The organism is Curvibacter microcysteis (assembly GCF_028649455.1).
GTDB lineage: Bacteria > Pseudomonadota > Gammaproteobacteria > Burkholderiales > Burkholderiaceae_C > Curvibacter > Curvibacter microcysteis.
Genome location: NZ_JAQSIO010000001.1, coordinates 227,643 through 342,985, shown reverse-complemented (window position 1 = coordinate 342,985; position 115,343 = coordinate 227,643). Strand labels below are relative to the sequence as shown.

The 115,343-nt window shown below is 59.7% G+C and carries 100 protein-coding genes and 2 pseudogenes (1 of these 102 only partly in view); 46 read left to right on the top strand and 56 right to left on the bottom strand.

Annotated features, from left to right (window positions below):
• Positions 1–48: 48 nt before the first annotated feature.
• Entirely contained in the window at positions 49–444 is a 396-nt protein-coding gene (locus tag PSQ39_RS01455; RefSeq protein WP_273924815.1) for a hypothetical protein, read from the bottom strand.
• A gap of 350 nt (positions 445–794) precedes the next feature.
• Between PSQ39_RS01455 and PSQ39_RS01450 the strand changes: the two genes are divergently transcribed.
• From PSQ39_RS01450 to PSQ39_RS01440, 3 genes are all read left to right on the top strand, one after another.
• Positions 795–1,496 (top strand): response regulator transcription factor, encoded by a 702-nt coding sequence (locus tag PSQ39_RS01450; protein ID WP_273924814.1) that lies wholly within the window; start codon positions 795–797, stop codon positions 1,494–1,496.
• Between the two features lie 15 nt (positions 1,497–1,511).
• Positions 1,512–2,903: an ATP-binding protein gene (locus PSQ39_RS01445; protein ID WP_273924813.1), complete on the top strand. Its 1,392-nt coding sequence runs from the start codon at positions 1,512–1,514 to the stop codon at positions 2,901–2,903.
• 1,127 nt (positions 2,904–4,030) lie between these two features.
• On the top strand, positions 4,031–4,963 hold the full coding sequence (locus PSQ39_RS01440) for an IPTL-CTERM sorting domain-containing protein (protein ID WP_273924812.1): 933 nt from the start codon (positions 4,031–4,033) through the stop codon (positions 4,961–4,963).
• 1,577 nt (positions 4,964–6,540) lie between these two features.
• Here the strand turns inward: PSQ39_RS01440 and PSQ39_RS01435 are convergent.
• The 4 genes from PSQ39_RS01435 to PSQ39_RS01420 form a co-directional block, all read right to left on the bottom strand.
• Positions 6,541–6,993, bottom strand: a complete 453-nt coding sequence (locus tag PSQ39_RS01435; protein ID WP_273925600.1) for a fasciclin domain-containing protein — start codon at positions 6,991–6,993, stop codon at positions 6,541–6,543.
• A 482-nt stretch (positions 6,994–7,475) separates the two neighbouring features.
• The gene (locus PSQ39_RS01430) at positions 7,476–8,450 is read right to left on the bottom strand and encodes a Bug family tripartite tricarboxylate transporter substrate binding protein (RefSeq protein WP_273924811.1); all 975 of its coding nucleotides are present in this window, start codon (positions 8,448–8,450) and stop codon (positions 7,476–7,478) included.
• Entirely contained in the window at positions 8,447–9,280 is an 834-nt protein-coding gene (locus tag PSQ39_RS01425) for an N-formylglutamate amidohydrolase (protein WP_273924810.1), read from the bottom strand. The genes PSQ39_RS01430 and PSQ39_RS01425 overlap by 4 nt, the downstream gene beginning before the upstream one ends.
• 98 nt (positions 9,281–9,378) lie before the next feature.
• Entirely contained in the window at positions 9,379–10,479 is a 1,101-nt protein-coding gene (locus PSQ39_RS01420; RefSeq protein ID WP_273924809.1) for a porin, read from the bottom strand.
• A gap of 51 nt (positions 10,480–10,530) precedes the next feature.
• Between PSQ39_RS01420 and PSQ39_RS01415 the strand changes: the two genes are divergently transcribed.
• From PSQ39_RS01415 to PSQ39_RS01400, 4 genes are all read left to right on the top strand, one after another.
• The gene (locus PSQ39_RS01415) at positions 10,531–11,424 is read left to right on the top strand and encodes an IclR family transcriptional regulator (protein ID WP_273924807.1); all 894 of its coding nucleotides are present in this window, start codon (positions 10,531–10,533) and stop codon (positions 11,422–11,424) included.
• Positions 11,425–11,918: 494 nt separating this feature from the next.
• Complete coding sequence (locus PSQ39_RS01410; RefSeq protein WP_273924806.1) at positions 11,919–12,218, top strand: helix-turn-helix domain-containing protein; 300 nt, start codon at positions 11,919–11,921, stop codon at positions 12,216–12,218.
• Positions 12,215–13,561, top strand: a complete 1,347-nt coding sequence (locus PSQ39_RS01405; protein WP_273924805.1) for a HipA domain-containing protein — start codon at positions 12,215–12,217, stop codon at positions 13,559–13,561. Before PSQ39_RS01410 ends, PSQ39_RS01405 begins: the two co-directional genes overlap by 4 nt.
• Positions 13,562–13,990: 429 nt before the next feature.
• Positions 13,991–14,347 carry a cupin domain-containing protein gene (locus PSQ39_RS01400; RefSeq protein WP_273924804.1) on the top strand — a complete coding sequence of 119 codons (357 nt, stop codon included), beginning with the start codon at positions 13,991–13,993 and terminating at the stop codon, positions 14,345–14,347.
• Between the two features lie 441 nt (positions 14,348–14,788).
• Here PSQ39_RS01400 and PSQ39_RS01395 read toward each other — a convergent pair whose 3' ends face one another.
• The 3 genes from PSQ39_RS01395 to PSQ39_RS01385 all read right to left on the bottom strand — a co-directional run bounded on the left by PSQ39_RS01395 (position 14,789) and on the right by PSQ39_RS01385 (position 17,516).
• The gene (locus tag PSQ39_RS01395) at positions 14,789–15,994 is read right to left on the bottom strand and encodes an MFS transporter (RefSeq protein ID WP_273924803.1); all 1,206 of its coding nucleotides are present in this window, start codon (positions 15,992–15,994) and stop codon (positions 14,789–14,791) included.
• 3 nt (positions 15,995–15,997) lie between these two features.
• Complete coding sequence (locus PSQ39_RS01390; RefSeq protein ID WP_273925599.1) at positions 15,998–16,987, bottom strand: alpha/beta hydrolase; 990 nt, start codon at positions 16,985–16,987, stop codon at positions 15,998–16,000.
• Between the two features lie 169 nt (positions 16,988–17,156).
• Positions 17,157–17,516, bottom strand: coding sequence for a cyclophilin-like fold protein (locus PSQ39_RS01385; RefSeq protein WP_273924802.1), 360 nt, complete (start codon positions 17,514–17,516; stop codon positions 17,157–17,159).
• Positions 17,517–17,727: 211 nt separating this feature from the next.
• Here PSQ39_RS01385 and PSQ39_RS01380 point away from each other — a divergent pair, with 211 nt between their 5' ends.
• On the top strand, positions 17,728–18,633 hold the full coding sequence (locus PSQ39_RS01380; protein WP_273924801.1) for a LysR family transcriptional regulator: 906 nt from the start codon (positions 17,728–17,730) through the stop codon (positions 18,631–18,633).
• A 315-nt stretch (positions 18,634–18,948) separates the two neighbouring features.
• On the opposite strand, the gene PSQ39_RS01375 is transcribed toward PSQ39_RS01380, so the two are convergent.
• The 4 genes from PSQ39_RS01375 to czcI form a co-directional block, all read right to left on the bottom strand.
• Entirely contained in the window at positions 18,949–22,137 is a 3,189-nt protein-coding gene (locus tag PSQ39_RS01375) for a CusA/CzcA family heavy metal efflux RND transporter (protein WP_273924800.1), read from the bottom strand.
• Positions 22,138–22,151: 14 nt separating this feature from the next.
• On the bottom strand, positions 22,152–23,378 hold the full coding sequence (locus tag PSQ39_RS01370) for an efflux RND transporter periplasmic adaptor subunit (protein ID WP_273924799.1): 1,227 nt from the start codon (positions 23,376–23,378) through the stop codon (positions 22,152–22,154).
• A gap of 12 nt (positions 23,379–23,390) precedes the next feature.
• Positions 23,391–24,599: a TolC family protein gene (locus PSQ39_RS01365; RefSeq protein ID WP_273924798.1), complete on the bottom strand. Its 1,209-nt coding sequence runs from the start codon at positions 24,597–24,599 to the stop codon at positions 23,391–23,393.
• A gap of 74 nt (positions 24,600–24,673) precedes the next feature.
• Positions 24,674–25,024, bottom strand: a complete 351-nt coding sequence (gene czcI / locus PSQ39_RS21745; protein WP_409241968.1) for a cation efflux protein, CzcI family — start codon at positions 25,022–25,024, stop codon at positions 24,674–24,676.
• 665 nt (positions 25,025–25,689) lie between these two features.
• Between czcI and PSQ39_RS01360 the strand changes: the two genes are divergently transcribed.
• Positions 25,690–27,072 (top strand): methyl-accepting chemotaxis protein, encoded by a 1,383-nt coding sequence (locus tag PSQ39_RS01360; RefSeq protein ID WP_273924797.1) that lies wholly within the window; start codon positions 25,690–25,692, stop codon positions 27,070–27,072.
• A gap of 420 nt (positions 27,073–27,492) precedes the next feature.
• On the opposite strand, the gene PSQ39_RS01355 is transcribed toward PSQ39_RS01360, so the two are convergent.
• Positions 27,493–31,098 (bottom strand): bifunctional diguanylate cyclase/phosphodiesterase, encoded by a 3,606-nt coding sequence (locus tag PSQ39_RS01355; RefSeq protein WP_273924796.1) that lies wholly within the window; start codon positions 31,096–31,098, stop codon positions 27,493–27,495.
• Positions 31,099–31,113: 15 nt separating this feature from the next.
• Positions 31,114–31,929, bottom strand: a complete 816-nt coding sequence (locus PSQ39_RS01350; protein WP_273924795.1) for an alpha/beta fold hydrolase — start codon at positions 31,927–31,929, stop codon at positions 31,114–31,116.
• A gap of 604 nt (positions 31,930–32,533) precedes the next feature.
• Here PSQ39_RS01350 and PSQ39_RS01345 point away from each other — a divergent pair.
• Positions 32,534–33,682: a GGDEF domain-containing protein gene (locus tag PSQ39_RS01345; protein ID WP_273924794.1), complete on the top strand. Its 1,149-nt coding sequence runs from the start codon at positions 32,534–32,536 to the stop codon at positions 33,680–33,682.
• A 264-nt stretch (positions 33,683–33,946) separates the two neighbouring features.
• Here PSQ39_RS01345 and PSQ39_RS01340 read toward each other — a convergent pair whose 3' ends face one another.
• The 10 genes from PSQ39_RS01340 to PSQ39_RS01295 form a co-directional block, all read right to left on the bottom strand.
• Positions 33,947–35,989: an acetoacetate--CoA ligase gene (locus PSQ39_RS01340; protein ID WP_273924793.1), complete on the bottom strand. Its 2,043-nt coding sequence runs from the start codon at positions 35,987–35,989 to the stop codon at positions 33,947–33,949.
• A gap of 6 nt (positions 35,990–35,995) precedes the next feature.
• On the bottom strand, positions 35,996–36,982 hold the full coding sequence (locus PSQ39_RS01335) for a Bug family tripartite tricarboxylate transporter substrate binding protein (RefSeq protein ID WP_273924792.1): 987 nt from the start codon (positions 36,980–36,982) through the stop codon (positions 35,996–35,998).
• Between the two features lie 176 nt (positions 36,983–37,158).
• A complete protein-coding gene (locus PSQ39_RS01330; protein WP_273924791.1) occupies positions 37,159–38,091 on the bottom strand; it encodes a helix-turn-helix domain-containing protein in 933 nt (310 codons plus the stop codon).
• Positions 38,092–38,252: 161 nt separating this feature from the next.
• Positions 38,253–39,119: an OmpA family protein gene (locus tag PSQ39_RS01325; RefSeq protein WP_273924790.1), complete on the bottom strand. Its 867-nt coding sequence runs from the start codon at positions 39,117–39,119 to the stop codon at positions 38,253–38,255.
• 274 nt (positions 39,120–39,393) lie between these two features.
• Positions 39,394–40,977, bottom strand: a complete 1,584-nt coding sequence (locus PSQ39_RS01320) for a methyl-accepting chemotaxis protein (RefSeq protein WP_273924789.1) — start codon at positions 40,975–40,977, stop codon at positions 39,394–39,396.
• Positions 40,978–41,499: 522 nt separating this feature from the next.
• On the bottom strand, positions 41,500–42,810 hold the full coding sequence (locus tag PSQ39_RS01315) for a sensor domain-containing diguanylate cyclase (RefSeq protein WP_273924788.1): 1,311 nt from the start codon (positions 42,808–42,810) through the stop codon (positions 41,500–41,502).
• A 44-nt stretch (positions 42,811–42,854) separates the two neighbouring features.
• Complete coding sequence (locus PSQ39_RS01310; RefSeq protein WP_273924787.1) at positions 42,855–44,585, bottom strand: methyl-accepting chemotaxis protein; 1,731 nt, start codon at positions 44,583–44,585, stop codon at positions 42,855–42,857.
• A gap of 82 nt (positions 44,586–44,667) precedes the next feature.
• Positions 44,668–45,210 (bottom strand): hypothetical protein, encoded by a 543-nt coding sequence (locus PSQ39_RS01305; RefSeq protein ID WP_273924786.1) that lies wholly within the window; start codon positions 45,208–45,210, stop codon positions 44,668–44,670.
• 16 nt (positions 45,211–45,226) lie between these two features.
• Positions 45,227–45,883 (bottom strand): Crp/Fnr family transcriptional regulator, encoded by a 657-nt coding sequence (locus PSQ39_RS01300; RefSeq protein WP_273924785.1) that lies wholly within the window; start codon positions 45,881–45,883, stop codon positions 45,227–45,229.
• Between the two features lie 718 nt (positions 45,884–46,601).
• Positions 46,602–47,264, bottom strand: a complete 663-nt coding sequence (locus tag PSQ39_RS01295; RefSeq protein ID WP_273924784.1) for a Crp/Fnr family transcriptional regulator — start codon at positions 47,262–47,264, stop codon at positions 46,602–46,604.
• 520 nt (positions 47,265–47,784) lie between these two features.
• Here PSQ39_RS01295 and PSQ39_RS01290 point away from each other — a divergent pair.
• From PSQ39_RS01290 to PSQ39_RS01275, 4 genes are all read left to right on the top strand, one after another.
• On the top strand, positions 47,785–49,614 hold the full coding sequence (locus tag PSQ39_RS01290; RefSeq protein ID WP_273924783.1) for a methyl-accepting chemotaxis protein: 1,830 nt from the start codon (positions 47,785–47,787) through the stop codon (positions 49,612–49,614).
• Positions 49,615–50,200: 586 nt separating this feature from the next.
• Positions 50,201–50,395: a hypothetical protein gene (locus PSQ39_RS01285; protein WP_273924782.1), complete on the top strand. Its 195-nt coding sequence runs from the start codon at positions 50,201–50,203 to the stop codon at positions 50,393–50,395.
• Between the two features lie 162 nt (positions 50,396–50,557).
• Entirely contained in the window at positions 50,558–50,731 is a 174-nt protein-coding gene (locus PSQ39_RS01280) for a hypothetical protein (RefSeq protein WP_273924781.1), read from the top strand.
• Between the two features lie 15 nt (positions 50,732–50,746).
• Positions 50,747–51,133 carry an integrase core domain-containing protein gene (locus PSQ39_RS01275; RefSeq protein ID WP_273925598.1) on the top strand — a complete coding sequence of 129 codons (387 nt, stop codon included), beginning with the start codon at positions 50,747–50,749 and terminating at the stop codon, positions 51,131–51,133.
• Positions 51,134–51,352: 219 nt separating this feature from the next.
• On the opposite strand, the gene PSQ39_RS01270 is transcribed toward PSQ39_RS01275, so the two are convergent.
• The gene (locus PSQ39_RS01270) at positions 51,353–54,130 is read right to left on the bottom strand and encodes a S8 family serine peptidase (protein ID WP_273924780.1); all 2,778 of its coding nucleotides are present in this window, start codon (positions 54,128–54,130) and stop codon (positions 51,353–51,355) included.
• 209 nt (positions 54,131–54,339) lie between these two features.
• On the opposite strand from PSQ39_RS01270, the gene PSQ39_RS01265 reads away from it, so the two are divergent.
• From PSQ39_RS01265 to PSQ39_RS21740, 3 genes and pseudogenes are all read left to right on the top strand, one after another.
• Positions 54,340–54,597 (top strand): hypothetical protein, encoded by a 258-nt coding sequence (locus tag PSQ39_RS01265; protein WP_273924779.1) that lies wholly within the window; start codon positions 54,340–54,342, stop codon positions 54,595–54,597.
• Positions 54,598–54,695: 98 nt separating this feature from the next.
• On the top strand, positions 54,696–54,860 hold the full coding sequence (locus PSQ39_RS01260) for a hypothetical protein (protein WP_273924778.1): 165 nt from the start codon (positions 54,696–54,698) through the stop codon (positions 54,858–54,860).
• A gap of 2 nt (positions 54,861–54,862) precedes the next feature.
• Positions 54,863–55,222 (top strand): annotated as a pseudogene (locus tag PSQ39_RS21740) (response regulator transcription factor); the annotation flags it as partial.
• Positions 55,223–55,452: 230 nt separating this feature from the next.
• On the opposite strand, the gene PSQ39_RS01255 reads toward PSQ39_RS21740, so the two are convergent.
• From PSQ39_RS01255 to PSQ39_RS01240, 4 genes are all read right to left on the bottom strand, one after another.
• Positions 55,453–55,794, bottom strand: a complete 342-nt coding sequence (locus tag PSQ39_RS01255) for an H-NS histone family protein (RefSeq protein WP_273924777.1) — start codon at positions 55,792–55,794, stop codon at positions 55,453–55,455.
• A gap of 170 nt (positions 55,795–55,964) precedes the next feature.
• Positions 55,965–56,297 (bottom strand): MerR family transcriptional regulator, encoded by a 333-nt coding sequence (locus PSQ39_RS01250; protein ID WP_273924776.1) that lies wholly within the window; start codon positions 56,295–56,297, stop codon positions 55,965–55,967.
• 2 nt (positions 56,298–56,299) lie between these two features.
• Positions 56,300–57,274 carry a DnaJ C-terminal domain-containing protein gene (locus PSQ39_RS01245; RefSeq protein WP_273924775.1) on the bottom strand — a complete coding sequence of 325 codons (975 nt, stop codon included), beginning with the start codon at positions 57,272–57,274 and terminating at the stop codon, positions 56,300–56,302.
• A 181-nt stretch (positions 57,275–57,455) separates the two neighbouring features.
• Positions 57,456–57,875: a J domain-containing protein gene (locus tag PSQ39_RS01240; RefSeq protein WP_273924774.1), complete on the bottom strand. Its 420-nt coding sequence runs from the start codon at positions 57,873–57,875 to the stop codon at positions 57,456–57,458.
• A 1,037-nt stretch (positions 57,876–58,912) separates the two neighbouring features.
• Here PSQ39_RS01240 and PSQ39_RS01235 point away from each other — a divergent pair.
• Positions 58,913–59,668 (top strand): MarR family winged helix-turn-helix transcriptional regulator, encoded by a 756-nt coding sequence (locus PSQ39_RS01235; protein WP_273924773.1) that lies wholly within the window; start codon positions 58,913–58,915, stop codon positions 59,666–59,668.
• A gap of 5 nt (positions 59,669–59,673) precedes the next feature.
• Here the strand turns inward: PSQ39_RS01235 and PSQ39_RS01230 are convergent, their stop codons facing one another.
• From PSQ39_RS01230 to PSQ39_RS01210, 5 genes are read right to left on the bottom strand one after another with little or no spacing between them, the layout of a single operon-like run.
• Positions 59,674–60,978: an amidase gene (locus PSQ39_RS01230; protein ID WP_273924772.1), complete on the bottom strand. Its 1,305-nt coding sequence runs from the start codon at positions 60,976–60,978 to the stop codon at positions 59,674–59,676.
• Between the two features lie 36 nt (positions 60,979–61,014).
• Positions 61,015–61,806, bottom strand: a complete 792-nt coding sequence (locus PSQ39_RS01225) for an ABC transporter ATP-binding protein (protein ID WP_273924771.1) — start codon at positions 61,804–61,806, stop codon at positions 61,015–61,017.
• On the bottom strand, positions 61,803–63,659 hold the full coding sequence (locus tag PSQ39_RS01220) for a branched-chain amino acid ABC transporter ATP-binding protein/permease (RefSeq protein WP_273924770.1): 1,857 nt from the start codon (positions 63,657–63,659) through the stop codon (positions 61,803–61,805). The genes PSQ39_RS01225 and PSQ39_RS01220 overlap by 4 nt, the downstream gene beginning before the upstream one ends.
• A complete protein-coding gene (locus PSQ39_RS01215) occupies positions 63,656–64,678 on the bottom strand; it encodes a branched-chain amino acid ABC transporter permease (RefSeq protein ID WP_273924769.1) in 1,023 nt (340 codons plus the stop codon). Before PSQ39_RS01215 ends, PSQ39_RS01220 begins: the two co-directional genes overlap by 4 nt.
• Positions 64,679–64,698: 20 nt before the next feature.
• Positions 64,699–65,805, bottom strand: coding sequence for an ABC transporter substrate-binding protein (locus tag PSQ39_RS01210; RefSeq protein ID WP_273925597.1), 1,107 nt, complete (start codon positions 65,803–65,805; stop codon positions 64,699–64,701).
• A 410-nt stretch (positions 65,806–66,215) separates the two neighbouring features.
• On the opposite strand from PSQ39_RS01210, the gene PSQ39_RS01205 reads away from it, so the two are divergent.
• From PSQ39_RS01205 to PSQ39_RS01170, 8 genes are read left to right on the top strand one after another with little or no spacing between them, the layout of a single operon-like run.
• Positions 66,216–67,394 (top strand): acyl-CoA dehydrogenase family protein, encoded by a 1,179-nt coding sequence (locus tag PSQ39_RS01205; protein WP_273924768.1) that lies wholly within the window; start codon positions 66,216–66,218, stop codon positions 67,392–67,394.
• 29 nt (positions 67,395–67,423) lie between these two features.
• Entirely contained in the window at positions 67,424–67,798 is a 375-nt protein-coding gene (locus tag PSQ39_RS01200; RefSeq protein ID WP_273924767.1) for an IacB protein, read from the top strand.
• An 8-nt stretch (positions 67,799–67,806) separates the two neighbouring features.
• Complete coding sequence (locus PSQ39_RS01195) at positions 67,807–68,340, top strand: nuclear transport factor 2 family protein (RefSeq protein WP_273924766.1); 534 nt, start codon at positions 67,807–67,809, stop codon at positions 68,338–68,340.
• A 17-nt stretch (positions 68,341–68,357) separates the two neighbouring features.
• Entirely contained in the window at positions 68,358–69,632 is a 1,275-nt protein-coding gene (locus PSQ39_RS01190) for an aromatic ring-hydroxylating oxygenase subunit alpha (RefSeq protein WP_273924765.1), read from the top strand.
• Positions 69,633–69,653: 21 nt separating this feature from the next.
• Positions 69,654–70,130, top strand: a complete 477-nt coding sequence (locus tag PSQ39_RS01185; RefSeq protein WP_273924764.1) for an aromatic-ring-hydroxylating dioxygenase subunit beta — start codon at positions 69,654–69,656, stop codon at positions 70,128–70,130.
• Positions 70,131–70,139: 9 nt separating this feature from the next.
• The gene (locus PSQ39_RS01180; protein ID WP_273924763.1) at positions 70,140–70,886 is read left to right on the top strand and encodes an SDR family NAD(P)-dependent oxidoreductase; all 747 of its coding nucleotides are present in this window, start codon (positions 70,140–70,142) and stop codon (positions 70,884–70,886) included.
• Between the two features lie 25 nt (positions 70,887–70,911).
• A complete protein-coding gene (locus PSQ39_RS01175) occupies positions 70,912–71,874 on the top strand; it encodes a PDR/VanB family oxidoreductase (protein WP_273924762.1) in 963 nt (320 codons plus the stop codon).
• 41 nt (positions 71,875–71,915) lie between these two features.
• Complete coding sequence (locus PSQ39_RS01170) at positions 71,916–72,386, top strand: flavin reductase (RefSeq protein WP_273924761.1); 471 nt, start codon at positions 71,916–71,918, stop codon at positions 72,384–72,386.
• Positions 72,387–72,642: 256 nt separating this feature from the next.
• Here PSQ39_RS01170 and PSQ39_RS01165 read toward each other — a convergent pair whose 3' ends face one another.
• Positions 72,643–73,407 (bottom strand): alpha/beta fold hydrolase, encoded by a 765-nt coding sequence (locus PSQ39_RS01165; RefSeq protein WP_273924760.1) that lies wholly within the window; start codon positions 73,405–73,407, stop codon positions 72,643–72,645.
• A 235-nt stretch (positions 73,408–73,642) separates the two neighbouring features.
• Positions 73,643–74,521, bottom strand: coding sequence for a LysR substrate-binding domain-containing protein (locus PSQ39_RS01160; protein ID WP_273924759.1), 879 nt, complete (start codon positions 74,519–74,521; stop codon positions 73,643–73,645).
• Between the two features lie 128 nt (positions 74,522–74,649).
• On the opposite strand from PSQ39_RS01160, the gene PSQ39_RS01155 reads away from it, so the two are divergent.
• The 6 genes from PSQ39_RS01155 to PSQ39_RS01130 all read left to right on the top strand — a co-directional run bounded on the left by PSQ39_RS01155 (position 74,650) and on the right by PSQ39_RS01130 (position 81,369).
• Positions 74,650–75,831 carry a muconate cycloisomerase family protein gene (locus tag PSQ39_RS01155; protein ID WP_273924758.1) on the top strand — a complete coding sequence of 394 codons (1,182 nt, stop codon included), beginning with the start codon at positions 74,650–74,652 and terminating at the stop codon, positions 75,829–75,831.
• A gap of 198 nt (positions 75,832–76,029) precedes the next feature.
• On the top strand, positions 76,030–76,968 hold the full coding sequence (locus PSQ39_RS01150; RefSeq protein WP_273924757.1) for a dioxygenase family protein: 939 nt from the start codon (positions 76,030–76,032) through the stop codon (positions 76,966–76,968).
• 389 nt (positions 76,969–77,357) lie between these two features.
• Complete coding sequence (antA, locus tag PSQ39_RS01145; protein WP_273924756.1) at positions 77,358–78,752, top strand: anthranilate 1,2-dioxygenase large subunit; 1,395 nt, start codon at positions 77,358–77,360, stop codon at positions 78,750–78,752.
• Positions 78,749–79,243 carry an anthranilate 1,2-dioxygenase small subunit gene (antB, locus tag PSQ39_RS01140; RefSeq protein WP_273924755.1) on the top strand — a complete coding sequence of 165 codons (495 nt, stop codon included), beginning with the start codon at positions 78,749–78,751 and terminating at the stop codon, positions 79,241–79,243. Before antA ends, antB begins: the two co-directional genes overlap by 4 nt.
• A gap of 14 nt (positions 79,244–79,257) precedes the next feature.
• Positions 79,258–80,271, top strand: a complete 1,014-nt coding sequence (locus PSQ39_RS01135; protein WP_273924754.1) for a 2Fe-2S iron-sulfur cluster-binding protein — start codon at positions 79,258–79,260, stop codon at positions 80,269–80,271.
• Positions 80,272–80,388: 117 nt separating this feature from the next.
• Positions 80,389–81,369, top strand: coding sequence for a LysR family transcriptional regulator (locus PSQ39_RS01130; RefSeq protein WP_273924753.1), 981 nt, complete (start codon positions 80,389–80,391; stop codon positions 81,367–81,369).
• A gap of 13 nt (positions 81,370–81,382) precedes the next feature.
• On the opposite strand, the gene PSQ39_RS01125 is transcribed toward PSQ39_RS01130, so the two are convergent.
• Both PSQ39_RS01125 and PSQ39_RS01120 read right to left on the bottom strand, forming a co-directional pair.
• Positions 81,383–82,384, bottom strand: a complete 1,002-nt coding sequence (locus PSQ39_RS01125) for an AraC family transcriptional regulator (protein ID WP_273924752.1) — start codon at positions 82,382–82,384, stop codon at positions 81,383–81,385.
• Complete coding sequence (locus PSQ39_RS01120; protein ID WP_273924751.1) at positions 82,381–82,563, bottom strand: hypothetical protein; 183 nt, start codon at positions 82,561–82,563, stop codon at positions 82,381–82,383. Before PSQ39_RS01120 ends, PSQ39_RS01125 begins: the two co-directional genes overlap by 4 nt.
• 360 nt (positions 82,564–82,923) lie before the next feature.
• Between PSQ39_RS01120 and PSQ39_RS01115 the strand changes: the two genes are divergently transcribed.
• The 6 genes and pseudogenes from PSQ39_RS01115 to PSQ39_RS01090 all read left to right on the top strand — a co-directional run bounded on the left by PSQ39_RS01115 (position 82,924) and on the right by PSQ39_RS01090 (position 89,423).
• Complete coding sequence (locus PSQ39_RS01115) at positions 82,924–84,081, top strand: porin (RefSeq protein ID WP_337961920.1); 1,158 nt, start codon at positions 82,924–82,926, stop codon at positions 84,079–84,081.
• Between the two features lie 63 nt (positions 84,082–84,144).
• Entirely contained in the window at positions 84,145–85,506 is a 1,362-nt protein-coding gene (locus PSQ39_RS01110) for a carboxylesterase/lipase family protein (protein ID WP_273924749.1), read from the top strand.
• Positions 85,507–85,571: 65 nt separating this feature from the next.
• Positions 85,572–86,777, top strand: coding sequence for an MFS transporter (locus PSQ39_RS01105; protein ID WP_273924748.1), 1,206 nt, complete (start codon positions 85,572–85,574; stop codon positions 86,775–86,777).
• A gap of 210 nt (positions 86,778–86,987) precedes the next feature.
• The gene (locus tag PSQ39_RS01100; protein WP_273924747.1) at positions 86,988–88,214 is read left to right on the top strand and encodes a methyl-accepting chemotaxis protein; all 1,227 of its coding nucleotides are present in this window, start codon (positions 86,988–86,990) and stop codon (positions 88,212–88,214) included.
• Between the two features lie 34 nt (positions 88,215–88,248).
• Positions 88,249–88,625, top strand: a pseudogene (locus PSQ39_RS01095) (transposase); the annotation flags it as partial.
• A gap of 435 nt (positions 88,626–89,060) precedes the next feature.
• On the top strand, positions 89,061–89,423 hold the full coding sequence (locus tag PSQ39_RS01090; protein ID WP_337961925.1) for a LysR substrate-binding domain-containing protein: 363 nt from the start codon (positions 89,061–89,063) through the stop codon (positions 89,421–89,423).
• Positions 89,424–89,998: 575 nt separating this feature from the next.
• Here the strand turns inward: PSQ39_RS01090 and PSQ39_RS01085 are convergent.
• Both PSQ39_RS01085 and PSQ39_RS01080 read right to left on the bottom strand, forming a co-directional pair.
• Positions 89,999–91,198 carry a M20 aminoacylase family protein gene (locus PSQ39_RS01085; RefSeq protein ID WP_273924746.1) on the bottom strand — a complete coding sequence of 400 codons (1,200 nt, stop codon included), beginning with the start codon at positions 91,196–91,198 and terminating at the stop codon, positions 89,999–90,001.
• A gap of 11 nt (positions 91,199–91,209) precedes the next feature.
• Positions 91,210–92,196 carry a Bug family tripartite tricarboxylate transporter substrate binding protein gene (locus PSQ39_RS01080; protein WP_273924745.1) on the bottom strand — a complete coding sequence of 329 codons (987 nt, stop codon included), beginning with the start codon at positions 92,194–92,196 and terminating at the stop codon, positions 91,210–91,212.
• Positions 92,197–92,308: 112 nt separating this feature from the next.
• Between PSQ39_RS01080 and PSQ39_RS01075 the strand changes: the two genes are divergently transcribed.
• The gene (locus PSQ39_RS01075) at positions 92,309–93,187 is read left to right on the top strand and encodes a LysR family transcriptional regulator (RefSeq protein ID WP_273924744.1); all 879 of its coding nucleotides are present in this window, start codon (positions 92,309–92,311) and stop codon (positions 93,185–93,187) included.
• 309 nt (positions 93,188–93,496) lie between these two features.
• Here PSQ39_RS01075 and PSQ39_RS01070 read toward each other — a convergent pair whose 3' ends face one another.
• The 7 genes from PSQ39_RS01070 to PSQ39_RS01040 form a co-directional block, all read right to left on the bottom strand.
• A complete protein-coding gene (locus tag PSQ39_RS01070; RefSeq protein ID WP_273924743.1) occupies positions 93,497–94,396 on the bottom strand; it encodes a DMT family transporter in 900 nt (299 codons plus the stop codon).
• Between the two features lie 81 nt (positions 94,397–94,477).
• The gene (locus tag PSQ39_RS01065) at positions 94,478–94,771 is read right to left on the bottom strand and encodes an antibiotic biosynthesis monooxygenase family protein (protein ID WP_273924742.1); all 294 of its coding nucleotides are present in this window, start codon (positions 94,769–94,771) and stop codon (positions 94,478–94,480) included.
• A 19-nt stretch (positions 94,772–94,790) separates the two neighbouring features.
• Positions 94,791–95,561 carry an SDR family NAD(P)-dependent oxidoreductase gene (locus PSQ39_RS01060; protein ID WP_273924741.1) on the bottom strand — a complete coding sequence of 257 codons (771 nt, stop codon included), beginning with the start codon at positions 95,559–95,561 and terminating at the stop codon, positions 94,791–94,793.
• Between the two features lie 34 nt (positions 95,562–95,595).
• On the bottom strand, positions 95,596–96,501 hold the full coding sequence (locus PSQ39_RS01055) for an NAD-dependent epimerase/dehydratase family protein (RefSeq protein ID WP_273924740.1): 906 nt from the start codon (positions 96,499–96,501) through the stop codon (positions 95,596–95,598).
• Positions 96,502–96,509: 8 nt separating this feature from the next.
• A complete protein-coding gene (locus tag PSQ39_RS01050; RefSeq protein WP_409241987.1) occupies positions 96,510–98,369 on the bottom strand; it encodes a TRAP transporter large permease in 1,860 nt (619 codons plus the stop codon).
• Between the two features lie 215 nt (positions 98,370–98,584).
• A complete protein-coding gene (locus PSQ39_RS01045) occupies positions 98,585–99,637 on the bottom strand; it encodes a TRAP transporter substrate-binding protein (protein WP_273924738.1) in 1,053 nt (350 codons plus the stop codon).
• Positions 99,638–99,668: 31 nt separating this feature from the next.
• On the bottom strand, positions 99,669–100,091 hold the full coding sequence (locus PSQ39_RS01040; protein ID WP_273924737.1) for a VOC family protein: 423 nt from the start codon (positions 100,089–100,091) through the stop codon (positions 99,669–99,671).
• Positions 100,092–100,221: 130 nt separating this feature from the next.
• Here PSQ39_RS01040 and PSQ39_RS01035 point away from each other — a divergent pair, with 130 nt between their 5' ends.
• The 4 genes from PSQ39_RS01035 to PSQ39_RS01020 all read left to right on the top strand — a co-directional run bounded on the left by PSQ39_RS01035 (position 100,222) and on the right by PSQ39_RS01020 (position 104,350).
• Positions 100,222–101,160, top strand: coding sequence for a hypothetical protein (locus PSQ39_RS01035; RefSeq protein ID WP_273924736.1), 939 nt, complete (start codon positions 100,222–100,224; stop codon positions 101,158–101,160).
• A complete protein-coding gene (locus tag PSQ39_RS01030; RefSeq protein WP_273924735.1) occupies positions 101,157–102,365 on the top strand; it encodes a CaiB/BaiF CoA transferase family protein in 1,209 nt (402 codons plus the stop codon). The genes PSQ39_RS01035 and PSQ39_RS01030 overlap by 4 nt, the downstream gene beginning before the upstream one ends.
• 30 nt (positions 102,366–102,395) lie before the next feature.
• Positions 102,396–103,379 (top strand): Bug family tripartite tricarboxylate transporter substrate binding protein, encoded by a 984-nt coding sequence (locus PSQ39_RS01025; RefSeq protein ID WP_273924733.1) that lies wholly within the window; start codon positions 102,396–102,398, stop codon positions 103,377–103,379.
• Positions 103,380–103,522: 143 nt separating this feature from the next.
• Entirely contained in the window at positions 103,523–104,350 is an 828-nt protein-coding gene (locus PSQ39_RS01020) for an IclR family transcriptional regulator (RefSeq protein ID WP_273924732.1), read from the top strand.
• 191 nt (positions 104,351–104,541) lie between these two features.
• Here the strand turns inward: PSQ39_RS01020 and PSQ39_RS01015 are convergent, their stop codons facing one another.
• The 5 genes from PSQ39_RS01015 to PSQ39_RS00995 form a co-directional block, all read right to left on the bottom strand.
• Positions 104,542–105,132, bottom strand: a complete 591-nt coding sequence (locus PSQ39_RS01015) for an antibiotic biosynthesis monooxygenase (RefSeq protein WP_273924731.1) — start codon at positions 105,130–105,132, stop codon at positions 104,542–104,544.
• Positions 105,133–105,188: 56 nt separating this feature from the next.
• Complete coding sequence (locus PSQ39_RS01010; protein ID WP_273924730.1) at positions 105,189–105,803, bottom strand: nitroreductase family protein; 615 nt, start codon at positions 105,801–105,803, stop codon at positions 105,189–105,191.
• Positions 105,804–105,850: 47 nt separating this feature from the next.
• Positions 105,851–106,723: an alpha/beta fold hydrolase gene (locus PSQ39_RS01005; RefSeq protein WP_273924729.1), complete on the bottom strand. Its 873-nt coding sequence runs from the start codon at positions 106,721–106,723 to the stop codon at positions 105,851–105,853.
• Positions 106,724–106,867: 144 nt separating this feature from the next.
• Positions 106,868–107,233 carry a putative quinol monooxygenase gene (locus PSQ39_RS01000; protein WP_273924728.1) on the bottom strand — a complete coding sequence of 122 codons (366 nt, stop codon included), beginning with the start codon at positions 107,231–107,233 and terminating at the stop codon, positions 106,868–106,870.
• A gap of 141 nt (positions 107,234–107,374) precedes the next feature.
• Entirely contained in the window at positions 107,375–107,575 is a 201-nt protein-coding gene (locus tag PSQ39_RS00995; RefSeq protein ID WP_273924727.1) for a tautomerase family protein, read from the bottom strand.
• 139 nt (positions 107,576–107,714) lie between these two features.
• Between PSQ39_RS00995 and PSQ39_RS00990 the strand changes: the two genes are divergently transcribed.
• Complete coding sequence (locus PSQ39_RS00990) at positions 107,715–108,620, top strand: LysR family transcriptional regulator (RefSeq protein WP_273924726.1); 906 nt, start codon at positions 107,715–107,717, stop codon at positions 108,618–108,620.
• Positions 108,621–108,760: 140 nt separating this feature from the next.
• Here the strand turns inward: PSQ39_RS00990 and PSQ39_RS00985 are convergent, their stop codons facing one another.
• On the bottom strand, positions 108,761–109,648 hold the full coding sequence (locus PSQ39_RS00985; protein ID WP_273924725.1) for a LysR family transcriptional regulator: 888 nt from the start codon (positions 109,646–109,648) through the stop codon (positions 108,761–108,763).
• Positions 109,649–109,690: 42 nt separating this feature from the next.
• Between PSQ39_RS00985 and PSQ39_RS00980 the strand changes: the two genes are divergently transcribed.
• Positions 109,691–110,371 carry an NADPH-dependent F420 reductase gene (locus tag PSQ39_RS00980; RefSeq protein WP_337961924.1) on the top strand — a complete coding sequence of 227 codons (681 nt, stop codon included), beginning with the start codon at positions 109,691–109,693 and terminating at the stop codon, positions 110,369–110,371.
• Positions 110,372–110,522: 151 nt separating this feature from the next.
• On the top strand, positions 110,523–110,999 hold the full coding sequence (locus tag PSQ39_RS00975; protein WP_273924724.1) for a YybH family protein: 477 nt from the start codon (positions 110,523–110,525) through the stop codon (positions 110,997–110,999).
• Between the two features lie 209 nt (positions 111,000–111,208).
• Here the strand turns inward: PSQ39_RS00975 and PSQ39_RS00970 are convergent, their stop codons facing one another.
• From PSQ39_RS00970 to PSQ39_RS00960, 3 genes are all read right to left on the bottom strand, one after another.
• Positions 111,209–112,660, bottom strand: a complete 1,452-nt coding sequence (locus PSQ39_RS00970) for an aldehyde dehydrogenase (RefSeq protein WP_273924723.1) — start codon at positions 112,658–112,660, stop codon at positions 111,209–111,211.
• A gap of 57 nt (positions 112,661–112,717) precedes the next feature.
• Entirely contained in the window at positions 112,718–114,460 is a 1,743-nt protein-coding gene (locus tag PSQ39_RS00965) for a GMC family oxidoreductase (protein ID WP_273924722.1), read from the bottom strand.
• Between the two features lie 188 nt (positions 114,461–114,648).
• Positions 114,649–115,343 carry the 3' portion of a GAF domain-containing protein gene (locus PSQ39_RS00960; RefSeq protein WP_273924721.1) on the bottom strand. It continues 505 nt past the right edge of the window, so 695 of the gene's 1,200 nt are visible here — the last part of the coding sequence; its start codon lies beyond the right edge, outside the window; it ends in the stop codon at positions 114,649–114,651.

The window sequence follows — 115,343 nt, the reverse complement described above, 5'->3', positions numbered from 1 at the left end:
ATGATAAGGGAAATAAATATGCCGAGCCCGGCATAGATATACAGAAGATCACTTGCGTGCCGCATGCTGCCATCCGTCAATCTTCTTGTTTTGAGGGTTGAATCGGGCAAAGATCCGAATCCACATGTTTTTTAACCAGTACGCCCTTTGTGGAGGGCCTGCCTTCTTTCCTCGCCTCGCCGGCCTCATATCTTTGATCGGTTTTGGATCCCTTTTCCATATTGAAAACTCATCCCTATTGAACTTGTCATGGCTCAGTTCGCGAAGGTTAATATCATATTTTGAATTCTCAGATGGCTTGAAGACTGAGTCGATGAAATCCTGTGTGCTGGCATCGTCCGAAGAGAATGCATTATGAAGCTGCTTGTTGAGTTCCTCGGGTGAAATTTCGGAATCGATTGAGTCCAAAAATTGAACCTCCAAGCCCCGTCGTTTTTCGCGCATGACGTCATCCTATCCCTGATTGAATTTATGGAGGCAAGGGGTTTTTGTTTAGTGGGTCTTTGCGATGTGAATACCTCAGTCGTATATCACGACTTCTCAACACAGGATATTTGATCCTGTATATTGCTTGATAAGCTTGCATCGCACCGACCACTGTGAAAATTTTTAAATTCCTGCGCTCTCTCTGTCGTCCCTCAATGTAGCGAGAGTAGCTTGAAATTTTCACGACATATCGCGACGAATTGAGACAATGCTGTAACAAAGCGTCTCAATATGTCTTGATTCCTATCCACTGTCATCGCGTACCATGGAGGCGACATCGCTCACAGCCCATCCCTATTTGCTATCTCATGATCAAACCTGTCGTGCTTGTCGTCGACGACGACGAGGAACTCTCAACCATGCTTCAGCGGCTGCTGGAGAACGAAGGCTGGACCGCTAAGGCCGCTTTCAATGCGGCGCAGGCCGAGTTGTCCTTGAGCGAGCGACTGCCCGATGTCGTGTTGCTGGATGTGATGCTGCCCGATGCCAATGGCATGGAGTTGTGCCGCCGATGGCGCCTAGCCCATCCTCACCTGAGTATCCTGATGCTGACCGCACGGGGCGATCCCATTGACCGGGTGCTCGGGTTGGAGCTGGGGGCTGACGACTACCTGGCCAAGCCGTTTGAGAAGCGCGAGCTCGTAGCCCGCCTGCGCTCACTGATCAGGCGTCAGTCTTTGCAGCCTCAAACACCAACCCTGGTTTGGGAATTTGGGGTGCTGAGCATCCATTTTTTGACTCGGGAAGTGCGGGTCAATGGCGAGGCCATTGCTTTGAGCGGTACCGAATTCAAGCTGTTGGTTGAGATGGCCAGAATGCCAGGACAGGTCGTCAGCCGGCAACAATTGAGCAACGCAGTCCAGGCCAGTGCCTACAGGCCACAGGACCGGACGGTTGATGTCCAGGTCAGTCGTCTGCGCCGACGCCTTGAGCAAGAATTGCCAGGTGCTGAGTGGATCGAGACCGTCCGCGGTGAGGGATACGCCTTTGTGCCTCGGGGTGCTTCGTGACAGCCCTGCAAATGAATGATCTCAGCCAAATTTGACTCGCTGTTTTTGCGTCTGGTGCGTGCACAAGTGGTGCTGCTGGTCTGTACCTTGTTGCTGGTCGTGGGCCTCTTGAGGGTCCAGCGCAATGAGATGCTGGCACCCCAGTTTGCCGAGCTTTGGGCACCACGAATCAAAGCCATGGCGCACGATCCGGAGAATATTGTCAGGGCCGACGCAGGCAGGCCAGAAACCCTCATCGTTCGTCACGAGGCCTCCCCGCCAGGGCTGACCCTGCCCATATCTGCCTTTCCGGCGGTCGCCATCTTCATGGCAGAGTTGAGCCGTTTCGGCGTCAAGGTGGACGACGCCCGCCTTCGCTACACCAATGAACACTTCGACATGTGGCTGCTCGTGCAAGTACCGGGTGCCGAGCCGGTCTGGATGAGCGGCACCGTCCCCTGGGCCTTGCTACCCGTCTGGACATACCGACTGACCGCAGCCATGGTGCTTTTGAGCCTTGTCATCTGCTTGTTCAGTTGGAATTTTGCGCGGCGCGTCACCAATCCGCTTGCGCAACTGCGCAATCGCATGCAAGCGCACGCGATCAGCGGAATTGAACTGCCGCCGCCTGCACAGTCCATGCAAGAGCGAAAGGCTCCGCCTGAGCTCATTGAGATCGACCAAGCCTACCGCCTGTTGGCTGAACGTCTTCACCGCAACGAGCGCGAACGCGCACTGCTGATGGCGGGCGTTTCTCATGATCTGCGCAGCCCCTTGAGCAGGATTCGGCTTGCAGCGGAGATGCTGCCGGAGTCACCAGACAATGCAGAGGGTGTGGCGTCCATCACCCGGAATGTGGATGTTGCAGACCGACTGACGGCCAGCTTTCTGGAGTTCGTTCGGGCCAGCACAGTGCCCATGAACGAGGTGGTGGATCTGGCTGAACTGATACAACAAGTTCTCGAGGGCTTTGATCGATCCACTGATGAGTTGATGATCCACTCACCCCCCACGCTCATATTGCATGGGGGCAACGTTTTGTTGATCGAGCGTCTGATATTCAACCTGGTCGACAACGCATTCAAACACGGTGGCGCGCCAGTGAAGATCGAGCTCATCGAACAGGGTGCTTGGGCTACGCTGGTCGTCTCGGATGCTGGCCCAGGTCTTCCTGAGAATGGTGCAGATCAATTGGTCGAGGCATTTGCCCGTGGTGATGCCAGCCGGGGTTCCCCCGGCTTTGGGCTTGGGTTGGCCATTGTTCAGCAAGTTGTGGTGCGTCTCCATGGCAATCTCTCGTTCGGACAACATCTGAATCGACATCAGGTCACCGTCCGACTGCCGCTTCGCCTCTCAAGCACGCTTGGCACAGATATGCAGATTAGCCATGTCAAAGTTTCTGCTCGAGTTCGGCGCTATTTTCCGTAAGCCGTTATCCACGTCATCTGCTTGGTGTGCGACGATAGCCTGAGGATTCAGTTCACCAAGCGCTTCCGCTGGGGCACACAGGGTCTTCCTCAATCGATCGTTGATTTCCTTGGCCGGCGCCGTAACTTCGGCTCCTTCACGGCTGATATCGTTGCTGCCTGATAACCTGCTGGAGTCTGTGCTGCAGCACTTGGCCTTGCCAAACAGCTCCACTTCTATCTTGTGCGCTGCTAAGTGGCCGAGAGCGAACCCGCTCATGAAGTCTTTGAAGGAATAGAAAGTATTCAGTCGGCATTTCTAGCCTTGATCTCGGTCGCATTAGCCTTCGCTGCTCATGGCTCTATGCGAGGCCTTGTCTTCATAAAGCCTGCCTCCTCTGGTACAGAGACTGTCAAAGATGATACCTATCGAATCATGGCGGATTGCATAATGAGGTAGGTGGTTCGTCAATGAGGGAGATCCGCCAACGATGAGCCTTCTCCAGGTAGAGATTCAGTCTCTTTCAGTCAGCCTTGGTTTGGCCTGGATAATCTTTCAGTCAGTCGGTATCGTGAAGCCGACCCCGCTAAGTAAATCAGGCGGCGAGGCGGATCTACTGAAATAAGGGAGAGCTGCCTTCGCTTACTTTTGTTGGAGTTAAGTAGTCCCAAACCCGAGGGTCGTTCTGCGGCCCGAAGTGGACAGGGCGCAGTGGTGCCCCGTTGGAGGAAAGGTGCTTTTCGTTCAAAACGTTCGACCTTTAACTCGACTGTCCGCTTGTTGTCATTCGAAAGCCAAAGTTTGGAGCACGACTACCACAGAAGTAATGCGCCGGCTGGGCGCGCCGTCTTGATATCTCGAGCAAAACACGATTCTGAGCGCTGGATCATAAATACAGCGAGCCGATTGTGACGTTATTGTAACAATACGTCGCAATTTGTAGCCTTTTGCTGGACCAGCTTGCAGGGGATATAGATACAATTAAAAGGCTAAACATACTAATCTGAATCGCTGATTGGATTGAACTGGCTGGCGGTAGTTCTCTGCTGAAATGCTATTCCAAATCTGCCCGGGAGCCCTTTGTACGGCAGATGCCATCGAATTGGGTAAGCACAGCGAAGTTCTAAATAAATCATTAAAAAATAGGGATGAATATGCAGGCCATTCAGCATCTGGTACATCGCTTGGTAAAAACCAACCAAATACCCCGCTCAAAGAACCCCAAAGTCACTGCGCTGGCTGCTGTTGTTGTGCTGACTTTTGGCAGCCTGACTGCACATGCTGCACTTTGCGTCAGTGGCACACCCTACGCCACCCCTGGAGCGATAACCTGTACGGTTCCGGCTGGGGTCACCTCCATGAATATTGTGGCAATTGGCGGTAGTGGGGCCAATCACTTGAACGGTGTTCAAGGTGGCTTGGGCGCCAAGGTAACCGTCACCAACTATCCCGTTACCGTTGGAAGTGATTTGTCCTTCTTTGTCGGTGGCGCCGGCGCCATTGGTGGCGGCTTAGGCGGCGGCGGCAACGGCAACGGCGGCGGCGGTGGCCGAAGCCTTCTGGATACAACCCCCTCTTCGAATCCAATTGTTGCAGGAGGAGGCGGTGGTGGTGGTGTTATCAGCACCGGCGGCAATGGCAATAGCGGCATTGGTGGCGGCGGAAACGGCGGTAACGGTAACGGCATGCTTGGCGGTGGTGGTGGCGGCGGCGGCTTCGGCGGGGCCGGCTCTGGCGCCGGCAGTGACGGCGTCAACGGCATCGGGGGTAGCAGCGTGAACGGTGGCGGTGGCGGCGGCTTCGGCGGTGGCGGTGGCGGCGACCCCCTAGGCGGCGGCGGCGGTGCCGGCGGAAGCACAGGCCCCTCCACAGGCGGCGCAACAACGACCTATGAAACCGCCGCCACGGCAGGCGACGGCTCTATCACCCTGACATTCACGGCGACTCCTGCTCCTGGCGGCAATGCTGGCAATGCCACCAGCATTCCCACGCTCTCCGAGTGGGGCCAAATCATCTTGGCCACCGCCATTGCATGCTTTGCCTTTTGCACCCTGCGTCGCAGGCCAGTTGCCAAGGCATAACTCCTACCAGGGGCGCTTGCCACGCTCCTGGCTGTTGCCTCACGCGATGGCCATTCTGAACTTGCAAAGCGGATTCATAATCGACTGTGGCTTGATACTCACTTTTTTCAGACTAGGATGCGTCGTCAATGCGGCTGGTCTTTCCCGAGAGTTATGGGCTTTTGAATGCCATTTATAGAAGCCCCCTCTCAAATATTAAGGCGAATATGCAAACAATTCAGTATCGAATAGGCCGCTTGATCAAATGACTACAATAAACATCACTCGAAAAAATGCAAATTTGCCGTGCTGGTTGAGGTTTCCTTCCCAATTTTAGGCAGCTTGACTGCATATGCGGCACCTTGCGCCAGTGGTACATTCTTTTCTGTCGCCGCATAATCGATTGTTAAAATAGCGTCTACAGTGCTTGAATAGAATTAAAAATACTTCAAAAATGATTATCTTTGCTCGCTTGGCCCGATTCTGACCTCTTCTCTCATGTGCTGCGATGGTGCCTGCATTTGGTATGGCGGCTACGACCGAGGTAGTCAGTAACGGCTCATTCGAAATGTGGATGACGAGTTGGACAGTTGCGCCTTCGACAGATAACCCAGGCGCCACGACTTGCTCGATGACCTCAGTGGGCGCTCCTAGCGCAGAGGTCGTGACGTCGACGCGGGGCTTTGTGGCTGACAACGGCTCTCACATAGCGTTGGGCAGCAATACGCAGCCTACACACGACTTTTCGATTGTCGATTGCGTGCTGTACCAGGATGTTGTCATTCCGGCTGGCGCCACGACAGCGAACTTCAGCTTGAAAGTTGGGCAGAAGCAGTCCGGCGGTAAGGGCAGCACTGATATGGCCTACCGGGCCGGCTTGTATTCGACTGCGACGGTCCCTTACAGCACTGATGCCGGAAATTTCGTTGCTCATCGGTCGGGCATGACCGACACGGCGTTTGTATCCAGGACGGCTGCAAGTGTGAACGTGTCTGCTTATGCGGGCACGAGGGTCCGCTTTGCCCTGTTCATCTCGTCGAAAAGTATGACCGGCGCAGCCGTGGTTGGGTTCGACAGTGTGAGCCTAGTCGTCACCTCTCCCGATTTAGCCGTGCCGACATCTGTTCCGACGCTCTCTGAGTGGGGCTTATCGTGCTGTCTGGTTTCATGATGATTGCTGCCTTCGCGATGCGTCGCCATCGCAAGGACTGAGTGGGCTCGGTCCAGACCTTGATCTGACGTGACCTGATTTTTGATCAAGACCGCGTATTGAGCTGATAGCCACCTCGGCTCAAGAGTACCGCCCCAGCAACTCACGGCTGTAGCAGTCGATCACCAGAGCCAGTGAGACATACCCTTCGCGCCAAGCCCACGCCAGGCACAGATCAGCCGCGCAGCGTTGTTGGGGGCACGTGCTATCAACCGCCAAGCATGGATACGAGGCCTGAAGGTCACCAGGCGTTTGTGCACTTTTGAGAACTGGAGCTCGCGCTCAGGAGCTCAATAAGCACGGTCTTGGCGCTTGATGCCCTGGAGCAAGCCCTCCAGGGCTGGCCCATCGAGAATGTGATGGGCCAATTCAGCATGACTGAGCAGAGTTATTTCGGCAGCACCACGCTGTCAATCACATGGATCACGCCGTTGTCGGTCACGATGTCGGCTTTGACAACGTTGGCGTTGTCCACCTTCACCCCGCCCATCGTGCTGACCGTCAGCTCCGAGCCTTGCACGGTCGTGACTTTGCCGGGCTTGATGTCCTTGGCCATGACTTTGCCCGGAACGACGTGGTAGGTCAGTACTTTGGTCAGCGCAGCCTTGTCCTTGAGAAGCGCCTCCAGCTGAGCCTTGGGGACTTTCGCAAATGCTTCATCAGTGGGGGCAAAGACCGTGAACGGGCCCGGACCCTTGAGCGTGTCTACCAAACCTGCGGCTTGGACGGCCGTCACCAGGGTCTTGAAAGAACCCGCAGAAATGGCGGTGTCGACGATGTCAGCAGCTTGAGAGCTCAGTGCGCTGAGGCCAACCAAGCAAGCAACCAAGATTTTTTTCATTTCGGACTCCAGATCAGAAGGGTTTGATTGATCCCGTTGTGGGACACGCTGATTGAACCAGCGCGAGTAAATGATAACTTGAATGACTCGTTTAATACCAAACAGTCTAATAACATACACGATGGTATGGACTTGCGTCGCTTGGGAGGCTCACTGACTTCTTGGCATCGGTTGTGTGCGTTGTCTCCTTTTGTGCACTGATCTCTCTGCGGGACGTGGCAAGCTGGTTGTCACCAGTGGCATACGCGCCCAAGCGCTTGATGCAGTGCTTAGCCGCAGAGTCAATCGGCTCTGAGTCCTGCTCCGGTTGCAGGGACACAGTCCGGTGAAGTCACGCTTGAGGAGCACCGCCTGAACGGCGGCATCGTGATCGCCCAGCTTCTGGGGGCAGTTCAAAACTGTGGCGATGTGGCTTCGCCTCCGAGCTGTGCTCACAGGCGAGGCGGGTTGGTCAACCGCTTGGTACTCAGATCAGACCGAGTTCATTCCGGCCGAATGCCGCTCTGGCGGATCACTTGGCGCCATTTTTCGGTGTCGCGCTTGATGTAGGCGGTGAGTGCCTCGGCGCTGCCCGGACTGGGTTCTGCCCCTTGGTCCCTCAACTGGCGAACCACTCCCGGGTCCCCCAGGCAAGCCTGCAGAGCTTGGTTCATGTGCAGGACCAGCGCTTTGGGTGTCTTGGCGGGCGCGAAGAGGCCATACCAGATCTCATACTCAAGCCCGCTGACCCCCAGTTCACTGAAGGTCGGCACCTGCGGCAGGCTCGCATGGCGCTTGGTTGCCGCGACCGCCAATGGCTGTAGCTTGCCCACCTGGATGTACTGAATCACGCTGGGGATGGCATTGATGCCGACTTGCACATGTCCGGCAACCAAATCATTCACCGAGGGGGCCCCGCCTTTGTAGGGGATGTTGACCAATCGTGTACCGGTGGCTTGCTGGAACGCTTCCATGGCCAGGTGGTTGGGGCTGCCCACGCCGCCGGAGCTGTAGTTCAATTCACCGGGCTTGCTCTTCAAGAGACTCAACAGGCCGCCCAGCGACTTGACGCCCAACGACGGTGTGGCCGTGAACACGGGAGTGTTGGTGAGCACCATGCCGACGGGTGTCAAGTCGCGCTCAGGTTGGTAGGCCAGGCGGGTCTTGATCATGGGCTCGGTCACGATGTGGGAGCCTGCGCCGAGTATCAAGGTGTAGCCATCTGCTGGCGCCGACGCCACCGATTGGAAGCCGGGTGCGCCGGGCTTGTTGTCAATGATGACGGGCTGTTTCAACTGCTCCGACAGCCGGGTTGCAATCACACGCATGGCCGTGTCGGCTGCGGCCCCCGCTGGAAAAGGCAGCACGATGCGCACTGGCTTGTCTGGATAGGCTGCCAGTGCATTGGTGCCCACCAGCACGAGGCCACACGCCAAAATCTTCAATCGGTTCAGCAAGGGTAAGAGGGGCTTTTTCATGTTGTTTCCCAGGTATCGGGTGAAGACTTGGTCTGAGGTTGCAGCAAGTGATTTAGCTCGGCAGACAGCCCGTCCAGCATGCATCGCAAGGCTTGCACCAGCAGGCCATGGCCAGGCGTCAGCGTGAACAGGGTTTCGTCCATGTAGAGCCCGCGGTTCAGCTCAATTTGCAGGCTGTGCCTGTGATCCATCGGCTGGCCATGTCGGCGGATCAACTCGGCCCCTTCATAGGGGTCGTTGATGGAGACACTCAGCCCCTGGTCGCGCAACAACTGCGCCACTGCCTGTGTCACTTCGGGTGCGGCAGTTTGGCCGTAGAGGTCGCTGACCACCACATCGGGCCGGGGCCGACCGACATCCAGGTTCATGGCGTTGCCCACCGACTTCATGGAATGGCAGTCCAGATGCAGGCAATGGCCGAAGCGCCCCTGAGTGGACTCGATCAGCGTGGTCAGGGCCGTGTGGTATGGGTCGTAGTAGGCAGCTAGCCGCCGCTCAACTTCCCCAACGGGCAGGGCGTGGTTGTACATCGGCACCCCTGGCAATGCCAGGCGCCGGATCAAGCCGAAGCCGCGCTCGGACTTGTCGCTGGGTGCCAAAGGGCCTGGCCAGGGTGCGTCGAGCATGGTCGGATCGATGTCGTCGCGAGCACGGTTCACATCGATCAAGGAGCGGTGGAATCGGGCTGAAAGAACGGGCGCACGCCCGTCCACAGCCTGAGCCCAGAGCGCATCCACATGGGCGTCCCAGGAGGTTCGGATGGCGGACCAGGGGGCCAGCGTGGGAACGTCCTCGGGCCAATGAGGCCAGCTGTGCGGAGAGTCGATCACCAGGGGGAGGCGTGCTCTGTCTGGCCTGGCCGGCAACAGATCGTAGGCCAGTGATGGGCCTGATTTCAGAGGAAGTGGGGTCAAGCTAGGCTCCCGCTTCAGAATCGATGCATCATGCCCACCCCCAAGCCGGTGGCCAGGGTGTTGGGCAGGTGGCTGTTGCTCACGTCGCGATCAACAAACACATACAAGGTGCTGCGCGCACTCAGGCTGTGGCTGTAGTCAGCCTGAAACTTCTTCAACTTGCCGGCTCGGTCGAGTTGCACGTCGCGCTGCATGAAGTTGGCCGTGACGCGGTGCACGCCAAAGGGCACGGTGGCGCCGATCAGCCACACCTTGACGGCCGAACGGGCGCCCGGTGCGGCATTGAACTGTTCCTGGCTGAGCAGGGCATAGGTTTTGAAGCTCGGTGCCTCATAGCTGGCCACTGCCTGGGCTTTGTTCTTAAAGTCGTTGGCCAGGAAGCCCCCCTTCTTGTCATCCCAGCCGTAACCTGTGCCCACGCCCCAGGGGCCGTTTTTGTAGTTCAGCGCCACCTGGTACTGCTTGAAGTCATCGGGTGATTTCAGCGCTGGATTGCTTGTCGTGGTCGTGCCCTCAGGGCCTGCCAGATTGACCCGAGCCACCGCATTGAACCCGCCCAGGTCGGGGGTCTTGTAGGTCACTGCATTGGACACACGGTTGTTGCCATTGAGCACCCGGGTGCCGATGGCGACCACTCCGGCATCGTGCACGATCCAGCGCAGATTGCGTGCGGCCTGGGAGTACAAGGGCGAGCCAGTGGGGGTATCAGAGTCAAGCCGTCCCATGTTGAGCGTGCCCCAGGGCCCGCGCAGACCGACATAGGCATTGCGCATCGGCGGCGAGACCATGCTGCCGTTGGGTGCGTTGATGCCGAACTCAATCCCGAACACTGCCTGCTGCCCTGCGCCGAGGTCCTCGATGCCTCTGAATCCCAGTCGCGACGTGTTGTCAGACATCTGCGTGCGACCGGTTCCGGCGGTACCGTAGCTCACATTGGACTTGGCCTCGGAATGCACAGTTTCCACGCTCAGGTCTAGGCGGCCGTAGACGCTCAGACTGCTTTGAGCGCGGGGCGCTTCCTGCTTGGTGTCATCGTCGGCGCTTGCGGGTCCGCACAGCGCTAACCATGCGGCAACGCCGGCCAGTGTCAGCTGACTTGCTGAGCTGTTTTTCATGAGGATCTTTCGTTTCGTTGTTTGAAATGACTTGCCGGCGATCGGTATCCTATGATTTCAAAGCCTCTCGATACAGCGATAACTGGCTTCAGTGATACATTCAATTCAAGTTTTTCAAGCAGCGAAACAGACGACTATCAAAAGGTACGCATTCTGATGACTACTGACTACACGGTCTCCGCTGTCGATGAAGCTGTAGCCCTCATGCTGTTGGTGGCCCAGAACCCAGGCCTTGGTGTGAGCGAGCTGGCTCAACGATCGGGCAATACCAAGGCACGCACCTTCCGCTTGCTTTACACGTTGGAGCAGCGTCGTTTGGTCACTCGCCTTGGCAAGAGTCCCACCTACCACTTGGATGTGCAGGCGCTCTACCTGGGCGTTGCTGCTCAAGAGCAGATTGACCTGGTGGGCTTGACCCGACCGCACTTGCTGGCGCTGGCTGGCGAGTGTCATGAGAACGTACAGCTTCGGGTGCGCGACGGTCTGGATTCGGTTTGTATTGATCGCTGGCAAAGCGCGCGTGATCAGCCCATTCGCAGCCAGGCCGGCAGTCGCCGCCGCCTGCATGCAGGCGCTTCCTGCAAACTGCTGCTGGCTTATGCACCAGAGGAGGTTCGACAAGCGTTGTTCTCCAGTGAGCTGCCGCGCTACACCCCGCAAACCTTGACCCACCGAAGCCGATTGACCCAAGAGATCAGTCGAATCCATGCCGAGGGGTACAGTGTTTCGATGGGTGAAATAACGTCTGGGTTTGGTGCTTTTGCCGCCCCTGTCCGAGGCAAGAGCGGCCAAGTTTTGGCAGCCCTCAGCATCACAGGCCCTACCGATCGCCTACAGGCCACTCAGATGCAATTGATCGCTCATCTGTGCAATGCGGCACGACGCATGTCACTGACGCTGGCTGGAGAAGTCGACGCTTCAACCCAGGCGGATGCGCGGACCTGATTGTTTCTGGCCCAATTCAAGGTGATGCGCGCAGGGTCATGGGGGCGTCATCCAGCGGTATCACCGGGTCGAATCTTTGTTAGTGAGTCGGGCGCTGGCTTTTGCCCTATCAAGGCTGGTCTCGATCACGAAGGTAGGACCGCCCCGCATTGATCATGCAGATTCTGCACAGGGCGCCCTTGGCGCTGGTAGTTCACGGCACCCGTTTGCTAAGCCAAGCGATCCTGGGCGCTGCGCAGGGGTGAACTGACTAGCGGTGACATGAAAACCTGTGTTGTGTGGGTGACCGCTGAGCAGAAGCATCAGCCACCTAAACAATGGCTGCGATGAATGCGCTTAGCCACCCTATTTCCAGCCTGATCTAATCGATCGCTTAGTTTTTGTCTTATGCACCACTGCGGATACCAAAAAACGAAGGGTTCATTGCGATTTTCTTGTGCCAGAGTTCAAATTCGCTAAAATCTAAGCGTTCATTGCGATTAAGGAGTTAAGCAATGCGCTTGCCGGTCACATCAGTCGAGAGCGTGGGTGCGGCCATCCGCGCCGTGCGCAAGGTCAGCGGCATCCGCCAGGACGATGTTCCAGGTGTCAGCCATGTGTTTCTGCGCGATCTGGAAAAGGGCAAAGACACCGTTCAGTTCGGTCGAGTCATCAAGGTACTCGAAGAACTGGGCATCCGCATGGTGCTGGAGGTGCCCGAGTCACAGGCGGAAGCCGTGACACTGGTCATGGACAAATATTTGCCCAAGGTCAGCACCCAACACACCCGGATCTTCAAGAGGGAGGGTGAGTGACCGTCCGCACACTCCACGTCCTCATCAACGGTGCTCTGGTGGGCACCCTGCGAGATGCGGACAACATCTGGGCCTTCCACTACGCCCGCACCTGGCTTGAAAGTCCAAACGCCTTCGCGCTGGCCCCATCCATCCCGCTGGCCAGCGACTGGCTGTTGGACGGCGCATCGGTACGGCCCGTGCAGTGGTTCTTCGACAACTTGCTGCCAGAAGAACTGATGCGTCAGATGCTGGCCAGCGAGGTTGATGTCGAGTCCACCGATGCTTTCGGCATGCTGGAGCGCTTGGGCATGGAGTCTGCTGGCGCTCTGGTGCTGCAGGCTGAAAACGCCGCGACTCCCGAGAAAGGCATGCAGCCGCTCATATGGAGCGATCTGTCTCAACGTATCCGCAACCTGCCCAGGGCATCACTGAACAAGGACGCTCCCAAGCGCATGTCTTTGGCGGGGGCCCAACACAAGATGGTGGTCCTATTCGATCCGCAGCGTAAGGCGTTGAGTGAGCCTCTGAAAGGCACACCATCCACCCACATCCTCAAGCCGAATTCCACGGCCGAGGGCTATCCGCACTCGGTGATCAACGAGACGTTCACCATGTTGCTGGCCGCGCGGCTGGGGCTCAACGTGCCGGAGGTCTGCCACTTGTACCTGCCTGAGGCCGTGTTCATCATCACACGCTTCGACCGCACACCAGGGCCCATCGAGCCGTCCCGAGTGCATGCGCTGGACGGTATCCAGATGCTCAACGAGCCCGCCTACAACAAGTACACCAGCGCGACGCTCCCCAAGCTCAAGGAGCTCATTGGTCAGTGCCGTAACAAGACGTTGGCGCGCTTGGAGGTGTACCGCTGGATTGTCTTCAACACCATGGTGGGGAACTCGGATTCGCACCTGAAGAACATCTCGTTCTTGGTGGACAGGGACGGTAAGCGGGTGGCGCCTTTCTACGACCTCTTATGCACGGCTGTGTACCACACGCGGGTTTATAGCGACGGCGATGCCGTTTGGCCCAACGAAAAGCTGGCGTCACCAGTCGCTGATGCGGATTACTTCGCCGACGTGACCTACGAAAAGCTCATCAACACCGGCATGGCGCTGGGGCTCAACAAAGCCACCGCCGCGCGCGAGGTCGGCAAGATCGTGGGCAAGCTGGGAGAGGCAGCTGACGACATCGTCAAAAAGCTGGAAGCCACCATGCTTGATCCAGAGGGTCCGCACGGCAACCCGACACTGGAGACGATGGGCGCTGAAGCCCGTCTCCTGCGATCCATCCGCATGGATGTGATTTCGGACATGCTGGCACGTGTGTGTTTGCCGTTCCAGACTGCGAAGAAGCCTCTATGAACAAGGCGATCAGCACGAGCGTGCCGGCGTATCCACGAGCTTTTGCGCTCAGAGTTTCTTGGTGTCAACCACAAGCGGGTACCCGAGCCTCCCTGACTGGACGGTGCAGGATCGACCGCTGCATTTTGTTTGCCATCCCCATCGCAGGCATTCATGCAAGGTGCGTGCATTGAGAGATTTTTGTGGCCAGCAGGGGGTGATCTTGCGACGCCAGTGTGCCCGACGAGGCGCCGCATGACGGCTCTCTTGGCTGATCCAGATTCCACTGGCGCGCGAGCCCATTTCAGAAAAATACCGTGTCCAGAATATCCCTCGCATCCCATTTGATCGAACACCCAGTGAGGTCTAGCGTTCTCTCAGAACTCGCAATGTGCATCGCCGGCGCGATTCTTGCAGATTGATGACGATCTACAAACCTAGATATTCAACATGTCCCTCACTCGCATCTTCAAAAGCGCAGAGTTCATGCAGCCGATAGAGGGCTACGGAGAGCCCATCCGCTCGGTCATCACACAGTCGGCCGAGGCGGTCGTCGTTGCGTGGCACCTCAACCCTGGGCAACGTATCGCTGCGCATGTTCATCCTCATGGGCAAGACACTTGGACGGTTCTTTCAGGTACCGGCGATTACCAACTAGAGCAAAACGGAAGGTCGCAAACCATTTCGCAAGGCTGTGTTGTCGTTGCCCCTACAGGATGTGTCCATGGTGTGTTCAATGACGGCAGCGAGCCTCTGATCTTCATCTCGGTTGTCTGTCCGGCCGAAGCCGGCTATGAACTCGCTTAGGCTGCAGCGTTTGAGGTGCAGCAGCCCAAAACCAATGTGAGAAATTCAACGGTAGTCTTTGTTTTCAGCCCCTGGTGAGGGCGCCGATGGCCTGGACAACCTGAAGTTGCTCTTTGGAGCTAACCGGACATCGACTGCGAGTGCGGCCAGCTCAACCTCCTGCAGCCTCAAGCAACAAAGATGCTGCTTCCCTTGCAGTACCGTTTGAAGTTGCTAGTTGGTCTGTGTGCCAAGGTTCGGGGCCGACGGGATATGAGGCACGACTTGAGGGACCTCGCGCGCAGTGCCTGACGGGTGGGCCCTGTTCAATTGGCGGAGCGGCAGCGCTTAAAGGGCTCGGCAGAGCGTCCGGGAACTTGGGGGAAGCCCACGCGACGAGCACGGCGGCCGAGGGGAGGGCGGTTCGCGGCGGCGGGGGCTTGGCACAGCCCCGCCTCCACTTCAGTGTGGTTGGATGTCGGCACGTTGCGTCAGCGTGACCAGACCCGACGCGGTCACCAAAAGGACAGCGCTGGCAGCAAAGGTGCTCAGGTAACCCTGGGCGTCGAACAGCAGGCCGCCCACCGTGGAGCCGAGCGCAATGGCCATTTGAACCACCGCAACCATCAGGCCACCGCCGGCTTCAGCGCGCTCGGGCAGCGCCCTGGCCAGCCAAGTCCACCACCCTGCGGGCGTGGCGCTGGCAACGAAGCCCCATCCCGTGAGCAGTGCGACCACCGCCAACTGCGATGTCCCCCAGACCATCAACGCCAAGGCGGCGCCAGCCATCAGCAAGGGCGCCAGCGCAAGAGTCCGGTACAGGCTTCGCTTCAGTGCCTTGTCGACGAGCAGCGAGCCGATGAGGCCGGCCATGCCGGTCACGAGCAGGATCATCGAGAGCGTCGACAACTGAACTCGCGTCACCGTCTCAAGAAAGGGGCGCAGGTAGGTCCACAGCATGAACTGCCCCGAAAAGAGAGCTCCCATCGCCAACATGCCAAGGGCGACGCGACGCTCTCCAAGCAAGGCGAGGACGTTGCCGCTGCGCACTGAGCGCTTGTCGGCTGGCAGTGAGGGCAGGCTGACCCACAGCCAGGCCAAGGCGATCAAAGAGGTCGGCACCAAGCACAGGAAGGCGCCCCGCCAGCCGATGGTGGCGCCTAAGTAGCTGCCCAGCGGCGGCGCCAGCACGGTCGCCAGTGCGTTGCCGCTGTTGAAGATCGCCAGCGCTCGCGGCACCTTTGTCGAGGGAACAAGGCGCATGGCGGTCGCTGCCGACATCGACCAGAAGCCCCCCACGACCACGCCGATGAGGGCGCGGCCCACCAGGTAGACGGTGAAGCTATCCGCCAAACCAATGACGGTGCCAGACAGGCCCATGAGCACAACCAGCGCCAGAAGCAGCGCCTTGCGGTTCATGGGGCCGGCGAGCATCGAGATGGACAGGCTGGTGATCACCGCCAGCACACCCGACAGGGCGATACCTTGGCCAACCAGCCCGTCGCTGACCTGGAGGTCCGCGGCGATGGGTGTCAGCAGGCTGATGGGCATGAACTCGGAGGCGATCAGGGCGAAGACGCAGAGCGCCATCGCGAAGACCGCGCCCCAATGGGCTGGCTCGTCTGCGGCTTGGCTGGGTGCCGGTGCATGGATGATCTGGGCGGCCATGGCTCAGGCCAGATGGCGGTTGAAGAACGCCGTCAGCTTCGTCCAGGGGATCAGGTTCACGCGGTCGTACAGGTCGACATGGCCCGCACCGGGAACAAGGTGCAGCTCCTTGGGCTCTGCTGCTCGCTGGAAGGCGTCCTCGCTGAATTCCTTCGAGTGTGCCTGATCGCCGGTGATGAAGAGCATCGGGCGCGGCGAGATCGTCTCGATGTCGTTGAAGGGATAGAAGTTCATGAACTTCACATTGCTCGTCAAGGTCGGGTGGGTGGTGGTCAGCGGCGATCCACCCGGAGGCGTGTACTCGCCCCGCGGCGTGCGGTAGAAGTCGTAGAACTCGCGCTGGATCGGGTGGGTCTCGGCGCTGAGCTCATGGACCGTGCCGCCCGTGTACTGCGTGGCCCCACCGCGAAACTCGGCATCGCGTTGGGTGGCTGCCGTGGCAATGACCTGCTGGCGTTGCTCTGGCGTTTGCGAGTGGTTCAGCGCGCTGCGGGTGGCCGTGCCCATGTCGTACATGCTCACGGTCGCAATCGCTTTCATGCGCGGGTCGATTTTGGCTGCGCTGATGACGAAGCTGCCGCTGCCACAGATGCCGATGGCGCCGATCCGCTCCCCGTCGACGAACGCTTGGGTGCGCAGAAAGTCCACGGCTGCGCTGAAGTCCTCGGCATAGATGTCTGGTGACACCGCATGGCGCGGCAGCCCCTCGCTCTCGCCCCAGAAGGACAAGTCCAGCGAGAGCGTGACAAAGCCACGTTCGGCCATCTGAGTGGCGTACAGGTTGGCGCTCTGTTCCTTCACCGCACCCATCGGATGTCCGATGACCAGTGCCGCGGCCTTCGCATGCCCGTCGAGGGCTTTGGGCGTGAACAGCTTGCCTGCTACCGCCATGCGGTACTGGTTCTTGAAGACCACCTTGCGCGTGACGACCTTGTCGCTGGCGTAGAAGTTGTTGGCCCCATCGGGCGCCGCCGCCAGGGCGGTGCCCGACATCAGGCTCAGCGCTGCGGTACCGGCAGTGGCTTGGAGAAGGAACTCGCGGCGATCCGCGGTGTGGTGCTTGTCTGAAGAGGGGTGCATGGCGGAGGCCTCCTGTGAGGCAGGTGAAGAAGAGGGCGGGGGGCCAGGCGCTTTGGCGCGCCTTGACGGGACGGAGGGGGGTTCAGTCCGGAGCCCGCTCAATGCGAACCCGGAACGGTCCTGGGCGTTTCAGTGTTGCCAGACCGGTGTCCACCCGACCCAGCCTGACGAGCCCTTGTGCACGCACGTTGCTGTCCAGGAAGATGGCCAAGTTGCCCCAGGGGGCGTAGTAGGTGAGCTCGCCTGCCTGGGGCGCATGAGCGGCTGGCGCTCCGGTGACGGACAGCTTGCGTGGCAGGTCGGCGATGCGCTCAATGACGCCGTAGTCCGTCAGCGTCAGCGTCAACGGCAGCAGCAGCAGGGCTGCAAAGTCACGTGCTGCTGCGGTGTCGTCCAGCGTGGCGGTGGCGACTTGGGCATCGACGTGCAGGTGAATTTTCATGGGTGGACCTTGTGCAAAGAGCGAAGTACAGACCAGCGCAGTCGCAACGCCCAGCGCGATGGCGAACCGGGATGTTCCCGGGTTGAGCGTCGATGTGGAGCGGAGACCTGGGTGCATGTGCAGGAGTTTGCGCAATGACCGCTCCGTTGACTAGATAATGAATTCAGAATAGGTCTATTAGAATAACTAATCAATAGAAGCCAAATAAAGCATGGCGCGACGCAATCTCAATGACCTGCTGGCCTTCGTCACCGTGGCGCGTGAAGGCAGCTTCACGCGGGCCGCTGCCACGCTGGGCGTGACGCAATCGGCTTTGAGCCAAACGATTCGCGGGCTCGAGGAGCGGCTGAAGATCAGGCTGCTGACGCGCACGACCCGCAGCGTGTCGCCCACGCCCGCAGGCGAGCGGTTGATGAACGCCATCGGGCATCGCTTCGATGAGATCGAGGCCGAACTGGACGAGCTGACCGCCTTGCGCGACAAGCCCGCAGGCACCGTGCGCATCACCTGCGGGGACCGGGTCATGCACTCGATCCTGCTGCCCAAGCTCATGCCTTTGTTGCGCGAAAACCCCGACATCAAGCTTGAGTTCGACATGAACTATGGATTTCGGGACATCGTGGCCGACCGCTTCGACGCCGGCGTGCGCATGGGCAGCACCATCGACAAGGACATGATTGCGGTGCCCATCGGCCCACCGCTGCGCATGGCCGTGGTGGCTTCACCCGGCTACTTTGCAGCCCATCCGGTGCCGAAGACGCCCCATGACCTCACACAACACCGCTGCATCAACCAGCGCATGCCCACCTCTGGTGGGCTTTACGTGTGGGACTTCGCGCGCAAGGGCAAGCAGGTCAATGTGCGCGTTGATGGCCCCTTGATTTTCAACACGGCCCCCCCGCAGGTGGACGCAGCACTCGCGGGTCTTGGTATCACGCTGCTGCCCGAGGACGAACTGGCGTCGCACCTGGAGAGTGGCCGCCTCGTGCGCGTCCTTGAAGACTGGTGCCCGCCGTTCGCCGGTTACCACCTTTACTACCCCAGCCGGCGTCAGCCATCACCGGCGTTTTCGCTGGTGCTGGAGGCTCTGCGGCTGGACCCCGCAACGCAGCGATAGCCCCCAGCGGAGAGGGCGCGCGCTGAGGGCCACGCCAATCTTCGATGAACCCCAAAAATGGACGTCAGGTGCTTCCACCTGACGTCCAGTCCAAAGGCCCAACGAAGCCGCCGGGCCAAAGTTCACGCGCATTGCCAAATCATTGCGTTGCTCAGAGGCGACCCGGTTGAAGCTGGCCGGCGCTGCGTCGGGCTCCACATGGCCTCGATAGCAACCCACCTGCGCCTTCACTGCCTGCCTCACGGCGAGCGATCTCACCTGATTGCCGAGCTTCTCCAGGGTGATGGCGCATGGCAAGACCGTGAGGCGGGTCTCTTACAGGGTCACGGCCGGACTGGTGTTTGGCGCAGCCGTCTGCGGTTCCGCCTCCCCCTCGGTCGGCCTGTCCTTCTGATGTGCCCAGCGGTACAGCATGGGCAGCACCAGCAGCGTCAAGGCCGTGGAAGACAGAATCCCCCCGATGACCACCGTGGCCAACGGGCGCTGTACCTCGGCGCCCGTGCCGGTGGCCAAGGCCATGGGCACAAAGCCCAGCGAGGCCACCAGGGCCGTCATCAAGACGGGCCGCAGGCGCGTCAGGGCGCCTTCTTGCACTGCGTCTTCCAGGCCCATGCCCTGTTCGCGCAGATTGCGGATGAAGGACAGCATCACCAGGCCATTCAAGACCGCCACGCCTGACAGGGCGATGAAGCCCACGGCCGCCGAGATCGACAAGGGGATGTCGCGCAGCCACAGGGCCAGGACACCGCCGGTCAGGGCAAAGGGAATGCCCGTGAACACCAGCAGCCCGTCCTTCACGTTGCCAAACATGGCAAACAGCAGCACGAACACCAGTGCCAAGGACAGGGGCACCACAACCTGGAGCCTTTGGGTCGCCGACTGTAGCTGCTCGAAGGTCCCACCCCAGCGTGTCCAGTAGCCCGAGGGGATGGGGACTTGATCGATCGCGGCCTGCGCTTGCGCCACGAAGGAGCCGAGGTCACGCCCCGTCACGTTAGCGCTGACTACCACCCGGCGCTTGCCGTCTTCGCGCGAGACCTGGTTGGGACCGGGGGCCAGCTCCAGCGTGGCGATCTCGGCCAGGGACACCGAGCGGGCCCTGGCATCTGTCCCCTGCTTGGGCAGTGGAATGGGGAGTCGCTTCAGGGTGTCCAGGTCTTCACGCACCGCGTCAGGCAAACGCACCAGGATGTCGAAGCGGCGGTCACCCTGGAAGAAGGTGCCGGACTCCCGCCCCCCCACGGCAATGGCCACCACATCCTGAACATCGGTCATGTTGAGTCCGTAGCGCGCCGCTTTGGCGCGGTCGATGGCCACCGTCAGCATGGGCAGGCCCGTGGTCTGCTCGACCTTGACCTCGGTCGCCCCGGGGATGGCTTGCAGTTTCTGGGCGATCTGGCTGGCGGTTTTGTTCAAGACCTCGTTGTCGTCACCGAACACTTTCACGGCCACATCCGATCGCACGCCCGAGATCAGTTCGTTGAAGCGCAGCTGAATCGGCTGTGAGAACTCGTAGTTGTTGCCGGGCACCTGGCCCGCAGCCACCCGGATGCCGGCCAACAGTTCATCGCGCGTCTTGCGTGGCTCGGGCCATTGGTCCATCGGTTTGAGCATGATGTAGCCGTCGGAGATGTTGGGCGGCATGGGGTCTGAGGCGATCTCGGCGGTGCCGGTGCGGGCAAAGATGCGTTCGATCTCCGGAAACTTCGACAGCAGGTGGGTCTCCAGCTGCTTTTGCATGGCCACCGATTGGCTGAGGCTGGTGCCCGGCACCCGCAGGGCCTGCACCGAGAAATCGCCTTCATTGAGGTTGGGCACGAACTCGCTGCCCAACTGGGTGGCCGCCACCCCGCAAAAGAGCACCAAGGTCGCGGCCAGGGTACCCACCACCGGGGCGTTGGCCAGGCTGCTGGCCAACAGCGGTTTGTAGCGGCGCTCGGCCCAGACCATCAGGGGGTTGTGCTTTTCCGACACGCGCTGACTCATGAACAAGGCGACGGCAGCGGGGACAAAGGTCACCGACAGCAGCATGGCGCCCAGCAGCGCCAAGAGCACGGTGTAGGCCATGGGGTGGAACATCTTGCCCTCCACACCGGTCAGGGCCAAGATGGGCAGGTAGACCACCATGATGATGGCTTGCCCGAACAGCAGCGGGCGGCGAGCCTCCTGCGCGGCGGCGAACACTTCCTGGAAGCGCTCTGCGCGGGTCAGTGCCCGGCCCTGTTGGACCTGGGCTTGCGAGAGCCGACGCACGCAGTTCTCCACAATGACCACCGCACCGTCCACGATGATGCCGAAGTCCAGCGCCCCCAGGCTCATCAGGTTGGCACTGATGCCCGTGCGGACCATGCCTGTGAAGGTGAACAGCATGGACAGCGGAATCACCAGGGCCGTGATCAGGGCTGCCCGCAGGTTGCCCAAGAACAGAAAGAGCACCGCCACCACCAGGGCGGCGCCCTCGATCAGGTTTTTCTGCACGGTGCGTACCGCCTTGTCGACCAGGTGGGTGCGGTCGTACACCGTGACGGCTTTGACGCCCGGTGGTAGGGACTTGTTGATCGCCGCCATTTGCTGGTCCACCGCGCGCGAGACGGCCCGGCTGTTTTCGCCCATGAGCATGAACACGGTGCCCAACACGACCTCTTGGCCGTTCTCGGTGGCCGCGCCGGTGCGCAGCTCCCGGCCGATCTCGACCGAAGCGATGTCGCGGATCCGGATGGGCAGGCCCTGGGCGCTGCCCACGATGATGTCGCGCAGGTCGTCCATCGACTGGACCTGGCCGGGCGCGCGCACCAAGTACTGCTCGCCCAGGCGTTCGATGTAGCCCGCACCCTGGTTCGCGTTGTTCTTTTCCAGGGCGTTGACGATGTCCGTCAGGCTCAACCCATAGGCGGCCAGTCGCTCCAGGCTGGGCGCCACGGCGTACTGCTTTTCAAAGCCGCCAATGGAGTTGATCTCCGTCACCCCGGGCACGTGGCGCAGTTGGGGCTTGATGACCCAGTCCTGAATCTCGCGCAGGTCGGCGGCGGTGTAGGGGCTGCCATCGGGCTTGTGGGCACCGGCTTCGGCCTCCACCGTCCAGAGGTAGATCTCTCCCAAGCCGGTGGAGATCGGCCCCATGGTCGGCGTGACGCCAGAGGGCAGTTTGTCGCGCGCTTCCTGCAAGCGCTGGTTGACCAACTGGCGGGCAAAGTAGATGTCCGTGCCGTCCTTGAAGATGACGGTCACCTGGGACAGACCGTAGCGCGACAGCGATCGGGTTTGCTGTAGGCCAGGCAAACCGGCCATCACGGTTTCGATGGGGTAGGTGATGCGTTGCTCGGTCTCCAGGGGCGAGTAGCCAGCCGCACTGGTATTGACCACAACCTGAACGTTCGAGATGTCCGCGACTGCATCCACCGGCAGCCGGCTGTAACTGAAGGCGCCCAGGCCCGCCATGGCCAAAACGACCAGCATGACCAGCCAGCGCTGCTCAATGCAAAAACGAATGAGTTTTTCAAACATGGTGTCGCTCCCGCTCAATGACCGTGCTCGGCACTGGACTTGCCCAGCTCGGCTTTCAACAGGAAGGCGTTCTCCATGACCATCCGGTCACCAGCTGCGAGGCCTTGAAGAATTTCGACTTGGTGGCGGTCGGTGCGACCGGTTTTCACCGGTACGGCGCGGAACCCGCCATCGACCACCCGGAACACGCTGGGCTTGTCTTCCACGGTTTGCACGGCGCTGAGCGGAACCGCCAGCGCCACGGGCTGTTCGGTGCCCAGCACGCTGGCGGTAACGTACAGGCCAGGCCGCCAGGCGCCTTGTGGATTGGCCAATGTGACCCGCGCCCGTGCCGTGCGGGTCTGTTCGCCAATCAAGGCGCCGACGTACGAGACCTGGCCTTCGGCCTGTTCGGCAAAGGCCGTCGAGCTGACGGCCACCTTCTGTCCCACGCGCACCACGGCCAGATCCTTGGGGGCCACGGCAAACTCTGCCCAGACCGTGCTGAGGTCTGACAGGGTGAAGATGTTGGCGTCTTCGCGCACGGCCTCGCCCAAGGCGAGGTGCTTCTCGACGACCATGCCATCAAAGGGTGCTCTGACCTCGAAGCGATTGAGCTGCGTGGCGGTGGGGGCCGCACCGACAGCGGCCAGCTTTTGCAGCGCGTTGGACACGGCGATGTCCGCCTCGCGCAGCACGGATTGCGCTTGCAGGTAGTCTTGTTCGGCCGAAATCTTGTCCTGCCAGAGTTTTCTTTCACGTTCCAGCGTGACGCGGGCAGCCTCCTGGCGGCGTTGCGCTGTCAGCAATTCACTGCGCTGCTCGGACAACACGGTGCTGGCAATGACCGCCAGCACCTGGCCTTTCTTGACCCGCTGGCCCAGGTCGGCATGCACGGCTTCGACCACGCCTGCCAGCCGGGGCACCACATGGGCGGTCCGGTCCTCGTTGAAGCGGATCTCGCCTGGGAAATCGCTGGCGCTTTGCAACTTGGCGGGCCCTGCAGACGCGAACCCCAGGCCTGCGGCTTTTTGCTGCTCTGGCGTCAGTTTGACAAAGCCTTCTTCTGGCGCGGCGGATGGGGCGCCAGCCTGTTTGGCGCCGTGGGTGGCTTGGCTGGGCGACTCGTCGGCGTGATCATGCGAGGCTTCATCCTGGTGGGCTGAGCTATGTGACTTGTTCAGCACCAGGGCGGCGCTGCCCACGACGCCGGCGATCACGATGCTCAACATGGCGATGCGTTGTTTGTTGGTGAGGGTCATGTGGGTTCCTTCTTAGCGACCGAGGATGCGATCGATGACGGCGGCCGCTTGATGGGCACCCGCCAGGGTGTTCAGGTAGCGCGAGCGGGCTTGCAGCAGCGAGCGCTGGGCATCCAGCAACTCCAGAAAGCCAAACTTGCCCGCTTCCAGGCCTTTGCTGGCCGCTTCGTAGGTTTGTTGTGCGGCGGGCAGCACCGTCTCTTGCAGTGTTTGAAGGGATTGGTCGGCCATGGCGAGGCGGCTGGCGGCCTCTTGGAGTTCGGCCATGAGCCGCAGGCGGGTGGCCTCCAGCTCATCGCTGGCCTTTTCAGAGCGGCGCAAGGCCTCCAGGATCGCTCCCTGGTTGCGATCAAACACGGGCAGCGGGATGGACAGGCCCAGCACAGCTTGGGTCAAGCCCTGCTCGTTGTTCCGCTTGGCGCCCAGGCTCACCAACACATCGGGCGTGGACTTGCTCTGTTCCACGGCCACCAGGGCCATGCGGCGCTCTCGCTCCAGCCTCGCTGTTTGCAGGCTGGGGGCGCTGTCGAGCTGAGCCAACAAGGCCTCCAGGGCCGGGCGTTTGGGGGCTGCACTGGCTTCCCCCGCGACCCGTTCAAAGCTGGGCGAGGTTTGCCCCAGGAGGAGTGCCAGGCTGAAGCGCTGGGTTTGCAGCTCTGCCTGGGCCTCTGCGGCTTCGAGCTGGCTGTTGGCCAAGTCCACCCGGGCGCGCGTGTCTTCCACCGGCGAGGCTTTGCCGGCGGCCACGCGCTTGCCTATCGCGTCTTTGGCCCGCTGGGCGATCGCGGCCGAGTCGGCGGCCAAGCTGCGTCGCTCTTGCGCCAGCAGGACGCCGAAATAGGAGGCCGTGACGCGCGCGCGCAGTTCGGCGCGCGCCAAGGCCAGGTCGGCGACGGCCAGATCCTTGGAGCGCTCGGCTGCGGCCACCCGGGCTGGGCGTTTGTCGCCCAGCTCCAGCGGCAGGCCGAGGAGGGTTGTGGTCGTGCGCGTCCTGGCGCGCAAGTCTTCGACCGAGCTGGAAAGCTCTGGGTTTCGGCGCAAGCCAGCTTGGCGTAAGGCCCCGTCGGCGGCCTCAATTTCCCTGGCGGCGGCGGAGAGGCTGGGGCTGCGAGCCGCGGCCAGTTCAAGCGCTTGGTCCAGGGTCAGTGCGTTTTGCGCCCAAAGGGGCGCAGGGCTGAAAATGGCGGCCGCCAGCCCGAGCGGCCATAGAAATTTGTTCATCGAATCTCATGGTTAAAACCTGGGGATTCGGCGAAACGTTGCTGATCGGATGTTGGAGAAGAACGTCTCGCCGGCTAAGCGAGACGGAGCCACTGAGGGCGATCGGGGGCACGCTGAGGTGCGGAGGCCCCTTGTGGGCTGGGGGACGCGGGTGTGACGGTTGGCGCGCCGGCTGGTGGGAGAGCTTCAAAAGCAGGCAGTACCGCCACCGAGGACGCATGGCAGGCGCCGCAGTCCAGGTCGGTCATCAGCTTGGCGCTGCTGAGCGAGGGGGCTTCATCGCCCTGGTCATGCACATGGCTGTGGTGGCCAAAGTGCTGGGCCGCTGATGCGGTCGTTTCATGCTGGCAATAAGCGGCCGCCACTCCCCAAGACAATTGGAGCGGCAACAGCACAGCCACAAAAAACGCGATCAGGTATTTCATTGCGACGCGGATTATGTCGCATGACGGCGCTTGGGACGCCTGTCTGAGCCGCTGAAGTCTGGGGTCTTTGGAGCAACACAGGGCACCTGAACAGGAGGGGCTTTGAGGAAACGGTCTGCCAGTCCCGTTGGGGGCGAACCATTTCGCGGCGCTGACCACGGCGACTGCAAAGCTCAGTTCTCACGGCTTTTGCCAGTGCCGGCCGCCGTGCCTCTGGGCCTCTGGCTGGCGTCAAGATGCTCTGCGAACAGCCAGGCTGTCATACCGCTTGACGCCACAGCGCGGCACCGCGATGGAATGTCCTGTGCGCAGCCTTTGCGTTCACTGGTGCGTGCTACGCCTGAGGGGCTGAGATCACCTCATGCATGACTTGGAACCACCCCTGCGAAGACCCCAGAAGCCTCTGCTTATGTTTGCTACCGAACACAGTCAAAGAACTCGACGGAAGCCCACTACAGTCGTTTTTAAAATGATTTATTCGATAAAAAAGATCTGCAAAAACGGATTCGTATCACCTCCGACCAAGGCACCAAATGTCAACTCAACACATGTCCGTTCGGGCGAAGCTCACCGCAGCCTTTAGCGGTTTGACAGCCCTGATGCTTCTGGCATCGGGCTTGGCCATCATCGCTCTCTAGGATGCTAACCAAGCTTTTGAGTCCTTCGTGACGGGCATCAATGCCCGAGCCTCTCTGGTCAATCGAATACTGATCGAGGTGGATGCTCGGGCGATTGCGGCTCGCAATCTGGTGTTGATCACCAAGCCTGCCGAGCTGGAGCAAGAGAAGTTGGCTGTCACCCGGGCGCACGAGCAGGTTCAGAAAGACCTCACCGCTCTGAAAGAGCTGACGGCCAGCCCTGAGGTCCCTGCCGACATCAAGGCCCTGGTCAATGACATTGTTGTGGTCGAGCAAGCCTATGGCCCAGTTGCCCTGGGCATCGTCCAATTGGCCTTGCAGAACAAACGGGACGAAGCCATCGCCAAGATGAATGATGAATGCCGACCGCTGCTGGCTGAGCTGATCAAGAAGTCGCAGGCCTACGCCGAAGTAACCGCCAAACGGTCAGCGGCCATGGTCAAAGAGGCCGAAGAACACTACCGAATTCAACGCAATTGGCTTGTTGCAGCCTGCCTGATCGCGGTTGTGACGGCGGTCCTGACAGGCGCTTTGATCGTGCGCAGTCTGACCCGTGCTTTGGGCGCGGAACCCGGCTTTCTGGGTCAGGTGGCTCAACGGGTCGCCGAGGGAGACCTGGCCAACCTGGCTGGCGCTGCGACGGCGCCTCCCGACAGTGTTCTTGAATCGCTCGGTGCCATGCAGCAAAGCCTGGTCCAGATCGTCAGCCAGGTGCGCGGAGCCGCTGACTCGATTGCAACGGGGTCGGCTCAGATCTCAAGCGGCAATACCGATCTGAGCCAGCGAACCGAAGAACAGGCCAGTGCACTGCAGCAAACGGCCGCGACCATGGACGAATTTGGCAACACGGTGCGCCTCAACGCAGACAACGCCAAGACGGCCAGCGAACTGGCTCACAACGCTTCTGATGTGGCGAGCAAGGGGGGCATGGTGGTGGCCCAGGTGGTTGAAACAATGAAGGGGATCAATGACAGCTCCAAGAAGATCGGTGACATCATCGGCGTCATCGATGGCATCGCCTTCCAGACCAATATCCTCGCATTGAACGCTGCCGTGGAAGCAGCTCGAGCAGGTGAGCAAGGCCGCGGCTTTGCCGTCGTCGCCTCGGAGGTCCGGAGCCTTGCCGGCCGCTCAGCCGAGGCCGCCAAGGAGATCAAGGCCCTCATCGGTGCCAGCGTGGAACAAGTCGAGCAGGGCACGATGCTGGTGGACAAAGCGGGGCAGACCATGGAAGAAGTCGTCACAGCCATCGCTCGAGTGAGCCATATCGTCAGTGAAATCAGCTTGGCCAGTTCGGAACAAAGCTCTGGCGTGACCCAGATCGGCCAGGCCATCAATCAGCTGGATCAAACGACGCAACAGAACTCTGCCTTGGTTGAGGAGAGCGCCGCAGCTGCTCAAAGCCGGTAATACCAGGCCCAACAATTGGTGGAAGCGGTCTCCGTTTCAAACTGAGCACGTCGTCGCACCGCGCGTAGCCTATGGTAGCTACTGTCACTGGTCCACTCTCTGAAGTGCGCCCCTCTGATGTGCACAGTAGGAGAGTGAATTTGGCTAATTATCTAATCGGGCCCTGCGAGCTAGGAGCTGAAATTTTCTTTAAACCAAGTTAGATCCATAGTGATCTATGCCTAGCTGATCCTGCTAATTTCAAGACCCGCTATCTTTTGCGTGGCTGGCCGACTCAATTTAACGAATATTAAAATCTCCACAAAAATTGAAGTCAATATAATTGAATATCAAAATCAAAAACTCATGCGAATGAGATATCTAAAACAACCTTTGATGCGGCTAATTAAAAGATGTCTAGAAAAATCAGCCAAACGAGATTCAGAGTAAGCGGTCAATAGGCTCGGGTCGGTGTAAAAGATAACCTTGCGCATAATCAACTCCTATCACATGCAGCCGATTGAGCACATCGGAATTGTCAACAAACTCCGCCACCGTCTTGAGTCCCGAAAGTTGCGCAATATCAACAAAACAACGAACGGCAGCATCATCCAATTTGTCGAGTACCAGGTTGCGAATGTATTGTCCGTCGATTTTTAGATAGTCAACTGGTAAAGCCTTCAAATAGCCAAATGATGATGCACCGGCGCCAAAGTCATCCAGCGAGACCTTCACGCCAGCTTCACGGACCTGTCTGATGAAGATCACTGCATCTGCAAGGTTCGTAACTGCAGCTGTTTCAGTGATTTCGAGGCAAATTTTGGAGCAGACCAAAGGACCGACCTCTGCGAACAGTTCATAGACCCATGAATGAAAAGCCCGATCCCCCACCGACTGGCCCGATAGATTCACACTCAGACTTTCGATGTTGTTAGTTGCAGGCAGACTCTTCAGCCAGTTGACTGATCGACCTAATACCCACCGGTCAACCCGTGTAACCAAATGAAAGCGCTCGGCTGCTGGTAGAAATGAGCCGGGGAGTACCAACGACCCGTCCGCATTGCGCATTCGCAGCAGAACTTCAGCATGAATGCCCTGCGTCTGCGTCTGCGTCTTCAGGCACTCAATGCGCTGCGCAAATAGTTCGAAGCCATCGCCATCCAGTGCACTCTCAATTCGAGAGGTCCATTGAATTTCATGGTTTCTGGCACGCATCGAAGCGTCAGTATCAAACCAAACATGAACCCGGTTTCGCCCAGCTTCTTTAGCTGCATAACAAGAGGTATCTGCGGCCTGTTGAATAGTCGAGGTACTTGTCCAACGTTTATCTACCGGTACAAGTCCAATGCTTGCTCCGATTCGAAAGCGCCGGTCTTCGTGTATGAATCGAAAAGTATCCATTCGGTCGCAAATCTTCTGTGCAACGCGACAGGCTTGCTCCATCGTGCAATGTTCCAGAATGATCGCGAACTCATCTCCACCCAAACGAGCGAGTGTGTCACGGGCGCGTATAGCATCAGTAAGCAATTTGCTGACCTGTTGAAGCAGCTGATCCCCAATCGCGTGTCCACAAGCATCGTTGACCAACTTGAACTGATCGAGATCGATATACATCAGCGCGTGATAGCTGTCGTGCTCATGTGCATGTCGCAGCGTACGTGACATGCGAGTCTCAAACTCCGCACGATTGAGTAGACCTGTCAAGGCATCGTGGGTTGCACGATAAGTCATCTCTCCACTCAAACGTCGCTGCTCGCTGACGTCATGGAACACGAGGACAACACCCAGCATTTCGCCATTTGCGTTCAGTATTGGGGCTGCTGAGTCCTGGATGCCGTACTCAGTGTTGTCTCGCGATATCAGGAGCGTGTGGTGGGCCAACCCAACGATACGGCCTTCTGCCATGCAGGCTGCCACTGGGTCAGGCGCTGGCTCACGGGTCTCTTCGTTGACGATGTGAAAGATTTGCAGTAGCGGTCGCCCGACAGCTTCAGCAGATAGCCATCCAGTCATCTTCTCTGCTACTGGATTGAGCCAGCTGATCAATCCAGATGCGTCGGTTGTGATGACAGCATCGCCGATGGACCTCAATGTGACCCGCATCAATTCGTGCTGAGTTGCCAACTCCGTAGTTAGTCTGAGCAATGATTCGTCGCGACGCTTGCGTTCAGAGATGTCGATTTGTATACCAAACATCCATTCAGGACGCCCATCAGCTGTGCGCGTAATCAACCGCCCGCGATCTTCGACCCACACCCAATGACCTTGACGGTGCTTAAGGCGCACTTCGGTGACGTATACATCGGAACCACCTGCAAAGTGCTCCCTCAGAAGGGCACGAGTCTGAGACAGTTCATCTGGATGAGAGATATCGGCTCGAAATTGATTTGTCACCACGCCTAGCTCATCAGCAGGCCAGCCGAGAATTTCTCCCCAGCGTGGGTTGACTATCACCTCTCCCGTCTGAACATTCCATTCCCAGGTCCCCGCGTTCGTTCCTTCGATTAGGTTTCGAAGTCGGGCATGTTCTCTAGCAAGCTCGCGTTCCGCACGACGACGCATCGTCACGTCTTGGACGATCGCAAGGCTGCGTACCGATTGACCACTCTGATCGCGCTCAAGAATGGCTGATAGAAGTACATCGATGACTTCCCCTGTTCGGGTAACCATCTGATATGGCACGTCGTCACAGCGACCAGTTGCAAAGAATTGGGGAAGAACCTCATTGCGCGCACGGATACGGGATTCTTCGGTCATGAAATCTGACGAAGCTCGTCCGATTACATCCTCCCGGCGGTAGCCAAGGCTGGCTAGCCAGGCATCGCTGACATGCAACAGGCGACCCTGCGCATCAATCGAATGGAGCATGGCTGGCGTTGTCTCGTACATAGCCTGAAGGCGACTTTGTGTCGCTTCCAATGCCATTTTCTGCGTTCGGCGCTGTGAGATTTCTTGCAGCGTTCCTCTCAAGCCAATAATTTGTCCAGAGGGACTGCGTACGACTTCGCCACGCGTCTCCACCCAGCCGCAACTGCCATCGGATTTTTTGTAAGGCAGCTCCAGTTCGTAGGGTTCACCCGTTTCGACGGTTCGATCTACGTGCTTGGATAAATCAGCGTAGGCTTGTTCTTCAAAAAATTGGGCGTGGCCTGCAAAGGTTGGCGCAGGTAGTTCTGGATCGTAGCCAAAAATCGCATAGAGCTGTGTAGACCAGGCCACAACATCACTATCAATACGCCAAGTCCAGCTGCCGATGCCTCCTAGACGCTGCGCCTCCTCCAGTGCCAATTGAGCGGATTTAAGCGATGTGATGTCGTTGACTATCGCGAAGAAACCGCAAGTCTCGCCGTTAACACGGTCGGGCAGATAGTGCGCGACTGTATAACCAACAGTACCATCGGACTTAACCAGGCTACGCTCGAAATACTGCTCTTGACCGCCTAGCGCTGCGCAAATGTACACCTGATTCAACGAGAAAACCTGCTCGCCTAACAGGTTTTTCAAAGATGTCCCGAGCAGTTGATCAGACGTCAGACCGAACCACTCCTCATATGCCTTATTGGCAAATCGACAAAGTAAATCCTTGTCCCAATACGCGACCATGCCGGGAATTGCATCGGTAACTTTTTTGACAAATCGCTGGCCATCGAGAAGTGCTCGATTTGCAGCATCTGCAAGGTTACGTTGCTCCACCAAAGCTACCTCAAAGCGGTTACGCTCGCGGGCTGCAAACATTGTCCAGTAATAGGCTGGTCGTCCTAAATATTCACCTAGCCGAGAGTTCACCAGCACTGGTATGCGCGAGGTATCAGATCCAATTACTTGTAGATGGACCTCATGAATGTGGGCGTCACGAAATAGTGTTGGCCACACATGAGTCTGCAAAAATATCTTACTAGCTGGGGGGAGCAGATCTGAGAGCGACGTGCTGATAGCAACTTCACGCGACCTCCCCACCATTGCAAGAAGTTCAGAATTGACCTCCAGTACACGCCCCATGCCGTCTGTGATCAAAACGGCACAGGGCAACTCATCCAAATGTGTCATCGTGGGGACTTCGCGTCAGGCTGCAACAGCTGTGACTGCCATGTAGTCCCGCATCGCCTCTATGACCAGAGATGGATTACTCATGTGCCCACAGTGGCCTTCTACGTCAATGACCCGTAGAGTACTTGCGGGCATGTGAGCGTGAAGATACTCGCCAACACTCAATGGAGCTAAGTTGTCTTTACGGTGCTGAAGGAGAAGCGATGGTCGTGAAACCTGAGGCAGGTCGGCTCTGTTATCTGCGAAGAACGTGGCACGCGCAAACACGCGCGCGACCGCAGGGTCAGTTGAGCAGAAGCTGTCATTCAACGTATCCGCCACACCTCCTTGCCCAGAAGCACCAGCAACAACTGGCGCCAGGTACTGCGCCCAACCCATGTAATTCTGATCCATGAGAGCCAACAAACCCTCCAGATCTTCGCGCTCAAAACCACCAAAGTAATCAGGTGGGTCGTTCAAAAAGCAAGGTGATGGGCCTAAGAGTACAAGCCTATCGAACAGTGAAGGCCGATTGATCGATGCCAATATTCCAATGCTACAGCTAACAGAATGCCCGACGAAGGTTACACCTTCAGTCAAATTGAGTGCATCACAGACCTCGATGACGTCTTGTGCGTACCCTCGCAAGTCGCTGTATCGATAGGGGTCGAAGGCTGTACGGTCCGAGTTACCGCTGCCCACGTAATCGAAGACCACTTGACGGTGGGTCGCTGCGAAGGCCGGAATCACCTTGCTCCACATATCTTGGTTGCAACCGAAGCCATGTGCATAGAGCAGAGTTGGTCCAGCTTCGCCTAAAACTTTGACATTGTTTCGCTTCAGAACGTCCATAAATCACACCTACGGGTATGGGTTCAACATTCATGCACCGGTACGAAGTCTGCGCGACTTCATCTACCGCCTGTGTGCAGGATCACTTTTATCAGCCTGGTGATTGTGCACTGATTTCTAGACTGCTACCGGACGTGCTCCGCCGAGACATCAGTGAAGTAGCTGCACCGTCTGCTTGGGCCGCTCTGCTCGAAACTGTTGCTCTATCCGGACGAATGGCGGTTAGCGGTGCGTGTCGCCAATGTTCATGCTCCCATAGCAGAGCGGTCACTGATTTGCTGATCGGTGGGCGGCGGTCAGTCTCAAGCCAGCCGCCTTACCGCCCACAAACCTTCGGATAAGAACGGGTAGCGCCTTAACTGGGGTGCCTTTGCATTTCATAATATGGAATTTCCCCGGCGAACTCTATTTGCCCCCGACGAACTTTATTTGTTGCAGTCACCATGGCGACCTGCATAAACCCCTCGGACGACGGTGATCGACTGACCTCGATTTCAGAGATGGGATGTAGGAAGAAAGAGGGGCGGGCGTCTGGCCGTGTGCAGGCGACTAAACTGCGAAGACTCATGAAAGAACTCGCCGCCCGCGTGAGTGCACTTGCCCCATGACCTCTTTGGACCTGCGCAGTTTCAATTTTCTGGCCGCTCTGCAGTGTGCCGTGATGGGCGCTGTGCTGCTGGGCATCCGGCACAACTTCCCGAGCAACATCAGGGGCCTTCGGTATTGGGGGCTGGCGCCGCTGCTGGGCCTGGGAGCCACCGGCTTCTATGCCCTGCTGGGGTACGCTCCGGCACTGTTGGTGGGCTTGGGAGGCAACGGGCTGCTGATGGCCTGCTCCGTGGCCCTGTTGGCCGGCACGCGCGAGTTTCTGGGCCAACCCTTGCGCTGGTGGCCTTGGGTGAGTTTGGTGCTTGTGTGCCTCGTGGGGCTGTTTGTGTTTTTTGTGATCTGGCCCGACTACCGTCCCCGCATGCTGATTTTCGGCCTGGGCATGGCCGCAATCTGTGGCGCTCACACCCATGTGCTGGCCCGGCATGGCCACGGTTTTGCCGCCCGTCTCATGTTGGTGGCCATGGCCTGGCAGACCCTGGTTCTTTTGGCGCGCGCCCTGAGCACCTACTGGGTCGACGCGCCCGACACGCAGCGTTTTGACGCTGGCTCGGTCATTCACATGGTGTTTGTGGCCACCTTCAGCTTCACCATCCTGACGGTACTCGTGAGCGCCCAACTGATGGCCAGCGAGCGAGTGCGGCTGGAGTTCGAACACCTGGCCAGTCACGACGAGCTGACCGGCGCCCTCAACCGCCGCGCCATCCTGCGCTTGGCTGAGCAGGCGCATGTGTGTTGGCTGAACATGGGGCACGCCTATGCCCTGCTGCTGCTCGACCTGGACCATTTCAAACACATCAACGACAACCACGGCCATCAGGCAGGCGACCTCACCCTGGTGAGGGTGGCTAGCACCTTGGAACAAGGCCTACGCCCACTTGATCGGGTAGGCCGCTACGGTGGCGAGGAGTTTGTGGTCTTGCTGACGACCTCCGATCTGGCGTCGGCCCATCGGATGGCCGAGCGCCTTCGGGTGCGGGTGGAGAGCCTGTCGGCTGACACCAACGCTCCCGCCTGCACGGTGTCCATTGGGGTGGCATTGGTGCAGGCAGGCGATGCCTCTTGCGATGCTGTGGTGGGCCGGGCTGATCGGGCGCTGTACCAGGCCAAGGCGGCAGGGCGCAACCAGGTCAGCCTGGGCTGAGCAGTGACTCAGCGCGGCCCTGGCGCGTCAGTGTGCATGGGTCACCCGACCCGCTCCCCTCTTTGATTTCTGGCTTTGAAATCATTCTTTTCCTCGAGTCATGCGCTCACTGATCCATGCAAAGCCCATGCAGAGTTGATTTATCCGCTAAGCCCTTGCCGCCGCCACCGTGTTGACCGTCAGCCTGTAGCGAGGGTGCTCGCCCTCACGCCGAGCCCTTCGCACCGCGGGGATTGCTCTGCGCTGAGACGGCAAGCCCTGGCCTCAGGCCGAGGCGCTGCGTTGGCTCAGGTGGCGGGCGGCAAACTCGATGAACCAGTCCAGGCTCTCGGGCTGTGCCAGTGCGTCGCGCCGCACCACCTTGTCTGGCGCATGGCCAAGCATCAGCTTCTTGACGGGCAGCTCGAGCTTCTTGCCGGTGATGGTGCGCGGAATGGCCCCCACCTGCACGATGTCGTCGGGCACATGCCGTACCGACAAGCCTGAGCGCAAGGCCTGGCGGATGCGCTGGCGCAGGGGCTCGTCCAGTGTGAGGCCTGGGCGCAACTGCACGAACAAGGCCATCCAGGATGGCTGGCCCAGGTACTCCAGGTCGACCACCAAGCTGTCGGCCACCTCTTCAAGTTGCTCGACCACGCGGTACAGCTCGGCCGTGCCCATGCGCACGCCCTGGCGGTTGATGGTCGCGTCGGAGCGCCCATAGATCACGCCGCCGATGGCCTCGGGCCGGGGCACCAGACGCAGCCAGTCACCATGGCGCCACACCGGTTGGCCAGCCGCATCCTGGAAGGTCTCGAAATAGCTTTCACGCAGGCGACTGCCATCGTCATCGCCCCAGAAATACAGGGGCATCGAAGGTAGCGGGTTCACGCACACCAGCTCGCCGACCTCGTCGATCACGGGCTGTGCCTCGTCGCTCCAGGATTCGACCCGGGCGCCCAGCGCTCGGCATTGCATCTCGCCCAGGTACACCGGCAGCGTGGGCAGACCGACCAGGAAACCCCCGGCCAAGTCGGTGCCGCCGGAGACGACGTTCAGCCAGAGATCGGGCTTGACCGCGCTGTAGAGCCAGCCACAAGCCTCAGGTGACAGTGGCGAGCCGGTCGAGCCGAGGGTCTTCAGGGCCGACAGGTCGGCAATCTGAGCGGGCATGACATCGGCCTTCATGCACTGCTGGTGGATGGCCGCGCCCGCGCCGAAGAACTGCACCTGAGTGCGCCCGGCCAGGCGCCACAGGTGGCCCCAGTCGGGCTCGGGCCCGGCGCCCGTCACGCTGCCGTCGTACAGCACCACGGTGGCCCCGCCCAGCAGGCTCATGATGTGGGCGTTCCAGACCATCCAGGAGGTGTTCACCGCCCACAGAACGCGATCGCCTGGGTGCAAGTCGTTGTGCAGCACCATGTTGACCATGCCGTTGGCCAGCACCCCGCCATGGCCGTGCACGATGGGCTTGGGCAGGCCGGTGGTGCCGGAGGAGTAGAGGATCCACAGCGGGTGGTCTGGTGGCAATGCCTGCGGTTGCAGTTCGTGCTCGCCGGCCACGGCCTGCGCCCAGGGGATCCAGTGCAGGGGGGCCGCAGTGGGCACGGGCTCGGCCTGGGCATCCAGGTGCGTCACCCAGAGCACGGCCTGCACGCTGGGCAGGCCAGCCAGGATCTCACCCAGCGCAGCACGCCGATCGAAAGGCTTGCCGGCAAAGCGGTAGCCATCCACCGCCACCAGCACCTTGGGCGCGATCTGGCGGAACCGGTCGCCCACGCTCAGGGGCCCCATGTCGGGCGCGCACAGCGCCCAAACCGCCCCCAGACTGGCTGCGGCCAGAAAGGCTACCAACGTCTGCGGGATGTTCGGCAGGTAGCCCGCCACGCGGTCACCCTCGCTCACCCCCAGGCTCCGCAGGGTGGCCGCCACGGAGGCCACCTGGCGCCGCAGCTCGGGCCAGCTCAGTTCGCCCGTGCCCATGGCTTCGCTCTCATAGACCACGGCCGGTGTCGTCAGCGCGGTGTGCCGAAGCATTTGCGCCACAAAATTGAGCCGCGCCCCGGGGAACCACGAGGCATTTGGCATCTGCGAGTGCCCCAGCATGCGCTGCGGTGGCTGGAAAAAGTGCAGATCGAAAAACTGCAGGATGGACGACCAGAAGCCCTCCGCATCGTCAACCGACCAACGCCACAGTTCTTCGTAATGGTCAAAACGCAGGCCCCGCTCACGCGCGAGCCAGGCTTCAAAGGCGGTGATCAAGGCCTGTGATCGACGGGCATCATCAGGCACCCACAGGGGGACGGCCGCAGGGAGCTTGTCTGTCATGGTGATTCAGGATTCCGAAGTAAAGCCGATCTTCTTGATGTGGCCTCGCCACATCTCTGTGTCGGCACGCAACTGGGCCGCCAGTTCGCGCGGGCCCAGGTAGCGAGGGGTCATGCCGAATTCGGCCAGGCCACGGGCAAAGTCGGCTTGGCCCACCACGGCTCGGGCTGCCTCGGCCAGTCGCTGCACCACCGGTGCGGGCGTTTTGCCCGGCAGGAACAGCCCGAACCATTCGGTCATGTCGATGTCGTAGCCCTGCTCGCGATAGGTGGGCAGGGCGGGCATGAAGCTGCTGCGCTCGGTGCCCGACACGGCCAGCAGACGGATCCGGCCTGATTTGAGTTGGGGCAGAAAGCTGCCCAGCACCGAAGAGTAAGCCGCCAGCTGGCCGCCCATCAGATCTTGCAGGCCCGGGGCATCGCCGCGGTAGGCCACGTGGGTCAGCTCCACACCGGCCATCAGGCCCAGCAGGCTGCCCACCAAGTGGGGTGTGGATCCCGCGGCGGGCGAACCGAAACTGGCCTTGCCGGGGTTGGCCTTGGCCCAGGCGATGAAATCGGGGATGCTGCGCACGCTCTCTGGCACGGCAGGGCCCACTGCCAGGGCGAAGGGAAAGGAACAGACCATGGCCACGGGCAGCTGGTCTTCAGGCCCATAGGGCAGCTTGCGGTAGGTGAAGGGATAAATGCTGAAGGGAGCAGGCGGCGACAGCAGCATGGTCAAGCCGTCGGCGGGGGCCTCCTTGAGGGCCGCCACCGCGATCTGGGTGCCCGCACCGGGCTTGTTGTCCACCACCACCTGCCCGGCGTAGATGCCGCGCAATCGATCGGCCACTCGCCGCGCCACATTGTCGGTGCTGCCTCCAGGCGGAAAGCCCACCAGCAGGCGGGCCAGTTCGGGCTGTTGGGCCCACGTGGCATGGGGCAGGGCGCCCAGCAGGCCAGAGGCGCCCAAAAGGCCCAGGTGGGCGGTGAAACGACGGCGTGTGCTCATGGTGTTGTCTCCTTCGGCAGGGGTCTGGTGGCTTGCCCGGGATGCATGGCTTCTCGAAGCGGAGGCCTTGGCTACGGACACTGCGAATGTGCCCCAGGGCTTCAGGGCCCACTGTCGAAGGATTGCTGCACCTGTCGAAACCCTGCGCTATCCAGGGAAAACCCCGTACCCGTGGTTCAGCCTGCCCGGCGGTAGGCCGTTGGCGTCATGCCCCAGTGCTGGCGGAAGGCCTGCGAGAAATGGGAGGCCGAGCGGTGGCCGGTCTGGTGGGCGATTTCTTCGAAGCTCAGCCGGGTCCCTCGCACCGCATGTGCGGCCGCTTCCATGCGCTGCTGCCTCAGCCAGGCGTGTGGTGCCGCGCCAAACGAGGCCTGGAAGGCCCGCGAAAAATGAAAGGGGCTGAGATCGACCAGTTGGGCCAGACGCTCCACCGTCCAGTGGGCGGCGAGGTCGGCGCGCAAGGCCTCCTCCACACGCTGCATCTGGCGTCGGGAAAGTCCGGCCTGCGTCCGTGAGCTGGCCCGTGCCCCGACGTAATGCTTCATCAAGTGCAGGGCAATGGCTTCAGCGATGTGCTGGCCGAACTGGCTGTCGAGCGAGGTGTTGGAATCCAGCGAGGCCAGCAGCAATTGGGCAAACCCGGCCAGGAGGGGGTCGTCGCGTCCGAAGCAGCTTTGCAGCGACACCTGCGTGTGCGCGACTCGCTCCAGCCAAGCGGGCGACAGGTCAATGTGCAGGTTGTCGCGTGGCTGCGCGCTGCGCCAGAACGAGGGCAGCCCGGCCGGCACCACGACGGCTTGCCCCGGCTGCCAGCGCAGTGACTCGATCACACTGCCTTGGCGTTGTAAGAGCTGGGTGGGCTGTGCCCGACGCACCAGAATGCTGTGGCTGGCCGTCGGTGGCACATACAAATCGCCCTCCGGCCCCACCTGGTGCCAGAACACCAGGCCCGTCCAAGGGCGGTCATGGCTGGAGCGTTTGACGCTTTGCGGCAGCAGCTTCCAGGGAGGAGAGTCGGGTGAGGTCTGCTCCAGCGCCTGCCAGCGGCCCACGTCAAAGTCGCTGGGCACGCGCCGGGAAGCATCAAAACGCGGGTCAGGTGGGTGCATGGTCAGCCGGAGGCCCAGAACTGGAGTCGCACGGATGATGCCACGCAGACGGGCCAAACGGGTTGGGGCCGCCCAAAGCTTGCTTGCTTGGGCGGTTGGCATCGATGCTGGCCTAAGCGGACCGTCTTTCGGAATGAAATAGACGATTGGATCGTTGTCGCTTATTTCAGCTTGACGAGTTCAACACGGCGGTTTTTTGCTCTGCCATCTTCATTTCGGTTGTCGGCAATGGGTGCTTCGCTACCCCAACCTTTGGCTTGCAGTCGCTTGCCATCTACTTTGGCATCGATCAGCGCCTGGACCACACTGGACGCTCGATCTTGCGAAAGCTTCTTGTTGGCAGCAGCGTTGCCGACGTTGTCTGTGTGTCCTTCGATGGACAATCTCAGGGATTTGTCATTGGCCAGCAGGGCGACGATTTCGTTCACGGCAGGCTTGGCGTCAGCTTGAATCAAAGCACTGTTGTTAGCGAAATTGATGTAAATCGTCGCGTACCCTTGCTGGCCAATGGCGTTCGCCATTTGGTTGGCGGTAACGACCTGCTGCATTTTCTTTTCCTCGATGTAGGTCAGCTTGTAGTTGGTCTTGAAATAATTTTCGAGAACGACCCAGGTCTTTCGCCCCTCTTTTTCTATTAAAAATATTTGAGTACCCTCGTGCCCCTCATTCCAGGTGACCTTGCGACCACCTGCGGATTGAATAGCCGCCTCATAATTTCGGGCGACAGCCAGGGTACTCCCTTCGCCCTTGGTTTCATATCGGATGGCGGTGACTTCACCTTCTGCAATCAGTTTCCCTTCGGCATTGAATCCGATATCGGTCGCATTGCATTTTCTGGATGGCGCGCAATACATGAGACCCGCGTCGGCCAGGGTCCCAAAGCCAGTTTTTTTGCTACTTTCAATTTTGTAACCAGGCATGCCCGAAAGTAGGGTTTGGTCCTGTGTTGCAGCATCCGCTGTGCAGAATGCGCCTGCTACCGTAAAAGCCATTAGTGCGAAGCGTGAAATAAAATCTGACTTTTTCATGCCGAATATGATAGCTGATTGCCGCATGGCAACCGCTGATGCGCGTCTAACAAGACTCGCTTCCAATGGGAGACAGAGCGGTTTTGACCTAGGCCGCGCAGGTGCGGTTGGTAAATCCAGTCCCTTGTCGGGCCTCCAATGGAATGGGTGCTTCAGAGTGCGCGGGAGTACATAACGCGCAATCAGGGCCTGCATTGGGGCAGCACACTTTTCGGCGCTGGCTATCAGCTGATAACTCGTTGCGCCTGTTTGGTGGCGGCCAATGAAGGCCCGCCTAACGCAAGATGAGCGCTGCGCTGCCCTGCTCGTGGGATGTCAGCCTGAAGACGGAAACAGCTTGGACAAGCTCATGGGCCTGGTTACGCAAACTGGAGGCTGCTGCTGCCATTTCCTCAACCAAGGCTGCATTTTGTTGAGTGGCCTCGTCGATGGCCGTCACTGCTTCACCCACCTGGGCGACACCAGCCGTTTGCTCTTGGCTGGCAGCGCTGATTTCCCCCATGATGTCTGTGACGCGACGAATGCTGGTGACCACTTCGGTCATGGTCACGCCAGCCTGATCCACCTGGACCGTCCCGAGTTCAACGCGCTCAACACTGGCGCTGATGAGCGTTTTGATCTCTTTGGCGGCATCAGCGCTGCGACTTGCCAGGTTACGCACCTCGGCGGCCACGACAGCAAATCCACGCCCTTGTTCTCCAGCCCGAGCCGCTTCGACGGCCGCATTCAGCGCCAGAATGTTGGTCTGGAATGCAATTCCATCGATGACGCTGATGATCTCACCGATCTTCTTGCTTGCATCCTGAATACCCCTCATGGTGTCCACCACCTGGCTGACCGCTTCACCTCCTCGGCTTGCTACTTGGGATGCAGCCATGGCCATTTGATTGGCTTGTCGCGCGTTGTCGGCATTGAGCTTGACCGTTGAACTCAGCTCTTCCATGCTCGCGGCCGTTTGTTCCAATGAGCTGGCTTGGTGCTCAGTACGGGCGCTCAGGTCATTGTTTCCTTGCGCAATTTCGTCACTGGCCATAGAGACGCGATCGGAACTATCACGGACATTTTGAACAACGCTGGCCAGACTGCTTTGCATCAATGCCAAGGCGTCCATCAATTCACCCACCTCGTCTGTCCCGTGCGGTGGGACTTCTGCACCCAGATCGCCGTCCGCAACACGCTTGGCCAACAGTGATGCTTGTCGGAGTGGCACAGTCACCGATTGGGCCAATAGCCAGCAGAGCACGACACCCAGCAGCAAACTTAAAAAGCCTAAGATCAAAAGAAATTGCTTGCTGCTCTGGCGGTTTTCCTCAATTGCTTTACTCAATTGATCGACTTGTGCGCGCTGTTTGAGCAATAACTCATCCATCTTGGCCGCATAACGCTTTGCATCCGGTAAGAATTGCTTTTCGAGGACCACGTAAGCGTCGTCTGTCTTACCTTGTTTTTTGAGTGCAACAATGCCATCTCGGTTCTTCAAATAGATGGCCCTCAATTCGCCAATCTCGCGGAATATCGCTTTGTCGGATTCACTGACCAACATCGCCTCGACAGCTTTTTGAAGTTCGGCCGAACGCGCAGATGAAGCCTTGGCATCTTCGGCGAAGAAGTCAGCCAGAACCGGATCACTGCTGCGTGCCACAGCGGCGGTGCGCGTGATGCCAACGTGGAGATTCCTGGACCAGTCACTGACCAATCGTTCGGCTTTGACTGGGATCTGCACCATCTCGTCGGCGGCATCTGCCAGAGCGCTCATGCGCGCGATGCTGATGCCGATGACTGCGATTGATAAGCAAAGTACGGCGGAGAATCCGACGGCCAGTCGTTTTGCGACAGAGAGATGCTGAAATATGTTCACCGTAGTCTCCTGAGTGTCAGAGTTTGCGTTTTCGCTTGGTTTTTGAGATTTTATGAAGGCAATTAGTCTATTTTTTCGCCGGTTTTCTCATTTTTGCAAGAGCTTTTTGCATGATTGACATGATCTTCAAGGAAACTTAATGGCGCTTTGTCACACCGCAAGAACCTTGAGCCTCGGTCGCTCAGGCAGACATTGGAGTCAATGATTGAATTTGAAATGAAGAGTCTTTCAATTAACATTTTTATGCCCGTTGGTATTGAGGAGACTGCATGGCAATGGAGGGCATATTGTATTGACAGCGCAGTACCTTGAATTCATGTGAAATTCAGCTGAGTAGTACATTGCGGTATTGGTCGGCGATCTTCTGCTGATCATGCGGCATCACTTTGCCAAGGCTACTTATCAATGAATTTCAAGTTATCTAATTTGAATACTTAGAGCCATCCGTACTGACAGCGAATCTCATCAGTGTCTGCTCGCAGAGGGGCTGTGAACGCCGCTGCCGCTTTGAAACTTGAGCATTTAGCCGTGCGGAGCCTTGTCGCCGCCGTTTGGGTCCGCTGCTTGGCATACGCAGTTCCGCCCTTCCGCTTTGGCCCGGTAGACCGCCATATCGGCTCGCTCGATGAGCTGGGCCAGGCTCTGTGAGGCGCCTGGTTGCAGGGTGGTCACCCCAAAACTGGCGGTGAGTGTTGGGGCGCCGGGGACAGACATCGTCGCGATGGCCTCACGCAGGCTCTCTGCCAGTTGAGTCGCCTGCGAGGCGTCCGTATCGGGAAGTAGGATGAGGAACTCCTCTCCTCCGAATCTGGCCACCAGGTCGGTACGACGCACGCGCCAATGCAGCAAGCTGGCAAACGCTTTGAGGCACGCGTCACCGGTGAGGTGGCCATGTTCGTCATTGATGCGTTTGAAGTGATCGATGTCCACCATCACCAACGCCAGAGGCCCGCTACCGCGTCTTTGTCGGTCGATTTCCAGCTGGAATCGATTTTCAAACTGAGTTCGGTTGGGAAGACCCGTCAGTGGGTCATGCAGCGCCATCTGCTCTAGCTTTTCGCGCGCGTTGCTGATCTCGGTGATGTCCGTGTAGGTGGTAACGAACCCCCGTTGTTCACCGTCAATTTGCAGGACACGCCCTTCAATTTCCAGCGTGGATCCGTTGGGCCGTTGGCGGATCAAGCGGTGCGGTAAAAACTGGCGGGCCAGTGCAGCGGCTTCCTGCACACGTTGTTCGACGTGGATGTCGCCGTATTCGCCTCGAAGTGCATTGCTTCGGGTCACATCCTCGAATGTGACGCCCGGCTGCATCAATCCGAGTGGCAGATCCAGCAAGCGTTCAAAACTCTGGTTCCACAACTGAATCACGAGGTTCTCGTCGATCACTGTCACACCCTGCGGCAGGGCCTCTATGACGGTGTTGAGGTAGGCGGCATAACGCTTTGCTTCGTGCTCTGCGCGCTTGCGCTCGCTGATGTCGGTGTAGATCGTGACAAAGCCTCCGCCGGGCAGTGGGGCGCCACGAACTTCGAGGGTGATCCCGCCCGGGCGTTGGCGCTCAAACACATGGGGTTCCATGGATCTCGCACGAGTGCACAGCGCTTCAGCCTGTGCCGCTGGATCGCCCGGTCCGTACTCGCCCCTTTGAGCGTTGAACAGTGCGAGGTCGTAAAGACTGGGCAAGCTCGGCTCGAACAGATGGTCCGGAAAGTCGAGCAGGGTGCGGAGCCTGCGGTTGCAGGCCACCATGTTTAGGTCCGCGTCGAACATCGAAACCGCACTGGGCAGGTGGTCGATGATGGCCTGAAGGATTTCCGGCTGTCCTGTGCGCATGGTCTTGGCCTCCGGGGGAAGTATCCTACACAGGCCCTGGATGCTCAATGGCCAATGGCCATCAGGGTCGCTTTCTCGTGGCTGGGGTTGGCTGATCCCGATTCAAGTCGAAACACAGCCACAGCACCCACCAATTCAAGCGCCTGGGAGTTGAGGCTGTTGGCGGACGCTGCCATCTCTTCCACGAGGGCTGCATTCTGCTGGGTCACCTGATCCATTTGAGAAACCGCAGCGCTGACCTGTGAAACCCCCATCGCTTGGTCGTGGCTGGCGGCGCTGATCTCTCCCATGATCTGAGTCACGCGTTGGATCGCTTGGACAACTTCATTCATGGTCTGGCCTGCCTTGTCGACCAATTGACTGCCTTGCTCGACCCGTTCCACGCTGGCGCCGATGAGTGTCTTGATTTCACGGGCGGCTTCCGCACTGCGTCCGGCCAGACTGCGCACCTCGCTTGCCACGACTGCAAATCCTCGGCCCTGCTCACCGGCACGTGCGGCTTCCACTGCCGCGTTCAGTGCGAGGATGTTGGTCTGAAAAGCGATTCCGTCAATGACGCTGATGATGTCGGAAATGCGGCGAGAGCTGTCATTGATCCCTTTCATCGTATCCACCACTTCCGACACCACTTGCCCACCCTGACTGGCGATGCGGGAGGCGCTTTGAGCCAATTCGTTCGCGGTGCGGGCGCTGTTGGCGTTCTCTTGCACCGCGTTGCTGAGTTGGTCCATGGAGGCGGTGGTTTGCTCCAGGGCGGATGCCTGGTGCTCCGTTCTGGCGCTGAGATCGTGATTGCCTTGGGCGATCTGGGCGCTGACGCTGGCGAGGTGTTCGGCGTTGCTGCGGACGTTCGACACGATGGTCTCCAGGTGGTCGCGCATCGCTTTCATGGCCGACAACACGCTGTGGGTGTCGCCCGCACGCAGAGCGATGTTCTGGTTCAGGTCGCCATGGCGGACGTTGTCTGCCACTGTTTTCACTTCCAAGGGCTCGGCGCCCAGCATTTGCATCAGGTGGCTGCGGAACAGCCAAAGTCCCACCGTGGCAATGACCACATTCAGAAAGGCTGCCAGCAGCAAGGTCGCGAACCAGAAATTCTTGTCATCCACGGCCTGGGCGACAGCACCCGCGGTGCGTGCATCCAGCATCTCGAAGAATTCATCGACCGGCTTCATGATCTTCACTTTGGCCTGGTGGTAGGCCTTGTCATGCATCAAGTTACGCGCTTGGGTCTGAGCTTGGGCTGGGTCCAGATCTGCTTGCACCTTGAAGCCTCCCTTCCCGTCGGACACCTGTCCTTTGATCAGGCTCATGGCCACTGTTTCAGTGTTGACCAGATCGTTGGAGTTGTTCTGCGCTTCCTTGAGCTTGTTGAATTCTGCGTCCGTGAATCCGATCGCCTTCATGAGATCGAGCAGGGGAACAGCCGATCCAGCACCACGAGCAGGATCGACACCTGCCGCTCTGAAGTCCCAATAGACGCGCTGGTAATGGTTTGGGCGTTGCTTTTTGCCGTTGCGAATATCCAGCACTTCGAAATACTGGCGCTCATACTCCGAGTCTCCCGAGACGACATAGGTGCGTGCGAGCCGGGTGAGGTCGTCGGAGCTCTGTCGTAGCTCATCGGCCAGCAGGTAGGACGCATAGCGCTGCTGGTTGACTCGGGCGACCTCATCGTTGGCCTGATCAACTTTATGCAGCGCAAAAATGAGCGCCAGTGCTGAGATGCCTATGCAAGTCAGCAGCACTTTCGTCATGTAGCGAATGGATGTCATCGCAAGAACTCCCTTGGTGGTTACCGTTGCTGCCGTATTGGCCTATCTGCGGCGCTGCATGCCAAATGCGCCCTGATAGGCTTCAATCATCTTGAGGCCCAGAGTTTTTGATATGAGCTTGACCTATTCTGTGTGGGTACTTGAATGGAAAATTCTGTACCTCTTCTAGGGCCTTCATGACCGAATGTATGGAAGTTTGGGTGCGTGAGTGGAGTGCATCGAAGGCGAGGCGCCATTCTCGGCTCCAGGCACGCCCACAGGTTGGCGTTTCAATCAACTGCTCGAGCGCATTTTCCACGGTCTCCACTGTTTCATAGAGATCATTTGAAATCGTTCTTGCTGTGTTTTTGATTTCATCCAGCAGCGCTCTATTTTTCTCGGTGTTGCTATTCGGGATGGCACTGATTTCTATGATGCTGAATCGGAAGTTGTCCTCTACAATCCGTGCCAAGCGCAGTGCTTCTTTTATTTGGCTGACTGCTTCTGATTTTATTTTTCTATCGATCGTGGCCTCTTGAGACTCGGATTTGACGATTTTCAAGAGGAAGCCTACATGGGCCAATAAGCCGATGCCCATCAATGCAATTTCAGCATATCTTTGGAGAAGACGGATGCGTTCATGCATGATGTTGGCTGTCGACTTAATTTGGTTTGGAGATGGAAATTATTTCCTGTGGATTTTTGATCACCAGATATCCATAGTAAATTTCAATGTGCCCTTGAGCGGCCCATTTTCTCAAGATCTTGTTCACAGCCTGCCGGGAGACGCCAAGATACTCTGCCACATGGTCTTGCGATGAGTTAAAGATATATTTATCAGACCCCGTTGCTTCCCATGTTTGACTCAGTACGGTTGCGATCCTCTTGGGCAAAGGCGTCAGCATGGAGTCTTGGAGCCAACCGACAAGTCGTTGATAGCGCGAAGCCATGAGCCGGTGCATGTGGTAAAGAACCTCATGGTCAGATTCATAGAGCTTCAATAGGATCTCCGGGCTTAAAAAGGCAACGACGCTATCTTCTGTACTCTCGGCACAGTATTGATATTTGCTTGATGGAAATATATAGGCTTCGCCGAACCAATGTCCTGCCTTCCAGTCAGTGACACCAAATTGGCGTCCATCGTTGGAGTATGCGAAGGTTCGAATATTTCCTGAAATGACGTGAAAAATTGGATTTGATGTGGAATCTGGTCGCGCAATTATTTTTCCGGCAGCAATCGAATGGATCTGGCCGTGTTTCAGCAGTCTCTCCGAGATGTTCGACGGAATTAGGTATATGCCGGCAGTCGGATAGCTCATTTGTTTATTTTTGCAGTAGTCGCCTCTGTTTTTTTGAATTTATTAAAACTCCAATTATCATGAGGCTGGCATTTATTAACTTAATATACTATATTAAAATAATTATAAAGATATAATGAAAATATTATGCGCCATGACGTGTGGAAAAGTTAGCAATTGGTTGCTATTCGTTGTGTCACTGCAACTCAAACGAAAAATCTTTACACTGTTGGCCCCTGAGCCCGAGATCCGGTGATCGTTCTTGAGATCCGACCGAAGTGCACTGGGTCAGGCAATGCTTGGGATCTGGCCGGTGCGCCAGGCGTGTGCAGTACTTCGGTCAGGTGACCAGATTCAAATCCAGATCCAGGTACCGATCGCTTGAATGCGGCCCTGAGTGCATCCAAACAGCCGCATGCCAGTGGATTCGCCAGATGGCGCACGCTGATTGCAGCCCATTGGGGGCCTGATGGAGTTTGGTGACCGTCTTATGTCCCGCAGCGTTTGAGTCGCGGTCCTTCGATGGATCGGATGCATCGGTTCCTGTGCTGGCCGGGACTCACGGGTTAACACATACCTAGAACCGCTAACACGACACAGCAAATCGTAGATTGGTGGTTGGGACAAGGTGCGAAGCCGCAGGCATTACAACCGGCACGACAAGGCGAAGCAATGACATATCAAGGCTTGTGGTCGCGGTTCCCATGAGCGTACGCGATAACCTTGGCAAGGTCAGAATTCAGGCTACAGGTTCGCAATCCATGTTCACACCGCAGGCTGTTGCCATCAGACGATTGCCGTCCAAGATCAGAATCGATCCATAGTTCAGTTCGATCAGTCCCATGCGCTCCCAGTTTTTAAGCACCTTGCTCACTGTTGGACGGGACAAGGCAAGGCAACTGGCTAAGCTGTCCTGAGTACCCCACAAGACTGTTCCGCCGTGTGAGCGTGGCCGAGCATGGCGGAGCAACTCGGTGGCGATGCGCTCTGGTATCGGCAGCGAAAGAGTCTCTTCGACCCAACGCAGCACCTGTCTGTACCGAGAGGCAATCAGCCGTGCGACGTCGCACGCCAAATGGGCATCTGTGGCCATCAAATCTTCAAAATCATCGCGCTCGACCAAGCGCAGCACTGAATTCTCGACGGCTTCTACGTGGAAGATGGTATCTCCCTCCAGGACCATGAACGCCTCGCCCAGCCAATTTCCGGGCCCCCACTCGGCATATCCAAATCTGGGGGCGCTCCCTGAGGCGATATGACTGCGCACCCCACCAGATTCAACATACAACAGCTGGTGCTGAGTCGAGCATCGCTCCCAGATGATCGAGTGAGCTGGAAAGATTTTCAGGCGCGAAACCGCTAACAGCTTATTCCTACTTTCCACGCTGAGTTGACTCACCATTTTTCTTCAAACCCTGTGGCTCAGTATTGTTAATTTTTGACACTCAGAACGGCGATCAGGAGATGGTCCCAGCCTGCTGTCTGATATCCACAACATCATGCAATCAAAAAATCATATCTATGACGCCGACATTTGATGCAAATGATGTTTACTGGCAAATGTAGTCGGCGGACGCGAATTATAGATTGATGGCTGCCCCTTCGATGATTGCCACGGGTGGCATTTCTCGAAGAGGCAGGCTTTCAGTGAGAAGATATTTTCCAAGTTTCACTCTCAAGATAGACGCGACGTGCTGCCACGGACCACATGGGATTGACCTTGAAATGTGATGGTGATGAATCACGCAACTTTTCAATGCGCGTGGCTCGTTGGTTGAGACCAAGGACGTGATAGGCCGAGGCGCTGGCGGAGTGCACATGTCACACCATCGAATGGAACCTGTTGGGCCAACTGAGCCCCCGTTCGTTGGGGCTTGCGAAGGCCCAGTTCCGGATTTACTTTCCCCTAATAAAGACAACACATGAGCCAATTCAAGATTTCTACGCGGGTGATTGGACTTCTCTCGCTGATGGCCTTGCTGCTGGTGCTCGTCGGTGTGACCGGTTTGACCGGTATGAACCGATCCAACAGCTCGCTGCAGACGGTTTATGTCGATCGTGTTGTCCCGTTGGCCGGGCTGGCAGAGGTGCAGAGACTGATGTTGCGCAACCGACTCGCCGTGGCAAATGCCATCGCCTTTGCCCAACCCGAGCACACTCGTCGCTACGTTCAAGAAATCGAGAACAACACGAAGACTGTCGCCAAGGTCTGGGACGCCTACAAAATCACTTACCTCACGCCGGAGGAGGCGCGCTTGGCCAAGGATTGGGAGTTGGCGCGCACCCGCTACCTGGATGAAGGACTCATGCCTGCAGTCAATGCCATGCGATCCAATGATCTGGAAGAGGCACGGCGTTTGGCTCTGGAGAAGATGCATCCTTTGTGGGACCCAGTCCGCGATGGTATGCACGCGCTTCAACAGCTACAGGTCGATGTGGCAAAGCAAGAATATGAGGCCGCGATCGCCAGCTTTCAGTTCATCAGCGCGTTGTGCATCGCCTCCATCGTGGCGGGCGTGCTGATTGCCGCTGTGGTGGGTCTGGCGCTGGTGCGCAATTTGTCGAGATCACTCAACCAAGCGATCCAGATCACCGAGTCTGTGGCACATGGCGATTTGAGTCGCCCGATCGAAGTGCGGGGCCAAGATGAAGTGGCTCAATTGCTCCGGGCTTTTTCGTCGATGCAGCAAAGCCTGGTCAAGGTCGTGTCCAAAGTCCGCCAGGGGGCTGAAGGGGTCTGTACCGCCAGTGCGGAAATCGCTACGGGCAACGCCGACCTCAGTGCCCGCACGGAGAACCAGGCGAGTGCCCTGCAGCAGACGGCTGCATCCATGGAGCAGCTGGGCTCTGCGGTACAACACAACGCCGACAATGCCCTTCAAGCCAATCAACTGGCGATCAGTGCTTCGCAAGTGGCGCAGCGCGGTGGTGAGGTCGTCTCGCAGATGGTGCACACCATGAAGGAGATCCATCTCAGCAGCCAGAAGATTGGCGACATCATTGGCGTGATTGATGGCATCGCCTTCCAGACCAATATTCTGGCTTTGAACGCTGCAGTTGAAGCCGCCCGCGCCGGGGAGCAGGGCAGGGGCTTTGCTGTGGTTGCCGGCGAAGTCCGAGCCCTGGCTGGGCGCAGCGCCGAGGCGGCCAAGGAAATCAAGACCTTGATCACCGACAGCGTGCAGCGTGTGGAGCAAGGCAGCAGTTTGGTCGACCAGGCCGGACAAACCATGGATGAGGTGGTCGGTGCCATCCAACGAGTCAGTGACATCGTGAGCGAGATCAGCGCTGCAACCGGTCAACAAAGTACTGGTGTGGGTCAGGTGGGCGAAGCTGTGACGCAGATGGATCACACCACCCAACAAAACGCGGCCTTGGTCGAAGAGATGGCCGCTGCCGCCACGGGCCTCAAAAACCAAGCCCAAGAGTTGGTGCAAGCAGTCAGCGTCTTTCGATTGGATGGTCGGGCAGCGCTTGACGCTCCCACCATGTCGGCAGTCAGGTCCACGAGTCCGTTGTCGTCCGCTAAACGCCCCGCGCCGGCTTCTCTCTCGAATCGGTCGGGTGCGTCCTCCAAAGCATTGACGGGCTCTGTGTCGGTCCGCGACAACCCGCCAGAAGCCAGACAGTCTTCAGCGCAGGCATCGGCGAAGTTCGTGCAGGACTTGTCTGTGATCGGTCGTGCATCTCCATCAGCTGCTGCCAAGCCACAGCCCGCAGCGCATAACGACAGCGATTGGGAGACCTTTTGATCTGTTCGGCAGCCTGTGTAACTGAACACGCCACTTTGACGGTATTCGGCGCCATGAGAGGAAGGTGCCCAATCCTGCCTTTGGATGCAACCCATGAACGGCACGTCGGCACATTAGGCGTTGCGGCTCGCCATTCAGGGTTGGGACACCACGGTTTGACTGACGAATAGCCAAGTGATCTTCCCGCCATGGATATTTGCAGAGGCGCGTGAGAACTATTGGCAAGTCTCCGGCGGCGTTGGGAGTGCAGTCTTCAGGTCGGTGCGAATACGTCAATTTCAGTTCAGGATGTCTCTAGCATCGCTTTCGGTCAAGGCATCCACCAGGCCGTTTAATTAAACATAACAATTATTGTATAAAGTGAAAAAGATGGGCCTTCCGGTACGGAGACAGAGAGTTTTCCGGAGTGAATCACTCCGGATCGATTCAAGGTATCAAGACCTCTCGCTCTCAATAAGTACCCAAAGGCGAGCTATCCGGCCATCAGCCACCTCAGCGGTGTGGAAGCTTCGCACTAAGACCGGACCACCCACGTCACCGGCTTTCCAGCGAAGTTGACCTGCCCCCTCCCAGCCGTACCAACCCAATGGCAGCGAAGTCCGTCAACCTGGGAAATGACAGCCATGAGAAAGAGCAGATCATCTGCTTCCGCAACCAGGCCGAGACCGATCTGCGGATCGAGGAGCTGCTGGCCGAGGCCCATCTCGAATTCCATGCGTTGAACACCGTCTTTGGGGTAAAGCGCGAGCTCCACCAGCCAGGCGCGCCGCGGTGTCGGTGATGATCCAACATTGCGATCTGTCCGATCGCCGTGCCTGCCGCCTGGTGAGGCTCTCCCGCGACAGCTACCGCCATCCATCCGATGGTTGACACCATGACCCAGGCACTTAACGGCTAGATCATCGAGATCGCCCATACGCGCCGGCGCAAGAAGGTCAAACGCGTGGCCAGTGAACGCTTGACGCTGCAACTGGCGCAGGGCGTCAATGAGGTTTGGAGCATGGACTTTGTCAGTGACAGCCTTATCACCGGGCGGCGCCGCAAGTGCCTGACCGTGGCCGACGACTTCAGCCACGAATGTGTGCGCATTGCCGTGGGCTGGGGCATCTCGAGCTAATACGTCGCCCGGCTTCTGGACCAGGCCGCGCTCTTCAGGGGCTATCCGCAGGCGGTGCGTACCGACAACGGCCCGGAGTTCACCAGCTGGGCCTTCATGGCCTGGGCCAGCACGCACGGCATCCGGCACATCCTGATCGAGCCGGGCCGCCCCATGCAAAACGGCTACACCGAGGGCTCCAACGGCAAGTTCCGTGACGAGTGCCTGAATGACCAGTGGGTCCAGACGCTGAGCCAGGCCCGGACCACCGTCGCCGCTTGGCGACGGGACTACAACCAGGTCAGGCCGCACAGCAGTTGCCAGCGGCTGGCGCCGGCCAAGTTCGCTTCGTTGCATCGCCTGCACGCTGGCGATGCAACGCGATCCTTCGTCAGCACCGAATCCTATGAACCTTGTAACTAGGACTTCCGCTTTATGGCGGGTACGGCAGAAGGGGCTAGGTCACAACGCCGTAGCGGTTTTTCAACTTCCAGACAAAGTAAGCAATGCACTGCACTGCACTGCACTGTACGGCGCGAAGCCCTCATCAGCTAACTTCGTCTCACACGATGAATCTCGCATGGACTCAACCTGTCCCATTTTTTAGTACTACTCAACAAGATTGATTCCAACCGCATTCGACTATGTGTAAGCCCTTCGGCGACGCAAAGGCAGCATCGAGGCGACCACTAGCAGGGCGCTGAGCGCCCAGGCAGCCGCAGCCGATAGCGTCGGAACTCCCGAAACTTGGCCGTTAAGACCAATTCCCAGCGCTACCGGGTCGTCAATGACGCCGTTAGCCGTCCAGTCGTTATCGCCCTTCTGCCCGTCGGTGAGGGTGTAAACAACGGTCCCGGCTTGCGCGTCAATGGTGGCTGGGTAGGCGAACCATTTATTGGTATCCCCCAGGCCATTTTCCTTGCCGTATTTGTAGAGTTGGGCACCAGCGGGAATGCTGCTGAAGCGCAAAGTGACGGTGGTGCTGGAGCCCGGTGTGCCGCTGTCCAGCACCACTTTGGTGGCGCCCTGGGGGAAGCTCACACCAGTGGGCGGGGACGCGGGCGGAGAGATAAAACCTGAGTTGGCCGACCTAATCTGCCAGTTGTTGTTGCCTGCGGGCTGGATCGCTCCTACCTCGCGTCCGGTCGCCACCGAGCTGAAGGGGGCAGAACAGGTCGCGGCGCTTCCTCCACCACTACCATTGCAGCTCCAGGACCAACTGCGGGTGCCAGCGCTCACCACGCCGGCTGTGCCGACCAAGCACAGGTTCGCTGCGGGGAGGTAGGCGCTGGCGGAGTTGGCGCTGCTCCCGCAACTGGCGTTGACCGGGGCTTGGGCTGCGACGGCCAGCGTGGAGCTCGAACAGGCCTCGGTGCCTGCACCGGTATTGCCGGCCGCCGCCACAGGGGTCACGCAGAACTGCAACGCTTTGCCTAGATCATTGCTCACAGGCGTGTAGCTGCGGGCGGTGGCTCCGGCGATGGTGGTTCGGGTCACGCCTCTGCCGGCTGGCGTGGCCCACACCCAGCGGTAGGTACTCGCGCCTTCAATGTCCTCCTCGAAATCCCAGTAGCTGTAGCTGCTGGTCAAGGTTTGGCCCACCTGCGCGGTGCCAGTCACGGCAGGGGTACCACGGATCTCTGAACGGGCATTGCTGATCGAGGTACCTGTGACCACCAAGGCCATGGCCTTGGTCGCTGCGGGGGATGAGCTGTGCTTGCGGAAAATCACCCGGTACTCGGTGTCAGCGACCGGGTTGGGAATGATCACCTGCTTGAAGTTCTGCCCCATGTCATCAAAGGCGGCGGTAGAGAGCGTGGCATTGTCCGTTCGGTGTGCCATATCTGGAATCTTCCAGGGGCGGAAAGTATTGCCCGTGGCAAGCTCAAGGACCTCGATATCGAAGTTGTAGATGACCCGCGAAGTGGTGTCGTCAACGGGGTCAGCCGCGGTTTGCTCGAGGCCCGGATCATCGTTCCACGCCATGTTGACTACCAAGGGCACCCCACCTCGGGCATACAACGATCGGTAGCAAGCCGCCGCACCGTTGTTGGTTGGGTTGACGCTCAACTCGTCGATGATGGCACCGCGCAGTTCAGAGGCCAGGTAGCTGCCGGCGCAGTTAGATTGTCCATAGGGTGTGGTGCGCTGCTTGATGGCGCTGGCAGCGTTTTGCACGTTCAACAGGCCCCAACCAAACTGGTGGTCGGGCCCTGGCCGACCCAGGTCCTCAGTGGTGCCAAACATCAGGGCCCGCAACGTTTCCGAGCGCATGTTGCTTAAACCGTAACGGGAACGGTAGTACTGCTGGAGGAGCAGCGCAGCGGCCGATGCGGCTGGCGTTGCGTAAGAGGTGCCACTGGAATCGCTTGTGCTGCCGCTGTAGGCGGTGTCGCTGGTGGCTGTGGCCGAATTGATGCCCGTCCCGCGTGCCACGATTTCAGGCTTGAGGCGGCCATCATCGGTCGGGCCCCAGTTGCTGTAGTCCGACATGCTTTTGTCGGCATTCACGGCCCCAACGGTCACCACGTTCTTGGCGGCGCTGGCCCCTGTCATCAAGTCGTAGCCGCCCTTGGTGGCGTTCCCATTGGCTTGCTGCTCATTGCCCGCCGCCACGAAGGGTTGGTAGTAGACCAGTGAACTGACCACTTGGTCCCAGGCGCGGGATTCGTTGTCGTAGGCCCCGAACTGCCACACTGGGACGGTGTTGTCGTTGGCGTAGCCGTACGAGTGGTTGGACACCATAAGCCCCCCGACAGCGAGACCCGCCGCATACATCTCCGCCGTGTCGTTGTCAGAGTCCCAATTGCGTGAGCTTGCGCTGTAGGCAATCCCCTGGGCACTGGCCCCATTGCCGCTCAGGCCAGACTTGCCGATGATGGTGCCGGTCACATGGGTGGCATGGTTGCGGGCCGAGTCGGTGGTGCTGCCCAACTGGTTGGCCTCGATGGTGATCTTGCCGGCCAGCAACTCGTGCGTGGCTCGGGGAACGCCGGGCTCCCAGACCCCCACCACCATGTCCTGCCCGGTGATATTCACCCCCAGACTTCCGCCCGGATAAAGCGAATCGGCCTTGATGAGTTGCCCGGATTCGACATTACTGCGGCTGTTGAAGGTGACATCCTTGTTTTTGATGTAGATGGGCCGGCCGTCTGAACCTATGCGCACGATGCGGTACACCACCCCGTCCCGAAGCACTTCGCGCTGGACACTGGGGTTATTGGCCAGATACCGGGCAATCTCTGCCTGCTGATCATCAAAGCGACGCTGAAGTTCGCTCGCCAAATCAGAACTCGGGCTGCTCTGGGCCTGAGCGCTCGCTAGGTGGGCGGCGCACAACATGGAAGTCGCCAGTGCCACGACCGTCAGGGTGCCATGAGCGTGGCGCCATGCGGGGCTTGCAGAAATGGGAAAGATCATTGCGTGTGTCATGTGGGTGGTGCATTGGAGGCCGAAGCCCCTGCCCATACCATCGGTCCCCCAGGCTGTCCGAGCAAAGGCCTGGGGCGGCACGTACACCGAAGCGGAGACACGATGGAAACGGGAAGTGGCCGAGGCCTGATTCGCCCGCGTTTGTATCAACCGGCTCACATGAAACATTGCTATTTATTTCATCGGACATGATCTCCGTGAGCACTGCCATCCGTTTGCTGTCGCCCGTTTTGTGCAGAGCCCGTTTGTGGCTGATGCCACGGCTGTGCCTGCTGGCGCTGGTTTGGCCAGTGGCGGGCCGTGCCGAGCTGGCCACCCAGATTGATGCCGAACGCGCCGTCTGGGCCGACCTCTCTGGTGAGGCTCACCTGGGGGAGGTGTTGGAGCAGGCGTTCCAGCCCGCTACCACCATCGTGCCCCGCGGCTACTCTCCCACAGATTCGCAGATCGAATAACGCCTGCAAGCCCTGACGCCGGTCGGGCGATCAGGCCGCTGGGTGGGGGGCGGGTGGGCAATTCGTCGGGGAAGGCCGGGTTATCCGATGCAGATCGCGTGTTCAGCAAGTACTACCGCGTCGAGGGCGCGCATCAACGCACCGGTTCGGGCCCAGGGCTGTACCCGGTCAAATGCCTTGTCGAACGCGAGGGCGGTTACATCAACCACTACACCGAGGCCCGCGTGGGAGCTCCCGCTCTGATTTACTTTGAATTCCGCTGACCATGCCATTGACCGACGGTGTGGCCCCGAGCGGGCTCCTGGACATCATCGTTGTGGAGGACCACGATTTGGTGCGGCTCGGGCTGGTGGATTTTCTGAGCCGTCCCGGTGTGCAGGTGCGAGGAACCGACGACAGTGAAGTGCTGGAATGCCTTCTGCTTCAGCGCCATGCCGAAATCCTTGTGCTGGACCTGAACCCGCCCGGTGAGGACGGTCTAAGCCTGTGTCGGCGCATGCGGCATGCCTTTCCAGAGATCAGGTTGATCATGCTCACCGCTCGGGCTATGCCCTCCGACAAGACAGCGGGGTACCAAAGCGGCGCCGATGTTTACCTCACTAAGCCGCCCAATGTCGGTGAGCTAGAGGCGGTGATCGCCAACCTAGCCCGCCGCATACCCAACTCGCATCACGAAATGGCGGTTGCGGCAATCAACCCGCTAGCCTCGGCGAGCGGGGTTTTGCAGACCTTCTGCAGCAGATTGCATTGGAATACGCAATGCGTTCAAGTCCTTGGTCCCCACCAAATATCTCACCTCAGGGGTGTGCACATCCACCGCCAGGCCTGCGCGAATCTAGACGGTGCGGGGATGATTCACGCCGGGTTGGCGCGCTGGATCTGGACGCGGAAATGCTCGATCGTGCCGTTCTCCATGGCGGCCTTGATCCAGTCGGGCTTACGACCCTTGCCGGTGAGGGTGCCGTCCCAGGCGAGTCCCCGGTTCGGATCGTAGAAGGTGGTGGGACGCTTGAGGATCGTGGGAGCGCGGGTACGGCTCAGGGAGCTGAGATTGACCTGCGAGGGGGTGAGTTGGAATGCCTCGACCAAAGAGCGGGCCACTTCGACGGCTTCTTTTCTTTTGGCGCGAAACAATTCATCGCGACGCGCTTGGAGCTGCGCGATTTGCTGATCTAAAGCACGGATTTCGTTGAACATAGGGGTCGTATTCTAGGGGCCCATCCCATGTTGCTGGCATTTCGCCATGGTTTGCGCTGGCGCCAGCCTCGCCCAACGGGATCGCCCTCCCCTGCTTCTTGCTCAACCGCGGTGGCCATTCAGAGGCTTGCCTTCACCCGAGCCCTGCAAAGGTATCTCGCTGGCTAACCCTAGTTCTGGGTATCCCCTGGCAAGGTTTGCCCATGCAGCAGTTGGCTTCGCAGGTGGCCAACTTCTTCGATCAGGTCCACCGTCAGGGCAGCCAGTTGCGGGTCGGCGTCGAAGGTGGCTTCCAGGTGGGCAATGCGGCGCGCCCGCACAAAGGACTCGCTGCTGAAGCGCCACTCTGGTCCCCTCGTGTCAATCTGCAGAATGCCGGTTTCGACCCGCAGGCGCACCCAGTCCGGGCTTTGGCGACAGGCGCTGGCCAGTGCCATCAGGTCGAATGCGTCCTCCGTGAGCAGTTCAGCCTCCAGCACGGGGCTTTGGGTGGCAGGGTTCATGGTCACGCTCCTTGGGGCAGACGAGGGTTGAAGGCCGGGCAGGCCTGGGCCAGGGCGGTGTAAGCGACGCGTGCTGCATCGGTTTCGGCCGGGGGAAGAGCCACCTCCAAGGTCAAGAAGAGGTCGCCGCTGGGCTGGCCAGGGATACCACGCTGCTTCAGGCGAAGCTTGCGACCGCGGCGCCAGCCGGCTGGCACCTGCACTTCCAGTTCGCCACCCGGGGTGTGCACCATGATCTCAGCACCCAGGGCCGCTTCCCAGGGCGATAGGCCCAGGGTCTGGTGCACATCGCGGCCTTCGGCATGCCAGCGTGCGTCGGGCTTGAAGGCGACTTCGAGCAGCAAGTCGCCAGGCGGGCCACCGGCCAGGCCGGGGCTGCCTTGGCCAGCCAAGCGGATGTGTTGGCCTTCGCGCACGCCCTTGGGAATTTTCACCTCCAGGTGCCGTTCTTCGCGCACCAGGTGCCCTGACCCGTCCAGGCGGCCCGCCTGAAGTGTGATGGTGCGCAGGGCTCCGGCGTAGGCATCGACCAGTTCCAGCTCAATGCGCGCATGGTGATCGTTGCCGCGTTGGGCCTGCGATTGTCCACTGCCCCTGCCTGCGGCCTCCCGGCGTTGGCGGTTGGCGCGAGCTGATCGACCGAACAGCTGTTCGAAGAAGTCGCTACGCTCACCTTCCAGGTCGTCCGCGCCGCCTGAGAACTCGTAACCGCTGTCCCAGTGAGGTGGGGGTTGATAGGCCTGACCGGCATGGGTGGCCTGGGGCTGGCTGGCCAAGGTGTCGTAGGCGGCGCGTTTTTCTGGGTCGGACAGCACGGCATTGGCTTCATTGAGCTCTGCCATGCGGTTGGCCGCGTCGGGCTCCTTGCTGACATCGGGGTGGTACTGGCGGGCCTTCTTGCGAAAGGCCTTCTTGATTTCGTCGGCGGGGGCGGTTTTGCTCACCCCCATCAGCCGGTAGTAGTCCTTGAATTCCATGCCCTGGCCTTTGCAACGCTGCGACAAAAGCACAAGCTAACGCTTTCTCAGGTCCGTTGTCTGTGCCCCTGCGGGTTGCGGGACCAGTATTCCGGGCGGATAGACTTATCTCAGGCGAAAGGCGCTGCCACAGAACCAATCAACAACTGAAAGTCCAGCCCCGAGCGATGATCTGAGGCGACTACACCAAGGGACGGAAACTGAACAGGCGTGAACTGGGTGGCCTCTTGCCGGATGTCGGGCTTTGCGCCGCAGCACCGCGTCCTCGCCGTTCCACAAACACTGGAGGGCTGGACTGCTTCAGGTCATAAGACTGTCGTTTCTCCGGGTCAGACAAGATCGCATAGGCCTGGTTGATGATTGCCAGTCTGTCTCCCCCATCCTTGATGTCCGGGTGCTTGTCGGGGTGGATGTGTTGGGCGAGGCATCGGTAAGCGGCCCGGATCACCTGACTGCTGGCCTTGGGGCTCACTTGTAATGTCTCGTACAAAGAATTCATGGGGCCTTTGAGGTTCGCCGTTCTGCCAGCACCTTGCTGGAAGCGACTGACTAATTGCATTGAATTCAAATCAGCGTGGGCGGTCTGTGCATCGGCAGACATGAGCCCACAAGCTCTGCGCCCAATCGATCTGCTCCACTATTGGCGGAAGTGCGTTAAGTTCATCACGTCGGTGAAGACGAACGATCCGCATGCCCCTGTGCGGCCGCCCGTGCGTTTGCTGCGCAAACAGATTGCCTCCGGAGCTTTCGTCCGACTAAAAGCCCCCCGCTCCTAGAAATACTCAGATGTAATTTGTGTAGCTGCAGCAAAAAGTTCCCCCGAGTAGAAGCCCCTCCTGACAAAACAACGGCCCAAATAAGACTGCGCTCCTATTCATCACACAGTGCAATTGGGCAGCTAGGCTAACTCAGCAACCGCCCTTGCCCCCTTCGGGGGACGTTATCCAGACCTAGTTAACGGCTTGCTCGAGGAGGTTTGTGAGGTCGATCAGGCACGCACGTCGCCTGGGGCGCAATTTGCCAACTTCCAAGCCATACAAATTACATTTATGGGGTATAAAGCTCACCCAGTCACTCTGCTTCGTTGGGTGGGAGGTCAACAAGGAAATTGCGCTACCCAGGCCATACTGAAGCGCATGTTCTTTGGTTGGAAGGGCCAAGCACCGAGCGTTCGCTTCCATACCCAAGGGAAGCGAGCAATCCGCTCGACACACTTAGGCATCACCGTCGCTTGATATTTAAATCAATCATTTGCGGTGTAGCGACTCGCTTGATATCAATATCAAATTCAGGCACTCCTGGCACTTGATGAAGCTGTTCCCGGACGCCGCAAGGCGCTCAACCTGAACAGCAGGTGGTCGCAGATCACACCTGAGTCACTATTCCGCTTTAATCGGGGGCACAGTGCTGGGTTCGGTGCCCACAAGTTGCTGGCCGCGCTGGCTGTATTGGGTCCTGTGACCTATACGACCTCTGTGATAAGACTGGGGCGAGGATGAACATGACAAGAAGATCGAAAAGACCATAGCCCAGCGAGGATGAGCGTGTGACTCTGCAGTAAGTGCCACAGGCGTCTCTCACAGCCCACGGGCGCTGCCCCCTCTGAAGACTATCGATGGTCCTCCAGCCCCAAGCATATTGACCCTCTACTGCGCCACCCTCTTTTATTGCTCCAGGCTGTCCCAAGTGTTGAGTCTGGCGCACCTGCCCAGCTTTGCTGGTAAGTTGCTGACCGGCCCAACCCCAACGTCGCATCTGGCCAAGCCATTCAACGACAAATTGGTAAGCATTGGCCTCATGCTACCGAGGCCTCGACAGATGCGCCAATGGCGTGAGCAAAGAGCACGTTCCGCTAAGATCGCACTTGTATCCAACCTGGACCTTCCGGCTGTGCGCTCTTCCAAACGTTCCAATCCATCTGACCCTGAATTCCACCGGGCCGATTGGCCTTTCTATTGGATCGCCAGAGTGAATACGCTTTACACGCATGAAATGGAGCGTGTGCTCAGAGCGGTCAATTGTGATGTGCCCACCTTTCGGGTGTTGGCAATTCTCCAGGAGCAGGGGGTTAGCAGTGTCTCGGACATTGCGGTGCACGCAGTCGGCAAACTGTCAACGACTACGAAGATCGTATACCGCATGAAGGCGGATGGTTTGGTCAGTACGTCGACTTCGCCAAATGATGGACGGGTCACGATGGTGTCGCTGACCGACGCTGGCCGGGTCGCACTGGGGCGCGTGAAAGATGCCACGCACGGCTTGTTCGAGCGCAGCTTTGATGGCCTGACGACATCCAAGTTGGAAAAACTGAACGAGTCGCTGCGGATCGTGTTCCGCAATCTCAATGGCGGCGATCATCCTATTCTTGACGCAGCGGCGTCAGATCCATCCTAAGTCGATCATTCCGATCCTGATTTGAGGAGGCGATGCAATGATTGTGCGATCGCCAAGAGCTTGCGCTCTTCGCGTGGACGCCCCACAAGTTGCAGCCCCACCGGAAGCCCGCCTGGACCAAAAAGTCCAGGCACATTGACACACGGCAGGCCCAAGAGCGTCCACACACGGCTGAAGACCGGGTCGCCTGTTGCGGCCAGCCCCCGTGGCGCTTCGCCAGGAGCGGCGGGTACGAGCAATGCATCCGCTTGGCCCATCAACGTCAGAACCTCGTGAACCCCTTGAGACGCCAACGACTTGGCTGCGGCGTAGTCTTCGTCAGCAATGGCATGACCAGCCGCGACCAAGTCACGGATGTGGTGACTCAGCCGAGCCCCGTATTCGATGATGTCGCCCCCCAGGTTCAGAGCGGCCTCTCTGGCCATCACGGTTTTTTGCGCCTGCAACAGACCCGACATTGACGCTGGTAAATCCAGCGAAGCCTCAAGCACCCCTGCCTTTGATAGCAAGCCCAGTGCACGATCCCACACATGGGAGCCGCCGGCGTCGGAATACGACCATTCGTGCGTGCGGCAGCTGAGCAGGCGCATGCCAAGAGCCTCCTGCAAAGGCGTGAAACGCTCGCCCTCCAGGGCCGCACGCATCAGTTCCAGGTCTTCCGCGCTATTGGCCAACCATCCGACGGTATCCAGCGAAGGAGCGAACGCCTTCACACCCGCTCCACTGACCCAACCATGGGTTGGTTTGAGTGCAAACACGCCGCAATAGGATGCAGGTCGAATCAGAGAACCTGCGGTCTGCGATCCAAAGGCCAGAGGGACCATGCCGCTGGCCACAGCGGCGGCGGACCCGCTGGAGGACCCCCCTGGCGTATGCGCGGTGTCCCAAGGGTTGGCCGTGGCTCCCGGACTGAAATAGGCAAATTCGGTGGTGACAGTCTTGCCCAGGATGACTGCATCGGCGTCTCGAACTTGCCGAACCACCTCAGCATCTGCGGCAGGACGATGTCCTTCGTAAACCGCAGAACCGTAGGCTGTTGGCATGTCGGCCGTGTCAATCAAGTCTTTGATTGCAAGCGGTATGCCGCTCAGCAAGCCTACCTCCGAGCCTGCAGCCAATCGCGCATCCAGCGCACGAGCCTGGCGCAGGGCTGCATCTACATCCAGGTGCTTCCAGGCATGGACCACAGGATCGACTTGGCCGATGCATTCCAAGCTGTCCATAAGCACAGCCTCGGCCGTCGTTTCGCGGCGGGTGATGGCTGAGTGGATGGCGACAGCACTCGCACGCGGATGGATATGGCGGGTCATGTTTGAATGAAAACTAAAACTGTACAAGTTGAGATATCAAGAGCTCAACATCGCTTGATGCTTCGCCTGACTACCGAGGTAGGCTTGGACCACCCGTGGATCGGCGGCGACAGCTTCAGCGGGGCCCTCCATCGCCACTTGTCCCAACTCCAACACATAGGCGTAGTCAGCAATCTTGAGTGCGGCCAGCGCGTTCTGCTCCACCAGCAGGATCGAGACGCCCTGCTCACGCAGGCGTGTGAGGATGCGGAAGATCTCGCGCACGATCAGTGGTGCCAAACCCAGACTGGGCTCGTCGAGCATGAGCAGACGGGGACGGCCCATCAGCGCGCGCCCCAGAGCCAGCATCTGGCGCTCGCCACCAGAGAGCGTCGAGGCCTCCTGCTGGCGGCGCTCTTTCAGGCGAGGAAACAGCGTGAAAACCTCGTCCAAGGCATCGGCATGCCGGGCCTTGGGCTCTTTGCGAAACCGGAAGGCGCCAAGTCTCAGGTTGTCCTCGATCGACATGCTGGAGAACAGGGCTCGGGTCTCGGGCACCAGGCCGATGCCGCTGCACACTCGGCTAGCGATGCCCGGCCCTTCATCTCTGCACGCGCCGGCCCCATCCGACACGGCGATGCGCCCGCTGGAAGGTAGAACCCCCATGATGGCCGACATCAGCGTGGTCTTGCCCGCGCCATTGGGCCCCACCACGGTGACGATCTGGCCCTGTCTCACCTGCAACGAGACCCCGGTGACCGCGTTGATCTTGCCGTAGCTCACATGCAGATCGGACACATCGAGCAACAGCGGTGGTTCGACCACCCCTGGTTTAAGTACGGCATTCACAAGGCAACTCCCAAATAGGCTTCAAGGACTCTTGGGTCCGATTGGACTTCAGCGGGCAGGCCTTCGACGATCTTGTCGCCGAACACCACCACCGCCACGCGATCAACCAAGTTCATGACGAAGTCCATGTCGTGCTCGACCAGCAGCACCGTCATGCCTTCTTCGCGCAACTTCTGCAGCAACGCGCCCAGCGCCTGCTTTTCGCCATGACGCAAACCTGCTGCGGGCTCGTCAAGCAGCAGCACACAAGGATCGCAGCAAAGGGCACGGGCGATTTCCAGCAAGCGCTGTTGGCCCAAAGACAGGCTGCCAGCCTCCGCGGCGAGATGGGCGCCCAGTCCCACGCGCTCCAACTGACGGCGAGCTTCAGCCAGCAAGCGGGCCTCTTCACGGCGGTCCAATCTCATGACGCTGGCCAGCAAGCCTTGGCGACCCCGCAGGTGCGCACCAAGGGCCACGTTCTCCAACACACTCATCTTGGGGAGCAACTTCACGTGCTGGAACGTGCGTGCCAGACCGGCCGCGGCGATGCGGCGGGGATCCCAACCCCGCACGGGCTGGCCGAGGAATTCGATGTCACCGGAAGTCGGCACATCACAGCACGAGAGAAGATTGAACAGCGTACTTTTACCGGCACCGTTCGGGCCAATCACCGCCAGGACCTCACCCGCACGCAATTCCAGGTTGATTTCCTTGTTGGCGACCAAGCCGCCGAAACGCCGGCTGAGGCCACGAGCCTTCATCACCACACTGCCCCGGCTGGGCATCTCTCGGCGCGGAAGCGATTCGGCATTGGTTTCGGCAGTCCATGTCGGGGTGACCCGGCGCGGCCCCAGATGCGCCCTGCACCACCCCGCCACGCCGGCCGGTGCTCGGTGCATCAGGCCGATGATGAGCGCCCCGAACACAATGGCCTCGTAGTTGCCGGTGCTGCTGAACAGCTTGGGCAACAGGTCCTCCAAGCCGTTTTTTGCCAACACAAACAGGCCGGCGCCCACGATGGCTCCCCACAATTGCCCGACACCGCCAATCAAGGCCATGAACAGGTAGTCGATGCCGGCATTGATGCTGAAAGGGGTAGGACTGACAAAGCGCTGCGTGTAGACATAGAGCCAACCCGACACACTCGCCATGGCGGCAGCCAACAAGAAGGCCGTTAACTTGGCTCGAAACACGTGCACGCCCATGGAGGCAGCCATGGCCTGGCCTCCGTTCAAGGCGCGAATGGCGCGCCCCGAACGGGAGTCCAGCAGGTTTCGGAGGGCAACCGCGCCAAGCAGCACCAGCAACCAGATGAGATAGAAGATCTGCTCGCCTCGCTCCAGCACCACACCAAACAGACGCAATCCTGGCAGATTCGCCAGGCCTGAATGGCCCCCCAGAGATTGAAAGGTGCCAAACAAGTAATACAGGGCGATCCCCCAGGCAATGGTGCCCAGAGGAAGGTAGTGGCCTGACAAACGCAAGGTGATGGCCCCCAACAGGCCAGCCACACACAGCGTGATGGAGGTGCCGATCAGCAGCGCCGCCAGCGGTGAGCCGCCTGCCCAGGCCAGCCAGCCTGGCAACACAGTGCTGGTGGCCAGCCATGCCGTTGTGTAGGCACCGATGCCAACAAAGGCGGCCTGGCCAAAGCTGGTCAGGCCAGCCACGCCGGTCATCAGCACGATACCCAACACAACCAGTGCCGCCAGGCCGATGTTGTTGAACAAGGTGACATAGAAGCTCGGCAAAAGGGGGACCAGCGCCAACAAAGCCACCGCCAAGAGGGACAAACCGATGCCTCGCAGGCGGGAGGCTCCAAGCCAACGGGCCGTGCCGTGCTGGAGGGTGGGGGTAGTAATAGCGCTCATGCGTCCTCTTCAGAATGGCGGGTTGTCAAAGAGCGCCACATCAGGAATGGCAGGATCAGTGTGAACACGATCACCTCCTTGTAGTCACTTGCCCAGAATGTCGAGAAGGACTCGACCAAGCCGACCGACGTGGCGCCCAACGCAGCGATCGGGTAACTCAGCAATCCACCGGTGACTGCACCGACAAAGCCCTTGAGGCTGATCAGAAAGCCGCTGTCGAAATACAGCGTGGTCAGCGGCGCGATCAGAATGCCCGACAGGGCACCAATGAAGGCCGCCAGGCCAAAGCTGAGCTGGCCTGCGAACTCTGGCGAAATGCCCATCAGTTCCGCGCCAAGTCGGTTCACCGAAGTCGCACGCAATGCTTTGCCGTAGAGCGTGCGATCAAAGAACACATAGAGCGCGCCGATCAGCAGCAAGGACGTTGCAATGACCCAGAGAGCCTGCGACTTGAAGACCACCGGTCCTATTCCCAGGCCCCCGTCAGAAAACGGCTCGCTGCGTGCGCCCTCGGCGCCGAACATCAGCAGTGACAGCCCCACCAACACCCCATGCAGGGCAATGGACACGATCAGCAGGACCAGTGAGTGCGCAGACGCAATGGGCTTGAAGGCGATGTCGTACAGCAACGGTCCCATGGGCACTATGAGTGCGAGCGTCAGCAGTGCCTGCACCACCATCGGCAAAGCTTGCAGTGGTAGGAGGCGCAGCAACACCCACAGAGCCACTGCATAGGTCAGCATGATCCAGTCGCCTGGGCCCGGCAACTCACGTCTGCGCCAAAGGGCCCCTGCGGTCCGAGCCACAGTCAGCGCCAGCAGCAGCCACGCAAGTGCGATGGACTGCCCCGCCTGCATGCCAGCCATGGCCATCGCACCGAAGGTGACGAATTCCCCCTGTGGCACCAGCAGCACACGTGTCACGCTGAAGACCAGCACGATGGACAGCGCGAGCAGCGCATAAATGGCGCCGCTCGTGAGGCCATCCTGCCCCAGCAATAGAACGATTTGTGAATCCATGACGATCAGCTATCGACTGCTTACTTGAATGCGGCCCACTGACCGTTCTTCACCGTGATGAGCTCGCGGCCGCGTTTGTCAAAGCCGCTATGGTCTGCAGCCGTCATGTTGTAAACGCCTTGGGTAGCCGCCAACTCCTTGGTCTGCTCGATCGCATCGCGCAGCGCGGAACGGAATTCCGGAGTGCCTGGCTTGCCCCTCTTCAGTGCGGCCGGAATGGCGGCTTGTAGCAACAGGCCAGCGTCGTACACATTCGCGCCGAATGTGGCCGGCTTGCTGCCGTACAGCCGTTCGTAATCAGCGACGTATTTGGTGGCGATCGCCTTGATCGGGTTAGTCGCTGGCATTTCGCTCAGCACCAGCATGCCACTGGCTGCCAGCATGGTGCCCTCCACCTTCTTCCCCCCCAATTTCAGGAAGTCGTCCAACGCGGCGCCGTGGGTTTGGTAGAACTTGCCTTTGTAGCCCTGGTCGAACAACGTCGTCTGCGGCAGCACGGCCGAACTCCCAGGTGCTGCGATGAGCACGGCATCAGGGCGAGCAGCCAGGGTCTTCAGTGCCTGCGCAGTGACAGAGGTATCACGACGCTGGAAGGTTTCCACAGTTGCCAGCTTGATGTTGGCTGCACCGAGCAACTCGGTCATGACCTTGATCCAGTTCTCGCCATACGGGTCAGCCGTGCCGATCAGGCTCACGCTCTTGATTCCGCTGGCCTTCATATGGTCTACCAACGCATGGGCGATCAGATCATCGTTCTGAGTGGTCTTGAAAACCCATTTCTTCTGCTCAGTCATCGGCAGCACCACGGCTGAGGTGCCAACTGGAGCAAACATGGGCACTCCCGCTTCAGCAGCGAACTGAATCACTCCCATGGCGTTGGGCGAACCGCTGGGGCCGATGAGCGCATCGACCTTGTCTTCATTGATGAGCTTCTTGACTGCCGAGACCGAAGCCGTTGGATCGGAAGCGTCGTCGAGCGAAAAGTACTCGATCTTCTGGCCCGCGACTTCTTTGGGCAACAGCGCCACGGTGTTCTTTTGTGGAATGCCGACCAGGGCAATCGGCCCGCTGGCCGAGGACACAACACCGACTTTGATCTGGGCGAGCGCACAGCCGGCAAAGCACATGGTTGCGGCGGCGGCTATCAAGCCGGGGAATACGTTTTTCAGGGCCACTGGGTACCTCTCATAGGACGGGTGAAAAGATTGAATTCCGGTGAAGCTCGACATGATTTTTTATGCCAAATTCACGTTCTAATTCATGCATATCTTCGAGGTTACATAGGTAAGCCAACTTCCCAACCTAGGGGAATCCCGAGTGAACCATCGATGAAATTGCATAAAAAGTAGGTATTTACACTGATTTTCGCCCTCTTCAAGGACAAAACAAGATCGTCAAATCCTCATCATCCAATTCGTGGCTCCGAAAAAGTTTCAAAAATTAGTTGCCAATTCACGTTGTTTTGAGATAACTTAAAAAATAGCTTCAACGCGTTAAGTCATTTCTCAACGCGGCAACCTCACTACCGGAGACCCCGATGCTGACCCTAGAACCCGAGCACATCACACAGGCATGCCCACCACCATCCAATGGTGTTGCTCACCCGTCCTTTGACGAATTGCTGTCTGATATCCGTGCTCGCAGCGCTGAATTTGCCCAACAAAAGTTCATCGCGCCCGACGTCATTGAGAGCCTCAAACACCATGGTCTGTACCGAGCACTGGTGCCACGCACCTTGGGCGGAGAAGAACGCTCACCACGCTATTTCTGCGAAAAAGTGGAGCGCATCGCACAGGCCGACGGCTCTGCCGGTTGGGTGGCCAGCTTCGGCATGGGCATTACCTATCTGGCCTCGCTGCCCATCGAAACACTGCGCAAGGTGTATGCAGCCTCACCCGATGTGGTGTTCTGCGCGGGCGTCTTCCCGCCCCAAAGTGCCCCTGCCGTAGAGGGCGGCTTTGAGGTGTCTGGCCGCTGGAGCTTTGCCAGCGGTTGCATGGGGGCGAGCATCGTAGGTGTCGGCATTGCACCGACGGGACTCGCAACCCAATCCCTGCCGCGACTGGCCGTGATGCCCATCACCAAGGCAAGAATCGACCCCACTTGGGACGTCATCGGTCTGACAGGTACAGGCAGCCACGACATCGTGGTAGACAAGGTCATCGTCCCCGAGGAATGGACCTTCGTGCGCGGCAGCGCATCCACGCTGGACGCCCCGATTTGCCGTTACCCCAGCCTGTCCTTCGCGGCACAGGTGTTGAGCGTGGTCTCGCTGGGCATTGCCCGCGGTGCGATTGAAGAACTGAAGGGCCTCGCCACAGGCCGAATTTCAGTTACCGGCGCACCCCGCACCGCCGACAGGCCGCAGGTGCAAATGGAGATTGCACGCGCTGAAGCCAGCCTGCGCGCCGCACGCGCCTTCTTCTACGACGCCATGGACGAGGTGTGGGAGACGCTGCTGCAGGGGGACACACCCACCCAGGAACAGATCAGCATGCTGCGCTTGTCGTCCACCCATGCCACCCGCGCCGGTGCTGAAGTCACCCGCAGCGTGCAGATGCTGGCGGGCATGACCGGCATCTACCGCAGCTGCCCGCTGTCCACCCAGGTTCAAGACAGCCTGGTCGTGACCCAGCACGCCTTCATGGGCGACATCACCTACCAAAACGCCGGCGCCATGTTGTTCGGCCTCAAGCCCTTGCCGGGCTACCTCTGAACAGACCCCATCGCCAAGGAGAACCCACCATGACCACTGACACCCAAATTCCGCTGCGCACCCTGTTTTGCATTGGCGTGAACCAGAACTTCTTCGACGCGACTCAGGCGGAAACCAAGGACATCTGGAGCGCCTTCGTGCAGATGATGCAAGGCATCGCCGCCCTGCCAGGCGTCAAGGTTCTGGGCAACCTCGACGACGACCGCTCCATGGTGGGGCCGTCGACGAGCTGGCCCTGGACCACCTACGTGCTGGCCGACGTGCCTGACCTGGCGACAGTCCATGCGGCTTGCAACCTGTTTCGCACCATCGGTGTGGGTGACGGCACCTACAAGCTGTGGAAATACTGCAAGGTCGAAGCGCGCGTGGGCCGCGAACTGAGCATTCCGGCCTACGCAGCTTGAGCATCCCGATGACACCAGAACAGCAGATCGCCGACCTGCAACTGCAGGTGCGACGCCTTCAAGCCGAAGGCTTGATCCGCGCCTGCATCACCCGCTACATGGCCCTGTGCGACCGGCTCAACGCCAAGACACCGCTGCAGGAGCTGGCCGGCCTTTTCACCGAAGACGCCACTTGGGAAGGCCGGGGGGCGCTCTATTCCGGCCGCTTTGGTGGCCACCGCGGGCGTGAAGCGATTGCTGCCATGTTCCGCACCTACATGCGGACACCGGCGCACTTCGCCTTGAACGTTCACTTTCTCTGTTCTGAAACCATCGGCGTGTCGGCTGATGCCCTCAGCGCAGATGCGAGCTGGGTGATGTTGCAGACATCGACCTTCGCTGACCAGAACTCTCACCTCAATGCCGCGCAACTCAGCTTGAAGCTGCGCTCTGAAGACGGCGTCTGGCGCATCGCCCAGTTCCAGACAGAGAACCTCTTCAGCCGACCCACCAGTGCATGGAACAGCAGCGCGCTGCTGCCAGTTCCTTCCCAAGACAACTAATTAACAGAGGCACCCCCATGAATGCTCCTGCTCAACCGATTCATTTCCACCGCCCCGTCAGCGAACTGGTGCAGTCCGACAAGGTCCACACCTCGCTGTACACCGACCCATCCATCTTTGAAGACGAAATGGAGAAAGTCTTTCGCAACACCTGGGTATGGGTGGCGCACGTCAGCGAGGTGCCCGATGTGGGCAGCTACAAGACCCACTGGGTAGGCAAGGAGCCCGTCATCGTGGTCCGCGACCGCAAAAAGCAGGTGCGTGTGCTGCTCAACCGCTGCCGCCACCGCGCTGCCACGGTGTGTGAACACAAGAAAGGCAAGGCCAACACCTTCGTCTGCCCTTACCACGGCTGGAGCTATGCGCTGGATGGCAGCCTGCGGGGCGTGCCCCACCCAGAAAGCTATGGCGACATTCTCGACAAGGCGGAACACCCGCTGGTGAACCTGCGTGTCGAGGAATACGCCGGCATGGTGTTCGCCACCTTCAAGGACGACATTGAACCCCTGAGCGACTACCTGGGCCCGGCCAAAAAGTGGATGGACCTGTTCATGAAGCAAGGCGGCAGCTTTCCGATCAAGGTCGGTGGCGAGCATCGCTTCAAATTTCCAGGCAATTGGAAGATCCAACTGGAAAACACCACCGACGCCTACCACTTCCCCTTGGTGCATCGTTCGTTTCTTCACTCCGTGGACAAGCAGACCGAAGAGATGCTCGACTTCGTGGGCGGCAAGGGCTATGTCGAAGACCTGGGCAATGGCCACAGCGTGATGGTGATGATTCCCGACCTGATTGACCTGGAAGCAGACCTGGAGAGACCCATCCCCGATCGCTACACCGATTTGGCCGAAGCACTGCGTGCCGAAGGCCATGAGGAAGCCAAGGTGCGACAGATCGTACGCGCCGTGGGTGGCTCGGGCTTCAACCTGAACCTGTTCCCCAACATTGCCTGCTCTATGGCCTTCTTTCGGGTCTTGCAACCGATATCGGTCAACGAAACCGAAATCCATCACAGCGTGATCCTGATGGACGGAGGCCCTCCAGCTGGCAACCGCGCTCGCCTGCGCATGCACGAGCACTTCCAGGGCCCCATGGGCTTTGGTACGCCGGACGACTCGGAAGCGTGGGAACGGGTGCAAGCCGGCGCCCAGGCCGGACGTGACTTGTGGGTGCTGCTCAACCGGGGCCTGCCCGCCGAAAAGAAGACCGCCGACGGTGTGGCGGGTGATGTGAGCGCCGAAACCGGCATGCGCGCTGCCTACCAGCAGTGGAAAAAACTGATGACCGCCTGAGCCAGGGAAGGAAGCCAAAAAATGAACACCACGCTGCTGCAAGAAGCAACCGCCTTCATCTGGGCCGAAAGCGACATGCTGGACCACAACGAGTACCAGGACTGGCTCCAGCTCTGGGCCCCTGAAGGGGTTTACGTGATACCGATCGATCCCAACGAAGTCGACCATGAAAACACCCTGAACTACGCCTATGACGACGCCCAGATGCGCGAAAAACGTGTGGCACGCCTGACCGGCGGAGAGGCGATCTCCTCTGCCCCGGTGGCACGCACGGTGCGCAACGTATCGCGCTTTCGCCTGTTGAGCGACGCCGGCACCCAGGTCACCGTGCGTTGCGCGCAGAACCTGCGCGAGTTCCGCAAGGATCGCTTTCGCGAGCACACCTCCGATGTCACCTACGAACTGTTGCGCGAAGGTAAGGGCTTCCTCATCCACCGCAAGATCGTCAAGCTCATCAACTCAACCGACACGCTCACCGCCGTCGGCTACATCCTCTGAGGCCCACCCATGGCAGAACGACAAAACGCCCTGGTCACAGGCGCTGCCCATGGCCTGGGCCTGTTCATTGCGCAGGCATTGCACGCCGCGGGCTACCGCGTTGCACTGAGCGACCGTGACGGCGCGGCCGCCGAACGGGCCGCGCGGGACCTTGACCCCAGCGGCGACAGCACCCTGGGTCTGGCCCTGGATGTGGTGTCCAAATCGGCGTTCGAGGATGCGGCCGATGCCCTTGCCGCACGCTGGGGCCAGCTGCATGTGGCCGTGAACAACGCGGCCGTGACAGTGACCACGCCGGTGATGCAGATCACCCCGGAAGAGTTTGAAGAGGTGCTTCGAATCAACCTGCGCGGGACCTTTCTCGGTTGCCAAGTGTTTGGTGCCCGCATGGCCAGCCACGGCTATGGTCGATTGATCAACATCGCCTCCCTGGCTGGGCAGAACGGCGGCACCGCTTCGGGTGCGCACTACGCCTCATCCAAGGCGGGCATCCTGACCTTGACCAAGATCTTCGCGCGCGAACTGGCCGCCAGTGGCGTCACGGTCAATGCCATGGCACCCGGCCCACTCGATCTGCCCTCCGTGCGCCAAGCCGTGCCGGCTGACAAGCTCGAAAAATTGGTTTCAGCCATCCCAGTGCAGCGCCTGGGCGATCCGCGCTTCATCGCGGCACAAGTCGTGCAACTGGCCTCGCCAGAGGCTGATTCATGTACCGGCGCCGCTTGGGACGTGAACGGCGGCATCTTCATGCGCTGAAGTGCATCACAAGAAGGAAACACCCATGAACGCCCTCACCCACCAGGTCGTTGTGCAGCGCAGAGAGATTCAAGGCGGCGGTGTCGTTGTCCTGGATCTGGAGAGCGCCGACGGCCACAGTCTGCCCAGGTTCGAGGCTGGCGCCCACATCGACGTCCATCTGGCCCCCGACCTGGTTCGCCAATATTCGCTGTGCGGCGACCCTGCCGAGAAAAGCCGCTACCGACTCGGCGTGCTGCGTGACCCCGCCTCCCGAGGCGGCTCGCTCGCGGTCTTCGATCGCCTCAATGAAGGCACGGTCGTCACCATTGGCGCCCCGCGCAACCATTTCCCTTTGGTACCTGAGGCCCAGCACAGTGTGCTGGTCGGTGGCGGCATCGGCATCACGCCCATGATCGCCATGGCTTATGCCCTTTCAGCGGCGGGCAAGCACTTCGAGTTGCACTACTGCACGCGCTCCGCCGCAAGCAGTGCCTTTCTGGCAGAACTGGCCGCAGCCCCCTTCGCCGACAAGGTGCACCTGCATTTCGACGATGCGGGTGATGCGGGCCGACTCCAGATCGCAGCGGTGCTGGCCGCAGCGGGCACCGCCCATACCCACCTGTATGTTTGTGGTCCTTCGGGCTTCATGGACTGGGTGATCGGCACCAGCGAACAACATGGCCTGCCCACTGCCCAGATCCACCGGGAATACTTCAACGCCGAGGTCGACACGCGCGGCGGCGCCTTTGAGGTGGTGGCCGCAGCCAGCGGCAAGACGGTGCAGGTGAAGGAGGGCGAGAGCATCGTGGCCGCCCTGAAGTCGGTCGGCATCCAGGTGCAGGTCTCTTGCCAGGAAGGCGTCTGCGGCACCTGCGTCTGCACGGTTCTGGAGGGTGAATGCGATCACCGCGATGTGTACCTCACCGACGAAGAAAAGACGGACAACGACCAGATCATGACGTGCTGCTCGCGCGCCAAATCCGCCCGACTGGTGCTAGACATTTGAAGGAGTTCAGCATGGTTTCCATTCCTGATTTTAGAAACGGCATGTCTTTGTTGGCTGGTGCAGTCAACGTGATCACCACCGATGGTGCCGCCGGCCTGGCGGGCTTCACGGCTTCGGCGGTCTGCAGCGTCACAGACCAGCCTCCAACCTTGCTGGTCTGCATGAACCGATCCTCCTTCGCGCATCGATTCTTTGTGGAAAACCGAGCGATATGCGTCAATGTCTTGTCGGCTGCCCAGCAGGACCTGTCGGCCCTGTTTGCCAACCGCGACGTGACGATGGAAGACCGCTTTGCACAGGTGGCCTGGCGACCCTTGAGCACCGGCGCCCCCGCCTTGCAAGGCGCTCTGGTCAACTTTGATGGCGTCATCACCCACATCCACGAAGTGGGCTCGCACAGCATCTTCATCACGGAATTGCGCGACATCCGCCTGCCCGCAGAGAGCTCCCAGGGGCTGGCATATTTCAATCGCGCCTACCACCACTTGGGCGAATCGCGAACGAGCGCCTGAAGGGTTGGGAAACCCAGAGGCAGTGGTCTTGCCTCTAATGGTGTTCAAAATCGATGCAGACAGCCTTGACCAGCCACGATCAAGGGCTTTTGGCATGCAGGTAACCGACAGAAAGTCGGTCCGTTTGGGCACACAGTTCTGAGACGCCTCTGTAGCCACACCCATCGACCGTGGAAGCCAGTGCTCAAAGCTCGCTAGCCAAGAGCAACTTGACACCAAACTCAGCTGGCCTAGCCCGGTAGGCCAGCCTTCTCCATCACGGTTGGTAAAAGGCTTCCAACAGCGCAGCAAACAACTTCGGCTGCTCCACTGCACTCAAGTGCGCCGCATTGAGCCTCTGCAACTGCGCACCAGGAATAGCCGCAGCGATGGCCTCAGACAGGGCTGGGGGCGTTGCCTCATCGCGCCCCCCCGCAATGACAAGGGTCGGGCAGGTAATGGTTCTATTGCCTTCATCCAAGGCAATGTTGGCCACGGCCAAGCACGCTTCTGCATAAGGCTTGGCCTCGGTGGAGAGCAGCACCCGACGCAAGTCGTTCACCCGTTCGCGCCCCTGAACGTCGTCGCGAAACTCTGGCGTGAACCAACGCTGCAGGGCGCCCTCCGCAATCGCTTCCATGCCGAGTGCACGCACGGTGTCCACCCGGGTCTGCCACAGCGCTTTGGCCCCCTCACCATAGTGGCTCGCTGAATTCGCAATGCAGATCGACCGAACCGAGGCAGGGTGACGCGCCGCCAAGGCCTGAGCCGTCATCCCCCCCATCGACAGGCCTACAAAATGCACCGGCCCACTGGCGTTTTGCGCGATGAAACGCGCAGCATCATCGGCGAGGTCGTCCATGCTGAAAGCCCCCGATGGGGCTGGCGAGCGACCATGCCCACGATGATCGTATCGAAGCACGGTGAAGTGGTGTTGCAGGCAATCGGCCAACTCGTCCCACATCGTCAGGTCACAACCCAGCGCATGGCTCAGGACGATTTCGGGGCCGTGTCCCTGGCGGACAAAGTGAATTGGAGGCATCAAAGAGTAACCGTGGGAAATGTGAAAGGGTCATCCGTTGAGGAGCTCAGCAGGCGCGGGGCGCCACACGCTGAATGCGTCAGACGGACCGACCGACCATAGCTCGACCAAGTCGCCACGACCAATGAAAAATCTTTGACTCATTGTTCGATGCTGTCACTTGATGAAGCGCCTGAGCGCCCCCCTGTCGGCGCATCGCTCGAGCGGTGGCATCTGTATGACATGAAGCGCCTCCTCAAGAAAGATGCACAGAGCGCAACATGGCGGCAAACTCTCGCGCGGCCACGCTGCGGGAGGCTGAGCGCCGCCAGAGCAAGCCGGCATGCCGCACCACCTCTGGCGCCGTGAGCGCCATCGCATACAAATCAGGCATCTGAAGGGAGGCGCGCTCAGGCACGATGGTGGCCAGGGAGCCATGCTGGCACACGCCAAGCAAGGCCTCCACTGACTCCATTTCGACTCGGACACGGGGTTCGACCCCTGCGAGCCTGAATTTCTCGTCCAACATCCGCCTCGTTGCAAAACTGCGCGGCAGCAAGGCCATGGGCAATTGCGCCGCCTGCTTCAAGGAGATGTGTTGGCCATGCGCCTCTGGAGCGGTCTTGCGAAGCACCACCATCATGCGCTCCTCGAACAAGGGCTCGGTTTCGATCTCTTCATCGCGGGTGGGGTGGAAAGCAATGCCCAAATCCAGCTCCCCGCTCATCAATTGGTCCTCGATCGGACCGGCACGCAAATCACGGACCTCGACCTGCACCTTGGGATAGGCCTCGCAGAATGCGGCCACCGTGGCCGGCAGCACGGTGTTGAGGAAAGTCGGGATGGCGCCGATGGTCAAGCGACCTGATTGCAGGCCGCTCAAATCGGCCAGTGCCATGCGACCTGCCTCGATCTCTTTGAGGGCTCTGGTGGCATAGACCCTGAATTCAGCGCCCGCTTGGGACAACTTCAGGCCCCGCCCAAGCCGGTCAAACAAGGAGGTATCCAGTTCCGCCTCGAGCTGCCTCAAGCCATGTGACAGCGTGGACTGAGTGACGAAAAGGTTCTGCGCCGACTGCGTCAGGTGCTCAGTCTCCGCAATGTCGAGGAAGTAACGAAGCTGTCGAATCTCCATGCCGGTATCCCAAATCAATCATTCGATAATGTCGAACATTTGAACATAAATAATTCATTTGAATGCGATATGGCTTCCTCGTAACCTTCATCAATGCCTACCAGTGAAGCACATCAAAAAGGTTGTTAATGCAGAGTCGTTTCGTGATCGAACGTATTGAGGCGTGGATTCTGGACATCCCCACCATCCGGCCCCACAAGCTGGCATTCGGTGCCATCAACCGCCAGAGCCCAGTCATCGTGCAGCTGTGGCTGCGCCATGGGGCCTGCGGCTTCGGCGAGGCAGCCACCATCGGCGGGCCTTCGTGGAACGAGGAGTCTCCAGAGAGCATCCTGCACGCCATCAACGCCTACCTGGCGCCTTGTCTGATCGGGCAGGACGGCGGCTCCTTCGGTCGTGTGCTGACACGCATGGACACCTTCTGCCGTGGCAATGCCTTTGCCAAGAGTGCCGTTGAAATGGCGCTCATCGACGCCGTCAGCCGCTCCCTTGAACTGCCGGCTTATCAGCTGTTGGGTGGCAAACGCCACGATAGTCTGCCCCTTGCCTGGACACTGGCCAGTGGCGATGTGCGCAAGGACCTGGAAGAAGCTCAACTGCGTCTGGAGCAAAAGCGCCACCGCATCTTCAAAATGAAGATCGGGGCTCGCAGCCCAGCGGACGATGTCGCCCACGTCAGCCAAATCGCACGTGGCCTGGAAGGCAAGGCCACACTGACGGTCGACGTCAATCAGGCCTGGGACGGCAGCACGGCCAGACGGTTCCTGCCGCAACTGATTGATGCCGGCGTCACGCTGATCGAACAGCCCGTGGCCAAGTGGAATCGTGAAGCCCTCAAGGTGTTGAGCGCATCGCTGGGCTCGAGCGCCTGCATCATGGCCGATGAGTCGGTGTGCACCCCGCAGGACGCCATGGCGCTGGCACGCGACCAGGCCTGTCAGGTGTTTTCTCTGAAAGTGGCCAAGCATGGCGGGCTGCTGCGCACGCTTCAGGTGGCTGCCGTCGCGGAGGCTGCTGATATCGGCTGGTATGGCGGCACCATGCTGGAGACTTCGATTGGCAGTGCAGCCTCTGCCCATGTGTTTGCCACCCTCGGGGACCAACACCATGGCTGTGAACTCTTCGGTCCTCAACTGCTGGTGGACGACATCGTGACTGCACGCATGCCCATCGTCGACTTTGAGCTGCAACTTCCCGATGGCCCCGGCTTCGGCATTGAGGTCGATCTGGGACAACTCGAGCGATTCGATCGAGCACGCACGGGTCTGAATGCGGTGCACATCGACCTGGGGCAACGCAACCAACCATGAGGAGCCAGAACATGCCTGACCTTGTCCGCATGGACGTGAACTTACGCACCGCCCTGCCCCCAGCGCAGGCCGATGCCATCAAGAGCCGCGAGAAAGCCTAGGCGCCAGAGATCTCGGTCACTCCACTGGCGCAACACCCATCAGCGATCGCTTGATCGCTTGGACTTTTCCCCATTTCCTCAACCTTCGGAGACAAACATGAGCAACCAAAAGAATGAATTCACTCAGCAAAGCCTGCTGGAACACGTCAACAGCGTGAAGATTGCAGACGGCAATCCAAGGGCACGAGCCATCGTCGCCCGCATCGTGGCTGACTTGTTCAAGGCCATCGATGAGTTGGACGTGTCGCCGGACGAATTCTGGGCCGCCGCAGATTGGCTTGGCCGCCTGGGTGCCTCGGGCCAGATCGGTCTGATCACGGCAGGCCTGGGTTTCGACCGGCTGCTGGACATTCGCATGGATGAAGCTGACGCGAAGGCTGGCATCGCTGCTGGCACGCCGCGGGCCATCGAAGGGCCCCTGTACGTCCCTGGCGCTCCGCTGTCCAAGGGTGAAGCCGTGCTCGACGACGATAGCGATACCCGGGGCACTGGCAAGGTCCTGATCATGGAAGGTCGTGTCCTGGATCACGCAGGCCAGCCCGTGGCGAACGCCATCATGGATGCCTGGCATGCCAACAAGGACGGTGGCTACTCGCACTTCTTTCCTGGCCTCAAGGAGTTCGAACTGCGTCGCAAGATCGAAACGGATGCCCAAGGCAACTACCGCTTCCGCACGACCTTGCCGCCAGGCTACGCGATCCCCCCGAACAGCCCAACTTCAGAACTGTTCAGCTTGCTGGGTCGCCATGGTCACCGCCCGGCCCACATTCACTTCCATATCGTGAAGGAAGGGCACCGTACTCTGACGACCCAGATCAACATCCCGGGCGACACCTACATCGACGACGACTTCGCCTTTGCGACCCGCGACGGCCTCGTGCTGAAGATCGAACACGACGTCTCCCCTGCCGGCTACGAATCGCTGGGCGTTGACGCTCCTTTTGAACGCGCCAAATTCGACTTCGTGATGCAGCTAGCACTCACCGAGCGTGATACAGATCCACGCACCCGGATCGCTCGAGCCGTAGGGGCTTGATCACAGCCTGCTCCTCAAGGCTGAACGCGGTGTCACTGGCTTGAAGCGAAGAGAGCGGCTTCCCCCGCCACTTTGAGCCCCCACACGCGCCCACAAAGGCGACCATGCAGAGACTGCTGGTCGCCTTTTTCAATTCCACCTCGCACATCGAGCCTCGCACTTCGCACAGGCCTGGGTCACCTACGCTGAACGCCAGCATCGAGCCAGAACGAACGCGACTCCAAATGAAGCACTGATTGAATGACCTGCCTTGCGCAGGCTCAGGAGGGCGCTACTGATCCTGTTGGGCCGCGTTGGAACTGGATAGGGAGCACGCTGAATGTGGATAGCCAGCTCAGGGACGGCTGGGCCTAATACAGCTAACCGATCCACCCCCCCAGGAATTGCCCATGAGTACCTCACGCAGCCCGCAACAATGGCGCGACTTCATCGATGGCTGTTTGGACTTCAGACCCGAGGACCAGGTCTACCGCGTCCGGCGAGACATGTTCACGGAGCCCGAACTGTTCGATCTCGAAATGGCGTTGATCTTCGAGAAGACATGGATCTATGCCTGCCATGAAAGCGAAATCAGCCAGCCCAACGACTTCATCACCTTGAACGCTGGTCGCCAACCCCTGATCGTCACCCGAGATGCACAGGGTCAACTCCACGCGCTCATCAACGCCTGCGCACACCGAGGCACGACGCTGACGCGCGTTTGCAAAGGCCGACAGGCTGCCTTCACCTGTCCCTTCCACGCTTGGACCTACAAGCCCGATGGTCGCCTGATCAAAGTCAAAGCGCCGAGCGAATACGGACCTGACTTTGACCTCCATCAGCACGGCTTGAAGAAGGCCAAAGTCGCCAGCTACCGAGGCTTCGTGTTCATCAACTTGGACACCGAAACCAGCCTGGCGCTGGAGGACTACCTTGGCGATACCAAAGTGTTCCTGGACCTGATGGTGGACCAATCGCCGACCGGTGAACTGGAGGTGTTGCCAGGGCGTTCAACCTATACCTTCGACGGCAACTGGAAACTGCAAACCGAGAACGGCCTGGACGGTTACCACGTCAGCACCGTGCACTACAACTATGTAGCCACCGTGGTCCACCGCCACGAACTGGACAGCGCGCAAGGCAGCACCGATTTCAAAACCCTGGACTACCGCAAGCTCGGCGCAGGAGACGCCACCACGGACGATGGCTGGTTCTCGTTCCAGCACGGTCACTCGGTGTTGTTCAGCGAAATGCCCAATCCGGAAGTTCGCGCGGGCTACGCCACCGTGATGCCGCGGGCTGAGGCCGAACACGGGCCGGAACGAGCGCGCTGGATGATGCATCGACTGCGCAACCTCAACCTGTACCCCAGCCTGTTCTTCATGGACCAGATCAGCTCGCAGCTGCGCATCATTCGCCCGGTCGCCTGGAACAAGACGGAGATCGTCAGCCAGTGCATTGGGGTCAAGGGCGAATCACCGGCAGATCGTGAAAATCGCATCCGCCAGTTCGAGGACTTCTTCAATGTCAGCGGCATGGGAACGCCAGACGACCTGGTTGAGTTCCGCGAAGCGCAACGCGGCTTTCAAGGCCGCGCCGAGCCCTGGAACGACATCTCGCGAGGCTGCCAGGCTTGGACAAGCGAGCAAACCCACAACGCCCAGACCCTGGGCATCCACCCCGTGCTCACGGGCACCGAGATCACCCACGAAGGCTTGTTCGTGAATCAACACAGCGCTTGGCGGCAAAAGATGCTGGACGGCCTCGCAGACCACGCATCCACCGCCAAGGAGGTACAGGCATGAGCCCCATTGAGCTTCAACACGCTGTCGAACAATTCCTGTACGACCAGGCCGACTGGTGCGACCGCCAGCAATGGGATGAGTACCTGGCGTGTTTTGAACCCAGCGCCGTCTTCCATGTGCCTCAGTGGGACTCCGAGCATGTCGCCACGACCGACCCGAAGCGCGAGATGTCGATGATTTACTACGCCAACCGGGGCGGCCTGGAAGACCGCATCTTCCGCCTGCGGACCGGCAAGTCGGCTGCCAGCCAACCCATGCCACGCACCCTGCACCAGATCAACAACGTGCGCATTCGCTCGCAAGCGCAGGGCGTCCTCCAGGTCGGTGCGAAATGGAGCACCCACTACACCCGCCAAGGCCAGGCCGACTGCTACTTCGGTGAAGTGAGCTACGAGATGCGCCAAAGCGGAGCGAGCTTCAGCATCCTGCGCAAGCATGTGTTGTTGCTCAACGACCGGATCAATGCGGTGCTGGACTTCTACCACCTGTGATCAAAGGCGAAACCATGGAACATCAGATTGGCTTGCGCTTCGAGGACGGCGCCACACGCTTCATCCAGGTGAGGTCCGGCGAAACCCTGGCGGACGCCTCGATTCGCCAGGGCATTCGCTTCCCGGTGGACTGTCGGGAAGGCGCTTGCGGCACCTGCCGATGCCAGGTGGAGTCAGGCGACTTCGACCCTGGAGACTGCGCAGAAGACGCACTGAGTGCAGCTGACGCCCAACTCGGCTGGGCCCTGGGTTGCCAGATGCGGCCCCGCTCCCATGGCGTCGTGCACGTCCCGATCGACGCTTCGGCCTGCCTGCACAAGCCGCTCGAGCTGGAAGTGCGCGTGCGTTCACTCCAAAAACGGGGCCCCCGCATGGTGTCGCTGACCCTGGAGCACCCCCAGTTGATGGCGATGCGCTTCCTGCCCGGCCAGTACCTGAGGCTGTGGCTGCCCGATGGCAGTGCTAGCCGGGCCTACTCCTTCAGCTCCCTGGTGCGCGAGCCCGGAGAGGTCGACCTGCTGGTGCGCCTGTTGCCGGATGGCCGCATGAGCCAGTGGCTGCAACACCAGGCCCAGGCCGGTGAAAGCCTGAAGCTGCAAGCGTCGTTTGGCAGCTTCTACCTGCGCCCCGCCCGACGGCCCTTGCTGATGCTAGCCGGAGGAACCGGCCTGGGCCCGATGCTGGCCATGCTGGAATTGCTGGCACAAAATCCTGACTCGGCACCAGCCTGCCACCTTCTGCTGGGCCTGTCGGATGACCAGGATGTCCCGGTGCTGTCCCTGCTGCAGACCCTCCGACACCGACTGCCTCAACTGGAAGTCACTTTGTGCGTCTCCGACCCTGCATCCACCCAGGGGCTTCGCGGTCACTTGGTTCAGCACTTGCAGCCCAGCATGCTGCGCGAGGGTGATGTCGACATGTATGTGTGTGGCCCGCCGATGATGGTGCAAGCGCTCAGTGACTGGATGGCGACGGCCCCCTGTCAACCCGCAGGCTTTTACATCGAACGCTTCACCCCGGGCGCATGAACTCCAGGCCCCGGACCGCCGTAACAGCAGCGCCATCCATTTGCGGCCTATAGTGGCAGTGCTTGGCAATGGCCGAGCGCGGACGGTCCGCCAACCGGCATGTTGTGCTTGATTCCCATGGCTGTGAAAGAAAAAACCGGCGGAACCGATCTCGCCAAGAACACATCGGGGCTGATGGCCACGGTCGAAGAGTTGCTGCTGTTGGTCGAAGTCGTTGAGTCGGGGGGCTACCGTGCCGCCAGTGAGCGATCGGGCATCCCCCTGGCGAGCATGAGTCGGCGAATCAGCGCTCTCGAAGAACGCCTGGGTGTGTGCGTCATCATGCGCAACACCCGGCGCTTTGAAGTCACCGACATGGGGCGACAACTGTTCGAGCAGGGCCTGAAAATCCGCGACGCGGCCCATGCCGCCATCTTGGTGGCCAACGACAACGCCAAGGAGCCGGCGGGTGATCTGCGCATCGCCTGCCCCATGGCGCTGTCCACGATCCTGCTTTGCTCCGTGGCGGTCAACTACGGACTGGCTCACCCGCGAGTGCGCCTTTTTCTGAGCTCGACCCGAGGCACCACCGAGGCATTGGCGCAGAACTTTGACATCGTGATCCACCCCAGCTCCCAGACGCTACCTGACTCTGATGTGGTCGCCCAACAGCTGGTTCAGGCTCCCTATGGTCTGTATGCCGCGCCGGGGCTGTTGCAAGGCAGGGAAGCGATCAACGCCCCAGCGGACTTGGCCGGGCTAGATTCGATTGGCTGGAACTCAGGCGAATCCCAGACCAGCTGGACCCTGCAAGACCCCCAGGATCACGCCGAGGAACTGCGGATGCCCGCGCGCTTCGTGACAGACAACCTGCTCGCCGTCAAGGAAGCCGCGCTGGCGGGCCTGGGCGTCACGCGGCTGCCGGTGGCACTGGCGGCCCCCTTGGTCGCGGAGGGGCGTTTGCGCCGGCTGCTCCCGCATTGGTCACTGGCCCCCATGACCATCTATGCGCTGTACCCCTCCCGGAGGCGGCTCAGCCTGGCCGGCCAGGCCTTTTTGCAGCTGGCCAAGCCCGCATTGCAGGCCTTGATCGATGGTTCAGTCGAGGCCCAGCACTGAGCCTGCCCTGCCCTCAGCCCTGGGGACGATGACGCTGCGCGGTGGCCGAGGGCGACTCGCCAAAAGCGTCTCGGTAGGCCTGGGCAAAGCGCCCCAGGTGCTCAAAGCCCCAAGCCAGCGCGATTTCGGAGATGTACTTGGTAGAAGCGCTGCGCACGATGTCGAGGCGGGCCTGCTGAAGCCGGTGTTGGCGCAGAAACTGTGTGGGCGTCAACCCCATGTGGGCGCGAAAGTCCGCGCTCATGCGCCGCGAGCTGAACCCTTGCGCGGACACCAGTGCCTCCATGTCCACGTCCTCTCGGGCGTGTTCGATCAGCGCGTTCTTCAGGCCAGCGACATGGCGCGGCAAGACTTGCTGCTGCACCTGCGCCAGTTGGTCCGAGTAGTTGTGCCGCTGAAAACTCAGGAGGCCCTGAATCAGAGAGGTCTCAACCCCCAGCGCCAGTGCGTTGTGGTGCATGAGATTGCCCTGGTGCCCCATGTCCTCCCACAGCAGACGAACCCAGCGCCACCAGGTGTGTGCCGCGCTCTGATCCATGGCGATGCACGGTTCAAATTCGATCGGTGAATGCACCGGGTGCCCCAGCATCTGGGACAGAACCGAGTGCATCGCGCCACGATCAATGGCCACTAGGAGCTTGCGGCAGTGGCCGCTGATCGAAAGCTCCTGATGGGCTGACGGATCGATGATCAGGCCGTGCTCCGGGTCCGAACCAATCACATGCCCCCCGATGCGCAAGGCCTGCTCTCCACTCAAGGGCAGGCTGATGCTGTAACGGTCCAGGGGGCTGCGGCCCTGGATGTCGATGCGCACATCGGTGCCGTATTCGATGCAGCCAATGGCCGTGGACAAGGCGCCCAATTGGTCGCCTGCATGGACAAAGCGCAGCGAACGCCCTGGTCGCACCACCAAGTCATGCGGACCACAGACCCGCCGCATCCAGTCCCGAGCGCCCGACACATCGGTGAATGCGCCCCACATGCGGTGATGGAACACTGAATTTTGCTCAATCATGCACAACCTATTTCAAGAAAATCATTTTCAATCGAATCGACAGCGGCCATCCGGGATAACCCTTTAATCAGCAGAGAGACCACCGGCAGCGTCATAGCTTTCAACTCAAACAGCGCAAAACCCGGCAACAAGGCTGCGTATTTTTGCACCAATCCGGCGCAAGAATTCAGAAAATCCACAAGCAATACCCAATGACGTGCAGCGACGCCCCAATTTGGGGATGGGCGCTAAAAAGAAAGCAAGAATATCTGAAGCTCAAACCATTCTCCAAAGTGGTCTCGAGTGAATTCAATCCAGGCATACCAAATACGCCTCACAAGCAAGCGCTTGCCGGCGCAGGAAGGGCTGCCCCTGGCGCACAAAGCCCGTCAGACCTGCCTGATCAGGCCGTATTGGCCTTGCAAGCACCCCAAACAGGCCCCTAGCCCTTTGGTGAAAACCCCAATGAAAAGCCTCTCTGTTTTGATTTAAAGGAATGCTGCTTAATCGGGTTCTCAGAATGCAAAGGCCAGGCCAACCCGAATGAAACAGAGTGTTCCATGGAAATAGGTCGACGCTCACCCGGCGCTGAATCTATATTCAGACGCCTTCCTAACCCACCGACCATCATGCAAACTCATTTCAAAAAAATAACCCTTGGAATAATCGCCAGCACGGCCATCGGCGGATTATCAACAAGCGTTCAGGCGCAATCACAGGTGCAAATGTATGGCTTGCTGGATGTCAGTGCCGGCCGTTTGCAACTGGCTGGTGCAGGCAAAACCGCCGGTGTCTTCAACGGCTCCATGACCACCTCTTACTGGGGCATCAAAACCCAGGAGGACCTGGGCGGCGGCTGGGGCGCCGCGACCCAAATGGAGTCCTTCATTCTGGTGAACAGTGGCGCGGCAGGACGCAGCAGCGCGGACCCCTATTGGGCGCGCACGTCCTGGGTGGGGCTGACCAGCCCTTGGGGCGTGTTCCAGGTGGGTCGTGCGGTCACACCCGGTTTTCTGTTGGCGATCAGCCTGAACCCCTTTGGTTCGGCCACCAACCTGGGGCCCTACATGATGCACACCTACATGCCCAGTCCAACCCAGCCTTTTCTGACCAGCGAAGGCGCCAGTGACTCGGCCTGGGCCAACAGCCTGGCGTTCACCAGTCGCCCCATGCAGGGCTGGCGCTTCACAGTTCAAAGCGCACTGGCCCAAGGCGGTAACACCGGCAAACGAAACACGGTGGGGATCAACTACACGAACGGTGGGTTCTACGGTGGCCTGGTCTACGAAAAGATGGACCAGATGAACCTGAACTGGGGTGCCCCTGTCGCACCGCTGGCTACCGCCGCACGCCCGCTGATCACGGCCAACAGCGTCCAGAACATCCAGAGCGGCGCCAGCTATGACATGGGCCCTGCCAAATTGTTTGCTCAGAACCTGAAATCGAACATTGATGCCAGCAACGGGGCACAAGCCCGGCTGAACACGTCACAGCTCGGCACCTCGGTTTTGGCTGGGGCCGGACGCGTCCTGCTCTCGGTGGCCCACACCAACGAGACACAGACGGCCAAGGCCAACCAGGCACGCACCACCGTCTCCATGGGCTATGACCTCTGGTTGTCCAAACGCACGGACGTCTATGTCGCGCTGCTGCGTGACCGCGTCACAGGCGTTAACCCAGGGACCTCGATGCTGCTCGGCATGCGCCACACCTTCTGACACCTTCTCTCATGCAACGGGCGCTCGCGCCCTGCTCTGCCCTGACTCGAATTGAATCCTGCTATGACGACTGCCTCCTCCCCCATTGCCCATGCGCCCAGCGGCTCCTTCGCTGGACTGGACCTTGAAGATGTCCAGGCTTATCGCGGCATCTCGTATGCACAAGCCCCTGTGGGAAAGCTGCGCTTTTGTCCTCCCCAGCCCCTGGCCGCAAGTTCAGAACAGATCCTGGCGACAGAGCCTGGTCCTGTTTCATTGCAATCCCCCTCTCGTCTGAGCCATGTCATGGGCGACGACCAGAGCCCTGGCTCAGAGGACTGTCTGCGCCTGAGCGTCTGGACGCCCAAGGCTGACGACCAGAAGCGACCCGTGGTGATCTGGCTACACGGCGGTGCTTTCATGACCGGTGCGGGTGATCTGCCCTGGTACGACGGCGTTCGCTTGGCCAGCGAGGGCGACATGGTGGTGGTCAACGTGAACTACCGTCTGGGCGCACTCGGCTTCCTCTGTGGGCCGAATGTCTCACCAGGCAATCTGGGCCTGATGGACCAGGCCATGGCCGTGTCCTGGGTCAAGGACAACATCGCAGCGTTTGGTGGCGATCCCGATCAGATCACTTTGATGGGTCAGTCCGCTGGTGGGCTGTCCATCGCCCTTCTTCTGTGCGCCTACCCAGAGTTGCCAGTTCAACGCCTCATCATGATGAGCGCCCCCCTGGGTCTGGAGCTCAGCAGCACGCAGGTCAGCACCCCGATGGCCGCAGCGTATGCCCATGCGCTCGACAAACAGCACCTGTCTTTGCTAGGAACGCTCACAGCGGAGCAGCTGCTGGGTGCGCAAGGCGCAGCGGCCCGATTCTTCATGGAAAACCTCGCCAAGACGGGAGACGTAGCACCGCCCTTTGTGCCCGTTGCCGACGGATCATTCCTGCCCTACCCATCGCAACTCCAAGCCAGTCTGGCCATCGCAGCCACCCGCCGGGATGTCATGATTGGCACCACCCGGGACGAGGCCACGGCCTTCTTTGCGCGTGGGTCCTTCGACGCCATGACTCAACAGGTGTTTGAAACACCGTCGCTGTTGTGGGCCAGTCAAGCCGCACAAGCGCAACGAGTCGCCTACGTCTACCGCTTCGATCACGATCCCAGCGGCGAGGCTCTTGGGGCCACCCACTGCATTGAACTGCCTTTCGTGTTTGGCAATCGGGAGGCCTTTGCGACCGCCCCCATGCTGGGCGGCATGGAAGAGGAGGCATTCGAGGCCCTGTCCCGTCCCGTCCGGCAGGCCTTCATCAGTTTCATCCGTGAAGGCCGCCCATCAGGCAATGACTTGCCGCTCTGGCCTGCGCTGCCCCCTGATCAGCCCATTCCACGTCTGCATTTTGCCAAGCACATCGCCGTGCAAGAACTTCCTCCGATGCGCTGAATGATGTTCAAACTCACTTCATCGCCCACGCCCGTTCTCAACCTCCAACTCAGCGGAGTCTCTTCATGCGCAAGATCAGTTTGCTCGCCTTCCTAACGATCTTGGCCGATGGCTTTGACACGACGTCCATCGGCTTTGTGGTGCCCACCCTGGCCGCGCAGTGGCAGCTTCCACTGTCGGCATTCACCCCGGTCTTTGTGGCCACCAGCCTTGGCGCGGCCTTGGGCTACGCGATCAGTGGCCGGTTGACAGAGCGCCTGCAGCGCCGCGAAGTCGTCATTGCCTCGGTCCTTTTGTTTGCACTGGGTTCCGGCATCAGTGCACTTGCCGACAGCGTGACGATGTTGTCTGTGATCAGGCTGGTGTGTGGCATCGGCCTGGGTGCCGCGATCCCTGCGGTGGTGTCTCTTGCCGTCGAGGGCGTCGCCGCCGGGCGCCGGGAGTCCGTCACCGTGGGTGTCACCTCAGGCCTGTCGCTGGGGGCCGCCGTGGGAGGCGCGATCGGCGGAAAATTGATACTGGCCTGGGGTTGGAGCTCCGTCTTCATCGTGGGAGCCATTGCCCCCTTGCTGCTGTTGCCAGCACTCTGGATGTACCTGCCCTCAGACCGTGCCATTGCCGGTGGTTCGACCTGGGCTGACGCGCAACCCCAGCCCGCTCGGGTGAGTGCCTTGCTCAGCGCGGGGCTGGCTCCGCAAACCTTGCTGCTCTGGACCTTCTCCTTTCTGATCTTCACGGCGGTCTATGCCCTGACGTTCTGGGTGCCGTCGATGCTGCACCGATTGGGCTTTGATACCTCAGGGGTCGCCTTCGGGTCCGCGGCCATGGGCATTGGCGGCGTGATTGCGGCGCTGCTTCTGATCCCGCTGAGCCTTCGCTTCCATGTCCGCAACATCTTGCTGGCGAGTTCGATGCTCGGGGTGATCGCCCTGGCGCTGGGTGCCTGGCTCGCGGGCATGCCCGGGGTGCTGCTGGCCTTGATCGTGGTGGTGGGTGCCAGTCTGATTGCTGGCACCATTGGCCAGGTGGCACTGGCGGTGAGCCTTTACCCACCCGCCCTGCGAGCCACTGGGATCGGCTGGAGTTCAGCCATTGGCCGCATCGGATCTGTCATCGGTCCGGGGGTGATGGGCGTCTTTGTCGCCAGTGACCTGGCAGCGCCTTTGTGGCTGCTTGTGCCTGTGGTGCCCATTTTGCTGGCTGGCGTTGCGCTGCGGGTAGCGCAAAAAATGAGTACTCGCGCCACCCCTGTGGCTGCGAGCCTTGCCTGAGTCTGGCGCCAGACGTCTTCCGCCCGAGGTACGAGCGCACCCGCCTCGGACCTCGGGCGCCAGGCCTGCGGCAGCCCCAACAGCCCTGGCGAGCAGGCGCGGGCTCCCATCGATCTCATCGCCGCTGACCCCACCCATGCCATATCTCACGGTTTGCGGCCCCACCCGTCGCCCTCCTCCAAGAGTTCTTTAATCGAGGCAGCGCAGGAAATGAGTTCTTTCACATTGAGCATTCGCGCCAAGATCGTCCTCACCTTTGGACTGTTGGCGCTCCTCCAGTTGGGTGGTCTGCTGCTCAAGGCCGCCCTGCACGCTTCGGGCAACGCAACCCTGGGTCCAGACCAACCCAGTTGGGCAGATCCGACGAGCCTGGCCCAAGCACTGCTGACCGTGCTGGTATGCCTGCTTGCAGGACATCACTTCCACAAGGTGATTTGTGGTGGACTCCACCGACAGGGCAATAAGTTCCAGGAGCTGACCAACTCCCTGGATCTGACCACGCGCTCCAACAGCCCTCGGGCCGACGAGTTTGGAACATCTGCCAGGGCCTTCGACCAATTGTTTGAGCGTCTGGAACAGGCCATGCTGCGCATCCGTACCGCTTCTGAATGCGTCCACCTTGCCACGCAAGAGATTTCCGCAGGCAACCTGGACCTGTCCGCCAGAACCGAACAACAAGCGGCTGCGTTGGAGCAAACGTCGGCCAGCCTGTCTCACATCGCCGAGGCCGTGAAAGCAAGCGCAGAGCGGGCCCAGGCCGCAAGCAGGCTGGCGGAAGGCACCAGCGCAGTCACCCAACAGGGCCAGGTCGCGTCCACCCAAATGAAGAAGACGCTGGACAAACTGAGTGACAGCTCGGAACGAATCGCCGACATCAGCAGTGTGATCGAAGGCATCGCTTTTCAGACCAATATCCTGGCATTGAACGCCGCCGTCGAGGCAGCCCGAGCCGGGGAGCAAGGGCGAGGGTTCTCGGTCGTGGCGGCCGAAGTCCGACAATTGGCCCAGCGTTCAGCCACCGCCGCTCAGGACATCAAAACCGTCATTGCCTTGTCGGTGTCCGACATCAGAGAAGGGGCCCGGCAGGGTCTTCAGGTTCAGTCCATCGTTGAAGAAATTCAGGACTCTGTCGATCGGGTGACCACATTGGCCCGACAGATTGCCCAATCGTCCGCAGAGCAGAGCCTCAACATCGATCAAATCAGTGAGGCCGTGCAATTGATGGATCAAACCACTCAACAAAACTCCGCTTTCGTCGAGGAGATCTCGGCCACCTCAAGCGCTTTGAACGAGCAGTCCCAGAACCTTCACCGAATCGTGGGCATCTTCAAGGTGCGCTCAACAAGGCAATCGGAGGAAGTGGCTGGGAATCATGGGAACGCACTGGTAACCAGCCCCCGTCCCTCTCGCGCCGCATATGGAACGTCGCATCGCTGAAGTTCAGCTGGCGGTAGGTCTCCGTGACGCGGACAGCGTCAAGGACGTGGTGGAGGTCAACACGCTGCTACACGGCCTGGAGAACGAAGCGTAGGGCGATGGCGGTTGCCAGGGCGCTGGCAAACGGCCAGACGCCAAGGAAGGTGTGTGCTGGAACAGCGTCATGCGTCCCGGCAAGCGCAAGCTGCTGGACCGAACGCAAGTGATTGAAGCCTGACAGAGCAGATTGAGCGCATCAAGGCCAACGCCTGGGCCAAGGTTGAGCACCCGTTTCGGGTGATCAAGCGCTAGTTCGGCCACGCCAAGGTGCGATACCGAGGCTTGGCGAAGAGCACCGAGCGGTTGCGTACGCTGTTCGTGCGGTCCAACCTGTGGATGGTGCGTCGAGATTTGATGGGAGGGCAGGTATGAGTAAGCCTGCAAACGGCCAAATGGCTGCAAAGCAGGCTCGTACGGGCCGCACGCCGCTTGCACAGTGGCTCGAATGTTGATCTCTGAGTCTGGAATCACTAACTTCTCGCGCTTCATCTGTTGCTTGGACTTCCAGTCGACACGCCCTGCCATCACCCGGTAAAGCGCATCAAGGGCGCGCTCAAGCAACCCCTCCGCAGGCACCATGTCATCCACGATGCCCGCCTGCAAGGTCGTCGCAGCGTTAGCAGGCTTGCCCATGGCCACCCAATCACATGAGGTTGCCGGTCCGGCCATGCGGACCAATCAGACCGTACCGTCAAAACCCGGAAACAAGCCGAGTTTGACTGAGGGAACCCCGATTTGAGGCGCCGAAGGCATCACGCTGTTGATTTCCATCTCGAAGTGACCCACTAACTCCCCTGGCTCGAGGCCCTGCTGCGACAGCCTCTGATCAGCTCGGCCCTGACAGCCCAGAAACTGCGAATGGCCGGCTTGCTGCCGGAGCGCGGACCCGAAGGGGCCCATGTCCGACTGCGCTTGGTGTCCCCCAACTTCTATTTCTTGCGCGACGCCTTGCTGCAGGGCCTGGGCGTGGGGCTGATGCCCGATTACATGGTGCAGGAGGCTATGAACCAAGGCGCTCTGGAGCCCCTGCCCCTGTCACCAGAAAGTCTGGGCTTTCTGACCACCGCCATGTTCCTATTGCACTTGCCCACACGCTACCCCTCAAGGCCCATGACGCTCCTGTTGGACTTTTTGGAAGAGAGATCGAAGTGGCAACACAATGAAGATTAACCGTCCCTGACTGACTTTGACGGATGTCCTTGCTGCGGCGAACGTCATCAACAAAGCGCAAAGCGCAGTACCTCAACACGTCGGAGGCTGAAGCCAATCCGGCCTAAGCCCTTTCTACGGTGACCTTACGGGATAGCTGGCGGCACCCATCGGCGCGCTCAGCCGACAGCAGCGGGGACTTTTGAGCTCGAAACTGAACCGAGGTGCCGACCGTTCCGGCACATTGTCTTCGCTGCGCCTGCGGGCTTTGACAGCCGTCGCGCTGACCCTGAAGTTTGAGCGGTAGCGCGAACGGTGCACCTGATGGCTGATCGCCAACGCAAGATGCGACCTCACCCCCTCTGAGCCGCTAACTTCACGTTGACTCAAGGTCCATCCCTGGGCGAAGGGAACTCATGATCGAGCGGGGAGCCCCCAGTCGACCATGGCGGGGCCTCTCAAGCCACGCTTTGCCATCTGATTTGACTGCTGGCTTAAGCCCTCCCAAAGCGCCGTGTTCCTGATTGCTCCCCCATGGAAAGGCATGGCATGCAGCATGCAGACGCTGTAGGCGTGTACCGCAGCGGAGGATCCGCTCAGCCAATCACTGCGCCGGACTGAAAGTAAGTCTGTACCAAGCGGCACCAGAAGGCGGCGCCAGGCGCGATGATGTCGTCATTGAAGTCATACCCGGGGTTGTGAACCGCACACGCTCCAGGTGTACCAGGTCCCCCATTGCCGACAAACAAATAGCAACCCGGCACCTTTTGAAGCATGAAGGCAAAGTCCTCGCTGGCGGTAAACATCGGACCATTGGCATCCACCCGTTCGGGGCCCAGCAAATCGGTCGCCACCGCCACCGCTAAAGCCGTTTCAGCAGGGGAATTCACGAGCACTGCATAGCCCTCGCGCCAATCGATGCTTGCCTCCACGCCATAGCTCTGAGCCTGCAACTGCACCAAATCATGGATTCGTCTCCGAACCAGCTTGCGCACATCGTCGTCGAGCGTTCGGATGCTGAGCTCAAGCTGGGCGTCATCGGGAATCACGTTGTTAGCTTGCCCTGAATGCAGGGCACCCACGGTGACCACTGCAGTCTTGAGGGGATCCACATTGCGCGAGACCACCGTCTGCAAAGCCATGACCAGGGACGAAGCGGCAACCAATGTGTCGCGTGTCTGATGGGGAAACGCTCCATGCCCCCCCATGCCCTTGAGCGTGATGGTGACGTTGTCGCTGGACGCCATCGTAGGCCCGCTTCTGAATACAAAGCGCCCGCTCTCGATGCCTGGCATGTTGTGCAGGGCAAAGACCGCATCACAAGGAAATCGCTCAAACAAGCCATCGGCCATCATTTGGACAGCGCCGCCTGCGCCCTCTTCTGCGGGCTGAAAGATCAAGTGAAGCACGCCATCAAAGGACACATCCTCGGCGATCAAGCGGGCGGCAGCCAAGAGCGTGGCGGTGTGGCCATCATGACCACAGGCATGCATAAGACCCGCTCTCTGACTAGCCCAGGGTAAGCCACTGGCTTCAGCAATCGGCAGGGCATCCATGTCTGCCCGCAGGCCGAGGGAACGCTGACCACGACCTCGCCGCAATGTACCGACCACGCCGGTGCGGCCCAGCCCAGTCTCGACCTCGTAGCCCCAGGCCTTCAATTTACTTGCCACTAAAGCGCTCGTCTGATGCTCCTCAAAGGCTAGTTCAGGCTGCGCATGGATGTCCCTGCGCAGTCGAATGAACTCACCGACTCGCTCTGTCAAAGAGTGACCAAGGTAAATGGAGTCATGCATATGTGAAGTCTTTATTGAGGCTGCAGATTCATCGACTTAGCGATGCCCTGATACTTGGCCGTGTTGTCGGTGTAAAGCTTGCTCAATGCCGCTAACGGCTGCGGCTGCGGCACGATCATGGCTTGAGCCTCCAACGCTTGACGCACCGTGGGGTCGTTGGCGACTTCGCTCAATGCCTTGTGCAATGCTTGCACGACCGGCTCAGGTGTGTCTTTGCGAACAAAGTAACCTGCCCAAGTTTCAAAAACGAAGCCCCTCAGGGCCTTGCTCTCGTTGAGCGTCGGCACCTTTTTGAAGAGTTCCTGGCGTTCAGCCGACAGCACAGCAGGCGCCTTGAGCTTGCCATCTTCCACCATCTGCACTTGACCCTTTCCATAGGGCGTCATGAAGATGTCCACTTGTCCCCCCATCAGGTCCTGAACCGCAGGTGCCCCCCCTTTGTATGGAATGTGGGTCATTGCCACACCCGTAACCTGGGCCATGTGTTCTCCTAACAGGTGGTAAAGCGACCCAGGGCCGACGCTCGCGTAGGTCATGGGCTTGCCCTCTGCCGCAGACTTCTTGGCATACGCTAGCAATTCATCCCCGTTGGAGGCCGGCAGGTCTTTGCGCGCCAACATCACCAAGGGGTTGATGGTGATCATCTGCACCAACCGGAAGTCTTGGGGCTTGTACTTGACCGCGGTGTTCGACAGCGGGGCCAAGATCAATTCATTGGGTGAGCCTTGGAAAACGGTATAGCCATCTGCCGGGTTGTTCAGTACTTTCTGAGCGGCAATGCCCCCACTGGCGCCTCCTAAGTTCTCCACCAGCACAGGCTGCCCCAGGTATTTAGCCAGTACCGTGTTGAGGCTTCTGGCAATGACGTCAGACACGCCCCCCGCGGGATAAGGCACCATCAAAGTCACTGGCTTGGCCGGAAACCCCTCGGCCCAGACAGCACCGCTCAGCACCAAACCGACCAGCACACCAGACAACGCTTTGAACGATCGCTTCATGACACGCTCCAGGAAAGGATGAAAAACATGAAGTTCATCGTAGAAGCCACGGCAATCGCAGTCCAATGCATTGTTGGCAACATAATCATGATCTAAAACTCATGACACACCCATGACCCTGGTGCAACTACGTCACTTCATTGAACTGGCCCGACTTGGTTCTTTTGCTCGCGCCTCCGAGCGGCTCTGCATGACCCAGCCCGCCCTGAGCCGCAGCATCAAGGCGTTGGAGGACGAACTGGGCCAGTTGCTGTTTGACCGCATGGGCAAACGCATCGAGCTAACCCCATTTGGGACGGAGGTGCTGACCCGCAGTCAGACCCTGGTCGAAGAAGCAGAACAACTCAAACACTGTGGCCGTTCACTCAGCGCCGAGGACAGTGGGCGAATCCGGATTGGGCTGAGCTCTGGGCCTGGGGCTATGCTCAGCACCGCCATCCTGTCTCACTTCAGTCAGCATTACCCACGCTTTCACCTCGACATCGTGCGGGCGAACACCTTGCACCTGGCCCAGATGCTGCGGGACCGGCAACTTGACGCCTTGATCGTAGACATTCGCCTGCTGAGGCCAGCACCGGACCTCAAAGTGACACAGATTGTCGAAATGGACGGCGTTTTCATGTGCCGTCCTGAGCACCCGCTGGCACTCCGCGACCGAATTAGCTTCGAGCAGTTGGCGAATTACCCTGTCTGCTCCACACCACTGAGCGAAGAAACCGCCCGAATCCTGGTTGAGAGGTACGGCGAAGAGGCCCATCCTGAGGTGCTGGTGAAGCTCACCAGCGACGAGATCAGCCACCTGATTCGGGTAACGGAGGACACCGATGCCGTCCTGCTGGCCATCCGAGCGAGTGCGCCCCATCTGCATGAGTTGCCGGTCTGGCCTGCTTTGAAAACCAAAGCCCGTTTTGGTCTTGTGACCGTCGCCAAAAAGTCTGACCCCTTGTTTTTACCCGTGCTGCAACACATCATGCAGACCACTATGAAATAGTGTGCGTCAAAGCGCTCTAAGTAGATTAGCTTCATCCCCCGCCAAGAGGGTCAATGAAGGGGCAGTTGCGCGCGAGACTCACCGACTGACGGATTTCCGACACCTTCACATGGGTCGCAAAGGATCGCAGCGACAAGTCTGGGTGAATCCGGCATCGCGGGAAACCGATGCCGTCAGGCATCAATTGGAAAGAGACCCTCTGAACTGGTGCTCAATCAAGGGATCAATGCCTCTCGCAGCAATCTGTTTGAGCGCCTGATGAAGCTGTGTCCTTGCAAGGTGATTCGGGGCCACTTGGCTCGGTCAAGATCAGACTCTCCAGGGCCGAAACAAAGCCAAAGCCAGAGCAAGGCCGCAACACAGCATAGCGCTCAGCTCTGGCCAACCTAAAGGCTCTTGCCGTGCCACAGAGCCCGTCACCATTGCAAGCATGGGCACGGCAACCGTTGACAAACCCGACAGATTGGCGGGGACCCTGTGGACGATGGAAAACCACGTCACATTGCCCAAAGCCATCGGGACCAAGGTGATGTAGCCGATGACCAGAACACTGCTCCATGACGGTATGAACCACTCGCGGCTGCCCTGGCACAGCGCCACAGCCGTCAAGGGCAGGGCCCCAGCGACCAGCTGCCACCCGGTCGAAACGATCGGCGGCACAGTGATCTGAGCACGCTTGAGCATGAGCGTGCCAGCGGCCCAACCCATGCCAGCGCCGATGCCAAGTGCGAAGCCCAGGGGTGCAGAGGCATAACTGTGTCGAGCCTTGATGGCCAGGATGGCGATGCCTGTGCCAGTCAACACGACGCTGAGGAGCAGCCGCCTAGAAGGCCTTGCCGAGTCAAAAAGCCAAGAAAACAACGCAGCCCAAATCGGCATGGAGAAACCGAGCACAGCCGCCTGGCCTGAAGGAATGAGTACCGACGCATAGGTACTCCCCACATTCCAGGTCACCAGATAAACGAGCGCTGCGAACACCAAGGGACGCCGTTGAGGTGCAGGCACCGCCAACGACAAGCCACGCATCTGGGCCACTCCCAGTAGCAACAGTCCCGCCCCGCCCAAGCAGATGGCCCGAAAGGTCCAAACAGAGACTTCTTCTACAGCCAAAGGAAACAGTACCCAGTTGGTGCCCCAAATCAACGTGAGGACGGCGATCAGGGGTACCACGCTGGCCAAAGTTGAGGCTTGACCGTGGCTGACAGTCATCTTCTCAAGCAACGTTTCGCTGACATGGCAGGCTCCAATTCGGCCCAATAGGACACGGGGCAAGTTGGAAGGGTTTGCCTGTCATTGCGATAAAGAGAAATGCTCCACGAAGGGCGGCTGAGCAAAGAACTGCCCGACGAGCCCCCGCCATGTCGCGTAGGCCGGCGACCCCCGAAACCCCAAGGTGTGGTCCTCCAAGGTATCCCATTGGATCAACAAAGCGTAGCGCTCGGGCGTCTCCAGGCTCTGCCGCAACTCATAGCGTTGAAAGCCCTTGGCCTTCGAGATGGCAAGCTCGACGCCCTGGTGCACTGCCTGCTCAAACGCACGATGCTGACCGGCCAAGATCTTGATGTCTGCCAATTCCAAAATCATGATGTCGCTCCAAAAATCATCAGTGAATGTGGGTGCCACCATTGACATCAATCGTGGCGCCTGTGACAAAGCCAGACAGATCCGAGGCCAGGAAGAGACAAGCGCCCGCGGTTTCTCGCGTCGTACCTGTGCGCTTCAATGGGATACCCTCGATGATCCCGGCTAGTCGCTCCTCGGACAGACCGTCCAACATCGGCGTTTGAATCATGGCGGGACAAATCGCATTAGCTCTAATCCCAAGGTGGCCAAATTCGCGTGCAATGCTGCGAGTCAAGCTCAGAACACCGCCCTTCGAGGCGGCGTAGTGTGAGCCGCCCACCAAGCCACCGCCACGCTGAGCCGCCAGCGAAGCCAGGTTGACAATCGTGCCTGTGCGACGCTCTGTAAACACCCTTAGGGCACTCTGACAAAGATAAAAAGCGCCCTTGAGGTTGATGTCAAACATCAGCTCCAAGTCTTTGGGCTGAATCTCCAACAAGCCCTGCGACCGCACGATGCCGGCAGAGTTCACCAAGCAATCCAGCGTCCCGTGCAAGGCCACGACTTGCTGGATCAAGCGCTCACAGTCGTCCGCCTGACTGATGTCACACCGAAAGCCATGGACGTCTATGGGCCGCTTCAGTTGGGTTTCAATCGCGCTGCGGATCTGCGCCAGGATCACATCGTCCATCAACACGTCGACCACCACCACCTTGGCGCCATGCTCGGCAAACAGCTCGGCCGTCGCGTACCCGATGCTGCGCAGGGACGCCGCCCCCGTGATGACGCAGACTTTATCTTTCAACAACATAACCACCTCGTTTAACAATCAAAAACGACACGATTCAACTGCGTGGCATCTCTTGGAGAATCCACTCAATGACCGAATCACGTTGGGGCTGCCAACCCAGCTCGCGCCGCGCCCGAACACCTCGAACACGGCTGTTGCTGCCAAGCGAGTAGTAAGCGCGAGCCTCGCCCCAACGTTGGGCCGCCAATTCAGGAGCCAGGGACTCCACGGGACCCAGCCCCAGGCGAGTGGCCATCGCAGCCCCGATCGCTGCAAAAGAGGCTTCACCGTTCTCGGCAAAGTAAAACGCTCCGGGCACCGCCTTCTGCAAGGCCAACAAGTAAAGAGCCACCACGTCGTTCAGGTGCACGTTGGACCAGACGTTCAAACCCGCGCCCACAATCTGCAGGCGCTGCTGCTCTCGGGCGTTGGCGGCCAACAGAGGGAGTTGCACGCTGTGTGGGTTCAAGCCACAGCTCACGCCGTAGATGTTGCTGGGACAGATGACCACTGAACGCACACCACGCGTTGACGCGGCCAACACGGCAAGATCCAGATCCCGGCGGGCCTGCTTGGTTGGACTCACCACCAAGGGCCCGTCGTCGGTGAAGATGTGATCGGAACACCAGGCTCCTTTGGCGTCGTCGCCGACCACACTCGATCCACTGGTGTGCAGAAACGGCTTGTCACTGCCCGCCAGCCTCTCCAGCAGCGCCATCACGGAGGCCGGATGGTCCGCGCTGGCCGTGTGGATCACACCCTGCGCGCCCTCGGCCTCCCTGCGCAGCAGGGCCAGATCATCGAGGCTGCCCTCCACGGGGATGGCGCCCCGCTGGGCCAGCCAAGCCGCAGCCTCGGGCTTACGAACCAGACCACGGACCTGGTAACCCGCCAATAGCAAGGACTCAACGACCGCGCCACCAATGTAGCCCGTGGCCCCGGTCACAAAAACCGTGTTCATGGCCTGGCTCATTTGGTGAACCCTGTCGACAGACCCGGCACGGCAGCCACTACGATCGTGCCAATCAACAACGCCAACAAATAGCCCAGGATCGGACGCATCCCGGCACTGGGACTGACCCGACTGATGGCACAGGCCGCGTAATAGCCCACACCAAACGGTGGTGCGAACAAACCAATGCCCATCGCCAGCACCACCACCATGGAATAGTGCACGTCGTGAATACCAAACTGCTTGGCAATGGGGAACAACAAAGGGCCAAAGACGACGATGGCAGGAATACCTTCCAACACGCTACCGAGGATCACAAAGGCCACGATGGACACCGCCATGAAGCCCACGGCGCCCCCGGGCAGCTGAGTCATGGCTTCAGCCAGTTGGCGTGAGAAGCCCGACTGCGTGAGCGCCCACGCCATGCCAGTCGCGGTACCAATGATCAACAGAATGGCTCCCGACAACGCCGCCGTGTCCACAAGTGCGGGCCACAGACGGCGCACGTCCAACTGGCGGTAGAACAACGCCCCCGCCAGTAAGGCATACACAATGCCCAGGGTGGAGACTTCGGTCGCTGTGGCGACCCCTTCCACCACTGCCGCGCGAATGATGAAGGGCAAGGCCAACGCTGGACTGGCAATCAAAAAACTGTTCCAAATTTCTTGCCCACTGGCGCGCTGGGCTCCGCCACCGTTCAAATGACGGTTCCGCCACCAAATGACACAGCAAAGCAAGACGGCCAGCACCAGCGCTGGTACCAGACCACCGGCAAACAAGGCGGCAATCGAAATGCCGGTGACCGAGCCAATGGTGATCAACACAATGCTGGGTGGGATGGTCTCGGTCTGCGCGCCGGTCGCTGACAGCAGGGCCAGCATTTCCCCTTCAGGTACACCGCGCTTGCGCATCTCCGGAAACAGAACCGGGGCCAGTGCTGCCATGTCTGCAGCCTTGGAGCCGGAGATACCCGACACCAGGTACATGCCCCCGACCAGCACATAGGACAGTCCGCCACGCACATGGCCCAACAAAGAGGCCAAGAAGCGCACCATGGCCTTGGCCATGCCACTCAACTCCAGCACCACCCCCAGAAAAACAAACAAAGGGACGGCCAGCAACACGATGTGCGCCATGCCCTCGTCCATGCGCCCTAAGATAACAACTGTCGGCTTGTTGGTGGTCAGTGCGATGTAGCCTAATGTGGCCAACCCAAAAGCAAACGCGATGGGCACCCCCGTCAGCACCAGAGCCGCAACGATCAGCACAAAGAAGATAAACAGGTTGAAGTTACCCAGGTTCTGAAACAAGGGACTGGCTGCCACCACCCCCCCCACCGCGATCGAGGCCGTCAATACCGCCATCAACAGGTGTTTCCAAGAGCGTGCTTCCGCAAGCTTGATCAGGGAAGATAGGGCCATCAAAGCAATGCCTATTGGCAGCGCGGCGGCACGCCAAGCATTCGATATTTCTAAAGTGGGAGACGTCACCACCGCCTCGTCATGAGCGAACTCAAACGCGGGGTAGGCCAACACGCCAAGGAAAGCCAACGCGGCAGCGACGGCGAACAGGTCCATAAAGATCCGCACCCCTGGTGAGGCGATGTCAACCAATGCGGTCATGCGCATGTGCGACGAACGCCGCACAGCGATCACCGAACCCAGCATCGCAAGCCACAGGAACAAGGTGGAGGCCAACTCATCGGACCATGTCAGAGGCTGGTGAAACACATAGCGACTGACCACACCGGCCAGAAGCACCAAGATTTCGATCAGTACCAGCAGGCCGGCTGGGATGTCGGTGACCCAGCCCACCAGGCGGTCAAGCTGACGCAGGGCAGACCTGGCGAAAGAGTCCGAACCGGTTGAGTCGGGCACGGTGGCGGTCGCGGGCGGTGCGTGCGTATTCAATTGATGTCTCCAAATGCGGGTGATTTATTCACGTCGCCCCTCTGCGGGGGCGTTGATCAAAAGCGGGCATCCAGCGGGCTGCCGTCGTTAGGCAAGCCCTGCAGTCGTGAATGGATAGCCCGCGAGGGGTAGGGATTAAGCGGGCACGGGGACGCAAACGCCCCCACGCCAAGGCACGGCGTTCAGCTCAGCTTGCCGGTGTACTTCTCCAGCACGGCCCAGCCCTCAGCGCCGTACTTTTTCTGCCACTCGGTGTAGTAACCCGCCTTTTGCAGGGCCTCACGGAAGGGCTTGGGATCGACCCGATTGAACTGCATGCCCGCACCTTTGAGCTTGGTCTCGAGGGTGGCATTGAGCACCTCATGCGCAGCGCGCTGCTTGACTGCATGCGACTCCAGCACACGCGTGGCCAAGGCGCGCAGATCCTCCGGTAGGGCATTCCAGTTGCGCTTGTTGCCAACCAGCGCGAAATACTCCCACAGGTGCGAAGTGGTCGAGCAGTACTTCTGAACTTCGTAGATCTTGGTGGCATCAATGGTCGGCAATGCGTTCTCTTGACCATCTACCACTTTGGTCTGCAAGGCGGTGTAAAGCTCGCCAATCGGCACTGTGGCTGGCGAGGCCTCCAGTGCCTTGAACACCGACGCATTGAAGGGGCTGGCGGGCACACGAATCTTCATGCCAGCGATGTCCTTGGGCACCGTAATCGGCTTGCTGCTGTGCGTCACTTGACGGAAGCCATGGTCAAAAAACTTGCCCACCGGCACCAGGTTGACCTTCTCCAGAGCGGCCCGAATGTAACCCCCTAGATCCCCATCCATGGCTTTCCAGACGGTGTCGTAATCGGTGAAGGCAAAGGCGATCGAGTTGATCGCCGAGGCCGGCGCCAGGTTGCCGAATATGGTGCCCGCCGTGCACAGGAAATCAATGGCACCCGAGCGAACCTGGGACAAGGTATCCGTGTCGCTGCCCAACTGACCATTGGAATAAACCTCCATGTTCAAACGCCCCCCGGACTCCTTAAGAATCTCTGCACAAGCGGCCTTCAGGGCCATGGGGGTGGGGTGGCTGTCGGGCAGCGAGATGGCGATTTTCAGATTGAACTTACTAGCCCCTTGGGCCAACGCAGCGCTGGCGGCAAAGGGGCTGGCGGTTGCAACAGCAGCCCATTTGAGCAAGTCGCGACGGCCAACGATGGGCTGGCTGGTTCGCAGTTCGGTGAGGCGGGTGGGCATGGTTTGTCTCCTGTAGTTTTGAAGGTGAGGCTCAGAACACGTTGGGCTGATGCACTTCGATGCAGTTGCCATCGGGGTCATACAAAAACACCTGATGCCAGCCGGGGATTGCCCAGCAGCCGTAGTCCGAATAACGGATACCGGCTGCATCGCAACGGCGCATGAAGCCTTTGATGTCATCGGTGCGGAAGCAGAAGTGGCCATGTCCCATCGGGTTGACGAACTGCTTCATCTTGAAACCCGTGTTCAGGTCGCGCTCCGCCCAATGGAACTCGATGTCGCCATCAGTCAGAAAGTCAACCTTGCCGGTGTAAGCCCGATCAGAGCGATCGCGGCTGATCACCGTGTGTGCATCGTCGTTGATGGTGCCCAGGTCAAACATGGTTTTGTAGAACTGGGTCAACCGAGGCAGGTTGTCAGTGCAGATGTTCATGTGATGGAACTTGAAGCTCATGGTCATCCTTGAAAGTTGAAGTTGATCGCAAGAGCGCGGCCTTGAGGCGCCGCGCCATTCCGGGATCGAACTCTAAACATTTCATCAGTGATGTCAATGATTCATAGGTGAAAACACCTAGAGGTATTTTTTGAGCAAAAACCATCACAATGAGGGACTTCTAAAATTCACTAACAAACATCAGGATTTACCAATGAGTTTAGAGACAAGTACAGCTCAAGCATCTGTTGCGAAAAGCGCCGCACCTGCTGCGACACCGTTGATTCGTCATGAGAGCTGCAGCCTGTCCAGCGTGCGGCGGGTTGCGGCCATGCTTGATTTGTCGCCAGACGCTTGGGCAGTGGGACAACATCTGCCACGCGGCTGGCACTTCATCCTGCTGGCGGCGGACACGGCCAAATCCGCGCTGCGTGCCGATGGCTTTCCGGGCCTGGGCGTACCCATGCCCGATCTGGGCCTGCCCCGTCTGATGTTGGGCGGGCGCAAAGTCACTTTTCAACACGACATTCCGATCGGAGCTGAACTGACCCGGAGCAGCGCGACGGTGAGCGTGGCCCACAAAAAAAATGCGGCGGGTCCTGTGGCCGTGGTGACGCTGTCGCATGCGCTGCATTTGAGAAACGAGACCGAGGCCGCCGTGCTTGAGACGCAGACCTACCTGTTGCTGCCACCGCGGGTCGGAGCGCTCACGACGCCGGAGGCCAACCAGGGAGCTGCCATTCAAGCGACCCACCTCAAGACCGTCACACCGGATGACACCCTTCTGTTTCACTACTCGGCGCTGGGTTTCAACTCCCACCGCATTCACCTGGATCGCGAACATGCTCGCCAGGTGGAAGGCTTCCCTGACTTGGTGGTCAATGGAGGCCTGGCTACTTTGTTGATGACTGAGTTCCTGCGCCAAGACCTGGGCGTGACGCCGCGCAGCCTCGCCGTGCGGCACCTCGCGCCGCTGTACTGCCAGCGTCCCATGACGCTGAGCGCCGACCCGGTCGAGGGAGGCTGGACATTGAAAGCTTTTGATGATCACCATCAACTGGCCGTTGAGATGGAGGTCAAAACAGCATGAGCTTCCAACCTTTGAATGGCGTGCGTGTGCTGGACTTGACCAGTGTGGTGGTCGGACCGGTTTGCACCTGGCGCTTGGGGCAATACGGCGCGGAGATTGTGAAAATCGAAAGTCCCGACGGCGACTTGATGCGGGGCTTGGGTGGACAGTCGCCGACGGGTCAGCATTCGGGGACCTACCTGCACCTCAACCGCGGGAAGCGCAACATCTGCCTGAACCTTAAACAAGGGAGTGCGCGAGCGATTGCAGCCCAACTGGTGGCCTCGGCCGATGTAATCGTCGCCAACATGCGCCCCCAGGCACTGGCCCGGTTGGGACTGGATGCCGCCACCATACGCGCCAAGCACCCGGAGAAGATTTATTGCCTGATCACCGGGTATGGCACCGACGGCCCGTACGCTGGGCGCCCCACCTATGACAGTGTGGTGCAAGCCGCCACGGGTATGGCCGGTCTGATGCAAGCACGAGACGGAGAGCCCGCTTACATGCCCATGTTGATCTGCGATCACGTCGCCGGAGAAATTGCGGCGGGCGCCATTCTGTCGGCCTTGATGGCCCAACGGGCGACGGGGCAAGGCGCCAGCCTCGAAGTACCGATGTTCGAGACCATGGCTGCGTTCGTGCTGCAGGAGCACCTGGCTCAACACAGTTTTGATCCACCGGTGGGTCCCCCTGGAGATCAGCGTCTGCTGAGCCCCCACAACAAGCCCGTGCGCACCGCTGACGGATGGATCTCGTTCACGGTCAACACCGACCCCCAAGTACGGGCGTTCTTGAAGGCCACCGACCGACAACACCTGTTGGGCGACCCCCGATTTGCGAGCGTGGCAGAACGCGCACGGCACGTGAAAGAATGGTTTGAAGTGCGCGGTGCACCCTTGACGAGCCGCAGCACCGCGGAGTGGCTTGAGTTGCTGCAAGGGGCAGACATTGCTGTCCAACCATGTCACACGCTTGAGTCCTTGCCCAAGGACCCGCACCTGACGGCCGTGGGCTTGATCGACTACGAACAGCACCCCCAAGAGGGACGGATCGCCTCGATTCGATCTTCGATCCGGGTCGATGACGCTTACTTGCCACGGGGCGAAAGTGCGCGTGCGATTGGCGCAGACACTTCCACGTTGTTGCGCGAATTGGGCTACGGCGACGATGCCATTGATGCCTTGCTGGCGTCGGGTGCAGCCCAAACCCCTTCGCCGGTTTGATGGCAAGCCCCACCCCTCAGAAAGTGCACGTTGCCTTCCCCATTTCTGCCCCAACTCTCGCGCCGCGCCGTGTTGGCCAGTGGTCTGACCGCGATCGGACTGGAGTCCCTGGCTCAGACCTACCCAACCAAGCCCATTCGGCTGATCGTCCCCTTTCCGCCGGGCGGACCGACCGACGTGCTGGCACGAATTGTCTCGGGGCCGCTGAGTGAGCGCCTCGGCCAGCCGGTAGTGATTGAGAATAAAGCCGGCGCCAGCGGCATGCTCGGCGCACAAGCTGTGGCCAAAGCAGCACCCGATGGCTACACCTTGCTGGTGAATGCGTCGATTCATGTCATCAACCCCAGCCTCTACCCTAAACAACCCTACGACGCCTTGGCTGATTTCAGCGGTATCAGCAACCTCGCCGATGTGCCTTTGGTACTGACCGTGAACACCAAATCGCCCGTGCGATCGGTGAAAGAACTGACCGACTGGGCTCGCAACAGCAAGCCAGCGCTGGCATTCGCTTCGGCGGGCAATGCCACCTCGCAACACCTGTGTGCAGAAGCCTTCAAGATGGCGGCGGGCATCGACTTGCAGCACATCCCATACAAGGGCAGTGCCCCGGCGTTGACCGACCTGATAGGGGGCCAAGTGCAGCTGATGTTCGACTCCCTGCCCTCCAGCCTGCCCTTCATCAAATCGGGAGCCTTGAGGCCTTTGGCCGTGAGCAGCCCCCAGCGTGCCAAAGCCCTGCCTGACGTTCCCACCCTGGCAGAAAGCGGCTATCCCCAGTTCAACATCACCACGTGGTACGGGCTTTGGGCGCCAGCAGCGACTACCAATGGGGTGATCCAAACCTTGGCCCGGGACATCGCTGCCATCGTGCGTGCTCCTGACGTTCGCAGCCAGTTTGAAAAACTCGGGGCAGAACCTGTCGGCAACCCGCCCACTGAGTTCAATGCCTTCACCAAAGCTGAACTGAGCAAGTGGGCGGCCATCGTCAAACTGTCCGGCGCGCGGGTGGACTAGTAGGACGACTCTCACACGGGCCTTCCCTGGCGACGCATCAAGTCGCCAATCGAGGGCACTACCGTGAAAGACAATACGCCATGTCCCCCCCGATCGGCCGCCAGGGGTCGGGCGTGCTGCCCCCAAAAACACCGGAGTTCAGAATGAAAGAAGACGTCAACGAGAGCACCACCGTTGCAGAGTCGGAGGGCCGCTCCTATTCGGCTCCCGCCCTCGAAAAAGGTTTGGACATCCTCGAGACGCTGTGCCACAGCGAACTGCCGCTGACTCAAAAGGACATTGCCCAGCGCCTGGGCCGAAGCGTCAGCGAGATTTACCGAATGATCGCGTGCCTGGTCAGCCGCAACTACCTGACCTTGGTGGACGAGAACACCTACGGTGTCACCACCAAGCTGTTTGAGCTGGCCCACATCAATCCCCCGACCCACCGGCTGCTGACAGAGGCCATGCCCATCATGCAGCGACTGGCCGGCCAGTTGGACCAGTCCTGCCACCTCACTGTTTATGGACAAGGCAAGCAGGTCGTGCTGTGCAAAGTGGACACGCCCAGCGGTATGGGCTTTGCGGTGCGGGCCGGATCGGAGTTGGATGTCTTGATATCGGCCTCGGGCCGGGTGCTTCTGGCGTTCCAAGACGAGGAAACCCGCAAGCTCCGGCTTGAGGAGTCCTTGCAGCGGCGCCCCGAGCAAGCCAACCCTCAAATCGACAATCTGCTGGCTGCCATCCGCGCGACCGGTTACGAATCGGTCCCCAGTGTGCAAGTCAGAGGTTTGTATGCCATCAGCTTTCCTGTGCTGGATACCCAGGGCCGCGCGATCGCGGCGCTGACGATCCCCTATGCCGAACGGATAGATCAGGTGCAACGCCCTTCGATCCCGCAGGTCACCGACGCGCTCGGCCTGGCTGCCAAGGCCCTGTCCGAGCGCGTGGGCGGACGGGTTTCGTCGACCACCCTGCAAAAGGCAAACTGATGGTTGCTGTGCGGGTGCCAATGCACAAGGCCTTGTCTTCCGCGGGGATGCCGTTGTACTGACAAGCGACGACGCGTCAGGCCTGTGCGCAGACCAGATGCATCGGTGGCCATCCGACAACGAAACGGCCTGCGGAATGGCCCACAGGCCCACGCCCGGGTCGGAAGAGGCCTGTTCCGACGCCAGTCGATTCACAGCGGACGCCCTGGCTTTGCAGCGGGCTGCCGGTACAACCAGGGGCGCATCCAGCGGGTGAGTTGAGGCGCCACCAGCCACGTCATGGCGGCCACAACCACCGCGGTCATCACACCCAAACGTGCCCAGAGAGGCCAGTTTGCGAGCCAGGGGCTCAGTCCACTGAACACCAGGCCCACCGTGGGGTAGATGCCCAGCCAAGTGACCAGCGCCACTTTCCAGCGCAGGGGAGCGGCTGGCGCAGGCCCATGACGCGGCTGAAACCAAAGGCCTAGGCCGGAAACAGGACGGATGGAATGCCCTGCTTCCAGCAAAGGGGACATGGCCGCTAGGCCCAAAGCCCGAGCAGGCGCAGCCTGCCAAGCCTCCAGATGGGCTTGACTGTCAAACGCCAGCACAACATGGTAGAGCCCATCGTCTGCCTCTGGGTCCTCACCAGGCGTCACCAATTGGGACCCGAGGTAGCCCTGGAAGCCCGAAGCAACGGCCATCAACTGTCGGCACAAAGGCTCGAACGCCGCCCCTTGTCCCGGTCGGACGCGGCGGCTGATGAGGACCGTGACGGCGTGGTCGGCCGACGGGTTCACGGAGGCCCCTCTGGTTTTGCGTTAGATGTGGCTTGTCGGTTCATCCAACCCAGGCCTCAGGCAAATTCAAGCACCTGCGCCACCGCCTTGCGGGGCTTTTGTGGCCAGTTCCCAGCCGCAGCATAACCAACGGTCACGAGCATCACAGGCACCTCAGAGGCCTGCAGACCAAAGGCGGCGGACACCCCTGCCGTATCAAATCCGATCATAGGGCAGGACACCAGGCCTCGGCTTTGGGCCACCAACATCAACGTCATGGCGGCCATGGCACCGGAGCGAACGGCTTCATCCCGCTGCAACTGCGGGTTGTCGCCGTACATGCCTGTGGCGGCTGCGAGCCATCCATCGACTGTGGCCTGGTCCAGGATGCGGGCCTCCAGCGAGGGCTGCAGCGCGGCAGCCAAACCCAGGTGCGGCGCCAAGGTGCCGCAAACGATGAAGGTCACGGCGGCCTCCAACACCTTGGCTTGCTGGTAGGCCAAAGGCAGAAGGCGGGCCTTGGCCTCGTCACTGTGCACCGCGATGAACTTCCAGTTTTGAAAGTTGAACGCCGAGGGCGACAGGGTGGTCAACTCGATCAGTTGGCGGATCTCGTCCTGGGACAGTGAGCGGGCCGGGTCGTACTGGTTGGCCGAAGTGCGGGATTTAAGCAAGGTGGTCAGGTCGATCATGTCAACGACTTTCAAACATTCAAAGGTGGGTGGGAATCAAGGGGGTATCAGCGCGCCAAGAAAGTGCGCAGATCACGCACAAACCTCAGTGGGTTTTTGAACATCAGGAAGTGGTCCCCCTGCTCAGCGCTGCTGTACGCATAGAGTTGCGCGCCCGGCACCACAGACTGTGCCCAACGCTGGCTAGGGAGGTTGTTGCTCTCCTCGCCCGAGAAAAACGCCACGGGAACCGTGAGCTTGTAGCGCACCACATCACGCCAATCATTCACCGTGTGGTTGAACAGCACACGGGCCAGCGCTGCCGGATCGTTCTGGACAAAAGCCGCTGCAAAGCTCTCCGAATTGCGGTAGTACGGCGAGTCCGTGCGCTGTGATCGCTCCAACACCTTCAGGTCAGTGACCAGGGCATTCACAGGCCCACCCGCGGTGAAAGCGGCCACCATGCGCTCGGGGGAGGTGGTACTGCCCCCGGCCTCGAGGCGCTCTTGTTCCGTCCAGTCAGCGTGTGCATAGATGCTGATGGGCTGGTCCACAAAGGCGGCTCGGCGCACCGAATCGGTGCCGAACAGATCAACGTAGTGCCACAAAATCGCGGCCCCCATCGAGTGCCCCACATAACTGGCCGAATCAAGACCAAGGTGCTGGCCGAACTGCCGCAGGTCCATCGCGTGCCGTGCGATGCGGTTGCCATATTGCACCTTTTGCGACAACCCTTGGTTGCGCGGGTCCAGCACATAGACGTGGTAGTCCTTGGACAACAAGTACAACAAGTTGATGTACTGGGCGCCATGCGACGACCAACCTGGCACAAAGATCAGTGGCTCGCCTTGGCCGGCCTCCCAGTACGAAAGAGCAACGCCGTCGTTGGTCTTGAACTGCTTGATTTGCAACCCAGCGACATCGGACAGCTTGTGCGGCATGCCTGGCAAACGCTCAGGAAAGGTGTAGTCACGCCCCAACACTGTCAACGCAGGTTCAGCGGTAGCGCTTGAACCAACCAGACCCAAAACCAGTCCGGCACCAACAACACACAAAAATCGACGGAATAACTTCATCGCTTGAACTCAAACGGCAAAGTCACGGCAAAAGCCATCAAAGCCACCCATGTAGATGGCACCAAACACATCCAGACGCTGGCGGACTGAGGCATTGGGCTGCCCATAGACCACCAAGCTGGTGATCTTGGCGAGGCTCAGAAAGCGCTCCGCGAAGGGCGCGAAAGTGACATCGACATGCCCGACCACGGCATCGGCACGGTAGCGCTCCAGGATATGTGCCTGGGTACCATCGGCGTTCACCGAGTACTCGTAAATCAAAGTGCCCGGCTCCTGCCGGGTGGCACTGACAATGTCAGACACCAAGGCCTGAAAGGCAGGGAAATGCTGCGGCTCGAGCGCCAGCGTGAACAGACAAGTGACGTGATCGGTCATGGTTTGGCATCAGAAAGGCACCGCGGCAGCGGGCCGGAATGGTCAGCTCCGCCAGTGGCAGAGGGTCTGAAGTGCAGAGCGGGGCTGGTGTCCAACCCACCAACTGATGGCTCGCCAGGGAGCGGCCCCGCTGCACGGGGATCAGGCGCTGCCGGTCGCAGCGTCGCCGAACAATTTGCCGGCGCCAGCCCAGTCCGAGGGCTTCACATCTTCAAAGATCACGTAGATGTAGCTGGGATCGGTCCCGGTATGTTGAACAATGCTTTGGGTGATGTCGGCAGCTACGGCTGCCTTTTGCTTCGGTTCTTTGCCTTCGAACCAACTGACACGAACGACGGGCATGGGTAACTCCTTCAAGTGGTTGAGAGTCGCTGGGCGGTCGACTTGGGCCGATACACCCCGAGCGGTAGCGTCATCGTAAAGTTGAATTAGAAATACATAATCAACCAAATTTCCATACAAAGTATCCCGGAAAGAAACAATGGACGAACAGGATCCTTTTTCAGGCGTTGCCCTATTTGTGGCGGCTGCACGCGCAGGCAACTTCACCAAGGCGGGCGATCAACTGGGTCTGACCAAATCCGCGGTGGGCAAGGCCATCACCCGACTGGAGACCCGACTGGGCTTCAAGCTGTTTCATCGCACCACGCGCCTGACCCGGCTGACCTCGGACGGTGAAACCTATTTAGCCGCCTGCCTGGCGGCGCTCGATGAAGTCACTGCGGCGCAGACCGCCCTGTCATCGAGCCACCAAGTACTGAGTGGGCGCCTGCACATTGACATGCCGGTCGCGTTTGGACGCAGTGTGTTACTACCCGCCTTGATGGAGATCCTGCAGGCGCACCCCGGCATCAGCCTGACCCTGTCATTCACCGACGCCACCAGTGACCTGTTGCGCGAGGATGTAGACCTTGCCATCCGCTTTGGCCGACTGGCGGACAGCACCCACTTGGTGGCCAGGCGCCTGGCGCAGCAACGGCGGGTGATCTGCGCGTCCCCCGCCTACCTGAAGCGCCGCGGGGTACCGACCTCGCTAGCGGAGCTGGCTGAGCACCGCTGCATTGTGGGAACGCCAAACGGACCTCCGCTGGCCTGGTCAGTGTGCACCGGCAACGAGCCCACGCTGTACACGCCACATGCCACCCACCAGTTCAGCGATGGCGCCGCCATGGTGGATGCCGCCATCTTTGGGCTCGGCCTGGTACAACTGCCCATCTCGCTGTTGCGCGAGGCGCTGGCCTCAGGCCAGTTGCAGGAGGTGTTGCCCGAGGTGGCAGGACCCGATGTGGAAATCCATGCTGTCTGGCCTCGCCGCCCGATGAGCCCTCGGTTGCGCTACGTGGTTGACCAGTTGTTGGCGTGCGCCGCAGCGGGGCGGTTTGACTGAGGGCGGCGCTTCGTCGTTCAGGGCATTGCATCCCTGGATCGATGAACGCCAACCAGCCACACCTGGGTCACAAGCAGACCAGCGAATGTGCGGCCGGAGTGGCAGTCCGTGCGGGGCCTGGCCAGAGGCAGGCAGTTTCATCAGGGATTGCCAAACGCGGCGACAGCAAAGTCAATGAAGCTGCGCAGCTTGGGGGTCATGCGCCTGTCTGGGGCGTAGAGCAAGTGAAAAGGACGGGTCGGCGCCGGGTAGTCTGGCAAGACCTCAACAAGGCGGCCGAGGTTGAGATCGTGTTGCACCAGTTCGCTGGGCTGCAACAGCACGCCCATGCCAGATTGGGCCGCTGCCAGCAATGCCTCGCCGCTGTCAGCCATCAATCGCCCGGTCACCTCGACCTTGACCAAGCCCTGCGCTGACTCAAACTGCCAGTGGCGGCGTAAGTCGCTGTGCGAAAAACCCAGGCATTCATGGCGAGACAAGTCGCTGGGGTGGGTGATCGGTTCATGCTCGGCCAAATAGGCGGGCGCCGCGCACAAACGCAGCCGGTACGGGGTCAACGGCCGTGCGATCAGTCCACTGTCTGACAGCTCACCCACGCGAAAACAAAGGTCAAACCCCTCGTCGATCAAGTCCACCGATCGATTCGTCAGGGACAAGTCCACCGCGACCTCCGGATGGCGGGTCAGGTACTCGGGCAGACGGCGAGATAAAGCATGCACCCCAAACGACACCGGGGCATTGATGCGCAAGCGACCTCGAGGGGTGCCCTGAGTCTGTGCAGCTGCCCCCTCAGCTGCAGCTAACTCCGACAGGATGACCTTGACACGCTCGTAAAAATCCTCACCCGCCTCGGTGAGGTGTTGGCGCCGCGTCGTGCGGTTCAGCAAACGCAAGCCCAAGTGGGACTCCAGGGCGTGGACATGCTTGCCCACCCACTGAGAGGACATGCTCAAAGCTTCAGCCGCGGCGGTGAAAGAACCGAGTTCCACCGACTTGGCGAACACCTGCAGGCTCAAAAAACGATCCATTAGAAGCAATTCATTTCAAGTTAGCCATCATTTTATGCATTTATCCCAATTGGTTTTCAATCTTACAGTCCGTGCATCTCAACAAGGAGCACACACATGAAAGTCAGTCTCATTGGAACCGGCAAGATGGGTACCGGCCTTGCCGCCGTAATGGCCGCCGCAGGCCATGAAGTCACCCTCGGCGCCCGTGATATCACCAAGGCCTCAATGCTGGCCGCCTCGCTAGGCCGAGGCATCACCGGCACAGACATTGAGACTGCCAGCCAGTGCAGCGAGGTCGTCATCCTGGCACTGCCCTACGGCGCGGTGGCAGAGGTTCTGAGCCAAACGGATGGCCTGGCGGGGAAGGTGGTGGTGGACATCAGCAATCCGATCACGGCCGACTTCCAAGACCTTTTGCTGGGACACAGCACATCTGCTGCTGAGGAGATTCAGAAGCTGCTGCCCAAGGCCCGAGTGGTCAAAGCCTTCAACACCATCTTCTCGAACTTGCTGGAGACCTCAGCGCGCCAAGACAAGACCTTGCAGGTCTTTATCGCCGGCGATGACGCAGATGCGAAAGCAACCGTGGCAGAGCTGGCTCGCACCGCTCGGTTTGAGCCGGTAGAGTCGGGGCCCCTGAGAAACAGCCGCTTCATCGAACCGATTGGTGAGATGAACATCCATTTCGGCTTCTTCCTCGGCCGCGGCGTCGGTATCGCGCCAGCCTGGGTACAGGTGTAACGCAGAGCTGACCCTCAGCGCGTACTCGCTTGCCCCGGTTCCCCTGAGAAAGGGGTCTTGTCGCAAGCCCACTCGGCCCGCTGGGTGCGGCCAACCCCACCCGGCGCAGCGCCGCACATCACCAAGTTTTCATCGCCCCCAGAAATCAATCATGTTGAACATTCGTCAAACCCTTGCCGCTTTCACATTGAGCGCATTGATCGTCCCAGGCTTGTCGCTGGCCGCAGCCTCCCCGACTGAACAAGCCATTCTCCAGACACTGGCGCAATACGAAGCAGCGCTGAACGCCAGCGATACCAGCCGGATCGTCAGCCTCTACACGCCCGAGGGGGTTCAAATGGCCCCCGATGCACCCGCCGCCGTCGGCGCAGCCGCGGTGCGTTCGACCTACGACGCCACCTTCAAAGCCATCACTTTGCAATTGAACTTCAAAGTGGATGAAGTCAAGCTACTCAGCGAGAACACTGCTCTGCTGCGCACCCACTCTGCGGGAACAATGAAGGTCAACAGCGCTCACCAAGCAGCAGGTCCGGCCGCCTTCAAAGAGCTATTTCTGCTGCAAAAGCAAGCCGATGGGCAGTGGAAGTTTTCCCACTACAGCTTCTCAGCAGCCCCCGTGACGCCCTGAATAACCAAGCGTCCTCGGATCACAGCCCAGGGAACCCTGGGTCGGGGCGGTCCCAGCTGATGGCCACGCGCCCCGCATGACTTACTCCCTGTCGCCCAAGAATGCCCCGCTCAGGTGGAATCGCTGAGCGAGGAGCACCGGGGGGACTACCGCCGACCGGCTGTGGCGGTCCCATGGGCAGTGCCCATGAATCGCCTGAAGACAGCGTGTCAGAACGGGTACTGCTGCTCCTGCGGCTCAATCGTTAACCACTTGAGCTCGGTGAACTCGTCGATGACGGCCCGACCATCGAAGCGACCATAGCCACTTTGCTTGGTCCCGCCGTAGGGAGCCTGTGCTTCGTTCTGAACCGTGGACCCATTGATGTGAACCGAACCGTACTCCAGCTCCAACCCTACGGCCAGAGCGCGATTCACATCCCGGCCAAACACACCTGAAGAGAGACCGTAGGCGCTGTCATTGGCCACCGCAATGGCCTCAGCAGCCGTTTTGACGCGTACCACCACGGTGATAGGCCCGAAAGTTTCCTGGTCATAGATTTTCATGCTGGCGGTCACATGATCCAGGATGGTCGCAGGCATGACGGCTCCGTTGGCCACACCACCACAGACCAGCTTGGCGCCCTTGTCCAAGGCGTCTTGCAGCAGATCGTTGATGCGCACACCAGAGGAAGGATTGATCATCGGTCCGATGACACACTGGGGGTTAACGCTGGGGTCCCCAGAGAGCAACTGACTTGCCCGTGCCGCGAACTTGGTGACAAATTCATCTGCCACTTTTTCGTCGACGATCAGTCGCTCAGTGGACATGCAGATTTGGCCTTGGTACAGGAAAGAACCAAAAACAGCAGCCTTGACGGCCTCATCCACATGGGCATCGTCCAACACGATCAGAGGGGACTTGCCTCCCAACTCCAACAAACAGCGCTTCAGATGCTGCGCGGCCTTTTCTGCCACGATGCGTCCCACACGGGTGGAGCCCGTGAAGTTGATGCGACGAATGGCTGGGTGTGCAATCAGCGTATCCACCACCTCGGGAGCGGTTTGAGGCGCATTGCTGAGGTAATTCAATACGCCCGGCGGGAAGCCAGCCTCTACCAGGGCCTCAGCGATCAGTGCATGGGTCTTCGGGCTGACCTCAGAGCCTCGGAAAACGACCGCATTGCCGCAGACGATGGGGTAAGCAATGGCTCGGGCCGCCAGCACCACCGTGCCATTCCAGGGAACCATGCTGAATATCACGCCAACCGGCTGACGGAGCGTCATGGACAAGGCACCAGGCTTGTCGGTCGGAATGGTCTCGCCCTGGATCTGGGTCGCCAGCGAGGCCGCTTCGCGGAACACATTGGCCGCCAAGTGAACATTGAACCCAGCCCACAGCGCCGAAGCCCCGACCTCTGCCGCCATCGTTTCGATGAACTGCGGCGTCTTGCTTTCCAGGATGTCCGCCGCCTTCAAAAGCAAGCGTCGACGTTCGCTGGGGGGTGACAAGCGCCACGCCTTGTAGGCCGCTTGGGCCGATTCAGCCGCCTTTTTGGCATCCTCAACGCTGGCTGCAGCAGCCTCCGTGATCAAGGCATTGCTGATCGGATGTCGACGCTCGAAAGTGGCATCGCCCAGCGCATTGACCCAGTCGTTGTCAATCAAAAGTTGTGATTTCATAGAAGATGGTTTCCTGTCAAATCAGGGTTACGGAAAAGAAAGAAACAGGTGCTCCGCTCAAACTGCGGGGCTCAAGATGTCGGCCATGCGCTCACCGATCAAGGCGCAAGTGGCCATGGTGGCCACGGACGCGATTTGGGGCATGATGGAACTGTCGGCAATCCGCAAACCTTGGATGCCATTGACTCGCAGCTTGGCGTCCACCACGGCCGCCGCGTCACTGCCCATGCGGCAGGTCCCCGATTGGTGGAAGTAAGTGGTCGCACCGTTGCGCACAAAGTCTTCCATGGCCTGGCCGGTTAACTTCTTCCCCGGCACCACTTCGCGCTTCACGAAGTCCTTCATGGCGGGGGAATTGCCAAGGTCACGGGCGACCTCAATGCCAAACGCCAGCGCTTTAACGTCATCAGGGTGGCTCAGGAAACGGGCATCGACCACCGGCCGGTCTTTGGGATCCGCGCTTCGCAAGCGGATCTCCCCCTTGCTTTTGGGCGCTACCAGCCCCGCGCAAAGCGCCCAACTGGTGTTCGGGGGCGCATATTGCTTGCCGATGACATCCGACGCGTAGGGCAACTCGATTTGCACCAGGTTCACATCGGGGGCCTCCAGGCGGGCCTGGCTCTTGAGGAAGCCCGAGGCGTTGGCGGCGCTGTTGCGGTGAGGAAGGTGCTCTTTGGGCTCCCAAATGCAGCCACCGTGGAGCAGGTGATCCTGAAAGTTCTGGCCAACCTCTTTCGCGTCGACAACTGCTCGGATGCCATGCTGCCGAAGCTGTGCTGCGTCACCAATGCCACTCAGCATCAGGAGTTTGGGCGTGTTGATGCCGCCGGCACACAGGATCACTTCGCTGTTGGCGCTGATCACGCTTGACACACCGCCCCGGCTGATTTGAACCCCGGTCACTCGGGTGCCAGAGAGCACAAGCCGGTCTGCATGGGTCTGGACCGCGACCGTGACATTGGGCTTGGACAGCACCGGATACAGGTACGACCGAGCCATGCTTTGGCGACGACCGTCTCGAATGATCTGATTCATGAGGGCGAAGCCAATGTGCCCTTCCTCACGCCGCCCGTTCAAATCATCCAAAACGGGATAACCCAGGCTTGTGCAAGCCGCCAGCAGAGTCGTTGCCAGGGGATGGGGGTTGTTCGCGGGCTGGCACCACACAGGGCCATTTTTCCCACGGTAGCGCGCATCGGGTGTGCCCTGCCAATTCTCCATGCGGCGGTAGATCTCCAAGCCTGCTTCGTAACCCCAAGACCGGTCACCACTTACCGTGGCCCAATGCTCCAAATCTTGCTTGAATGGCCGCGCCCAAATCGTGGCATTGATGCTGCTACCGCCACCGACAACCCGCCCCATGTGTTCAGGAATCGCCCGATGGTTGGTCCCGGAAGAGGGAATGGCTACATCGCCCCAATCGCGTTCAGTACCCAAGTTCGTGAACCAGGCAGTGGGGTCCATCACGGACGGCGCAGTGTCCCAGTCGCCCGCCTCTATTATCAAGATCGTGGCATTCCTTCGGGCGGCCAGCCGCCCCACCAAGGCGCAGGCCGCCGTCCCCGTGCCCACGATCACGTAGTCGTAGGCAGGCAAAAGCTGCTTAGTGCGCTCCACCTGGTTGGCGCGGATCGCCTCCAACTGATCGGCGAGCGCGGTGAGGCCGCTGGCCCCGAATCCAGCAGCCGTGACGGCACGCATGAATCCCCTGCGATTCAAGCGCCCCGAGATCAACGCGCGCTCCAGACGCTCCAGCCATCCGTCATCTTGCTCAAAACGATTGTCAGTTCGGGATTCCATTTGTATTCCTTTGCGGACCGTTGATTTCTCTGTCTCCGATAGCTGCGGCGTGTGCCCATCGCAACCGGCGAGACTTTAGAAAAACGATCGTGGAAGACCTACATCGGGAATACACCGCCTTTTTTTGTTCTGTAACGGAACAGAAAACGCTGGGCAGAGGGGCGCTTCAACGTGCGAACCCCGTAGCGCTACTTCGGCTTGAAATGACTGGGTTCGATGGACAACGCCGTCAACCTGCGATAAATCAAACCACGCGACACTTTGAGTTTGCGCGCAACACTAGACACATTGCCCTGGCACTCGGCCAAGCACTTTCGTATCAGGTCAGCGTCTGCCTCCTTGAGGCTGTTCGGAGGCAGGTAGCCATCGGCCAAAACAGCTTCTTCAAGCGAGCCCACGGGCTGTGGCGCTGGTGACAAGGAGGCCAGCGCAACCGTCGAAATGGGAGGGACGGCAGCAGCTTTCGCATGGCACCTCAGGTGGACATGAGGCCCCTGGATCAAACAGAGTTCACTCAGGGTACCGTTCGCCAAGGCCCTCATCTGCGAGGGCTTCAGTTCGAGGATGTCCTCTACCGTGCAGGGGCCTCGTTCAGCAGGGTCGATGGGCATGCGCAGCAAGGTGCTGGCCATCGAATTGAGCCAAACAAGCCCCCCAGACTCATCGAAGCCCAGCAAGCCCGCCATGGGGGTATCAACCATGGCAGGGACGAACTGAAATCGGACAATGAAGTGCTCTTTGGCTTGCGCCACCAGCAGGCGGTTTTCGATCGACGCAGCATAAAGGCCCACGACCGTGACAGGATCAAAGTGGAAACGATGCCCCTCACACGAAATATCCAGAATACCGGCCAACTGCCCTTGCAGATTGTGGATCGGTGCGG

Bases quoted from the DNA above. Each gene is read 5' to 3' on its own strand.
- PSQ39_RS01455 (WP_273924815.1), bottom strand. From the start codon at position 444: ATGCGCGAAAAACGACGGGGCTTGGAGGTTCAATTTTTGGACTCAATC.
- PSQ39_RS01450 (WP_273924814.1), top strand. From the start codon at position 795: ATGATCAAACCTGTCGTGCTTGTCGTCGACGACGACGAGGAACTCTCA.
- PSQ39_RS01445 (WP_273924813.1), top strand. From the start codon at position 1,512: ATGATCTCAGCCAAATTTGACTCGCTGTTTTTGCGTCTGGTGCGTGCA.
- PSQ39_RS01440 (WP_273924812.1), top strand. From the start codon at position 4,031: ATGAATATGCAGGCCATTCAGCATCTGGTACATCGCTTGGTAAAAACC.
- PSQ39_RS01435 (WP_273925600.1), bottom strand. From the start codon at position 6,993: ATGAAAAAAATCTTGGTTGCTTGCTTGGTTGGCCTCAGCGCACTGAGC.
- PSQ39_RS01430 (WP_273924811.1), bottom strand. From the start codon at position 8,450: ATGAAAAAGCCCCTCTTACCCTTGCTGAACCGATTGAAGATTTTGGCG.
- PSQ39_RS01420 (WP_273924809.1), bottom strand. From the start codon at position 10,479: ATGAAAAACAGCTCAGCAAGTCAGCTGACACTGGCCGGCGTTGCCGCA.
- PSQ39_RS01415 (WP_273924807.1), top strand. From the start codon at position 10,531: ATGATTTCAAAGCCTCTCGATACAGCGATAACTGGCTTCAGTGATACA.
- PSQ39_RS01410 (WP_273924806.1), top strand. From the start codon at position 11,919: ATGCGCTTGCCGGTCACATCAGTCGAGAGCGTGGGTGCGGCCATCCGC.
- PSQ39_RS01400 (WP_273924804.1), top strand. From the start codon at position 13,991: ATGTCCCTCACTCGCATCTTCAAAAGCGCAGAGTTCATGCAGCCGATA.
- PSQ39_RS01395 (WP_273924803.1), bottom strand. From the start codon at position 15,994: ATGGCCGCCCAGATCATCCATGCACCGGCACCCAGCCAAGCCGCAGAC.
- PSQ39_RS01390 (WP_273925599.1), bottom strand. From the start codon at position 16,987: ATGTCGGGCACCGCCCTGGCGGCGGCGCCCGATGGGGCCAACAACTTC.
- PSQ39_RS01385 (WP_273924802.1), bottom strand. From the start codon at position 17,516: ATGAAAATTCACCTGCACGTCGATGCCCAAGTCGCCACCGCCACGCTG.
- PSQ39_RS01380 (WP_273924801.1), top strand. From the start codon at position 17,728: ATGGCGCGACGCAATCTCAATGACCTGCTGGCCTTCGTCACCGTGGCG.
- PSQ39_RS01375 (WP_273924800.1), bottom strand. From the start codon at position 22,137: ATGTTTGAAAAACTCATTCGTTTTTGCATTGAGCAGCGCTGGCTGGTC.
- PSQ39_RS01370 (WP_273924799.1), bottom strand. From the start codon at position 23,378: ATGACCCTCACCAACAAACAACGCATCGCCATGTTGAGCATCGTGATC.
- PSQ39_RS01365 (WP_273924798.1), bottom strand. From the start codon at position 24,599: ATGAACAAATTTCTATGGCCGCTCGGGCTGGCGGCCGCCATTTTCAGC.
- czcI (WP_409241968.1), bottom strand. From the start codon at position 25,024: ATGAAATACCTGATCGCGTTTTTTGTGGCTGTGCTGTTGCCGCTCCAA.
- PSQ39_RS01355 (WP_273924796.1), bottom strand. From the start codon at position 31,098: ATGACACATTTGGATGAGTTGCCCTGTGCCGTTTTGATCACAGACGGC.
- PSQ39_RS01350 (WP_273924795.1), bottom strand. From the start codon at position 31,929: ATGGACGTTCTGAAGCGAAACAATGTCAAAGTTTTAGGCGAAGCTGGA.
- PSQ39_RS01345 (WP_273924794.1), top strand. From the start codon at position 32,534: ATGACCTCTTTGGACCTGCGCAGTTTCAATTTTCTGGCCGCTCTGCAG.
- PSQ39_RS01340 (WP_273924793.1), bottom strand. From the start codon at position 35,989: ATGACAGACAAGCTCCCTGCGGCCGTCCCCCTGTGGGTGCCTGATGAT.
- PSQ39_RS01335 (WP_273924792.1), bottom strand. From the start codon at position 36,982: ATGAGCACACGCCGTCGTTTCACCGCCCACCTGGGCCTTTTGGGCGCC.
- PSQ39_RS01330 (WP_273924791.1), bottom strand. From the start codon at position 38,091: ATGCACCCACCTGACCCGCGTTTTGATGCTTCCCGGCGCGTGCCCAGC.
- PSQ39_RS01325 (WP_273924790.1), bottom strand. From the start codon at position 39,119: ATGAAAAAGTCAGATTTTATTTCACGCTTCGCACTAATGGCTTTTACG.
- PSQ39_RS01315 (WP_273924788.1), bottom strand. From the start codon at position 42,810: ATGCGCACAGGACAGCCGGAAATCCTTCAGGCCATCATCGACCACCTG.
- PSQ39_RS01310 (WP_273924787.1), bottom strand. From the start codon at position 44,585: ATGACATCCATTCGCTACATGACGAAAGTGCTGCTGACTTGCATAGGC.
- PSQ39_RS01305 (WP_273924786.1), bottom strand. From the start codon at position 45,210: ATGCATGAACGCATCCGTCTTCTCCAAAGATATGCTGAAATTGCATTG.
- PSQ39_RS01300 (WP_273924785.1), bottom strand. From the start codon at position 45,883: ATGAGCTATCCGACTGCCGGCATATACCTAATTCCGTCGAACATCTCG.
- PSQ39_RS01295 (WP_273924784.1), bottom strand. From the start codon at position 47,264: ATGGTGAGTCAACTCAGCGTGGAAAGTAGGAATAAGCTGTTAGCGGTT.
- PSQ39_RS01290 (WP_273924783.1), top strand. From the start codon at position 47,785: ATGAGCCAATTCAAGATTTCTACGCGGGTGATTGGACTTCTCTCGCTG.
- PSQ39_RS01285 (WP_273924782.1), top strand. From the start codon at position 50,201: ATGGCAGCGAAGTCCGTCAACCTGGGAAATGACAGCCATGAGAAAGAG.
- PSQ39_RS01270 (WP_273924780.1), bottom strand. From the start codon at position 54,130: ATGATCTTTCCCATTTCTGCAAGCCCCGCATGGCGCCACGCTCATGGC.
- PSQ39_RS01255 (WP_273924777.1), bottom strand. From the start codon at position 55,794: ATGTTCAACGAAATCCGTGCTTTAGATCAGCAAATCGCGCAGCTCCAA.
- PSQ39_RS01250 (WP_273924776.1), bottom strand. From the start codon at position 56,297: ATGAACCCTGCCACCCAAAGCCCCGTGCTGGAGGCTGAACTGCTCACG.
- PSQ39_RS01245 (WP_273924775.1), bottom strand. From the start codon at position 57,274: ATGGAATTCAAGGACTACTACCGGCTGATGGGGGTGAGCAAAACCGCC.
- PSQ39_RS01240 (WP_273924774.1), bottom strand. From the start codon at position 57,875: ATGTCTGCCGATGCACAGACCGCCCACGCTGATTTGAATTCAATGCAA.
- PSQ39_RS01230 (WP_273924772.1), bottom strand. From the start codon at position 60,978: ATGACCCGCCATATCCATCCGCGTGCGAGTGCTGTCGCCATCCACTCA.
- PSQ39_RS01220 (WP_273924770.1), bottom strand. From the start codon at position 63,659: ATGAGCGCTATTACTACCCCCACCCTCCAGCACGGCACGGCCCGTTGG.
- PSQ39_RS01215 (WP_273924769.1), bottom strand. From the start codon at position 64,678: ATGGATTCACAAATCGTTCTATTGCTGGGGCAGGATGGCCTCACGAGC.
- PSQ39_RS01210 (WP_273925597.1), bottom strand. From the start codon at position 65,805: ATGTGCTTTGCCGGCTGTGCGCTCGCCCAGATCAAAGTCGGTGTTGTG.
- PSQ39_RS01205 (WP_273924768.1), top strand. From the start codon at position 66,216: ATGCTGACCCTAGAACCCGAGCACATCACACAGGCATGCCCACCACCA.
- PSQ39_RS01200 (WP_273924767.1), top strand. From the start codon at position 67,424: ATGACCACTGACACCCAAATTCCGCTGCGCACCCTGTTTTGCATTGGC.
- PSQ39_RS01195 (WP_273924766.1), top strand. From the start codon at position 67,807: ATGACACCAGAACAGCAGATCGCCGACCTGCAACTGCAGGTGCGACGC.
- PSQ39_RS01190 (WP_273924765.1), top strand. From the start codon at position 68,358: ATGAATGCTCCTGCTCAACCGATTCATTTCCACCGCCCCGTCAGCGAA.
- PSQ39_RS01185 (WP_273924764.1), top strand. From the start codon at position 69,654: ATGAACACCACGCTGCTGCAAGAAGCAACCGCCTTCATCTGGGCCGAA.
- PSQ39_RS01180 (WP_273924763.1), top strand. From the start codon at position 70,140: ATGGCAGAACGACAAAACGCCCTGGTCACAGGCGCTGCCCATGGCCTG.
- PSQ39_RS01175 (WP_273924762.1), top strand. From the start codon at position 70,912: ATGAACGCCCTCACCCACCAGGTCGTTGTGCAGCGCAGAGAGATTCAA.
- PSQ39_RS01170 (WP_273924761.1), top strand. From the start codon at position 71,916: ATGTCTTTGTTGGCTGGTGCAGTCAACGTGATCACCACCGATGGTGCC.
- PSQ39_RS01165 (WP_273924760.1), bottom strand. From the start codon at position 73,407: ATGCCTCCAATTCACTTTGTCCGCCAGGGACACGGCCCCGAAATCGTC.
- PSQ39_RS01160 (WP_273924759.1), bottom strand. From the start codon at position 74,521: ATGGAGATTCGACAGCTTCGTTACTTCCTCGACATTGCGGAGACTGAG.
- PSQ39_RS01155 (WP_273924758.1), top strand. From the start codon at position 74,650: ATGCAGAGTCGTTTCGTGATCGAACGTATTGAGGCGTGGATTCTGGAC.
- PSQ39_RS01150 (WP_273924757.1), top strand. From the start codon at position 76,030: ATGAGCAACCAAAAGAATGAATTCACTCAGCAAAGCCTGCTGGAACAC.
- antA (WP_273924756.1), top strand. From the start codon at position 77,358: ATGAGTACCTCACGCAGCCCGCAACAATGGCGCGACTTCATCGATGGC.
- antB (WP_273924755.1), top strand. From the start codon at position 78,749: ATGAGCCCCATTGAGCTTCAACACGCTGTCGAACAATTCCTGTACGAC.
- PSQ39_RS01135 (WP_273924754.1), top strand. From the start codon at position 79,258: ATGGAACATCAGATTGGCTTGCGCTTCGAGGACGGCGCCACACGCTTC.
- PSQ39_RS01130 (WP_273924753.1), top strand. From the start codon at position 80,389: ATGGCTGTGAAAGAAAAAACCGGCGGAACCGATCTCGCCAAGAACACA.
- PSQ39_RS01125 (WP_273924752.1), bottom strand. From the start codon at position 82,384: ATGATTGAGCAAAATTCAGTGTTCCATCACCGCATGTGGGGCGCATTC.
- PSQ39_RS01115 (WP_337961920.1), top strand. From the start codon at position 82,924: ATGGAAATAGGTCGACGCTCACCCGGCGCTGAATCTATATTCAGACGC.
- PSQ39_RS01110 (WP_273924749.1), top strand. From the start codon at position 84,145: ATGACGACTGCCTCCTCCCCCATTGCCCATGCGCCCAGCGGCTCCTTC.
- PSQ39_RS01105 (WP_273924748.1), top strand. From the start codon at position 85,572: ATGCGCAAGATCAGTTTGCTCGCCTTCCTAACGATCTTGGCCGATGGC.
- PSQ39_RS01100 (WP_273924747.1), top strand. From the start codon at position 86,988: ATGAGTTCTTTCACATTGAGCATTCGCGCCAAGATCGTCCTCACCTTT.
- PSQ39_RS01085 (WP_273924746.1), bottom strand. From the start codon at position 91,198: ATGCATGACTCCATTTACCTTGGTCACTCTTTGACAGAGCGAGTCGGT.
- PSQ39_RS01080 (WP_273924745.1), bottom strand. From the start codon at position 92,196: ATGAAGCGATCGTTCAAAGCGTTGTCTGGTGTGCTGGTCGGTTTGGTG.
- PSQ39_RS01075 (WP_273924744.1), top strand. From the start codon at position 92,309: ATGACCCTGGTGCAACTACGTCACTTCATTGAACTGGCCCGACTTGGT.
- PSQ39_RS01070 (WP_273924743.1), bottom strand. From the start codon at position 94,396: ATGACTGTCAGCCACGGTCAAGCCTCAACTTTGGCCAGCGTGGTACCC.
- PSQ39_RS01065 (WP_273924742.1), bottom strand. From the start codon at position 94,771: ATGATTTTGGAATTGGCAGACATCAAGATCTTGGCCGGTCAGCATCGT.
- PSQ39_RS01060 (WP_273924741.1), bottom strand. From the start codon at position 95,561: ATGTTGTTGAAAGATAAAGTCTGCGTCATCACGGGGGCGGCGTCCCTG.
- PSQ39_RS01055 (WP_273924740.1), bottom strand. From the start codon at position 96,501: ATGAACACGGTTTTTGTGACCGGGGCCACGGGCTACATTGGTGGCGCG.
- PSQ39_RS01045 (WP_273924738.1), bottom strand. From the start codon at position 99,637: ATGCCCACCCGCCTCACCGAACTGCGAACCAGCCAGCCCATCGTTGGC.
- PSQ39_RS01040 (WP_273924737.1), bottom strand. From the start codon at position 100,091: ATGAGCTTCAAGTTCCATCACATGAACATCTGCACTGACAACCTGCCT.
- PSQ39_RS01030 (WP_273924735.1), top strand. From the start codon at position 101,157: ATGAGCTTCCAACCTTTGAATGGCGTGCGTGTGCTGGACTTGACCAGT.
- PSQ39_RS01020 (WP_273924732.1), top strand. From the start codon at position 103,523: ATGAAAGAAGACGTCAACGAGAGCACCACCGTTGCAGAGTCGGAGGGC.
- PSQ39_RS01010 (WP_273924730.1), bottom strand. From the start codon at position 105,803: ATGATCGACCTGACCACCTTGCTTAAATCCCGCACTTCGGCCAACCAG.
- PSQ39_RS01005 (WP_273924729.1), bottom strand. From the start codon at position 106,723: ATGCCGCACAAGCTGTCCGATGTCGCTGGGTTGCAAATCAAGCAGTTC.
- PSQ39_RS01000 (WP_273924728.1), bottom strand. From the start codon at position 107,233: ATGACCGATCACGTCACTTGTCTGTTCACGCTGGCGCTCGAGCCGCAG.
- PSQ39_RS00995 (WP_273924727.1), bottom strand. From the start codon at position 107,575: ATGCCCGTCGTTCGTGTCAGTTGGTTCGAAGGCAAAGAACCGAAGCAA.
- PSQ39_RS00990 (WP_273924726.1), top strand. From the start codon at position 107,715: ATGGACGAACAGGATCCTTTTTCAGGCGTTGCCCTATTTGTGGCGGCT.
- PSQ39_RS00985 (WP_273924725.1), bottom strand. From the start codon at position 109,648: ATGGATCGTTTTTTGAGCCTGCAGGTGTTCGCCAAGTCGGTGGAACTC.
- PSQ39_RS00975 (WP_273924724.1), top strand. From the start codon at position 110,523: ATGTTGAACATTCGTCAAACCCTTGCCGCTTTCACATTGAGCGCATTG.
- PSQ39_RS00970 (WP_273924723.1), bottom strand. From the start codon at position 112,660: ATGAAATCACAACTTTTGATTGACAACGACTGGGTCAATGCGCTGGGC.
- PSQ39_RS00965 (WP_273924722.1), bottom strand. From the start codon at position 114,460: ATGGAATCCCGAACTGACAATCGTTTTGAGCAAGATGACGGATGGCTG.